Here is an 89,124-nt window from a genome sequence, read left to right as displayed (position 1 = left end):
GGGATAAACGCTGAAGGCATCTAAGCGTGAAGCCCCCCTAAAGATAAGATTTCCCATACCGTAAGGTAGTAAGACCCCTTGAAGACGACGAGGTAGATAGGGCAGAGGTGGAAGTGCGGTAACGCATGGAGCTGACTGTTACTAATCGGTCGAGGCTTTAACCAAAGAAGGTTGTGTGAAAGAAAGATGTGAATAGATCTTGTATGATGTTTTGAAGGTGCAAGCAATTGCAGCTCAGGTATTCCTCGATAGCTCAGTTGGTAGAGCACACGGCTGTTAACCGTGCTGTCGCTGGTTCGAGCCCGGCTCGGGGAGTTTCCATTGGGGAGACCAATAAAAAAAGACCGTGAAGCGGTCAAAGAAAAAAGGCTCCATGGTCAAGTGGTTAAGACACCGCCCTTTCACGGCGGTAACACGGGTTCAAATCCCGTTGGAGTCATTGCATTAAGCGAAAAATGAGTACTATTAGTCTCAGATATGCCGTTGTGGCTCAATTGGCAGAGCAGCTGATTTGTAATCAGCAGGTTACCGGTTCAAGTCCGGTCAACGGCTTCAAAGGACCTTTAGCTCAGTTGGTTAGAGCAATCGGCTCATAACCGATCGGTCCGGGGTTCGAGTCCCCGAGGGTCCATTGAACAATATAAGTAAAACATTCTGGCCCGGTGGCTCAGCTGGTTAGAGCGCCGCCCTGTCACGGCGGAGGTCGTGGGTTCGATTCCCATCCGGGTCGTTTAAGCTGGTTTGTAGCTTATTTTTATGGGATCATAGCTCAGCTGGGAGAGCATCTGCCTTACAAGCAGAGGGTCACAGGTTCGAGTCCTGTTGGTCCCATTTATATGACTTAGTTTTGAGTCATATGCCGCAGTGGCGGAACTGGCAGACGCGCAGGACTTAAAATCCTGTTCGAGTTAAATCGAGTACCGGTTCGATTCCGGTCTGCGGCAGTTTAGGTATTGACATTACATCAAAGATGTGATAAAATATCTAATGTTGTCAGAAATGATAACAATTAAATATGTGGGCGTAGCTCAGCTGGATAGAGCGTCTGGCTACGGACCAGAAGGCCGGGAGTTCGAATCTTCTCGCCCACGCTGAAAAGATCTGTTCTTGTAACAGATCTTTTTTTGTATCGTGGAAACAAAGTTTTCTATGTATAAAAGTGTTTTGTTTTTGTGAAGATACAGAAAAAGTGGTATCAAACAAACTGGAAAGGAAAATATATTATGAGGAAATACAAAGGAATTATTTTTGATCTGGATGGAACATTATTAAACACAATTTATGATCTTGCAGATAGTGTGAATGAGGCAATGGAAAAACTTGGATTTCCTTTACATAATGAAGAGGCTTATAAACAAAAAGTTGGAAATGGTTTTAACAAACTGATTGAACGAAGTCTTCCAGAAGATCAAAGAGTGGAAGAAATGATACAAAAAGGTTTAAAATTGTTTGTGGAAGCTTATGATCGCAGATATCTGAATAAAACAGTACCATATGAAGGGATTGATGACTTATTAAAAGAATTACCGAAGAAAGGGATTCAAATAGCAATTAATTCTAATAAGCGAGGCGATTATACAAGAGCACTTGCGGATAAATTTTTTAAAGATGTTCCATTTGTCGCTGTTTATGGAGAAAGAAAGAATGTTCCCAAAAAACCAGATCCAACCGCTGCATTAGAAATTGCACATCTTATGGATTTAAAACCAGAAGAAATTCTTTATATTGGAGATTCCAGTACAGATATGATAACCGGGAAAAATGCAGAAATGGATACCGTTGGTGTCGCATGGGGATTCCGTGGAGAAGAAGAGTTGCAGGAAAATGGAGCTGTTTATATTGCAAAAACAACAAAAGATATTTTAAATCTTGTATAATCATGCAATTAAGAAAAAAATATAAGATCATGAAAGTCTGAAAAATAAGGGTTTTCATGATCTTTTTCTTTTTTATAGAAAAAATTGGTTGACAATTTTGTAGGAATCTTTTATGATAACTGTATCATTAAAACTAATACAGTTAATACAAAAAGGGAAAGGAGGGTGATCAGGTGTTCCGTATTAATCCGGCCAGCGGAAAGGCAATTTATGAACAAATCATGGACCAAGTAAAGGAAGCTGCCTGGAAAGGATATTTACAACCAGGTGACGCTTTACCGTCGATCCGGAAATTGGCAATGAACCTTCAGGTAACTCCGAATACGGTCGCCAAGGCATATCAAATGCTAGAAAAGGAAAGGGTGATCGTTACGATGAGAGGAAAAGGGGTATTTCTCTCGGAGAAAAAATCATATGGAATCGATCCAGGCAAACTAGAGGACATAAAGGAAAATATAAGAGGACAACTTTTAGAGTTGATATATTTAGAATTTGATGAAGATAAAATACTTGCTTTGATCGATAAAATCTATAAGGAATTGGAAGGTGAGGAAAAATGAAAGTGATGGAAATAAAAAATGTAAGAAAATCTTATGGGAACAAGGAAATCTTACATGGTGTGAATTTATCTGTAGAGGAAGGAAGCATTCATGGACTGGTAGGAAGAAATGGATGTGGAAAAACAACATTGATGAAGTGTATGACTGGAATTTATAAGCAGGAAGAAGGCGAAATTCTAATAGGGGGACAGCCAGTTTATGAAAATCCAGAAGTAAAAGCACAAGTTGGTTATGTTGCAGACAGCAATCAGTATTTTGATCATTATCGTATTGATGAGATGGTTGAATTTTATAGACAAATGTATCAATCTTTTGATCAGCAGGCATTTTTTGATTATAACCAGTGTGTTGGACTTGAATTCTCGAAAAGAATTCGAGAACTTTCTAAAGGACAGTCCATGGCACTTGCTTCAATGTTAAATCTTTCGATTCATCCGAAAATCATAATTATGGATGAGCCATTATCAGGACTTGATGTAATTGTTCAAAAACAAGTGAAAGATTTTATTATCAATGAAGTTGAGATGAAGGGAATGTCTGTTTTAATTTCATCTCATGATCTTAAGGATTTGGAAAGTTTTTGTGACTCCATTAGTATGATGAAGAAAGGAAAAATTATTCATGAAGGTACGATAGACGATGTAAAAAGTGATTTTGCAAAAATACAAGTTGTATTTTCTAATGGACTTCCTAATGGATTGTCTGAAATTCCAGGATTGGTTACTTATTCTAATCTCGGAAGCATTTATACGATGATTTTGACTGGCTATTCAAATGTAATTGAAAAGACACTGAAAGAAATGGGAGCAAGTTTTGTAGAGGAAATCCCAATGACACTGGAAGAAATTTTTATTTATAGCAATCAATAGGAGGAAGAGCATATGAAAAAAATATTTCGAAAATATGGGATTCTCCTTCCTGCAGCCGCTATTTTTTGGGGGATTTATATTTCTAATCTTCCGATTCCGGATTTTACAGAAATTAATATTTCTTATTTTATTACAGATAAAATGCTATATGGCTGGAGAATTTTATGGATTTTATATTTAATTGCAGCCGCAGGGATTACCTATCATTTGCAAAATCAAAAAAAATGGGAATATATTTATAGCTTTCCAATGACAAAAAAACAAATTTACAGACAAAGTTTTTTAGGATTGTATATTTCCATGATTGTGTCAGCAGTTATTTATGGAATTTTCTTTTATGTGCAAGGAATGAGGATTTTTACAAAGGCACAGCAATCATCATCTGTAATAGAACTGCTGGCTAGTACATTTGTTAATATTGCAATTTTGTTTGTTTGGTGTGCATTTACACAGTTATGTATGATGATTTTACAGTATGTTTGGCAAGGGGTAGTTGTTTCCATGATTTTGGTGTTTTTCGGAATTCCATGTATCGTGTCAAATTTTGGATATTTGATTGAAAATGTAGGACATTTTAAAAGCAGGGAAATTTTTGGACATATTTTTTATGGTATGGATAAAGGAATTTCTTTAGTTCCATATTTATCGAATCTTTGTTCCAATAATTACAGACAGGAAAGTGCTTTTCAACATTTATGGACAACACATTTTACAGGAATTGCTTTTATAATTTCTGCCTTTTTACTAGTACTTGCTTTTCTTGTGTTTTTTGTTGCACAAAAACAGTTTTATAGACTTGATCTTTCAGGAAATGTACTGATCAGCCGTATGAAAGGCAAATGGAATCAAATAATCCCATCATTACTTGCTGGAATTTTTGCATTTCATTGGATCACAAATGCTCAGATGATCGGGTGGAACTTTCAAAAGGGAGATCGGCTTATATTTTTTGCAATGATGTTTTTGAGAAAGCGGTCCGTAGGTGTAGCAATGATGCCTGCATGGAAGATATGTATGACTTTCATTCTTTCTATGGCAGTCATGTGGGGAATCGTATGGATTTTAAGAATGATAAGGAGGAAAATCAATGAAGGGGCTTCATAAATATACAAAAAGGAATATGATGATCATCACCTTATTTTTTACGATCTGTGTTCTTTTCTATTTTCATATTGCCTATGTGGATGTGATTAGCGGATATAAGGATGCAGTATATGATTGTCAGATGCAGTCTTATGATCCTTGGCCAGGATTATTTTTAGAAGAGTTGGAAAATTCGTTAGGAAGAATTTTTTATTTCGTTGTGATTCCATTAATTCTTGCGGTTGCTTTACAGCATAGAGGAGATAAGGTAGGAAAGGCCGGAGAATTTTTGGCTTCGCTGCCAGTAAAAAAAGAAAAAATCTTTAAAAATCGTTTTTTCATTGGTGTGTTAATGTATACCATTCCGTGGTTATTTGTTCTTATTGAAGTGATCGTCGTTCGAATGCGGTATGATGGATGGTATCAAGAAAATTTAGCGCCGTTAGAGTATGCTTCTTATTATTTAAAACATGATAATGTTCAGAGTTTGGTTTTTTATATGATTTATTTATGGTTGCTTCTTACCATGGTCTATGTATTAGCGACATGGGTGCAAAATATTTGCCGTCGACCATGGATTGCAGCAGCAATTACTTATGGTATGGTTATATTTCCCTATATTATTGATATGTGTATTGAAAAAGCGTTGAATTGGAGTATTCAAGAAAGTATAGGATCATTAGGATTACTTTCAGTTTTTGGTGTGGGAGATGTGACAAAAGAATTGTGGAATGTGATAGATCAGGGATCAAATAGTCAGTATGGATTTTCTTATCTACCTAATATGGTCCCAATCTTTGTAATTCAGATGATCTTTATTGTTGTGTTTTTCATTTGGTCTTATCAGATTTATATAAAAAAGGACTTATCGGAAAAGCAGGAATGGATGTATATTCCATGGATGGCAACAGCAACAGGTTTTGGATTGTGCTTTAGCATTGTAACTTTTATTCTTATCATGGGATTTGGACTTGAACGTTGGATGTCCAGCGGGAGAGGAGCACTTATTAGTTGTTTGTTATTATCTATTTTGATTGATTATTTGATCACTCGATGGAAAAGAAAGAGGAGGATGGGATAGCGATGGTATTTTCAAAGCTTACGATTGTTGTATTGTTGATTTTGATTGTGTTTATAATTGCAATCGTTGTTTGGTTTTATCAGAAATCATCAAAAATCGAAAAATTCTATGCGAAAGTCGACCTTTCAAAAAGAAATCATTGGAAATGTTGTCTTCTTGCGATCATATCACTGGCAATTTTACTTGTTTTTGGATATCAGATTGGAATAGCAATTCCGGAAACAAAGACGGATATTCCAGTGAAAGCGGCAGGCACTGTACAGAAACCAAAAACAGGTTCTTATGAGGAGGGAGAGAACAAAAACTATAAGAATGTATTAAAAAAGTTGTATGGGGTAATAAAAAAAGAATATAACAATTATTGTAATGACCAAGAGATGGCGTCTTTTCATGATTGGACGATGTTATATGATGATAGCCAATTACAAGTATTTTCAGCAGAAGATTATTTGATGGGAGATGTACCTGCTCATCTACAGGAAACGCTAAATGAAACAAAATTTTATAAAATAATAAAAACAAAAGATAGTGATCTTTGTGAGGCTTATCATACGTTACCAAAAACGAAGAAGAAACAATTACAAAATCTTTCCTGGAGAGAAAAGAAAGGTATTCTTTATGCAGTTGAAGGAGAAGAAGTGCTTGCTGGAACAGCACAAATGTCTTTAGCAGATAGTTCTTTGATGAAAAGACTAGAACAAGCTGGATTTCATGGAATTTGTTCTTGGATGAGATCTTGTGATAGAAAGAAAAATAGCATAGAAGTAAGTGTAGGAAAAAAAATAAAACCATTTTATGATACGGATCAGATGTATACATTTGAAAGTCAAGGTGTTTGTTTCTATTATAATCATAAAATATTCTCTATGAAGGCAAGCCGGCAAAAAATGGAAGAGAAAAAAGATATTTATACAAAATTACCGCAAGAAGGTATTGCTCAATGGCAACTTGCAAACATCAATACTGGTGGAATGTACGATCAGGTCAATTTCATGAAATATGACTGGGATAATGCTTATTACAAGAAAAATATCAAATTGATGTTAAAAAATGATCAAATCATCTATATGTCGATTGCTGCAGACTTTTTCTCAGAAACTTATAATGAGGAAGCTGAAAATGCAATCGTGGCAGTGAAAACTGGTTTTTATAAGAAAGAGCAGCCGTTCATAAGAGGATGTCTTTTAAAAATGGGAGCTGCAGAGAATGAGGCAAATCAATGGATTTCAAAGTTCTCTTTTAAACAGAAGAAAAAAGAGGGAAACATTGGAAAACTTTCTTACAGGATAGAACAAGCAAATGTAGATCAGCGAATAAAATATCGAGTAGTAATTTCCAAAAACTAGAAAAAATATATGGAAATAATTGACAGGGAAACTAAGTTATGGTAAATTATGGGTAGAAGGTGCTCAAAGATGCACAAAAAAATCCCCTATTTTCGTAAAGCTTGGTTTCCTTTTGGCGCTTCTGCCAATCATACCCCAACTTTTCGTAAATGATCTTTATTGAATAGCATTACAATTCATATATAAGTATCCTCTATCTTTCATCATCGTCTTTGGGCACTTTCTTTTATATATAATATGGTAAATAATAGAGAATTTTTTTGTATATGATAAATACATGGGAATTTTCATGACAAACAGGAAAGAATATGTTATGATAATACTTTAGTTAGAAAAATAAAAGAAAATTCACATACAGGAGGAAATATCATGCCAGTAAAATATGTATTTGTTACCGGTGGAGTTGTATCCGGACTTGGAAAAGGAATTACAGCAGCTTCTTTGGGACGATTACTAAAAGCAAGAGGCTATTATGTAACAAGTCAGAAATTCGATCCCTATATCAATATTGATCCGGGAACTATGAACCCAATTCAGCACGGAGAGGTTTTTGTAACCGATGATGGTGCTGAGACAGACCTGGATCTTGGACATTATGAAAGATTCATTGATGAAGGATTGAATAAGAAGTCAAATGTTACAACCGGAAAGGTTTACTGGAGTATATTATCAAAAGAACGTCGTGGAGATTACGGTGGAAATACAGTACAGGTAATCCCGCATGTTACAAATGAGATTAAGAGTCGTTTTTACAGAAGCGACGATACAAGCAGACAGGAAGTTGCAATCATTGAAATTGGAGGAACTGTCGGAGATATCGAAAGCCAGCCATTCCTGGAAGCATTAAGACAGTTCCAGCATGAAGTAGGACATGAAAATTGTATTCTGATTCATGTAACTTTAATTCCATATCTGAAGAGTTCAGGGGAATTAAAAACAAAACCAACACAGGCAAGTGTAAAAGATTTACAGGGAATGGGAATTCAGCCAGATATTCTTGTATGTCGTTCAGATTATCCTTTGGATGACGGAATTAAAAGAAAGATCGCTCAGTTCTGCAACGTGGAAAAGGATCGTGTAATTCAGAATCTGGATGCGGAAATTCTTTATGAAGTACCACTGATGATGGAAAAAGAACATCTGGCGCAGGAAGTATGTGCATGCATGAATATGTCATGCCCAGATCCAGACCTTGATGGATGGAAGAAGATGATTGATGACTGGAAACATCCAAAACATTCGGTGGAAATTGCTCTTGTTGGAAAATATGTATCTCTTCATGATGCCTATATCAGTGTTGTAGAATCTTTACAGCATGCAGGAGTAGCGAACTCTGCAGATGTTAAGATTCGCTGGGTAGATTCTGAAAGAGTTAGCTCTTATAATGTTGATGAAATGTTAAAAGGTGTTCATGGAATTCTTGTTCCAGGTGGCTTTGGTGATCGTGGAATCGAAGGAATGATTTGTGCAATCAAATATGCAAGAGAAAATAAAATTCCATACCTTGGACTTTGCCTTGGAATGCAGCTTACGATTGTAGAATTTGCAAGAGATGTTCTTGGATATGCAGATGCACATAGCATGGAATTTAATCCAGATACAAAACATCCAATGGTTCATATTATGCCAGATCAAGATGGAGTAACAGATCTCGGTGGAACATTACGTCTTGGATCTTATCCATGTGTACTTGCAGAGGGCTCAAAAGCATATGAACTTTATGGAGAAAAAGAAATTCATGAAAGACATCGTCATAGATATGAAGTAAATAATGAATATCGTGATGTCCTTCAGGAAAATGGAATGATGTTGTCTGGATGCTCACCAGATGGAAGAATTGTGGAAATGGTAGAAATTCCAGATCATCCATGGTTTATTGCAACACAGGCACATCCAGAATTTAAATCAAGACCAAACAAAGCACATCCTTTATTTAAAGGTTTCATCGAAGCAGCGTTAGAACATCAGAAATAAAAAATAATAAATAGACATTTGTTTCAGAAAAGCACTGTGGGGGCCGGAAGGTTTTTAGAAAAGCAAAGAATCCCCTATCTCTAAGTGAAGTGAAGGTAGCGGGAGAAATTGTGAAAGTAACTTAATGACAGCGGTGGACGGAGAGATCGATATCCACCGCTGACACAAGGTCAAGCATAGTTGATATGAGGCCGATATGTCAGGCTTCGTGAAATGATCGACTGTGAGTTGAAACAATGAGAGGTAATAGCGAGTGAAAGTAAAAGGTGTAAGACTTTATGGAGTCAAAGACATCCGTCTGGAAGAATTTGAACTTCCAGAAATTGAGGAAGATGAAATTTTATTAAAAGTGATTTGCAACGGGATTGCAATGTCAACGCTTAAGGAAATCACTTTAGCACAACGTCACTTAAGAGTACCAAAAAATATCAGAGAAAAACCAATTTTGATCGGTCATGAATTTTCAGGCACAATTGCAAAAGTAGGGAATAAATGGAAAGATCAGTATAAAGAAGGGGAGCATTATGTGATCATTCCGGAAATTCCAGGACAGATTGAATCTCCGGGATATTCCTATCCTTATTTTGGAGGAGCAGCAACATACTGTATTATTCCAGGAGATGTCATAGAGAAGGGATGTTTGATGCATTATGATGGGGAAGCTTACTATGAAGCAGCCATGGCACAGGCATTATATAGCATTGTTGGAAGTTTTTATTCTAATTATCATAGTAAATCAGGATCTCATGAACATATTACCGGAATTAAGGAAGGCGGTAATACGATCATCCTTGGAGGCTGTGGTCCAATGGGAATGATGGCTATTCGTTACGTTCTTCAAATGAAAAAGAAACCAAAACGGCTTGTCGTAACAGATAATAATATGGAACGAATGAACCGGGCAAGAAAACTAATTTCTCCACAGGAAGCATCTAGACATGGTGTAGATCTATATTATATCAATGCAGATATGGTGCCGGATCCTGCACCGGTTTTATTAGCAGTCACAAATGAAAAAGGATACGATGATGTTTTTGTTTATGCACCACCAAAAAATGTAGCAGAACTTGGAAATCGTATTATGGCAATGGACGGATGTATGAATATTTACGCCTCCACTGCTGACAAAAAATATCGTGCAGGAATGAATGTTTATGGAAGTCATTATTTAAAAACAAAGTTAATTGGAACATCCGGTGGTTTACGGTCTGATATGGAAGAGGCTATAGATATTATTTTAAACCATAGAATTAACGTGGCAGATAACATTACCCATATTGGTGGAATGGATGCATTGGTAGATACAACGCTATATTTAAAGAAAATGCCAGGCGAAAAGAAGATTATATATAATCAGATTCAGATGCCATTAACGGCAATTGAAGATTTCCGAAAATTAGGTGAAAAGAATCCAGTATTCACAGAACTTGCGGATGCTTGTGATCGTTATGGTGGATTTTGGAACAAAGAGGCAGAAACTATTTTATTAGAAAATTTTAAAAAAGAATAGGGAAAGAAAAATCAGCGATAAAAAAGCCGCTGATTTTTTTGATTTTATGGATATTATTTTAACTGTTGCAGACGCCATGTTAAGCTTCGTATTGTAAAAAAATGCTAAGAAAAAAGTGGTAAAAGAATGGTCAAAAATGTTATGATAAAGATAGAAAAAAAGAGAAAATGATAAATCAATGACAGGAGGTGAAAAGTGAAAAAATATATTTCATCCATGTTGCTTTTTCTTTTATTTGAAATCGTAGCGGTGGTTTTATGGATTACGAAAAATAACTTGTTTTATCTATGGAATTTCTCGTATATTGGAGGATGTCTAAGTATAGGAACTGTATTATTTACAGCAGGTAAAAAACATGCTAGGCAATTCGTACAAATAGCAGTGGGAACATATATGTTCGTTTATCTTGGATTATTTTCTCGTGAAAATATGCAAATAGAAGGATTTTGGTATTATTTGTTTCTTGGGACATTTGAAGCGGCGACGATTCATTATGTGGTGGCAAAAATTTTGGGACCTGTATTTTTTGGACGCGGCTGGTGTGGATATGCATGTTGGACAGCGATGATTCTCGATCTTTTGCCTTATAGAAGACCAGAAAAACCGAGAAAAAGGAATCTTGGGATATTACGTTATGTAATGTTTTCTTTTTCATTGGCATTGGTAATAGGCCTTTTTCTTATGAAGATAAAAAGTATGGAGTCTGTGATGTTCTGGTTATTTCTTGCTGGAAATATATTTTATTATGCAGTTGGAATTTTGTTAGCCTTTGCTTTTCGTGATAATCGTGCTTTTTGTAAGTACCTCTGTCCGGTTACTGTATTTTTAAAACCGATGAGTTATTTTTCAATTTTGAGAGTTCACTGTGATGAATCTAAATGTATTCATTGTAACAGGTGCCTGCAAGTGTGCCCTATGAATGTAGAGGTTAATAAAAAATCCCGTAAGAGAAAAAATAGTACAGAATGTATTTTATGTTATGAATGTACAAAAGTATGTCCAACCAAAGCGCTACATTAAATTATAAAAGAAAGGATGGAAAGGAGATTTATTATGGATCGGTTGTTAAAAAGTATCATAGGAATTTTCTTAAGTTTTGGACTAATCTTTAGCATGATGGGGAATGATGTATGGGCAGATACAGAGAGTAAATGGATGAATTTGGATACAGAAGTTAAATCTATGACAAGTATTCGGTTGTCTTGGAAGAAAAAGGCAGTGGCAAAGTATCGGTTATATCGAGCTGCTGAAAAAAACAATGGGGATATTAGAAAATATCAAAAGATCGCGACAATTAGTGGAAAAAAGACAAGTTATTTAGATAAAAAACGAAAGAAAAAGACGATGTATCATTATATGATTCGTGGATATGATAAAAAAGGAAATCTTAAATACCGTGGAGAGGCAGAAGATTATACGGGTCTTTGGTGCAGTTTTTTTGAATATCAAATTCCTGATGCGAAATATAGTACAGAGGAAATCCAATTGCAGTTATGTTCCAGTGAAGGGTTAAAACCGGATGCCTATTGCATTTATCGTAAGCAGAAAGGAGATACAGCTTACCACCTTTTGAAGGTAGTAAAGAAAAAAACGTGGTATGTAGATTATAGAGATAAAGCAGTAAAGAAGGGCAAAGTATATTTTTATAAATTTCGAACATACAAAACGATTGGAAAAAAGAAATATTATAGTAAGTATTCTAATCAGATTAGGATGTCTGCGACGAATCAAGTAGGAATCTTTAAGGCAAAGATTGTGGAAGATCAGCAAAATCATGAAGATGAAATTACTTTTATGCTAACAAGCCAGGATGGAAATGGTGAAATTATTTTGCAAAATTGTGCAGGTTTTCGTGTGGAAAAGCAGGATGGAAGTTCTGTCGAAGGAAATGTGAGAGCTATAGAATACAGCAAGGACGGAAATGTTTGGACCAAAGTTGATCAGGAAAAGGAAGGCAATGAAATGGCAACACTGAATGCAGGGAAAAATATTTGGATTAGAGGAAAAGTTTCTGAACAAATAAAACCTTTGGATCAGTTACAGGAATTTAAACTTTATATGGAATGGTTAAAATATAATGATTTGCAAAGTAGCCTTGAAATTGATTTAATCGGTGGTGATTGTTTCACGTCTGTCATAGAAGAAGCCTATCATTAGAAAAAAAAACAACCATTAGCAACATGCATATTATACATAGCTTTTGGTTGTTTTTTCTTTTTTTATTTTGTTCTCATAGCACGGATGGAGTTTAAGATACAGATCATGGCAACTCCAGTATCTGCAAATACAGCCATCCACATATTGGCAAATCCCAAAAGTCCGAGAATCATAACAAGAACTTTGATGATGAGAGCAAAGATCACATTTTGCCATGCAATACGGCAAGATTTTTTTCCAATTTTAATAGCAGTTGGAATTGCACTGACACTTGACTGCATGAAGACAACATCAGCGGCTTCGATAGCGGCATCTGCACCACTTCCCATTGCAGCACCGCAGTCAGCACCGGCAAGTACTGGTGCATCATTGATTCCATCACCGATGAACATGACAGAACCATGTTTGCTTCGTTCTTCTTTTAAACGGGCAAGTTTTTCATCTGGAAGCAAACGGGAATAAACAGCATCAATTCCAGTTTCTTTTGCAATAGCATTAGCACTAGTTTCAGAATCTCCAGTTAACATAACAGTATGAAGTCCCTGAGATTTTAATGCCTGAATCGCAGATTTTGCATCGTCTTTTAGTGTATCAGAAATAATAATATATCCAATAAGGACTCCATCTTTTGCAATAAGAACTTCTGTACCATAGGCAATAGAATCAGGCTTATTTCCTTTTATGTGGTAGAGATCCATTAATTTCTGGTTTCCAGCAAGAACTTCACTTCCATTGATGGTAATAACAGAACCATGCCCAGCAATTTCTTTTACAGAATCAGCAGATGGATAAGTGATTTCTTTTTCTTTTACAGCATCCATAATACTTTTTGCGATCGGATGTGTAGAGCCGGCCTCACAGGCAGCAGCATAGGAAAGCAATTCATCTTTGGATTCTTTTCCAAGAGGAATGATATCTTGCACTTTAAAGTTTCCTTTTGTGATGGTTCCAGTTTTATCCATAACAACGGATTTTACATTTTTTAGAGTTTCTAGTGCAACTCCACCTTTAAAAAGGATTCCCTTTTTTGATCCAGCTCCGATTCCTGAGAAAAAGGCAAGTGGTACACTTAAAACAAGAGCACATGGGCAACTGATAACGAGGAAGGTAAGTGCAGTATAAATCCAATGATTCCAATGACCAGTTATAATGGAAGGAATGATAGCGGTTGCAAGTGCAAGACATACAACAAATGGTGTATATACTTTAGAAAAACGAGTAATAAAACGGTCCATTTTTGGTTTGCTTGCAGCGGCATTTTCTACAGAATCCATAATGCGGGTTACCATAGACTCTTCTAAGGGCTTTTCTACCTTCATGTGGATCAATCCGGAAGTGTTAACACAACCAGAAATAACAGAAGAACCAGCAGAGATTGCAACAGGTACGGGTTCACCAGTTACCGGGGAAGTATCTACCATTGTTTCGCCTTCGGTTACAATACCATCAAGAGGAATACGATCACCCGGGCGAACGACAACAATATCACCAATTTCGGCGTCTATTGCGTCAATATCTGTAACGCTCCCATCTTCATCGACATAGTGGACAACTTCCGGCCTCATATCAATAACATCCATGATTTGAGAACGACTACGTTCTACGGCTTTATCTTCGAATAATTCTCCAATGCGGTAAAAAAGCATAACACCGACAGCTTCTGCAAAGTCTCCGACGGCAAAAGCACCGATTGTTGCAACACTCATCAAAAAATTTTCATCAAATACTTGACCGCGTGTGATATTTTTTAATGCGGTCATCACGATTCTGGCACCAAGAATGACATAAGCGACGATAAAGCAGGCATCAGCAGCCATAAGAAAAGAAGGTTCTAAGATTTTTCCAGCAATAAATAAGACAATACCGGAAATAATACTGATCAAAGCTTTAGTGTCTTCTGACATCTTAGAAGATGTTTCTTTGGTTGTATTTGATTCTTGGCGGCGATCCGGACGTAAGACAACATGAACTTGAGGTTCAATGGATGAACAAATTTCTTGAATTTTTGGAAGAAGTGACTTAGCATCAGGTGCCCATACACGAAGCTGTTTTGTAGCAAATGCAAGATTTGCAGCTTCTACTTCTGATAGATTTCCAATTTGTTCTTCCATTTTTCCAGCACAATGGGCACAACCAAGGTTCTCTACAATAAAAATGGTAGGTGTTCCGGTTCCTTCATGAGCAGCAGCTACATCGCCATGATGGTGGTGATGCTCTTCGTGTTCGTGATCATGGCCGCAGCAGCAGTCGTCATCGTCACAGCAGTCATCGTCATGATGGTGGTGATGTTCTTCGTGTTCATGATCATGGCCGCAGCAGCAGTCGTCATCGTCACAGCAGTCATCGTCATGATGGTGGTGATGTTCTTCGTGTTCATGATCATGGCCGCAGCAGCAGTCGTCATCGTCACAGCAGTCATCGTCATGATGGTGGTGATGTTCTTCGTGTTCATGATCATGGCCGCAGCAGCAGTCGTCATCGTCACAGCAGTCATCGTCATGATGGTGGTGATGTTCTTCGTGTTCATGATCATGGCCGCAGCAGTCGTCATCATCACAGCAGTCATGATCATCATGATGTTCATGTTTATGTGTTGGCTTGGTGTTTTTCCTTTTTCGAGATGTTTTGTCAGCTTCATGTAGAAGAACATCTGGTTCAATACTAGAACAGATGTTCTGGAGCTGTGGAAGAATATCTTCTTTCATTGTGTCCACATAGAGACGTTTCATTGGAAATGAAATTGAGGCATTGGTGACTTCAGGAAGTTTATTAATTTTTTCTTCCATTTTTGCAGCACAATGAGCACAGCCAAGATTTTCAAAATCATACGTCTTTTTCATAAAATCCCCTCCTTTTTTATAGGTATGTAAGTTTATAGCTTTTTATAACGATTAAATGATTGCTTAATTGTTTATGAGTTAAATATAAAACATTAAAAAAGTGATGTCAATACTTTTAAGAGAAAAAAATGAAAAACTATTGTCAGATAAAAAAAAACGTGGTACGATATTTTCGTATCAAAAGAAAATAAAAATAAATGAAAAAACAGTTGGAATATTTTTATCATTTTAGGAGGAACAGCATGAATGTAAAAGGTGTAAGACTATACGGAAAAGATGATATTCGTCTGGAAGAATTTGAACTTCCGGAAATCAAAGACGATGAGATTCTTGTAAAAGTTATGAGTGACAGCATCTGTATGTCAACATGGAAAATGGTAAAACAAGGAGCAAATCATAAAAGAGTTCCTGCGGATGTAGCAGATCATCCGGTTATTATTGGACATGAATTTGCAGGAGATATCGTTAAAGTAGGGAAGAAATGGAAAGATCAGTTTCATCCGGGACAAAAGTTTGCACAGCAGCCGGCAATTCCTGGACAGGCAGAATCTCCAGGATATTCTTATACGGAATGTGGAGGGGCAGCAACATACTGTATCTTCCCAAATGACATTATTGAAGCAGGGTGTTTATGGACGCATGAAGGGGATTCTTATTTTGAATCTTCTGTAGCAGAACCAATGTGTTGTGTTATTTGTGGATACAAGACCAATTATCATACAAAGGATCGCTATGAACATGTGATGGGAACAAAAAAAGGTGGAAGCATCGCAATTCTTGGTGGATGTGGACCAATGGGACTTGGTGCTGTAAGCTATGCACTTGCTATTGAAAATAAGCCTGCAAAATTGATTGTTACAGATATTGATGATGCGAAGCTTGAAAGAGCAAATGAAGTGATTTCTGTAGAAGAAGCAAAAGAAAAAGGTGTAGAACTTGTTTATGTCAATACTGCAAAAATGGAAGATCCTGTGGAAGGATTAAAAGCATTATCTGTAGATGGAAAAGGATTTGATGATGTTTTTGTTTATGTACCAGTTCGTGCAGTTGCAGAACTTGGAAATAAGATTTTAGGTTATGATGGATGCATGAATTTGTTTGCAGGACCAACAGATCCTAATTTCTCAGCGGAAGTCAATCTTTATGATTGTCATTATAATGCGACAAGAATTCTTGGAAGTACTGGTGGAAGTATTGATGATATGAAAGAAGCGATCGATCGTGCTGCAAGAAAAGAAATTAAGCCATCGGTTATGATTACGCATGTTGGAGGAATTAATTCTATTGTTGAAACAACAAAAAATCTTCCAGACATTCCAGGTGGAAAGAAACTGACATATCTCCATATTAATATGCCAATGACCGCTATTTCTGATTTGAGAAATCTTGCAGCAGAGGATCCATTTTTTAATGAACTTGCAGATATTTGTGATCGGCATAATGGTCTATGGAGTGCAGAAGCAGAAAAAGCATTATTAACACATTATGGTGTAGAATAAAGAAAGGAACGAAGAGATTATGTTTGCACAGGAACGACGTGAGCAGATTATCAAACAGCTTCGAATAAAAAAGAGAATAGAAGTAAGGCAGCTGGAAGAAATCTTTCAGGTAAGTGGTGCAACTCTCCGTACAGATTTAAGGGAGCTTGAAAAAGAAGGAAAGCTTTTAAGAACCCATGGTGGGGCAATGCTTTTGGAAAATGATTTGCAAAAAGAAGACATTCTTTCAGGAAGAAAAAATATTGAGCAAAAGAAGTTCATTGCCCAAACAGCTATTGATTATATCAAAGAATATGACAGTCTTCTTCTTGACAGTGGATCTACGACTCTGGAATTTGCCAGGGAGCTGAAGAATTTTAAAAACTTGAAAGTGATTACGAACGATCTTCAAATAGCCTTAGAATTACAGGAAAATCCTTGGATCGAGTTGTATTTGATTGGTGGAAAGGTGAGAAATAGATTTCGTTTGACCAATGGAGTTATATCGCTTGATTTTATTAAAAATATAGCAGTAGATAAGGTGTTTCTTGCGCCAAATGCGCTTTCTGCAATGGATGGAGCAACAACAAGCAACGAAGAAATGCGAGCGATGAAACAGGCGATGATGGCTTCTTCTACAGAATCTTATATGCTTTGTGATAGCAGTAAAATTGGAAAACGAGCGTTTTGTAAATTCGCAGATCCATCAGAATTTCAGATGATGTTTACAGATAGCGGGATCAGTCAGAAGGAAAAAGAAGCTCTCGAAAAAAAAGGAATGCAAATTACGATTTGTGAATAAGCAGAAAAAGAATCTCGACAAAACGAGGTTCTTTTTTTTGAAATTTGTAGGCGAATATTTCAAAGTATGCTATACTTAAATCTATCTATACAAAGATATTGACAGGAAATCGGTGAAAATCCGGCTTCCAGATAAAGTGATAAAAGAAACGAAAGGGAAGTGTATCATGGAGAATTTAAGAGATGTAAAGATGGCCCTTCTAGGCTCTGGTACCGTTGGAACTGGTGTATATAAGCTGGTCCAGCGTCAGAAAGAGGAACTGCCTTATAAAATAGGAGCTAATCTTTCCATTAAAAAAGTTTTAGTGCGCGATAAAAATAAGAAAAGAGAAGGAATTGATTCTTCACTTTTAACAGACCGTTGGGAAGATATTATCCTGGATGATGAAATTGAAATTGTGATCGAAGTTATGGGAGGAATCGAACCAGCCCGTACTTATATTATGGAAGCATTAAATGCAGGGAAAAATGTTGTAACAGCCAATAAAGATTTGATTGCGACTCATGGAAAAGAACTTCTGGATGCAGCAGAAGAAAATGGATGTGATTTGTTATTTGAAGCATCCGTTGCTGGAGGAATCCCAATCATTCGTCCGCTGAAACAGTGTTTGGCAGGAAATCATCTGACAGAGGTTACGGGAATCGTTAATGGTACAACGAACTTTATTTTAACAAAAATGAGTGAAGAAGGTATGGAATTTGATGAAGCTCTTGCTCTTGCGACAGAACTTGGATATGCAGAGGCAGATCCAACGGCTGATATTGAGGGATATGATGCCGGACGTAAAGTTGCAATCATGGCTTCGATTGCATTTAATTCCAGAGTAACATTTGATGATGTATATACGGAAGGAATTACTCATATTTCTTCCAGAGATATTCAGTATGCAAAAGCTATGGGATGTGAGATCAAACTTCTTGGAGTTGCAAGAAATACAGATACAGGAATTGAGGTTCGTGTACATCCAATGTTAATTCCATTAAATCATCCATTGGCAGGAGTTAAGGATTCTTTTAATGCTGTCTTTGTTCATGGAGATGCTGTAGACGATGCAATGTTCTACGGAAGAGGAGCTGGAGAACTCCCAACAGCGAGTGCAGTTATAGGAGATATTATTGATGTTGCAAGAGATATCCAGTATCATTGCTGTGGAAGAATTCACTGTACTTGTTATAAAAATCTTCCAATCAAGAAGATTACAGAAATTGAAAGCAAATATTTCCTGAGAATGCTTGTCGCAGATAAGCCTGGAGTTCTGGCAAGAATTGCAGATAAGCTTGGTAAAAATAATGTAAGTATCGCTCAGGTGATTCAGAAAAATAAAATTAATGATCACGCGGAACTTGTTGTTATTACAGATTCTGTATTAGAACAAAATTTTGCAGATGCTCTTGTAAGTATCCGGGAAATGGATACAACAAAAGAAATCTCAACGGTGATTCGTGTTTACTAAAAAACATATATAATAGAAGAAACGCATAGATGCATGGTCGTCTATGCGTTTCTTTGTTTAGAAGTCTTTGTTTTTATGAAAATTCTTCAATTTCATGATGGTTTCTTCTTGATGCGAGATAGGCGTGTCCGATTTTATGTTTTACGGCAATCCAGTTTTCTTGAACTTTTAACAAAAAAAATGCCGTGCATAATGGAATGATACAGAGGAAAGTTCCGTGCTGATCAAATGTTTGGCAAGATAAATAGGAAAAAATAACACCAATATGGAAGGAAAGAAGAACCTTTCCAAAAAACTTTCCTTTGCGGAGAGCCTCTTTGTCTTTGGTGCATAAATATTCGGTCATAGACGTTGTAAATTGGCGTAAATTATTCGTAGAAAAAATGCTGGAACAGGTAAATCCATCTGCCCCTTTAAAAGAACACCATTGAATCGCCATTGCGACATATAATGGGTAAAGGGCAATAAAGTCATTGATGTGAGCGGGAAGTAGTCCAACAATGATGATTGCCAGAGCATCGATCAGGAGACTAACTTGTTTTAAAGGGAATCTTGAATACTTTGGCAAAATAACGGTTAAAGCCATGGCTACCATATAAAGAAAAACACCGAATAATCGTACGAGTAAATTTTGATCGGGATGCCCAGCGAGATCTGAAAAAATAGAGATCAGATTTGAAGTCTGAGCAGAACCAAATAATTCATGGTGATTTAAAATAGCAAATCCACCAAGAAATCCGCCGATCATTGCCATGTTTAAATGGATCCATCGGTCTAGACGTTTTTTTGACATGAAACTAACCAACTTTCTTAAAAAAATTATTCTGTCGCTATTATACCGCTGAAAATCTTTTTTGTAAAATTTATATTTTATTTATGAATAAAAAAAGCAACAGCCACAGAGGTTTTAAGTCTGTGGCTGTTGCTTTTTTCTATAGAGTTTTTTATTTAGTTAGCATTTCCATAATTTCATTGCTTCGTGCAACGAATTTTGTCATTTCTTCTGGCGCAAGTGGTTTATGACTTAACATTGCAAGATCATAAAGCTGTTCGCAAATAATTTTTGCATTGTCAGCATCTCCATGCTCAAACAGATATTTTACAAGGTTATTATTTGCATTTAAAGTCAAGGTTTCAGCTGGTGCGCCGAACATGTTTGGATCCATTCCAGGCATTGCATACATTTTCATCATATCCTGCATACGTCTGCTTTCTTCGGATAATGTAATAATAGAAGAAATCTTTTCGTCTTTTAATTTTTCTACATGGACATCCAGATTTTCTTTTCCGAGAGTTTTGCGGAATAAATCAGTTAATGCTTTTTTAATATCTTCCAAATCTTTTTCATCAACATTTTCTTTTAATGCTTCTTCTACATCAGCATCGATTCGTTTGAATTTAATATGTTTATTCTGCTGTTCGATTTGTGTGATGAAAGCGGAATCAATGTTATGATTTAAGATGACAGCATCCATATTTTGTTCTTTGAACATATTAATATACTGGCTTTGCTGTACTTCATCTGTAATATAATACAGGGTTGTTACATCATCATCATTTGCAGGTGCAGGAACAAGATCGCTTAATGTAACATAGTTGTGTTCCATGTTTTTAAAGAGAATATAATCTTTAATCTTATCTGCAAATTTCTGATCACGGATGAATCCAAACTTAATGAATGGGCTAATATCATCCCAGTATTTTTCATAGGATTCACGGTCTGTTTTGCACATACCGGTTAGTTTGTCTGCAACTTTCTTTGTAATATAGTCAGAAATTTTCTTCACAAATCCATCATTTTGAAGAGCACTTCTTGATACATTTAATGGAAGGTCTGGACAATCAATGACACCTTTTAAGAGCATCAGGAATTCAGGAATGACTTCCTTAATATTATCTGCAATAAATACCTGGTTATTATATAATTTGATGGTTCCTTCGATGGAATCATATTCGGTATTGATCTGAGGGAAGTAAAGAATTCCTTTTAAGTTAAATGGATAATCCATATTTAAATGAATCCAGAATAAAGGCTCTTTAAAGTCATGGAAAACTTTGTGATAAAATTCCTTATATTCCTCATCACTGCACTCATTTGGACGTTTTAACCAAAGTGGATGAGTGTCACTTAAAGAAACCGGACGTTTATGAATCTTTACAAGATCTTTGGCAGGAGAAACTTCTACCGTTTCTTTTGTTCCGTCTTCTTTTTCTTTTTCCTCTGTTTTGGCATCTTCATGAATATGTTCAACGACAATGTCATCTTCTTTTAAATCTGCTTCTGGGATAGTTTCATACTCTTGTTCTTTGCCTTCTACAGATAGGAAGATTTCCGTTGGCATGAAGGAACAATATTTTTCGATGATTTCTCTAGCACGGAATTCATTTGTAAATTCAGTACTGTCATCATTTAAGAATAAAGTGATTTCTGTACCAACACCTTCTTTTGTACCAGTTGTCATTGTATATTCTGTACCGCCATCACATTCCCAGTGTACTGGCTCAGCGTCTTTCTTATAAGAAAGAGTATCGATGGTAACTTCATCTGCAACCATAAATGCAGAGTAGAAACCAAGACCAAAATGCCCGATGATCTGGTCACCTTCGGTTTTGTCTTTATATTTCTCAAGAAATTCAGTTGCTCCAGAAAATGCAATCTGGGAAATATATTCTTCAACTTCATCTGCAGTCATACCAAGACCGGTATCAATAAATTTTAAAGTTTTCTTTTCAGGATCCAGGATGACATCTACTTTGTTTTTATGTCCTTCTGGGAAAGTGTATTCTCCCATCATATCCAGTTTTTTCAGTTTTGTGATCGCGTCACATCCGTTGGAAATCAGTTCACGGAAGAAAATATCGTGATCGGAATAAAGCCATTTTTTAATAATAGGGAAAATGTTATCGCTGTTAATGGAAAGCGTTCCTTTTTTATCTGCCATAATGTCATGCTCCTTTATTTTTATGATTTTATCTTCTAAATTTTTTGTTCTATTTCTAATAGAACTTTCTATAAAAAGTATTTTAGAACTAAAATTGATAAAAGTCAAGAAAAAATTAGCACTCATTTTAAAAGAGTGCTAATAATATATTATGCATGGATAAATCAATTTAACGATAATTTAACGAAGGCATGACGAGAAGATGATTTTCTTTTCCTATAATATGAAAAGATGAAAAAAGAAGAGAGGAGAATCTATGGCGTTTACAGCAGAGTGGATTCCAGGGCAAAATCTCTGGGAAACAAGAAACTATGGAAAGTATGATGGAGTTAATTATGTAAGAGTTTTCCTTGGACATGAACAAGTTTATGTTCAGATTGAAGATGTTCTTGTATTTGAGACTGCACCGGGATATTACAGACAAAATCCATTTATGAAACAGGCAATGGATGGAATTGCTTATAATCAGGTCAAAATCATTGCTTATGGAACAGGAAGTTTTGGTACAAAAAAAGTTTACGAAAAAATCTTAAAACAATGTGGCTATTCTTATATTGAAACCATCGTTTTGGCAGATGATTTTCATAAAAAAAGCTGCAATTTTTTCTTTTGTCAAGATATGATTAGAAAATATAATCCAAAAAATAAAAAATATGGGATGATTGCGGATCATTTGTTGCCATTTGCAAAATTAAAACATTTAGATTTTTTATTATATACTTCTCCACGTTATTATGCATCCCGTTATTATTTTGGGAAACAGCTTTCTCAAGATGAGCAATTTTTTGAAAATTTTGTCAATGAGCAATTATTTAACGGACTTTGGAAAGAGTCTAGGGGATATCATTTTGGATATGCATTTGAAGGATTTTTCCTTTATACTTTTTGCCATTTTTTAAAACAGGAAGTAATTCGATATGAGAAGACATCGGTTTGCTTTACAGCAGAAGCGGAAGTTGTGAGGCAGGCTTATGAAATTTTTTATCCAAAGGATGATACAGAAATGTTATATGGGTGGAAAGATACAAAAAGAGATGATAATTTTCGTGAATATATTCATAAAACAGTAAAAAATGAGACATTGCTTGTTGACTTTTCAATGAATTTAGCATGGAAGGAATATTTGCAGGAGGAGACAAAAGGAAAGGCAGAAGTCAGAAATTTATGTGATTTTTTTGGAAAAAGGGATGAAAAAACACAAAATTTTATAAAAAAGGCAATTGCCATGACAAGAGAAACAGGATTTTTTATTGAACAATATGAAGGAGAACTTGCTATTTGGAAACAAAGAGAGGCATCAATTCGAAACCTTAGGAATGGACAAGAAGTACATAGAGGAATTATGGATTTTATTCGTCAGTTTGATCAGGCAGTTAGACAGAGTATTTATAATAGAAACAACTTTGCAAAAAAAAGTGCTGGATTTCTTTGCGAGGCGTTGGAATATGCATTTGATGAAGAAAAACGAAGCAAACTTCACATGCAACCAATGCAAGCTGTCTTAAAATCAAAAGCAGGAAAAAAAGCAATAAACTTTGCAAAAAAAGTATATCGGGGGATGAAAAAGAAATGATTTTATATGTTGGAGCGTCTCTTTATCATATTTTATGCTTTTGTATTCATAAGATTTTGAATCACGCTGAGGAAGATGCAGTTCTTGTAATTGGTGACAACATTTTTTCCAAAAGTGGTATGAAAGAATTGAAGGAGGATCTTGATCAATCAAAAATTTTTCAAAGAACAATTATTTTAAATTTTATTGAGGGAGCTTATCGAAATCCATATACGTTAAATGAAGAATCAGATGAAGAACAGGTAGATCGTTACATTGCTTACAATGAGCAATGGGTAGAACAGTGGATGGAAAAAAAGAAACTGTCTTTATCAGGAGTGACAGAATATAATTTGGCCATCGATCATCGGCATCTTGGGATGTATATTCTCTCAAAAAAAATTCCATATCAGTATTTTGAAGATGGAAGTGGTCTTTTATCAAGAGAAAACGTACAGGTAGAGTTTCATAAAAAATCTCAATATGCCTCATATGCAGTTACGAAGCGGCTGCATGCACTTGGAATGAGTGAGATTGTTACAAAAAAATATGCCAATGCATCAGCACAGCTTCCTGGATTTTATGATGATAAGATGGAAGATTTTCATGTGATCCGTTTATTTCAAAGGCTTTCAAAAGAAGATCAGCAGAGAGTACTTTCTTTATTTTATGCGCGAAAAATTGTTCTTTTGGACACAGAAAAAAAGCCAGTTTTATATTTGACAAGATATGTGCGTTATTTGCAGAAACCAACGATGGAACATCATCATTATATTTCTGCATTAGTTCTTGATTTATTTGCGCAGGGACATCAGGTTGTAATTAAACCGCATCCAAGAGATTTTTCTGGAAGATATAAGGATTTGTTTCCAGATGCGATTGTGTTAAAAAAACAGTTTCCTTCAGAATTACTTCCATTTTTATATGATGGGAAATTTGACAAGATCATTACGATAGGTTCTACAGCAATTGATGCCTTAAAAGATGATACCGAGGAAGTGGTAAAACTTGATGTTGATTTTGAAAATAAGGTTGATCGAATTTATCCATATATTGCATCAATTTATCTCACAAAGTATTTGTATCCGCAGATAGGGGAAGAGGAAATGGCAGTCAGTGGATGCTTGATGGAATTTTTAACACCACTTTGTATGGAAATTCTTGGATTTGCGCCTAAAGAAGCTGAAGATGGGAAAGTTTATAAAATGCTTGTGATGGATGAGATTGTGGAAAATGAGTGGAAAACAGAAACAAGCTGTTATTTAAACACTAACCAGGATTATGCTTTTGCGGATTACAGGCAAAAACATTTTGAAGATATTTCTTTGTTAGATGTTTCAGTGGAAACAGAGGAAGAAAGTCTTGGAAAAAAACAGGATGCTTTTTTGTACATTGGAACAAATGATCAGAAAGTACGCCAACGAGTAGAACATTTTTCAATGGAAAAAGAATTTCCGCGAACAAAAATCAAGATGTTTCTTGGAAAAGAGACAAAACAACAGAAAGAATATGAAAAAATTATGGCAGAAATTTTATGGATGTGCTACAAAGGGAAACATCTGCAAGAGGAAGAGGTTCCATTTCTTCTGCCACAAAAAAAGAAAAAAGTATCAGAAAATGATTTGAATGCTGTTCGCCAGTTTTGTATAGCGATAAGAGCAAAAAAGGAGAATTATGAAAACAGTAGCATTTGTACCTATGAAACTAAATAATGAACGTCTCCCAGGGAAAAATACGAAACCATTTACGAATGGAAAGCCATTATACATTGTTAAAAGTAAAAGGAATTGATGAGATTTATGTTTATTGCTCAGATCCTTCTATTTTGTTACATATTCCTCGTGGAATTAAATTTTTAAAAAGAGACGCCGCTTTGGATGGAAGTCATGTAAAAATTAATGAAGTTTTAAAAGACTTTGCAAGGGATGTAGCTGCTGATGTTTACGTTTTAGCACATGCAACGGCACCTTTTATTAAGGCCAAGACAATTGAAGAAGGGGTAGATGGAGTGTGTAATGGAGCTTATGATTCGGCTTTAACGGTGATTCGGCAGCAGGACTTTTTCTGGATGGATAAAAAACCATGGAATTATGATCCAAAAGAAATTCCAAGGACTCAGGATTTAAAACCATTATATCGCGAAACGACAGGACTGTATATTTATGAACGGCATTTAATTGAAAAAGAAAATAGAAGAACTGGAGAGCATCCACTTCTTCTTGAAGCAGACTGGAAAGAAGCTGTAGACATCAATCAGCCAGAAGATTTTGTGATTGCAGATGCTTTATATAATTATAGTCTGCAAAAAGGAGAAAAAATTTATGAATAAAATATCAGTTCTTGATTGTACTCTTCGGGATGGCGGTTATGTCAATGATTTTGATTTTTCAGCGCCAACGATCCGGACAATAATTTCTAAACTTGGGAAAGCACACATGGATATTATTGAATGTGGATTTTTAAAAGATGTAGACTATGATGAGAATAAAACAGTTTTTCGTCAAGTAGAACAAATAACACCGTTTATCACGCCTAAGAAAAAGCATTCGATGTATGTAGCGATGATTGTGACAGGAACAATTTCTGCGTCTAAAATTGCACCAAGAACAAAGGACTCTATTGATGGAATTCGTATTACTTTCCATAAAAAAGAAGTTGATGAGGCATTTACCCTTGGTTATGCATTGATGGATAAAGGGTATAAAGTTTTTATGCAGCCAGTTGGAACAACAACTTATAACGATATTGAACTGTTGGCACTTTTAGAAAAAGTGAATGAGATGAAACCGTATGCCTTTTATTTAGTGGATACGCTTGGAAAACTTTATGCAAAACAACTTCTAAAATTATTCTATCTTGTAGATGATAACTTAGATGAAGATATAACGATCGGATATCATTCTCATAACAATCTGCAATTATCTTTTTCTAACGCCCAGGAATTAATTCAGAGTTGTGGGAAACGAAATCTAATCATTGATGCTTCCGTGCTTGGCATGGGACGTGGAGCAGGAAATCTTTGCAGTGAAATCTTGACACAGTATATCAATGAAAACATAGAATACCGTTATCATACGGAACTTCTGATTGAATTAGTTGATGAGTATATCAGCCCGATTTCCTATATTCATCCATGGGGGTATAGTGCTGGATATTTTCTTGCGGCAACTAATAACTGTCATCCCAATTATGTAGGATTTTTGTTGAATAAACAAACATTAAATATGAAACAAATCTATCAAATCTTAAAGAAAATACCCGAAGAAGAAAGAGCTCTATATAATGAAAAATTAATTGATTCGCTTTATCTGAAATTCCAGGAAAATGAAGTTGATGATAAGGAAGCTATGAAAAAATTAAGAAAGATCATGAATGGAAAGGATATTGTAGTTGTAGCCCCAGGAAAAAGTGTAGTGGATGAAAAAGAAAAGATTCATGAATTTTTAGAACGAGAAACAGAGCATTTTATTATTTCGGTGAATAATATCCCGGATGAGATTTTGCCGGATGCTCTTTTTATTAGCAACCAGAAACGTTTTCATCAAATTAAAAAGATGCATGGACTGAAAGATCTTCCATTTCCGGTTATCATAACATCCAATATTGATACAGGAAAAGAAATAGAATATGTCGTTAATTATTCCAATCTTGTGATGTCAGATACGATGATTTCAGATAATGCTTGTTTAATGTTATTTCATCTTTTGATAGATCTTGGAATTGATGAGATCTTTGTGATTGGATTTGACGGATATCATACAAATGTGGAACGTAATTACTATGCGAAACAGTTAATTAATAGTTCCGATCGGGAAAAATTGAGTAAGATGAACAAGCATATGAAAAAATATATGAAAAAAATCGAATCGCACCTGGATGTACATTATGTCACCGATTCCATGTATGACCCAAAGAAGGAAAAGGAGAATTAAAGAGAAATGGTATTATTTCGATGTGATTCAGTATATCAGTTAATGAATGCAATTCAGATAAAACTTTCTTTATTACCAGAAGAAGATGCAAATCTTTTGTTAAGCGATCATACTGATTTTGGGGAAATCGTTGGTCGTGTGGAACAGAGTAATATTTTTTCTTCGGTAAAGAGGTTGTATTCAAGAAAGAAAGCAGATCAGTATTGGTCTTTTACAAAGGAAGAACAAAAAGAGATTAGCCATCATCCGGAAGATTATGTAGATATCAAGCTTTTGGAAAAGAAGTATACCGATTTTTATTTAAGTTTTGAAACGGCTTATGCAAAATTAATGTATTATGCGATGGTAAGAAAAGGAAATACACTAAAAGTGCATTTATTTGAAGATGGGATGGCGACCTATGTATGTGATGTAGAAAAAAGATGCCGAGAAGATGGAATGGACCATGAATTTTATAAAGATCAGAAATTTCTTAATAATATTAAGAGGCTTCTTGTCTATGAACCGACGTTATTTACAGGACCATCCGCTTTACCGTTTGATATCGAAAAAATTCCTGCAATTCAAGCAAAGGATGAGAAAATACGACAGATCTTTTTCCAAGTTTTTGGAAGAGGAGAAATGCCAAAGGAACCATTTATTTTTTGGAAGAAGCATTTCTTGATGATAAGGTGCCATCGAATGACTTAGAACTATTTTTGGAAACAGCTAAAATAGTTGGAAAGGAAAATATCGTTGTCAAATTGCATCCAAGAAATAAGGAAAATCGTTTTGAAAAATATGGAATACATACAATGAAACATACATCGGTTCCATGGGAATTATTTCTTATGGAACATGATATTACACAAAAAGTTTTATTTACGGTTTCTTCTAATGTCTCTCTTACTTCAAAACTAATTTTTGGGAAAAATATGAATGCGATCATGTTGTATCCTATGTTCATTGGAAAAACCTGGTTGATGAGCAATCCAAATTTTAAAGAATATCATGAAAAAGCAGTAAAAAAATTTAATGAGGATAGAAAAAATATTTATTGTCCACATTCTTTTGAAGAAATTAGAGAAATTTTAAAATATATAGGAGGATTGCAGAGAATTGAGCAGACAAGATGAAAAAAAACCGGAAGTATCGATTATTATTCCAGTTTATAATGCTCAGAAATATATAAGACAAACGATGGATTATCTGTTGCATCAGACACTGGAATCGATGGAGCTAATTTTTGTTGATGATCAATCTACAGATCAGTCACGAGAAATTATCATGGAATATAAAAAGCAATATCCACAGAAGATTTTTTTATATGACAGTCAACATGGGGGACCCGGAGAGGCTAGAAATATAGGAATCAAACATGCAAGAGCAGATTATATTGGATTTGCAGATGCAGATGATTATATGGAATATGATATGTATGAAAAAATGTTTGAGGAAACAAAAAAGCAGCCATGTGATTTAGTCTATACTCCTTACTATTTAATTCGAGATTGTAAGAAAAAAGTGATGGGACGGCTTTCGATTCCGCTTGATATTTCTCAGCTGATCTTTCAGGGAGAAGTTTCTTTTTGGACGAAATTGATTCATAAAGATTTATTAAAAAAGGTTGGGGAAATTCCAGCGATATGGTTTGAAGATACTGCCTATATGCCTGTGTTATTTTCTTATGCGCAAAATATTGTTTATCTGGATGAACCCCTTTATTATTATATGAAGCGAGAAGGTTCTATCACAAATCGTATGGAAGATCGTAAAACATTAGATACGATTAGGGCAGAAAATTATGCGCTTGAACATTGCAATCCAAAATATCTTTCAGCTGTTGCGGCGCGTGTTGCTGATCGTATTCTATTCAATATCCGTACAAGGTGGTATTATTCAGGCGAATTTATGAAACACTTAAAGGAACATAAAGATCTTTTTTTGGAAAATCCAATCTTAAAGCAATATCCGATGCGTTATCAGAAGATTTTACATTATATAGAGTATCCGGGAGAAAAAATACCAGAAATTTTATATGTGACAGCTTTTGGAAAAGAAAAGGAACAACATAAAAGACAAGCATTGCAGTATGCAAAAGAGGTTTTTGAAATCGAAGCAAAGCTTGTGATTTTGGATGAAGAAACATGTGATGTTTTTGAGACAGATCAGGTAAGCAAAGCATATGAGGACGGAAATTATGAATATGTTGGTCATTATTTTGCTATAAAACATCTTTTTGAGAATGGAGGAATCTATCTTGGAGAAGGAATTGAATGGCATCAGTCTTTTGAATACCTTCGTAGTTTTTCTTCCTTTTTTGGATTCCTTGATGAGAATACTTTTACCGATCGTGTGATAGGATGCTGTAAAGGGGATAAAGTAATCAAAGAATTATGGAAAACATACAAATATCCCCCATTTTATAAAGATCCAATGGAGCCATTGAAAAATAGAATTCGCAATATTTTAGTTGCTTTTGCTGGAGTTCGACTGGATAATCAGACTCATTTTTATGATTATCCATGTGCAGTGTTTGATTCTTCTGTTTTTGTAATTCAAGGGAATCATGCGATGCATGTATGCAGTCATAATTTTGAAAAATACTATAAGGATCAGGCCTATACAGTTTTGCCAACTTCAACCGTGGTATCACTTGCCGGGAAAAGTAGTGAGGATGTAAAAGATTTAAGACAAGAGTTAAATAGGGTAACCGCTTTAAAAAATAAATTACTTGGTCAAAGAAAAGAACTTCGACAGGAAAATCGAAAATTGAAACGAAAAGTAGAAGCGTATGAAAATTCCACTTCTTGGAGATGGACCGCTGTTTTCCGAAAAGGTGGAAGACTTCTTCGAAAATTGTAACAATTAAAAAGGACGATGATTCAGATATCATCGTCCTTCTAACATTCTGTTTATAATCGGGGCGACAGGATTTGAACCTGCGACCTCGTAGTCCCGAACCACGCGCTCTACCAAGCTGAGCCACGCCCCGTGCATTTGCTATTATAGCTCTTTTTTTATGTAATTGTAAAGACCAAATTTAAAAAATATAAAAATCGTGTTACAATAAAAAAAAGAAGAAAAAAGAAAGAAGAAAGCAATGAATAAAATCAATTATCAAAAGAAATTGGACCAGATTTTGGAAGGGTTTGATGGAAGGAAGCCAACACTTTTGCTGCATAGTTGTTGTGCACCATGCAGTAGTTATGTGCTGGAATATTTGTCACAATATTTTCACATTACGATTGATTATTACAATCCGAATATTGATTCCAAGGAAGAGTATGAAAAAAGAGTGAAAGAGCAAAAGCGTCTTGTAAAAGAAATGAATCTCAATATCGAAGTATTCGATGGGGGCTATCATCCGGAGATTTTTTATAAAACTGTTCGTGGATATGAAAAAGAACCGGAAGGAGGAAAACGCTGTTATCGCTGTTATGGTTTACGCTTGAGACAGGCGGCAAAGTTAGCGGCACAAAACCATTTTGATTATTTCACAACAACTTTAACAATCAGTCCTCTAAAAAATGCTGCATGGCTTAATGAACTCGGACAAAAAGCAGGAGAAGAAGAAGGGGTAACATTTTTACCTTCTGATTTTAAGAAAAAAGGTGGATATCAGCGATCGATTCAATTATCCAAAGAGTATGATCTTTATCGCCAAAATTTTTGTGGATGTATCTTTTCAAAAAAAGAAAGTGAGGAAAAACGGGGTATTTCATTGAAGAATGGCGAAGATATGAAAAAAATATAATAAAATGTAAAAAAAGCCTTGCATGATCCTTTGATATATGATAAAATTTTTACAATTTGTAGAGAAATATTTCTAAAATAAAGACGCGAGAGAGTATTAGAAAAATGATTTTTTCTAATACTTGGGTTAGTGATTTTTATTTTGGATTTATTTCTCTTTTTTTTGCCCGAAAGGGTTTGGGGAAAGTAACTATTTGTATGACGTTCATTTAGGAGGAAATTTACATGAATGCATTTTTGATATTGGAAGACGGGCACGTTTTTAAAGGAAAAAGCTTCGGTTCCAAAAAAGAAGTAATCTGTGAGGTAGTATTTAATACTTCCATGACAGGATATCTCGAAGTACTGACCGATCCGTCTTATCAGGGGCAGGGAGTTGTTATGACTTATCCGCTGATTGGAAATTATGGGGTATGTCTTGAAGATGCAGAATCAAAGAAACCATGGCATTCTGCATTTATTGTTCGTGAAATCTCAAGAACATCCAGCAATTTTAGAAGACAAGAAGATTTAGAAAAATATTTGATTGATTATGATATTCCTGGAATCAGTGGAGTGGATACCCGTGCAATCACAAAGATTTTAAGAGAACAAGGATGCATGGGAGGAATGATTACAACAAATCCAAATTATAATTTAGATGAAATTCTTCCAAAATTAAAAGCTTACACAGTCACAGATGCAGTGAAAACAGTTACAAGAGAAGAAAAAGAACATTTTAAAGGAGACGGCTTTAAAGTTGCATTATTAGATCTTGGAACAAAAAATAATATTATTCGTTCTCTGGAAAAGAGAGGATGTGATGTAACAGTATATCCTGCTTTTACAACTGCAGAAGAAATTCTTGGAGATCATCCAGATGGAATTATGTTATCCAATGGCCCTGGAGATCCAAAAGAATGTGAATCCATTATTAAAGAAATCAAAAAACTTTATGACAGTGATGTGCCAATCTTTGCGATCTGTCTTGGACATCAGCTGATGGCACTTGCTACAGGAGCAGATACAGAAAAAATGCGTTGGGGACACCGTGGTGGAAATCACCCAGTCAAAGATTTAAAGAGTGGAAGAGTTTATATTTCTTCTCAGAATCATGGGTATGTGATCAAGGAAGATAGCATTCCTTCTGACATTGCAGAAGTTTCCTTTATTAATGTAAATGATAAGACAATCGAAGGTCTTGACTATAAGAATAAGAATATCCGTACGGTGCAGTTCCATCCGGAAGCATGCCCAGGACCACAGGATACCGCATATTTATTTGATGAATTTATGGATAGAATGAAAGGAGCTAAAAATGCCTAAGAGAGAAGATATAAAGAAAGTACTTGTCATTGGTTCAGGACCTATCGTTATTGGACAGGCAGCAGAATTTGACTATGCAGGAACACAGGCCTGCCGTGCACTTCAGGAAGAAGGAGTAGAAGTTGTTCTTGTAAATTCAAACCCTGCAACGATTATGACAGATAAAGATATCGCAGACAAGGTATATATTGAGCCATTAACAGCTTCTGTCATTGAAAAAATCATTGAAAAAGAAAAACCAGATAGCATTCTTCCAACACTTGGCGGACAGGCTGCTTTAAACCTTGCAATGGAATTAGTAGAAAATGGTTACCTTGAAAAATCTGGAGTAAAATTAATTGGTACTTCTCCAGCCACTATTAAAAAGGCAGAAGATCGTCTGGAATTCCAGAATACAATGGAAAAAATCGGAGAGCCAATTGCTGCCGGACAGGTTGTCACAACGATTGAAGATGGTGTGAAATTTGCTAATGAAGTGATTGGTTATCCTGCAGTACTTCGTCCAGCATATACGCTCGGTGGAAGTGGCGGTGGAATTGCACATAATCAGGAAGAATTGGAATCAATTCTTGAAAATGGTCTTCGTTTAAGCCGTGTAGGAGAGGTTTTAGTAGAGCGTTATATCGGTGGATGGAAAGAAATTGAGTATGAAGTAATGCGTGATGAAAATGGAACATGTATTACGATCTGTAATATGGAAAATATTGATCCAGTTGGTGTGCATACGGGAGATAGTATCGTTGTGGCTCCATCTCAGACTCTTGCAGATAAAGAATATCAGATGCTTCGTACATCTGCATTAAATATCATCACAGAACTGGATGTTCATGGTGGATGTAACGTACAGTATGCATTAAATCCAGACAGTTTTGAATATTGTGTTATTGAGGTAAATCCTCGTGTCAGTCGTTCTTCTGCATTGGCATCTAAGGCAACTGGATATCCAATTGCTAAGGTTACAGCAAAGATTGCGATTGGATATACATTGGATGAAATTGAAAATGCAGTTACAAAGAAAACTTATGCAAGTTTTGAACCAATGCTTGATTACTGTGTCGTAAAAATGCCACGTCTTCCATTTGATAAGTTTATTCATGCAAAACGTACACTGACAACACAGATGAAGGCAACTGGAGAAGTTATGAGTATCGGAACAAACTTTGAAGGTGCATTAATGAAAGCGATTCGTTCTCTGGAACAGCATGTAGACAGTCTGATCTTTGGAAACTATGGAGAATTGACGGATGAAGAACTGTTAAAGGAATTGGAAAAAATTGATGACTTAAGAATCTATGTCATTGCCGAAGCAATTCGTCGTGGATTTGATTATGATACAATCTTTAACATTACAAAGATTGACCGTTGGTTCTTAGACAAGATTGCAATTCTTGTTGAAATGGAAAAGAAACTTTCAGAGGCAGAAACACTGGATCACGATTTATTATTAGAAGCAAAACGTCTGGAATTCCCAGATAAAGTGATTGGACAGTTGGTTGGAAAGACAGAACGTGAAATTAAACAGTTAAGAGATGAAATGAATATTCATGCTGCATATAAGATTGTAGATACTTGTGCAGCAGAGTTTGATGCAGAAACACCTTACTATTATTCTTGTTATGACGGAGAAAATGAAGTGGAAGAAACTTCTGGTAAGAAAAAGGTCATGGTACTGGGATCAGGACCAATCCGTATTGGACAGGGGATCGAATTTGATTATTGTTCTGTACACAGCGTATGGGCACTTGCAAAAGAAGGATATGAAACAATTATTGTAAATAATAATCCGGAAACAGTATCTACAGACTTTGATGTGGCAGATAAACTGTATTTTGAGCCATTAACAGCAGAAGATGTAGAAAGCATCGTAGATTTAGAAAAACCAGATGGAGCAGTTGTACAGTTTGGCGGACAGACAGCGATCAAATTAACAGAAGCATTGATGAAAATGGGAGTTCCAATCCTTGGTACAAGCGCAGAAAATGTAGATGCAGCTGAGGACCGTGAATTATTTGATGAAATTCTGGAAGAATGTTGTATTCCAAGACCAAAAGGAACAACAGTATTTACATGTGAAGAAGCAATCAAGGTTGCGCATGAACTTGGATATCCTGTACTGGTACGTCCATCCTATGTTCTTGGAGGACAGGGAATGCAAATTGCTGTATCTGATGAAGATATCAAAGCATTTATGGAAATTATTAATCGTTACGAACAGGAACATCCAATTTTGATTGACAAATACCTTGTTGGTAAAGAAGTTGAAGTTGATGCCGTATGTGATGGAACTGATATTTTGATTCCAGGAATTATGGAACATGTGGAACGTGCAGGTATTCATTCCGGAGATAGTATTTCAGTATATCCATCCATCAACTTAACAGACAAGGTGAAACGTGTCATTGCAGAATATACAAGAAAACTTGCAAAATCTCTTCATGTTATTGGTCTGATTAACATTCAGTTTATCGTGGCAAACGAAGAAGTTTATGTAATCGAAGTAAATCCAAGATCTAGCCGTACGGTTCCTTATATTAGTAAAGTAACAGGAATTCCGATTGTTGCACTTGCAGCAAAAGTGATTACGGGAGCTAAGATTAAAGATCTTGGATATACCACTGGACTTCAGCCAGAATCTGAATATTATGCAGTAAAAAAACCGGTATTCTCTTTTGAAAAACTGAGAGGAGCCGAAGTCAGCCTTGGACCAGAAATGAAGTCAACAGGTGAATGCCTTGGAATTTCTAAAAATTTCCATGAGGCATTATATAAAGCTTTCCTTGGAGCTGGAGTTAATCTTCCAAAATATAAGAAGATGATCCTTACAGTAAAAGATTCTGATAAGATTGATGCCATTGACATCGGACGTAGATTTGTAGCTCTTGGATATGAAATTTTCTCAACAAAGAGTACATGCAGAGTCTTAAATGAAGCTGGAGTACCTGCGAAACCAATAAATAAATTAGAAGAACCATCTCCGAACTTGCTTGATTTAATTTTAGATGATAAAATTGATTTAGTCATCGATACACCTTCCCAGGGTGTTGGCCGAAGCAAGGATGGATTCCTGATTCGTCGTTATGCGATTGAAACAGGAGTTACCTGCCTGACCAGTTTGGATACGGCAAATGCTCTGCTGACTAGTTTGGAAACAGGAAATCGAGATCAATTGACTGTTGTAGACATAGCGACAATTTAGCGAGAAAGAGGAGTGATGTTATGGGTCGATACACGAAACAGGACGTGATTGATTTAGTAAGAGAAAATGACGTTCAGTTTATCAGACTGCAGTTTTCAGATTTATTTGGCACAATGAAAAATGTTGCGATCACAGCACGCCAGCTTGAAAAGGCGTTGGATAATAAATGCACATTTGATGGATCTTCTGTGGATGGTTTTGTGCGTATTGAAGAATCGGATATGTATTTATATCCAGATTTGGATAGTTTTGTAATTTTCCCTTGGAATGCAGGGGGAAATCGAGTGGCAAGACTGATCTGCGATGTATATGGACAGGATGGAATGCCGTTTGCCGGAGATTCCAGACACGTTCTGAAACGGGTACTTAGAGAATGCAAAAATATGGGATATAAGTTTAACGTAGGACCAGAATGTGAATTTTTCTTATTTCACACCGATGAAGAAGGACGTCCAACAACGATATCTCATGAGAAAGCAGGATATTTTGATGTAGCCCCATTGGATCTTGGAGAAAGTGCAAGAAGAGATATGATTCTGAATCTGGAGGAAATGGGATTTGAAATTGAAGCATCCCATCATGAAGTGGCACCGGCTCAGCATGAAATCGATTTTAAATATGATAATGCGTTACGCACAGCCGATAACATTCTGACCTTCAAATTTGTCGTAAAATATATCGCAAAAAGACATGGATTGTATGCAAGTTTTATGCCGAAACCAATCACAGGTGTAGATGGATCCGGAATGCATTTAAATATGTCTTTATGGAAAGATGGCAGAAATATTTTCGCTGATTCCAAAAATCATATTGGAATTAGCGATGAAGCCTTTCATTTTATGGCAGGAGTCATGAAACATGCCAGAGAAATGAGCCTGATTACAAACCCTCTGGTAAATTCCTATAAAAGAATTGTGCCGGGATATGAAGCGCCAGTTGATGTTTCCTGGGCTTCTTCCAATAGAAGTCCGTTGATTCGAGTGCCTTCTGCAAGAGGAATCGGAACAAGACTGGAATTTCGAAGCCCGGATTCCGCTGCCAACCCATATCTTGCATTGGCAGTTAGTTTGGCAGCAGGACTGGATGGAATCCAGCAGAAGATGACTCCTGGAAAAGGAGCATCTGGAAATCAGTATGAAATGGCAGAAGGAGAAAAGGAGAAAGCAGGTATTATGGTGCTTCCAAGAGATTTGAAAGAATCCTTGGATCTGTTTGAACATAGCGAATACATGCGGAAAGTTCTCGGAGATCATATTTATACGAAATATATAGAAGCCAAAAGAAAAGAATGGGAATCTTACCAGAAATTTGTAACACAGTGGGAAATTGATGAGTATTTGTATAAGATTTAATTTTCTAGATCGAGAGATCCTAGGGGGTGAGGGCTGTGGTTAATGTCGTTGTTTTGTTTCCGAAACAAGAAATTGCCAGAAACATTAGAAATCTACTTGTTAGAAATGGTTTTGATGTTATTGGTGTTTGTGTAACGGGAGCGCAGGTAATGCAGCGAATGGAAAGTCAGGAAGAAGGGCTTGTCATTTGCGGTTATAAATATGCAGACATGATATACACGGAACTGAGAGAATACCTTCCAAGAGATGTTCATATGCTCTTGGTTGCCTCCCAGGCTCATTTGGAAGATTGTATGTATGAGAATGTATCCTGTCTTCCGATGCCTCTGAAAGCTCATGAGCTTGTAGAAAAGGTAAGAGAAATTGTCAGTGAAATTTCCTTTGCTCAGAAAAAGAAAAAGCATAAGCCAAAGCAGAGAACACGGGAAGAATTGGAATTATTGGATGAAGTCAAATCTCTGCTCATGCAAAATAATAGGATTTCGGAAGAAGAAGCCCATAGTTATATACAAAGAAGAAGCATGAACAGTGGTGTGGGACTGATTGAGATGGCAAAAATGATTAAGGAATCATTAATATATCATAATGATTAATTTAGGAGGAACTTATGTTTAAAATCAATGACAACTATTTGAAATTACCAGGAAGCTATCTGTTTTCTACAATTGCAAAAAAAGTAGCTAAGTATACAGAAGAAAATCCTGACAAAAACATTATCCGTCTTGGGATTGGTGATGTTACACAGCCACTGGCACCAGCGATCATTGACGCATTGCACAGTGCAGTAGATGAAATGGCTCATGAAGAAACATTCCATGGATATGCACCGGACCTTGGATATGAATTTTTAAGAAACGCTATTGCAAAAAATGATTATAAAGATCGCGGAGCAGATATTGCTGCTGATGAAATCTTCGTAAGTGACGGAGCAAAATGTGATTCTGGAAATATCCAGGAAATCTTCTCAATCGATAATAAAATCGCAGTATGTGATCCTGTATACCCTGTATATGTAGATACAAACGTTATGGCTGGAAGAACAGGAACTTATGATCCAAAAGCGGAAACATGGAGCGATGTGATCTATATGCCTTGTACAGCAGATAACAACTTTGCACCAGAATTTCCAGATGAAGTACCAGATATTATTTATCTATGCTTCCCAAATAACCCAACAGGAGCAACAATTACAAAAGATCAGCTTCAGGGATGGGTAGACTATGCAAATAAAAATGGATGTGTCATTATCTATGATGCTGCTTATGAAGCTTATATTTCTGAAGATAATGTAGCTCACACGATTTATGAATGTGAAGGTGCAAGAACATGTGCTATCGAATTAAAGAGTTTCTCTAAAAATGCAGGATTTACCGGTGTTCGTCTTGGATACACTGTAATTCCAAAGGATTTAAAATGCGGAGATACACAATTGCATTCTCTTTGGGCAAGACGTCATGGAACAAAATACAACGGAGCTCCTTACATTGTACAGAGAGCCGGAGAAGCTGTTTATTCTGATGCTGGAAAAGCACAGTTAAAAGAACAGGTTGGATACTACATGAATAATGCCAAAGTAATCTATGAAGGATTAAGAGATGCAGGATATACGGTATCTGGTGGTGTCAACGCACCATATATCTGGTTAAAAACTCCAGATAACATGACATCATGGGAATTCTTTGATCATCTGTTAAAAGATGCAAATGTTGTTGGAACACCTGGATCAGGATTCGGACCAAGCGGAGAAGGATACTTCCGACTTACAGCGTTCGGTAACTACGAGAATACAGTCGAAGCGATCGAACGAATCAGAAAAATGTAATTTTATCTTGAAATAAAAGTAAAGGCAGATTTGGCTTTTTATAGCAGATCTGCCTTTTGTATTTTGTTCTTGTATTCATTGAAGTTTTTATATACAATAGAAGAAAAAGAAAACCAGCATGAAAAAAAAGGAGATACAAAACCAATGAAAAAGTTAGCGATTGCTCAGGAATTAAAAGAAAATGCTTACCCTGGACGTGGAATTGTAATTGGAAAATCCAAAGACGGGAAAAAAGCAGTAACTGCATACTTTATCATGGGACGCAGCGAGAACAGCCGTAACCGTGTGTTTGTGGAAGAAGGAGAAGGAATTCGTACACAGGCATTTGATCCGGCAAAATTGGAAGATCCAAGTTTGATTATTTATGCACCTGTTCGTGTTCTTGGAAATGAAACGATCGTAACAAATGGAGATCAGACAGATACTGTATATGAAGGAAGAGAACAGGGATTGACTTTTGAACAGTCTTTAAGAAGTCGCGAATTTGAACCGGACGGTCCAAACTACACACCAAGAATTTCTGGAATCATGCAGATTAAAGATGGAGAATTCCATTATGCAATGTCTATTTTAAAAAGCAACAATGGAAATCCAGAAAGCTGTAATCGTTTTACCTTTACTTATGAAAATCCAATCGCTGGAGAGGGTCGTTTTATTCACACTTATATGCATGATGGAAATCCGTTGCCAAGTTTTGAAGGGGAACCAAAACTGATTGGAATCGAAGAAGATATTGATGACTTTACAAATACACTTTGGAATAGCCTAAATGAAGATAATAAAGTATCTCTGTTTGTACGTTATATTGATATTGCAACAGGAAAATATGAGACAAGAATTGTAAATAAAAATAAATAGTCAGCGAAACAAAGGAGAAAAAAATGAAAGAATTAGAATTAAAGTATGGATGTAATCCAAACCAGAAACCATCAAGAATTTATATGGAAGATGGAAGCCATCTTCCAATCGAAGTATTAAATGGAAGACCAGGATACATCAACTTTTTGGATGCATTTAACGGATGGCAGCTTGTAAGGGAATTAAAGAAAGCGACAGGTCTCCCTGCAGCTACTTCTTTTAAACATGTATCTCCTGCTGGAGCTTCCGTAGGACGTCCAATGTCTGATACTTTAAAGAAAATTTATTGGGTAGATGATATGGGAGATTTATCTCCACTTGCATGTGCTTATGCAAGAGCAAGAGGCGCAGACCGTATGTCTTCCTTTGGAGATTTCATTTCCTTATCAGATGTATGCGATGCTGACACTGCACGTCTGATCAAAAGAGAAGTATCAGATGGAGTCATTGCTCCTGGATATACGGACGAGGCATTAGAAATTTTAAAAGCAAAGAAAAATGGAAATTATAATATTATCAAGATTGATGAAAACTATCAGCCAGCACCATTAGAACATAAACAGGTCTTTGGAGTAACCTTTGAACAGGGAAGACAGGAACTTCCAATCGATGATGAACTGCTTGCCAATATTGTAACAGAAAACAAAGAAATTCCAGAGGAAGCATTGATTGATATGAAGATCTCCCTGATTGTACTAAAATATACACAGTCAAACTCTGTATGTTTTGTAAAAGACGGTCAGGCAATTGGAATCGGGGCAGGACAACAGTCTCGTGTTCACTGTACAAGACTTGCTGGACAGAAAGCAGATAACTGGTGGCTGAGACAGTGTCCGAAAGTTATGAATCTTCCATTTAAAGAAAAGATTCGTCGTGCAGATCGTGACAATGCTATTGATCTTTATATTGGAGATGAATATATGGATGTTCTTGCAGATGGTGCATGGGAAAATATTTTTACGGAAAAACCAGAAGTGTTCACAAAAGAAGAAAAAAGAGCATGGCTTGATAAGTTAACAGATGTAACTCTTGGATCCGATGCATTCTTCCCATTCTTTGATAATATCGAAAGAGCGCATAAGAGTGGAGTAAAATATATTGCACAGCCAGGAGGATCTGTAAGAGATGAGGCAGTCATTGATTGCTGCAACAAATATCATATGGCAATGGCCTTTACAGGAATCCGTCTCTTCCATCACTAAAAACATTGACAAGAAGAATATGACATGATAAAATAAAAATAGTGTTAAAAAAATAAACTTGTGAGAGAAGATTAATTTATCATATAACAAAAAAGAATTCCCTAGAGAAATCAGGGAATTCTTTTTTTGTTTCATAAGAAATTTCGATAAAATAAAAAAATCACCAAAGAAGTATCTGGATTGAACAAAATAAGAGAATCCGTACTTTTGGTGATTATTTTTTTGAGACTATACGTTGAAACGGAATACAATGATGTCTCCGTCTTTTACGATGTATTCTTTTCCTTCTTGGCGTACAAGTCCTTTTTCTTTACATGCGTGCATGCTTCCATTTTCCATCAGATCATCATAAGATACAACTTCAGCACAGATGAATCCACGTTCAAAGTCGGTATGGATTTTTCCAGCTGCCTGTGGAGCTTTTGTTCCTTTATGGATTGTCCACGCGCGGGTTTCATCTTCTCCAGAAGTAAGGAAGCTAATCAGTCCAAGGAGAGAGTAGCTTGCAGAGATCAACTTTTCGAGACCAGATTCCTTTAATCCAAGATCTTCCAAAAATTCTTTTTTCTCATCATCATCAAGTTCTGAGATTTCCTGTTCAATTTGCGCACATACAGCAAAAACCTTGGCATCTACACTTTCAGCATATTTTCTTACTTCGTTTACAAATTCATTGTCTTTTGCATCGTCAGCAAGATCATCTTCTGTCACATTGGCAGCAAAGATTACAGGTTTGATGGTCAAAAGATTACAAGAATTTAAGATTGCCTGATCATCTTCATCATCAACTTCGAATGTTTTAGCAAGTTTTCCATCTTCAAGATGAGCTTTTACTTTTTGAAGAAATTCTACTTCATGAGCCAGTGCTTTATCATTTCTGGCACCACGAGTAGATTTCGCAATACGGCGGTCCAGTACTTCAATATCAGAAAAGATTAACTCGAAGTTAATAGTTTCAATATCACGGAGTGGATTAATGGATCCATCTACATGGACGATATTGCTGTCTTCAAAACAGCGGACAACATGAACGATAGCATCAACTTCACGGATATTAGCAAGAAATTGATTTCCAAGACCTTCTCCTTTAGAAGCTCCTTTTACAAGACCAGCGATATCAACAAATTCGATAGCGGCTGGGATTACTTTTTTTGAATGATACATTTCAGCCAGACGATCCACACGTTCATCAGGAACTGTAACGATACCAACGTTTGGATCAATGGTACAAAATGGATAGTTAGCTGATTCGGCACCTGCCTTGGTCAAAGAGTTAAATAAAGTACTTTTTCCGACATTTGGCAGTCCGACAATTCCTAATTTCATAATGATTTCCTTTCTCGTTGCATATTTTTTCAGTTAATAGTCTAACACAAGGAGCTTGAAAAGAAAAGAGAAATACGATAACATCTTAAGCGTAAGCAAAAAAAGAACAGACAAAGAAAGGAAGAGACTTATGGAACATGAGATTCGATTTCCGCATCTTGGAATTGTGCTGAAAAATGTTGGAGACGGGTTTAACATTGGCGGATTTGAGATAAAATATTATGGAATCATGATTGCTCTTGGATTTTTATTCGGAATGATTGTTGCATATCAGGCAGCAAAACATACAAAAGATTTTGATCCAGAACTTGTTTTTGATTATCTGATCTGGATGGTAATTCCGGCAATTGTCGGTGCAAGACTTTACTATGTTATTTTTTCATGGGATTACTATGGAAAGCATCCAGGGGAAATCTTTGCAATACGAAATGGCGGCTTAGCTATTTATGGTGGTATTTTGGCATCGATCCTTGTTTTATTTATTTTTTGTAAAGTGCGGAAAGTATCAATGATGAAGTTTGCTGACATCGCGGTGAAAGGACTGTTGGTAGGACAGATTCTTGGACGATGGGGAAATTTTTTCAATCGAGAAGCGTTTGGAAGATATACAGATAGTTTATTTGCAATGCAGATACCAACCGATTTTTTCGTCGATCACGGAAGAATGGGTGAGATTATCAAATCAGGAGTTTATAATACGCCAGTTTACCTTCCATCATCGACTGGGGATGCGATTACTTATATTCAAGTACATCCGACATTTCTATATGAAGGTTTGTGGAATCTGGCTTTGCTTATTTTTATTATATGGTTTACAAAAAGAAAAACTTTTGATGGTCAGTTGCTTGCAATTTATCTGGCTGGTTATGGAATCGGAAGATTTTGGATCGAAGGATTGCGTACAGATTCTCTAATGCTTGGAGGTACAGGAATCCGAGTATCACAGCTTCTTGCAGCGATTCTTGCACTCATTGGAATAGGAGCAATTTTATATCAGACCATTCGTAGAAAGAGAATGGAAAAATAAAGGAAAAAAGGCAGAGAGTATTTCATAAAAAAAGTGAAAATCTCTGCTTTTTCTTTTCAGAAAATGTCAATAAGAATAAGAAAAAACTAAGATTTGGTTATGGATTCTGCCTTGCTTTTTTCATAGCTATCGTATAAAATATTATCAGTAAGTAGTTTTAAGTGGTAAAAGGTGGGAAATTTGTCATAGGAAACCACCAAAATAAAATCAAAGCAGAGGCAGGCTGATAATCCGGTTCAGATTCTAAAAAAGATGGAACATAAGTTTGTTATGACACGGGTTAGATGGATGCCTGTTTGTTTTCTTATCCGATGGGTGGACAAGACTTTGCACGATGGCTGCTTATTAGGATAAAATGTCAGGAAACTTATAAGTTTTTGTGACTGAAATTTTGATATGAATTATGTAGGGGGACTTATGAAATTTGAACACATATCTGTGTTGCTGAATGAGACAATTGAAGAGCTTCATATCAAACCTGATGGAATTTATGTAGATGGGACCCTTGGAGGAGGAGGACATGCTTATGAAATTTGTAAAAGGCTGTCTGACAAGGGAAGATATATAGGAATCGATCAGGATGCCGATGCGATTGCGGCAGGAAGTAAACGTTTGGAACCTTTTGGTGAGAAAGTAACGATTGTTCGAGATAACTATGTGAACATGCCAAAAGTGTTACATAATCTTGGAATCCAAAAGGTAGATGGCATTTTGTTGGATCTTGGCGTATCTTCTTTTCAGTTAGACGAAAAAGAGCGTGGTTTCACTTACCGTGAAGATGTTCCATTGGATATGCGTATGGATCAGAGACAGGAGCTGACAGCAAGAGATATTGTCAACAATTATTCGGAAATGGAGCTTTTCCATATTATTCGTGATTATGGAGAAGAAAAATTTGCAAAAAATATTGCAAAACATATTGTAAACAAAAGAAAAGAAAAACCTGTGGAAACAACAGGAGAGCTGATAGAGATTATAAAAGGTGCAATTCCCATGAAAGTAAGAGCTGTGGGAGGTCATCCGGCAAAGAAAACATTTCAGGCAATTAGGATTGAATGTAACAGAGAACTAGATGTTTTAAAAGAAAGCCTGGATGCAATGATTGATTTGCTTAATCCAGGTGGAAGGCTTTGTATCATCACTTTTCATTCATTAGAGGATCGAATTGTAAAGCGTGCTTTTAAGAAAAATGAAAATCCATGTACTTGTCCGCCAAATTTTCCAGTCTGTGTATGTGGAAAAGTTTCAAAAGGGAAGCAGCTAACACGCAAGCCAATTGTTCCCGGAGAGGAAGAATTATCAAATAATAAGCGAGCAAAAAGTTCGAAATTAAGAGTTTTTGAACGCGCATTCTAACGGGGAGGGTTGGACAATGAGTAAGTCAAGACAAGAACGTTATAATTTGATTTATGGAAATACAGCAAGAAAGATTGGCCCGCAACCGGTAAGAAAAGATCCGAAAAAAAGAGTAAGGCCGGAGAAAAAACCATATATAACAAGGCAGACAAGAAAAAATCAGGCAAAAGCATTAGAATTTGATCTTGCCTTTGTCAGAACTTTGGTCATTGCATTGGTTGTTGTGGCAGGATCCAGTTTTCTGTATCTTTCTGAGCAGATAAAAATTTCTAATCAGAGGGAAGTACTGATGGAAGAAAAAAGTGAATTAAATACATTGAAGACAGAAAATGAAGATCTGGATCTTGAAATTGAACAGAGCATCGACTTTTCTGCAATTGAAAAAGCTGCAAAAAAATATGGAATGAAAAAGCCGGATTCAGATAAAATTATTCAGTATAAAAGTAAAAATGCAGAATATGTGCATCAGTATGGAAAGATTCCAAAAACTGATTAAGAGGTAGAATTTTGAAGCGAAGAAAAAAAATAAAACGACTGAATCATGCTATGAAGATGCGAACAATAGTTTCGGTATCCTTCATAGCACTTCTTTTTCTCATTCTTATAGGAAGAATTGTATATTTTAGTGTGTTTAAAAAAGATATTTATGAAAAACAGGTATTAACACAGCAAAAATATACAAGCACTACAATTCCATATAAACGAGGAGATATTCTTGACCGTAATGGCTATATCTTGGCAACTAGTCAAAAACTTTATAATCTGATTTTGGAGCCTAAAAATATTTTAGTAAACAAAGAGAAGAAAAAAGCTACGATTAATGCACTTGTAAAATATATGAAGCTTGATCGAGAAAAATTAACGGATTTTATTCAGGCACATCCGGACTCTTATTATTCTGTTTATAAAGTAGATTTAAGTTATAGTCAGGTGGCGGATATCAAATCTTTTATGAGTACAAAAGATGGAGAAAATGTCACAGGAGTTCATCTTTTTGAACATTATGAGAGAAAATACCCAAATAAATCGATGGCAAGTCAGGTTATTGGTTTTGTCTCGAATGAAAATACTGGGACTGGTGGAATTGAACAGTATTATAATAGTACATTATCAGGAACGGATGGAAGGCGCTATTCTTATTTGAATGAGGAATTGGAAAAAGATAGCTCTGTAGTAGAACCGCAGGATGGCAAGACGGTTGTGACGACTATTAATTCTAATATTCAGAAAATAGCAGAAAAACGTCTGAAGAAATTTGAAGAAAAATATGGAAGCAAGGGCAGTAGTATTCTTGTTATGAACCCAAATAACGGGGAAGTTTATGCGATGGCGAATTCAGATACTTACGATCTGGAGCACCCAAGGGATGATTCTGTTTTAAGACAGAAGTATTCTAAAAAAGAGATCGCATCGATGAGTGAAAAGAAAAAGACAAAAATATTTAATGAGATATGGAAAAATCCGATTGTTTCCAGTACTTTTGAACCTGGATCAACATATAAACCGTTTACAGTGGCAGCAGGCCTTGAGGAGGGAATCCTTACAGGAAAGGAATCATATATCTGTAATGGATATCAGGTTGTCGGTGGACATACCATTCATTGCTCGCATAGAAATGGACATGGAAAGATTACATTATCACAGGCGATTTCTCTTTCTTGTAATGATGCTCTTATGCAGATTGCTGCAAAAGAAGGAAAGCATGTTTTTTGTAAATATCAAAGGGCTTTTGGATTTGGAAGTAATACTGAAATTGATCTCCCAGCAGAAGCTCAAACGTCTGGACTTCTACATTCAGAGGAAAATATGGGAGCCGCAGATTTAGCAACAAACTCTTTTGGACAATCTTTTAACTGTTCTATGATTCAGCTGGCCAGTGGTTTTTGTTCTTTGATTAATGGAGGACAGTATTACAAACCTCATGTAGTGCGTCAGATCAGAGATGAACAGGGGAACATTATCAATAATATTGAACCATCTGTAGTAAAGCAGACAATCTCAAAAGACACTTCAGATAAACTGAAAGCTTATATGAAGCAAACAGTGGATTCTGGAACGGGGACTGATGCAAAATTAAAAGACTATAGTGTTGGAGGAAAGACAGGTACGGCTGAAAAAATTCCAAGATCCAAGAAGAAATATGTTGTATCTTTTATTGGGTTTGCTCCAGTAAAAAATCCAAAAGTTGTTGTTTATGTTGTCATTGATGAGATTCAAAAAGGTTCTCAGATGAATACAAAATTGGCAGTAAAAATTGCAAAAGATGTTCTTAAGGGATCTCTTAAGGAGTTAAAAGTGCCAAAAAGTAAATAAAGCAGGAATAAGGAACTGTTTTTTTCATAATTTTATAATAGTATGAGAAAATGGGGTCTGTTGCTTTGAAGACTGGATACAAAAAGAAAATTCTTGGAATTGTCATTTTAATGTTTTCAGGTTTTTTGATTGTAACCATACGGCTTGGGTATATCATGATTGCCCAGGCGGATAAATACCTTTCTCTTGCAAAGGATCTTCATCAAAGAGAAAGGCAAATTAAAGCACCGAGAGGAAGAATTTATGATCGTAATGGTGTGATGATTGCTTCCAACAAAGCAGTTTATTCAATTTCGGTTATTTATTCTCAAACAACGGAGAAAGAAAAAGTGGTAAGGATATTATCTGAACAATTAGGTCTTTCTTCCTCGGAAATAAAAAAGAAAGTTTATAAAAATTCTGTCAGAGAAAAAATTAAAAGCAATGTAGAAAAGAAAATTGCAGATCGCATCCGGAAATACAAACTTTCCGGAGTGAAAATTGATGAAGATTACAAAAGAGTTTATCCGTTTGATTCTCTCGCGTCAAAGGTTCTTGGTTTTACCGGAGGAGATAATCAGGGAATTGTCGGGCTTGAAGTTGCATATGATAAGTATCTCAAAGGAAAATCCGGAAAGATTCTTACCCTGACGGACGGAAAGGGAATTGAAATTGACGGTGCGGGAGAAGAACGGGATGAGCCTGTGGCAGGATGCGATTTATATACATCTCTGGATGTGAATCTCCAGAATTATGTGACGCAGGCTTGTAAAAAAGTAAAAAAAGAAAAAAAGGCAAAGCAGGTTTCCATGATTCTTATGAATCCTCAAAACGGAGAAATTTATGCAATGTCCAATGTGCCAGAATATAATTTAAATCAGCCTTTTAAGCTTAGTAAAAGAGTGAAGATGGCTGATGGGAAAAAACAGCAGGAATATCTAAATAAAAAATGGAGAAACAGTTGTATCAATGATACATATGAACCAGGATCTGTTTTTAAGATAGTAACGGCTGTGGCTGGACTTGAACTTGGAAAAGTGAAGGTCAACGATCACTTCAACTGTCCGGGTTATCGAATGGTAGAAGACCGGAGAATCCGGTGTCATAAAGTAGGTGGACATGGAAGTGAGACATTCCGTGAAGGAGTTATGAATTCATGTAATCCGGTTTTTATGGAAGTAGGAGCACGCGTTGGAGTAGATGGCATGTATGAAACATTCCAGAAACTTGGATTGTTTGAGCGGACTGGGATTGATCTTCCAGGAGAGGCTAATTCTATCATGCATAAAAAGAAAAATGTAAAGGCAGTGGAATTAGCTACAATGTCTTTTGGACAGTCTATTCAGATCACGCCTCTTCAGCTTTTACGAGCAGTTAGCGCAGCTGTCAATGGGGGAACTTTGATTACGCCGCATTTTGGAGTACGCGCAGTATCTTCCGATGGCTCTAAAGAAACCGTATTTTCTTATCCTGTAAAAAAAGAAGTGATAAAAAAAGAAACTTCAGAAACTGTCAGAGAACTTCTAGAAGCAGTTGTATCAGAGGGATCTGGTAAAAACTGCAAGATAGAAGGGTTTTCGATCGGTGGAAAAACGGCCACCAGTGAGAAACTTCCACGTGGAACCGGAAAATATATTTCATCGTTTCTTGGATTTTCCAGAGCTAAAGATCCTGTTGTTATGGGAATTGTATTGATTGATGAACCGGTTGGAACTTATTATGGAGGAACGATTGCAGCTCCGGTTATGAGGAGTGTATTTCAAATGGCTCTTCCTTATCTTGGAATTTCTAGAGATTATAAAGCAGGAAATCAAGAAAAGAATTCCACCGGACAGTGATCAGAAAATTCTGTGATACAGAAACAAATGAGGTGGAATCATGAATTATGGAATTGTGAAGCCGGTTTTAATTGCTTTTTTTGTCAGTGTACTTTTAAGTCCATTGATGATACGATATTTACACAAATTAAAATTTGGTCAGTTTATCCGGGGAGAAGGCCCGGAATCACACTTGAAGAAATCAGGTACTCCAACGATGGGAGGACTGATCATTTTGCTTGGAATTGTGATAGCATCTTTGTTTTATGTAAAAAGCTATCCGTCCATTGTACCAATTTTGTTTGTAACCCTTGGGTTTGGATTTATTGGTTTTATTGATGACTATATTAAAGTTGTTATGAAACGAAATCTTGGCCTTCGGGCATGGCAGAAAATGCTTGGGCAAATTCTTGTGACAGGGGTATTTGTATATTATCTAATCAATGATACAAGTATCGGGACCTGGATGATGATCCCATTTTGTCATGGCAAATATTTAAATCTTGGTATTTTCTTTGTACCAGTTATTTTTTTAATTCTGCTTGGGACAGTCAATGGGGCTAACTTTACAGATGGACTGGATGGACTTGTATCAAGTGTTACCGTATTGATCGCGACATTTTTTACGGTTGTAGCCATAGGAATAGGAATTTATCCAGGAGAACCGCAGATATGGCCTATTTCTTGTGCAACCGTAGGCTCTTTGCTTGGATTTCTTGTATTTAATGTATATCCAGCGAGAGTATTTATGGGAGATACAGGATCTCTGGCATTAGGAGGTTTTGTAGCAGCCACGGCGGTTATGCTGCATCTTGGTTTGTTTATTCCCATTGTTGCGTTTATTTATATGATTGAAGTGATGTCTGTTATGGCGCAGGTACTCTTCTTTAAAGCTACAAGAGGAAAAAGATTATTGAAAATGGCACCAATTCATCACCATTTTGAATTATCAGGATGGCCGGAGACGAAAGTTGTAGCGATTTTTGCAATCGTAACGGCTGTTTGTTGTTTGATTGGATTGGCAGCGATTTAGTAAGGAGATAAAACATGGCATGGAAAGATAAGAAATTTTTAGTTGCAGGAGCAGGAAAGAGCGGAGTAGGAGCAGTGAATCTTTTGCTTCAGGCAGGAGCGTCAGTTGCACTTACTGATGGAAATAAGGAATTAGACCAAGATGCATTTTATAAAAAAATTCATCAGGAAAAAAAGATTCCATTAATTCTTGGAGAATTGACAAAAGAACAGGCACAAGATTATGACCTGCTTGTGTTAAGTCCTGGAATTTCGGTGAATGCACCAGTAGCCCAGTTATTCTTTGATCAGGGAAAACCGGTATGGAGTGAGATCGAACTTGCATATCATGCAGGAAAAGGAAAAATTGCAGCAATTACAGGGACAAACGGAAAGACAACAACGACAGCTTTAACAGGAGAAATTCTGAAGGGTTATTATGAAAGCACATTTGTTGTTGGAAATATTGGAACACCATATACAAGTGTTGCACTTGATACGAAAGAAGATAGTAGAATCGTTGCAGAAATCAGTAGCTTCCAATTAGAAACAATTGTTGATTTTTGCCCGAATGTTTGTGCAGTTTTAAATATTACACCAGATCATCTAGATCGTCATGGAACAGTTGAAGTTTATGCAAAGACAAAAGAATCTATTGGAAAAAACCAAAAACCAGGTCAGGTGATGGTATTAAATTATGAAGATGATACAACAAGAGAAATGGCACAACGTGCAAAAGGAGATGTTGTTTTCTTTAGTCTTCACCATAAAGCAAAAGATGGAGCTTTTCTCGAAAATAATGTATTTAAAATTAGCAAAAATGGAGAAGTGACAGACATCTGTACAATGGATGATGTGAATCTTTTGGGTGATCATAACTACGAAAATATTCTTGCAGCCATTGCTGTTTCTTATTATATGGGAGTTCCAGCAGAATATATTAAGGAAGGAATCAAACGGTTTAAAGGAGTAGCACATCGTATTGAATATGTAGATACAGTGAATGGAGTTGCCTATTATAATGATTCCAAAGGAACAAATCCAGATGCTGCAATTAAAGGAATTAAAGCAATGAATCGTCCAACATTCTTAATTGGGGGCGGTTATGATAAAAAATCAACGTATGATGAATGGATTGATGCTTTTGATGGAAAAGTAAAAGAATTGATTCTTATGGGTGTAACAGCACCAAAGATTGCAGAAACAGCAAAAGCACATGGATTTGATAAAATCGTATTTGTAGATTCTATGGAAGAAGCAGTTTCTTATGCTGCAAAACAGGCACAAGACGGAGATGCTGTATTATTATCCCCAGCATGTGCAAGTTGGGGAATGTTCCCAAATTATGAAGTACGAGGCGATATTTTTAAGGATTGTGTGAAGAAATTAAAGGAGCTTTAAAAAGTGGCAAATCGTATCAAAAAAAAATATATGACAGGAAAAATATATTTTGACTATCCAATGTTGTTTTTGATAATTTTTCTGATTGCTTTTGGAATCCTCATGGTATTTAGTACGAGTTCTTATAAGAGTATGGAGTATTTTAAAACACCATATCACTGGGTAATCCGCCAGGGCGTTGCAGTGGTAATTGGTGCAGTTGCAATGGGATTCTTTTGTAAGTTGGATTATCGAGTATTTCAAAACAAGGTGGTTGCAAGATCATGTTATATTATAAGCATTGTCCTTCTTGGAACCGTGTTAATTCTTGGAGCTGCAAAAAAAGGAGCGATCCGTTGGTTTCAAGTTGGAGGATTTCAATTTCAGCCATCAGAAGTAGCAAAAATTTTGATGATTATTTATCTGGCCTATACGTTATCAGAAAATGCGCATAGGATTGTGAAATTTAAGGATGCAATGAATATTATTTTTCGATGTGCACCTATTATATTACTGATTTTTTCTCAAAATATGAGTACTGCATTGATTTTATGCGCAATTGTTGGAGTTATGGTTTTGGTTATAAGTCCTAAGACAAAAGAATTGATGATAGCTGCACTTGCATTTGTAGGATTGATTGTTGTATATCTGATGAGTACCAATAGTTATCGAAACGAACGATTTGCTATTTGGCTTCATCCAGAGACGCATGAGAAAGGTTTGCAGACCATGCAGGCATTATATGCAATTGGTTCTGGAGGAATTTTCGGAAAAGGACTTGGCCAGAGTATGCAAAAAATGGGATTTATTCCAGAGTCACATAATGATATGATTTTTTCGATCATTTGTGAAGAACTGGGCTTATTTGGAGCAGTATGTGTGATTCTTGTCTTTATGGCTTTGATATGGAGAATGCTTTTGATCGCAATGAATGCAGAAGATTTGTTTGGATCACTTTTAGTGATTGGGTGTCTGACCCATATTGCGGTTCAGGTATTTATTAATATTGCGGTTGTTACAAATACAATTCCTCCAACAGGAGTTCCTCTTCCGTTTATCAGTTATGGAGGTACTTCCATTTTGGGGGCCATGATCGAAATGGGAATCGTATTATCGGTTTCTAGGCGGATTCATTTATAGAAGGATAGATTTTTATGAAACAGAAAGAAGAAAATAAGGTCATTCGTTTAAAAGATCACCAAAAACAACAAAGAGAGTATAAAATTCCAGTTGCAAGAATTCTTTTGGTGATTTTAAGTATGGTGGTTCTTGTTTTGATTGGGATAATTTTAATCTGTCCATTAAAAAAAGTAGAAGTAGATGGCCTGAATTATTACACAAAAAAAGAAGTTATGAAAAAAGTTCATCAGAAACATTATGTAAAAAATACGATTGGCTATTACATACAAGCAAGTCTTTTTAAACCAGAAATGCTGCCGTTTCTTAACTCAATTGATGTGGAGATTACGGGACCAAATACAATAACGCTGCATGTTCATGAAAAAAAACGTGCAGGATGTCTTCAATATAATGGGGAATATGTTTATTTTGATAAAAATGGCCAACTTTTGGAAAGTAATAGTGAGAAATTTGAGGATGTTCCGCTTATAACTGGACTGAAATACAATAGTTTATCAATCCATCAGAAAATACCGGTAGGAAGCAAGGAAATGTTTTCTTATATACTGAAATTGACGAATGCGATTGATAGGTATAAGCTTAAAATCGACCAAGTTTACATTCAAGATGATGCCGCATGGCTGATCAAAGGAAATCTGATGGTTGATTTATATAATCGCAAGTATGTTGATATGAAAGTTTCAGAGCTTACAGGAATTTTAAAAAAGCTGGAAGGAAAAAGTGGAACAATTGATATGAGATACTTTGATGAATACCAGAAAATTACAATTTTTCGACCAAAAAAGAGTTGAAAAAAAGAAGTAAAAACGGTATCATTAAATTAGTGTATAAAATATTGTGGGTTGTCGTAGGTGACATGAAGGAGGAGCAACGTGGTTGAAATTATGCCTAGTGTAGAAAATACACAAGCGAGAATTTTAGTGATAGGTGTCGGCGGAGCTGGAAATAACGCAGTTAACCGTATGGTAGATGAAAATGTCCAGGGAGTAGAACTCGTTGGTGTTAATACAGATAGACAGGCCTTATCTTTATGTAAGGCCCCAACAAAAATTCAGATTGGCGAAAAGCTTACCAAGGGACTTGGAGCAGGTGCAAAACCTGAAATTGGTGAAGCAGCAGTAGAAGAAAATAGAGAAGAAATTACAGAACTTGTGACAGGTGCTGACATGGTATTTGTTACATGTGGAATGGGAGGAGGAACTGGAACCGGTGCAACTCCGATTATTGCAGAGATTTCCAAAGGACTTGGTATTCTGACAGTTGGTGTTGTGACGAAGCCATTTTCCTTTGAAGGAAGACCTCGTATGAATAATGCAATGTCAGGAATTGCCAGATTGCAAGATCAAGTCGATACAATGATCGTCATCCCAAATGATAAACTTCTCCAAATTTGTGATAAAAGAACAACCATTCCAGATGCTCTTAAGAAAGCTGATGAGGTATTACAGCAGGGCGTGCAGGGAATTACGGATATGATTTATAATCCGGGACTTATTAATGTGGATTTTGCAGATATTCAGACTGTTATGCGTGACAAAGGAATTGCTCATATTGGTATGGGTGTAGCAGATGAGGAATTGGAAGCAATCAAAACTGCAATGGAAAGTCCACTGCTTGAAACAACAGTTGCAGGTGCAAGCGATGTTATCGTTAACTTTGCAGGTGCTGTTGGAATGCTTGAAGCACAGCAGGCAGTAGAATATTTGAAAGATGAAGCAGGACAGGATGTCAATGTGATCTTTGGTACAGTGAATGCTGATTTTGGAGATCAGATTAGTGCGACGATCATTGCGACAGGTATTAAGAATTATGATATCAGGGGAAATGTAAGACCAAACTTTAGTTCTAAAAATTCTTCTGGACCTGTATTTTCCGGACAACCAATTCATAATGGAAAGATTGAAAAAGCCTCGGAAGAAGACCAGGCAGATAATACAGATACAGAAAAAAATGTAGGTACCGATACAAACACAAATGCATACACAGCTGATACTCCGACCGAAACAATGGAAGATCATGATTCCAGAATTGTGATTCCAGAATTTTTACTAAAAAGCAGACGAAAATAAAAAATACACCGCCGAATAATTTTGGCGGTGTATTTTTTTAAAATAAAACTTAACGATAATCTCCACGGCAGAAATCAAGAAAAGCTCCGACACTATTCATGCGACGACCAAGACAGCCTGCGCATTCTGCGGCTTCTTCTCCTGTACAGATCTTATTATCATAAAGAGAATAATCTTTTCGAACGGCAACAGGAGAAAGATTTGGCATAACAACATTTGCGCCAGCTTCGATTCCTTTTTCACGACCTCTTGGATCGATGGTTCCGAGAGCCGTTGTAGCAGGAAGAAGAAAATGTGGATTCATAAGGCGCAAGATACTAATCAGGTAAGTTGTCAGTTCAACTGTTCCAGCGGGTTCATCTTTGAAAATTGTATCATGATGAGGTACAAAAGGACCGATACCGACCATTTCTGGCTGCAATTTTTCAATAAATAACAGATCATCAACCAAATTTTCCAACGTCTGGTAAGGAGCTCCTACCATAAATCCAGTACCTACAACATATCCAATTTCTTTTAAATTCCACAGACATTGTTTTCTATGCTCAAGGGACATACTTTCTGGATGAAGTTTTTTATAAAGATCTGGACAGGCTGTTTCATGTCTTAATAAATAACGATCAGCACCAGATTTGAATAATTTTTCATAACTTTCTTTGGAACGTTCTCCAAGAGAAAGAGTGATGGCACATTCCGGATAGCGATGGCGAATTTCTGAGACAATATCGCACATGTGTTCATCATCGAAGAAAGGATCTTCACCGCCTTGTAAAACAAAGCTTCGATATCCAAGATGAAAACCATTTTCGCAGGCAGAAAGAATTTGATCTTTGGATAGGCGGTAACGAACAGCGTTTTGATTAGCACCACGAATACCACAATAATAGCAATTATTTTTGCAATAATTTGTAAATTCAATGAGACCACGTGGGAAAACACTTTTTCCATAAATCTTATCTGTTTGTGTCCTTGCAAGAGAAGCAAGCATAGATCTAGACTCTTCATTTCGATGCTCTAGAAGAAAGAGAAACTCTTCTTTCTTTAATATATGTTCTTTATATAAAGTTTCAATTAACTGTTTTATTTCCATAATATTATCTATCTCCTTTATTAGGTTACACTTTAATATAACATAAGGAAAAAGAAAAAGAAATATGATAAAATGACTGTGTATATAAAATGTCAGAGTAGAAAGGAATGATAGGTGGTATGAGAGAAAATGTAACGATATTTAAGCATCCGCTGATTCAGCATAAAATTTCATTGATTAGAAGTAAAGATTGTGGGACAAGAGAATTTCGTACGGTGATCGGAGAAATTTCCATGCTTATGGGTTATGAAGTTTTAAGTGGTTTGGAAACAGAATTGGTAGAAATTGAGACACCGATGGAAACTATGAAGGGACCGATGCTGAAGGGAAAAAAACTTGCGATTGTTCCGATCTTAAGGGCAGGTCTTGGAATGGTCGATGGGATGCTTGCCTTGGTACCATCAGCGAAAGTTGGACATGTTGGAATGTATCGGGATGAAGAAACGCTGGAGCCAAAAGAATATTATTGTAAACTTCCAGAAGATATTGACCAGAGAATGGTATTGATTGTTGATCCAATGCTTGCAACAGGCGGATCTGCGAATGCAGCAATTGATTTTGTGAAAAAACAAGGCGCAAAACAGATTAAATTTGTGTCGATTATTGCAGCACCGGAGGGAGTAGAATTTTTGGCACAACATCATCCAGATATTCAAATTTATTGTGGAGCACTGGATAGAGAGCTAAACAAACATGGATATATTCTGCCGGGACTTGGGGATGCCGGAGATCGTATTTTTGGAACAAAATAATTGTGCAATTTTCTGTACATGGGTAGGAATCGTGAATGAAAAATTGAAACATTGATTTCTTTGTGATAGAATAACACAGTTATAGAATTTTTAGGAATTTTGTTTAGAAAGAAGGATACAATGAAGAGAGAAGACGTAAGAAACATTGCGATCATTGCCCATGTCGACCATGGAAAAACGACATTAGTCGACGAATTATTAAAACAAAGCGGTGCTTTTCGTGAAAATCAGGAAGTAGCCGAGAGAGTCATGGACTCCAATGATATAGAAAAAGAAAGAGGAATTACCATTCTTTCAAAAAATACAGGAGTTATGTACAACGGAATCAAAATTAACATTATTGATACACCGGGCCATGCCGATTTTGGTGGGGAAGTAGAACGTGTATTGAAAATGGTGAATGGTGTTATTCTTGTTGTAGATGCGTTTGAGGGTCCAATGCCACAGACAAAATTTGTGTTGAAGAAAGCACTGGAACTTGATTTATCTGTGATTGTTTGCGTAAACAAGGTAGACCGTCCGGAAGCGCGTCCAGAAGCTGTTGTCGATGAGACATTGGAACTTCTGATGGATCTGGATGCTGGAGATAAGCAGTTAGACTGTCCATTTGTCTTTGCTTCTGCGAAAGAGGGATTTGCAGTGACAGATTTAAGCGATGAGAAAAAAGATATGAAGCCATTGTTTGAAACAATCATTAATTACATTGATGCACCAGAAGGAGATCCAGAGAAACCTTTACAGGTACTCATCAGCACTATTGATTATAATGAATATGTTGGAAGAATTGGTATTGGAAAAGTAGATAATGGATCCATTGCAGTCAATAAAGAATGTATGGTGGTAAATGCCCATGATCCAGAACGAAAAGAAAAAGTAAGAATTACAAAATTATATGAATTTGAAGGACTCGATAAAGTAGATGTAAAAGAAGCAACGATTGGTTCTATTGTAGCAATTTCCGGTATTGCGGATCTTACAATTGGAGATACTATTTGTGATGTAGATGGCGGAGAAGCCATTCCATTCCAAAAGATTTCTGAGCCAACGATTTCCATGCAATTTATGGTAAATGACAGCCCTTTGGCAGGACAAGAAGGAAAATATGTCACATCTAGACATTTAAGAGATCGTCTGTTCCGTGAATTAAATACGGATGTCAGCCTTCGCGTAGAAGAAAGCGATAGTACGGATAGCTTTAAGGTATCTGGACGAGGAGAATTACATTTATCTGTTCTGATCGAAAATATGCGAAGAGAAGGATATGAATTTGCAGTCAGCAAAGCAGAAGTACTTTACCATTATGATGAAAATGGAAAGAAACTGGAGCCAATGGAAATTGCAGTGATTGATGTACCAGAAGAATTTTCAGGAGCGGTTATTGAAAAACTGAGCCAGAGAAAAGGAGAACTGCGTAATATGTCCATGGCAAATGGTGGATACAGCCGTCTGGAATTTTCTATTCCATCAAGAGGATTGATTGGATATCGTGGAGAATTTATGACGGATACAAAAGGAAATGGTATTTTAAATACATTATTCGACGGGTATGGACCATATAAAGGAGATATTCAATATCGTAAACAGGGATCTCTGATTGCATTTGAAGCAGGAGAAACAATCACTTATGGATTGTTTAATGCACAGGAAAGAGGAACTTTATTTGTAGGACCAGGAGAAAAAGTATATGCAGGTATGGTTATTGGACAAACTGGTAAAACAGAAGATATTGAAATCAATGTTTGCCGTGCCAAAAAGCTTACAAATACGCGTGCTTCAGGATCTGATGATGCATTGAAATTATCACCTCCAAGAGTATTGAGTTTGGAACAGGCGCTGGAGTTTATTGATACAGATGAATTACTGGAAATCACACCAGAGAATATTAGAATTCGTAAAAAGATTCTGGATCCTACAATGAGAAAGAGAGCAAAGTTCTCATAAAAAATTGTGAAAAACGTCGGAAAATGCGGCAAAAATTTGTCGTACGAATTTACTTCTTTTTTTGGCTAATTTGGCGTAGGCTTTAAAGTATACAAATTGACACAGGAAGGGAGAAAAAGAGTATGACAGAGCAGGGAACCAATCATAATCAAGTGGAAGTAGCAGGAAGAATCAGTTCTTCATTTGAATTCAGCCATGAGATTTTTGGAGAAGGATTTTATACCGTCAAACTTTTAGTAAACAGGTTAAGTGAAGCAACGGATGAGATACCATTGCTTGTATCAGAACGGCTACTTGATGTTACGAAAGATTACAGTGGAAGTCTTGTAAAGGCATGCGGACAATTCCGGTCGTATAATAAACATGAAGAAAATAAAAATCATTTGGTATTATCCGTATTTGTCAGGGATATTGAGTTTCTAGATTCCATGGATAATGTAAAACCAAATCAGATTATTTTAGATGGATTTATCTGCAAACAGCCAGTATATCGCATGACGCCTCTTGGAAGAGAAATTTGTGATATACTGTTGGCAGTAAATCGGTCGTATGGAAAATCCGATTACATACCATGTATCTGCTGGGGAAGGAACGCAAGATTTGCTGGAAACCTGGAAATAGGTTCAAGAATTCAATTGATCGGCAGAATACAGAGCAGAGAATATCAGAAACGGATTGATGAAAATACGACAATGAAACGGATAGCCTATGAAGTATCAGTCAATAAACTGGAATTTCATGAAAAGGATGAAGAATAAAATGGATTTCTTGTATCAAAAATGATATAATAAACCAATATTACAAAAGGAAGATTCTTTGAGGTGAGAAGATGGAAGGACGAGTGGAAGTTTACTGTGGACAGGGAAAAGGAAAAACATCCTGTGCCATTGGCCATTGTATTAAAGCAGCAGGTCAGGAAAAAAGAGTCATCATTGTTCAGTTCCTGAAAGGAAAAGATACAGAAGAGATTAGTTTTATCAAACGACTGGAACCGGAAGTGCAGTTATTCCGATTTGAGAAGTATGAAAAACCGTATAAAGATCTCAATGAAGAAGAAAAAAAGGAACAGGATCATTTTATTTTTAACGGACTAAAATATGCCAGAAAAGTAATTGACACAAGACAATGTGATCTTTTGATCCTGGATGAAGTTCTGGGACTTCTGGATCTTGGACTGATTAAACCGGATGATCTTGTAAAATTATTATCCGAACGAGATGATGAGCTCGATGTGATCATGACCGGAAGAAGCCTTCCAGAAGAATTGATAGCTCATGTAGATGGAGTTTATCAAATTGAAACTGTGAAAGAATCTTAATATTCTGCACGCTACATAAGATGATAGGAGGATGAAATAGCATGTCAATATTTACAGGTGCAGGTGTAGCCATGATTACACCTTTTAAAGAAGATTTATCAGTAGATTATGATCAGCTGGAAAAATTTATTGATTTTCAGATTGATAATGGAACAGATAGTATCATTATCTGTGGAACATCCGGAGAGGCTTCAACAATGAGCCATGACGAACAGATTGAAGTTATCTCTGCATGTGTTTCTCATGTGAATAAAAGAGTTCCGGTCATTGCCGGAGCAGGAGCAAATTGTACAGAAGAAGCATTGTCTCTTGGAAAAAGAGCGCAGGGTGTTGGAGCAGATGCGCTGCTTGTTGTAACACCATATTATAACAAAGCGACACAGGGAGGACTGGAAGAATATTATACAACGGTTGCCGGAGCAGTCGATGTTCCAATTATTATGTATAATGTACCAGGAAGAACTGGAACAAATATTCAGCCAAAAACAGCTGCAAAAATTGCTAAGACAGCAGAAAATATTGTTGCAATTAAAGAGGCAAGCGGAGATCTTTCTCAGGTTGCAACACTTGCCTATGAAACACAGGGAGATCTTGACATCTACTCAGGAAATGATGATCAGGTAGTACCAATTCTTTCTTTAGGAGGAAAGGGTGTTATTTCTGTACTTTCTAATGTTGCACCAAAGGAAACACATGATATGGTTGCAAAATATCTGGCAGGAGATGTGAAAGGAAGTCTGGAAATTCAGATGAAATATTTAGATGTTATTCATAATCTGTTTGCAGAAGTAAATCCAATCCCTGTAAAACGTGCATGTGCAGAAATGGGATTCTGTCGTGATATTTTAAGAAGACCTCTGACAGAGATGGAAGAGCCTCATGCGCAGCTACTGATTAATGCAATGAAAGAAACAGGAATTCTTTAAGGAGCACAAACGATGACAAAAATTATGATGCACGGCTGCAATGGCGTTATGGGTCAGGTAATTACAAAAATTATCGAAGAGACAGATGACGCAGTAATGGCAGCAGGAGTAGATCGTCAGGATGACGGACATAATGATTATTCAGTATATACAAACCTTTCTGACTGTAAAGAAGAAATTGATGCGATCATTGATTTTTCAGCAGCACCTGCTGTCGATGGATTGATTGATTATGCAGTAGAAAGACAAATTCCGCTTGTTCTTTGCACAACAGGATTGAGCGATGAACAGCTGGCGAAAGTAGAAGAAGCAAGTAAAAAGGTTGCCATTTTACGTTCTGCTAATATGTCTCTTGGAATTAACACATTATTTAAATTATTAAAATCCATGACAAAGCTTTTGGCAGATGCTGGATTTGATATTGAAATTGTAGAAAAACATCACCGCAGAAAACTAGATGCACCTTCTGGTACAGCATTGGCCCTTGCAGAAGCAGCCAACGAACCATTAAACAATGAATATGAATTTGTTTATGATCGAAGCCAGAGAAGAGAACAGCGTCCAAAGAAAGAAATCGGTATTTCAGCAGTCCGTGGAGGAACAATTGTTGGAGAACATGAAGTGATCTTTGCAGGACAGGATGAAGTGATTGAATTGAAACATACCGCATATTCTAGAGCTGTATTTGCAAAAGGTGCCGTAAGCGCAGCATTGTATCTTGCAGGAAAGCCAGCAGGAATGTATGATATGAGCGATGTAATTGGATAAAAATAAAACAATAAAAATGGATGTCGGCCTATGATATGTTGCCGGCATCCTTTTATTTTAATGAACTGTTTTGGCTTTTGGATAGACATTCCTCATTTTTTGGTCATCAAAATGCTGATCAAGCATTTTCTCAAAGGAATTTTTTGCTGAGATATGTTTTCCTCTTTGGTCGTAACGGATCAATGCACATAAAGATATCAGCATATTTACTGTCATAAACAAGACGAAAATCCATGTTATGATGGTTCCAAAAGTTATCGGAAGTTTTTCAATCAAATTAGACAGAAGTGGATAAATTTTTCGAAACCAAATGACAGCAGCAATTCCCCAGAAAAAGCAATAAAGGAGATTGATTCTTCCATTTAGGTTAAATGGCATACCGCTATAATCCCAGAAAACTTTTCCAAATACCAGTTCGCTTAAAACACTGCAAAGGTATTCATAAGCACCACCAAGAAATGTCCCAGTTAAGAATAAAAAACTTTCTGAACGATCTTTATATTTATATAAAAGGATTGTGACACCTACAAAGGCAAATCCCCATACAATACTAAATGGCCCAAAAACAAGACTGCTTCGGCTCATCCATACGCCCATTTTTAATCTGCAAAAAATCGTTTCTATAATATCTCCGAGAAGAGAACCAATAAAAAATAAAAGAAAAATCTTATAAAAACAACATCCAGCAGCAAATACAGCTGGTTTCTCAGTTTCTTTTGTTTCGGTACGTGTTGGATAAGCTCTTTCTAATCGATGCTCCACATGGGAAATAATAAAATATTCAAGGCGACTGCTAATTTTTGAGAACCAGGCGTCGGCTGCCAGCCAGCGTTCGGGATCTTTTGTTTTATCATAAAGCACAATAGCAGTTGCAAAAATATCAATGACTAGGATACCAATCAGAATAAATAAAATCAAATGTCCAAGAAAAGATGGAATCATATGGTAAATCATAAGAAAAACAGGATTTCCAAAACGAATGGTAAGGACACCTAGAAATCCCCAAAAAATAGAATAAGGTAAACAGATATATCCGTCAAGATTCCATTTTTTTTGTGAATAATCCCACCAGCGCTCATGATAATAATGTTCAATAGCATGACCGCCAATCCATTCGATAACGGTTGCATCAATGGAAGAAACGACAAATAACCATGGGATGGATAATCCGTGTCCGTTTAATGTGATCAATATACCTGCAATTCCATAAGAAATACAGAAGGGACTGTTAATAAAACCGCGGTTTACAAATCTTTTTTGGTGAAAAGCAAGTTGTATAACTTCAAGAACCCAGCCGAAAAAAGAATATAAAAAGAATAACCATAAAAAATCAAAAAAATTGTGAATCATCATTTGTTTCCTCGTTTGTAAAAATGTAGTATAAAAGAGTATAAAAAAAGTGTTGAAAAATGTCAATCATTGTGAAGAGATTTTGTGCAAAAATGTTATGGAGATGATAGGAATTTTCGATTAAGAATGTTATAATAATAACAAATAGTACAACTGTGCACTCATTATGGAGGTGTTTTTATGGCAATGATTATTGGAAGTCCGACCCGATATATTCAGGGAAAAGGAGAGATGAAGAATCTTTGCAGCTATGCAGACAACTATGGGAAAAAACTTTTTATTCTGACTAGTGCTTCTGGAAGAAAAAGAGTAGAACCAGCCATTACACAAGGACAGGGAGACAGTGAGATTGTTTATGAAACATTTAATGGAGAATGCTGCATGACAGAAATCAATCGTCTGATTGAGGTTGTGAAGAATGCAGGGAGTGAGATTATTGTTGGAATCGGCGGTGGAAAAATTCATGATACGGCAAAGGCTGTTGCTTATTATATGAAGAAACCCGTTATGATTGTGCCAACGATTGCATCGACAGATGCACCATGCAGTGCGTTGTCTGTTATTTATACAGACGAAGGTGTTTTTGAGAAATATCTGTTTTTACCATCTAGTCCGAATATGGTTATGATTGATACGGATATTGTAAGTAAAGCGCCGGTCCGTTTGTTAATCTCTGGAATGGGAGATGCAATGGCAACCTATTTTGAAGCAAGAGCTTGCAAACGTTCTGATGCGGCAAATTGTGTTGGCGGAAAGTGTACCTTAGCAGCTATGAACCTTGCTCAGCTTTGTTATGACACTTTAATGGATAGCGGAGTCCAGGCGATGATTGCAGTAAAAGAAGGAATTTGTACAAAAGCAGTAGAAAATGTAATTGAAGCGAACACGTATTTATCTGGAATCGGATTTGAAAGTGGAGGTTTGGCAGCGGCACATGCAATCCATAATGGATTAACAGCGATCCCGGAAACACACAAACTATATCATGGAGAAAAAGTAGCTTTCGGAACTTTAGTACAACTTGTGCTGGAAGATGCAGGGGAAGATGAAATTATGGAAGTGATTGATTTCTGTACAGAAGTCGGATTACCAATCACATTAAAAGAACTTGGAATTACGGAAGTAAATCCGGAGAAAATCATGGAAGCGGCTACACTGGCCTGTGCACCAGAAGATACTATGGGAAATATGCCATTTGAGGTGACACCGGAAACTGTATATGCAGCAATTATGGGAGCAGATGCTTTAGGAAGATATTACAGCGAATAAAAAAATAAATAAAAAGCAAAAGAAGAGCAACATCCTGTGGGAAGCTGCTCTTCTTTTCTTATTTTGAAAAAACAATTGTTTTATTTTTTATTCAACTGTTACAGATTTTGCTAGGTTTCTTGGCTGGTCTACATCATATCCTCTGAATACAGTTACGTGATATGCAAGAAGCTGTAATGCAACTGTGACTCCAAATGTTCCAAATAAGTCATCTACGTTTGGTACCTGAATCAGGTCATCATAAATTCCTTCGTAATTTGACATATCTTTGTCTGTTACCATAATAACATGAGCACCGCGGGCTTTCACTTCTTCAACGTTAGCCATTAATTTAGGTAAAACATTTTCCTGTGTTGCGACAGCGATTACAGGAACACCTTCAGTAATCAGAGAAATCGTTCCATGTTTTAATTCTCCAGCACTGTATGCTTCAGCATTTACATAAGAAATTTCTTTTAATTTCAGGCATCCTTCGCATGCGATACCATAATCTAAGCTTCTTCCAAGATAGAAAGCTGAAAATGTATCTTTGATCTTTTCAGAAATTGTTTTAATATAATCATCCATCTTAAGAACCGCTGGAACAGTATCAATTGCGGCCTCAAATTTCTTACAGAAATCAGCCATTTCTTCTTCTGTCATTTTATGATTTACTTCTGCAAGTTTTAAAGCAATTAAATACATACCTGCACACTGTACAGAAAATGCTTTTGTACTAGCAACAGCGATTTCAGGACCTGCATGAGTATAAAGTACATAATCGCTTTCACGTGCAATGCTGGATCCTTTTACGTTTACAATAGAAATTGTTTTTGCTCCACGTTCATTTGCCAGACGAAGTGCTGCAAGAGAGTCAGCGGTTTCACCAGACTGTGTAACAACAATTACTAATGTATTTTCATCAAGGATCGGATTCATATAACGGAACTCAGAAGATAATTCAACCGTTACAGGAATACGGAGCATAGATTCAATTAAATGTCTTCCAATTAAACCTGAATGCCATGCAGTTCCACATGCTGTAATAACAACTCGATTGATTCCCTTGAAAATGTCATCAGAAATGTTATCAGCAGAAAAATCTGCATGACCGTTATGGATACGAGGCAGTACAGTGTTATGAAGAGCTTCTGGCTGATCATAAATTTCTTTCTGCATAAAGTAGTCATATCCACCTTTTTGAGCTGCTGTTGTATCCCAATCAACATGAAGCATTTTTGGTTCTTCTACTTTTTCGTCCATTGTATATAATGTAATACCATCTTTTGTCATAACAACAATATGTTCTTCTGGTACAACAAAATAATCTTTTGTATATTTTAATAATGCTACCATATCAGAAGCGATAAATGCACCATCTTCTGTGTAAGAAGCTACCAAAGGGCTGGCATTTCTCATACAGTAGATTTCTCCTGGATGATCTTCGAACATCACACAGAATCCATAAGCACCTTCAAGAATCTTATCAGCTTCTCTTAATGCTGCAAATGGATCTCCATTATATAAAGAATCAATCAGCATTGCAGCAACTTCTGTATCTGTTTCAGAAATAGCAGTATATCCTTTTTCTTTTAAAGCAACTGTCAGTTCTTTATAATTTTCGATAATTCCGTTATGGATCAGTGTTACTTTTCCTGCAACATGAGGATGTGCATTGACATCAGTAACACCACCATGAGTAGCCCAACGTGTATGTCCAATTCCGCATGTTCCTTCAATACCTTTTGTAGCAGCAACTTTTTCACGAAGTTTTGAAACTTTTCCTGTTGTTTTTACAATTCGTGTTGTTGTGCCGTCATTTACCGCGATTCCGGCACTATCATATCCACGATATTCAAGCTGTTCCAATCCGTTTACTAAAATATCTGCTGTCTGTAATTTTCCGGTAAATCCAATAATTCCACACATAATAAAAATCTCCTATTCAATTTGCGCAACAAAAGAAAAGGAAGGAAAGTTCCGTTTTTTTCTTCCAAAAATCTTTTGTCCTTTTTTGTCATTTTCTAATAATAAAATATATGTGGTTTTGTTCGGATTATACTGCCTTTGTTTCATGATTGCTCATGGTTTTGCTCAGTATATAACACAGTCCGAAGCTGCGGGAAAGCATCCGCCGAATGTTTCGATCACTTTCCTCCTCGTTAACCTTCTAAGTGGCAAAACAGATTGCCGTTTCCGTATCAAGAAGGTGCATGGCGCTTCTAAATCTCTAATACTCCTTTCTATATTTAAGACTTTATCGGATATTCAAAACCCTAAATATCTGACGGTGGTATCTTAACACGGAAATTTAGAGAAGTCAAACAAAAATGAGGAAAGTTCATAGATTTTTAATGATTTTTTTGGTCTCGTTCTTTTAAATCAAGCAATAAATGATGAATAATTTTAATATCACGAGGATCAGCATTTCTCGCATCTTTGATAAGATCATAAAGAGCATGATTCTTACAGACGTCATACTCATCCATCGATTCTTCCAACATTACAGAGGATAATTGAAAATCTTCCTCGCATATTAAATCATCAACATACACACCAAGATAAGACGCAATTTTATAAAGATTTGCTGCATTTGGGACACTTTTTCCATGTTTCCAATTGCTTAAAACGGTTTGAGTTACGCCGGTTTCTTTCCAAATTTTATAAGGGGTGATGCCACGTTTTTTAAGAAGTGTTTCAAAAGTTTTATACATAAAAGTTCCTTTCAATTTAATTAAATATACTTAATGAAAGAATATATGCGTTGGCGAGAAAAAGTATTGACTAATAAAGGAAATAAAGGTAAAATGTACTTACATTAGCGTAAGTATCGATGCAATACTTTTTTTGTTTTTTTATTACAAATCAACATAAAAAAGTATATCGTAAATTTGAAATATTTTCAATTGTATTTCATATTGGATGAATAAATTCTTACGCTTGCTGCATACGATGAATTCTAAGGGGGAAATATGGATTCAGACAAGATGGGAGAAAATTCATGAAAAAATATCAAAATGATGTTGCAACAGACAGTGATGTCTGCTGCGATTTTTTTAGTGGTGAAGCAAGTAAGCAACGCCCATGGATGAACAATTATCCGGACGAAATGAGGGATATGAAAGTTCCGGATTGTTCGCTTTTTGAATTTTTGAAAGATCATATCAGAGATGAACAGTCTGCAATCATTCATTATTATGGGTGTGATTATAACTTTAAGGAAATAAAAAAGAAAGTTGATGATACAGCCATGGCAATGTGTGCCATTGGTATTAAACAGGGAGATAAAATCCCTGTATTTCTTCAGGCAGTTCCAGAGTTTTTGCTGTTGCTTCTAGCAGCAGAAAAAATAGGGGCTGCAATTGTCTGTAGAGATGATACACCGCAAAATTGCGCGGATGCGATTAAAAAGACAGGATCTAAATTTTTGTTTACACATGATTTTTTATCGAAGGAAGATGAAAAATTATATTTTGAGGCAACAAATCTTGAAAAGATCATTACGATATCTCCTTATCATATGGCTGATAAGGAAAGTATGTCAGATCATATAATCAAAAGTATTGAAGAAAGGTATCCGGAGCAGAAAGCAGACAATCAAGCAAATCTTACTTGGGAGGAATTCCTTTTAAATGGAGAAAAAACAGAAATTCCTTCGATAAAAGAAGATCATAGGATACCATTGTTTTGTGCTTATACAAGTGGATCAACGGGAGATCCAAAACAGGTGATTCATTCTGCACAAAGTATGATTGGAGTGTTATTTCAGATGACACCATTTGCACCTGCGATGAAGCAGAGGATGACGTGGTTGCATACAATTTTACCGCCAGCATTGGTTGCGGTTGTTGTGTCGATGATATTAAATCCATTGGCAACGAATAAACTGCTGATTCTCGATCCGTTTTGTAAAGTAGAAGATTTGGATCTTGAGATGATGCGTTATCAGCCAAATTGTTGGGCATCCATTCCATTATTTATGGAATTTTTATTACATAGTAAACGGATTCCGCAAGATTATTCAATGAAGCATCTTTATGCAGTTGGAGCAGGAGCGGAAGCATTAAATAATAGACAGATTCGACGGATTCATGCATTTTTGAAGAAACATCAATGTCATGCATTTTTCAGTACTGGTTATGGCCAAAGTGAAGCAGGTTCAAGCTGTACAATGCCTTGTCCAGGAGAATCTATCGAAGATTGTTGTTATGGAATTCCAATGCCTGCAACAATTATTTCTGTATTTGATAAAGATGGAGAGACAGAACTTCCATATGGAAAGATTGGAGAGATTTGCCGGACGGGTCCTGGAACCATGATTGGATATGATGGACTAGAAGCAACACAAGAGGTACTAAAAGTCCATAGAGATGGAAAAGTATGGCTTCATACCGGTGATTATGGATATATAACAGAAAAAGGATTGCTGCATATTCTCGGTCGTGGACTGAAAGAACGGGCCGGAGGCGGATATCTTTTTGAGCTGGTTATGGAAAATCGTGTTTGTGATGTCCAAGGGATTGAAGATATATTTTTTGTTGTTGTTCCGGATCAGAAAAATCCGGGATATTATCTGCCATATGCCTACGTGCAGCCAGAAGACGGGGCAGATCTGGAAGAAATAAAGGAAAAGATATGTATTCGACTTGAGCCTCATGAAATACCTTGTGAGATAACGGCGATTAAACATCGTCCTTATTTTCATTTTAAGACAAACCGTAAAGGACTGACAGCAGAGATCTTGAAAAAAGGGCAGAAAATAATAAAGAAAGAACCGATTCTTAACAAGGGAAATGATACTGTAAATATAAATACAAGCAATATAAAGGAGGATCTATGAAGAACATGAAAAAGATCTTAGCTTGGATGATGGTTCTTGCAGTAAATGCAAGTATGATTCCGGTGCCAAATGTTGTTGCTGCAGCACCAGTGCAACAAAAGACAGCTTCTACAAAAGCTTCTTCTAATGTTAGTACAGCAAAAAAAACAGCGGCACAGACAAAAGCGGAGAAAAAAGCAGATGCAGCCGCTATTAAAGAAATAAAAGCAAAACAGAAAGCAGCTACAAAAGCAGCTGTTGCTAAAACGAAAGCGAAAAAAACAGAACAAAAAACAACTAAGGGAAAATTAAAAAATACGATTGAAAAAGGAATTTTTCAAAATCGCAAACAGACAAAAGTATCGGTATCATCTTACGATGCTTCCCAAAATGAGGTAAAAGAAGCTACCAGTGAAGTATTAAAAGATAATAGTGTATCAAAATTGGTAAAAGTATCTTATGATACACAAAAAGATGGAACTGTAAAAGCAGTAAATGTAAAAACAGATGCAACTTATATGATGGCAATGGATGAGCTGGATGAAATTAATAAAGCTAGTGCAAGTCCTCTGTCTGATGAAGAAATGCAGCAAGTTTATACAGATTATGCACAGCTTCAGGCTTATTACGAAAGCAAACCAGATTATTTTGGAGTTGCCAGTCCATACTTTTGCGCAAAAGACTCTGAAGGAAAACCAATTCGAGCATTACTTTCTGTAGCAGATATTAGCTTTGAAGATATTGGGAAGTCAGAACAAACATCAATTAAAACGGTGGATGGATTGATTCAGGGATACTATTATGCATTAAGTTCTATGATTGACGGTGATGCTAAATATTATGGACAGCAGTTATTAAATGTAAAAAATCAGGCATTACAATCAATCAAACCTGGAATGTCAACCGCGCAAAAACTTCTGGCTTTAAATGACTGGCTTGGAAATTATGCAAACTTTGATATGGCTTATATCAATAACTCTATGAATAAACAGACAACAGCATCTGGAGATCAGGCTTCTCAGTTATTTGACGGTGTGAAACGTTCTTCTGCTTTTGGTGTGCTGGTTGATCGTAATAGTGTATGTCTGTCTTATACAGCTGCGTATAATTATCTTGTACAGTGTGCATGTCCTGAAATTTATAAAAATGGAGACACATGGAAGACAAAAGACGAAGTTAATGGAAAATTACAGCCTGTCTATGAATCAGATGGTACAACTGTAAAAACGGTTGATGGTGTAAAACAGTATAAGAATACAGGAAACCCAACTTATATTGTAGATTTTGTAAGAATCCAGTGGGATTCTGATGTTGAAATGTATGGGGAAAAATCTCATTTTAACAATGCGCATTTCTTCAGTGCGGTAAAAGTACCAAACAAAGATAATAAACAGAAATGGTATTATGTGGATTCCTGCTACAATGATATTTATGTAGAGTGTATGCAGAGAAACCGTGTAGAAACTGATGGAAATATGACACATTCTTATTTCTTAATTAGTGATTCTTCTTTAAGAAGTCAGTTTAAAGGAAACTTTGCATATATTGATACATTATATAAAGATGTATCTAATGACACAACTTATGAAAACAATTCATGGGTAACAAAAGCACAGGGACCAATCTATACGGATAACACATATTATTATTATGTAAAAAATACATCTTCCATTAGTAATAATACTTATAAGCAAGGAGAAGATCTTCTTGTAAGAAGAAAAATCAGTGATGGTTTATTAAGTGGAAACGAGACTGTTCTTGTAAATTATAATACTGGAGCATCAGATACAAAAGCAACAGGAACAAATCTTGTAACAGAAGGCTATAAAAAAGATAATGATGAAAATGTAAAGAAATATCCAGCAATTGTTCATTCAACAGCACTTTACAATAATGCATTATACTTTAATGTAGATAATAAAATCTTAAAATATGATTTATCTACAAATGCGATTACAAAAGTAAAAGAATATAACAAAGTATCTGCAAAACAGGACGAAAGCAAGAAAGACTTTGCAGGAATGTCCTTTAATGTAACATCTGATGATGATAAGGATGCAGCCTATACGGTATATAATCATCCAATTGCGGGATTAGCAATCAAAGATGATGGAAAATTATATGTATCCATTGCAACAAACTATGCAAATGTTTCTGATTATAAATATGAAGAAACAAATTATAACAGCAGCTATGTAAGCTGGGGATCTTATAAAAAAGGTGGAGACAACGATAACCAGGAATTTATGTGGAGTGCAAACTTTGTAGATACACTGGATATGAGCCATGTGGCAGGAACTTCTCATGATTATGAGACTGTTACGGTTGCTCCAACATGTACCGAAGATGGATATACAGAAGAACGTTGTAAGACTTGTGGAGAAATCAAAGAAGGTACAAAAAAAGCAGATGGTCAGAAAGCAGCTGGACATCATTATATAAAAGAAAAAGATGTATACTACACAACAGATGATGCTGGAAAGAAAAAATCTGGAACAGCCTATATTTGTACAGGATGTCTGGATGCAGCTGAGAAACTTCCAGATGGAGCAAAAGAAGGACATCTTTATGCAGAACCAGAATATACATGGTCTGATGATAATAAAGAGTGTGTAGCAAAAATAAGCTGTCAGATTTGTAAAGATATCAAACTTGACTGTTTAGACGATGATCAGAACAAAGATAATTCTAAAGATATTACAATCACAGAGAATGCAACACTGGATAACGATGAAAAAGAAATTAAGATTGAAAAATCAGATGATTTCAATTGTGAAAATGGCGGAACAGTTACTTATGTTGCAAGTTTCAATATCAATGGAAAAACTTATACAACACCAAAAGAAGTAACAGTAAAAGCTGGAGAGCACGTTTATGGAACTCCAAAATTTGTATGGACATCTGCCGAAGATGGAATGATGACATGCAAGGCTGTAAGAAAATGCCATTTATGTGATAAGGAAGATTCTCAGGATTGTCAGATCACAGAATCTGTGACAAAAGAGCCAACTTGTACAGAAAAGGGAGAAAAAACTTACAAAGCTTCCATTGCTTTAGATGGAACAGAATATACAGCAGAAAAGACAGCAGATGTAAAAGCAACTGGACATAGTTATGGACAGCCTGAATTTAAATGGTCTGATGATTACAAGACATGTAAGGCAGAATTTACTTGTAGCAAATGCCAGGATGTTCAGAGCGTCGATTGTAAAGTAACAGAAACAATTAAGAAAGGTAACTGTCAGACAGAAGGCAGCAAGTTCTACACAGCAACTTGTGAATTCAATGGACAAAAATATTCAAAAGATACCGAGCCAATTGCAATTCCAGCAGGACATCATGAATATGATGCAAAATATACATGGAGCAAAGATGGCAAACAGTGTAAGGCAGTTCTGACATGTAAATATAACGACAGCACAGTTACAAAAGAACTAAAAGGAAATGATATTAAGAAAACAGTAGTTAAGGCAGCAACTTGTACTGCAAATGGAACTGTAAAATATACCGTATCTTTTGAAGTTCAGGATGAAACTTATACATCCTCTAAGACGATTACTCTGAATGCGACTGGACATAACTTTAATAAGAATGGTGTTTGCAAGAAGTGTAAAGCTCAGATGCTTAAGAGTGTTGCTGATGCCAGCAAGAACATGACAGTGACATGGGAAAAAGTATCTGGAGCAAACGGATACTATGTATACCGCAGCACAGATAGAAAGAAATTTAGTAAAGTTAAAACAATCACAAGTGCAAATACTGTGAAGTTTAATGATACAAAGGCAAATAAGAATGGACAGAAATATGTCTATAAAGTCAGTGCTTATGTTAAGAAAAATGGAAAAGCAACAATTACAGTAGCTTCTAAGGCAAAGACAGGATATTTCCTGACAACACCAAAATTAACAAGAGTGAAAAATATAAGTGGCGCAAAAGCAACCGTTGCATGGACAACAAATACAAAGGCTTCTGGATACCAGATTGAATACACAATAAAAGGTGGAAAGAGTCAGACTATTACTGTTTCCTCAGCAAAGAGTAAGAGCAAAACAATTAGTAAGCTGACAAAGAAAAAAGTTTACACAATTAGAGTACGTTCTTATAAAACTGTATCAAAAACAAAATATTACAGTGCATGGAGCAGCAAGAAAGACGTCAATGTAACAAAATAAAAAGATATATAAAGATTCCCTGTAGTTTCAGACTACAGGGACATCTTCATATTATTAATGAAATACAACCATAAAAATACTTAAGAAGCGGAGGAGTTTAAATGAAATTGTGGAAAAAAAGGTTTGTAGGGATTGCCTGCTTTCTTTTCGCCTTTTTCGTGTTTACAAACTTTCATGAAGTTTGTGCGGCAAGCAAAAAGAGTGTGGAAGAAAAAATTACCAAGGAAATCTTCAGTAAGAAACCAAAGAAATCCATTGATATTTCTTCTTATGATTTAAAAAAAGCAGATGCAAAGAAAGCAATTGAAAATGTCTTAAAAGAAAATAATTGTGAATCTCTTGTAACCTACTCTTTAAAGACAGGAACAGATCAGAAAGTAGACAAGATCAATATAACAATGGACAGTGCTTTGGAATCAGTTGTCACTGAGGTTAATGAAATCAGTGAAAATGATAATAACAACAGTGAGAATGATGAAAAAAAATTAGCTGAGCAAAGACAAAAAACGATTGCAGATTATGCAAAGCTGCAGAAGTATTATGAAGCCAACCCGGACTATTTTGGAGTACCAATGCAGTTCTTTTATAAAAAAGATACAAAAGAGACACCTTTAGGAGCGATTGCAGCACTGGCTAATATTGATTATAATAATGTGGATTCGAGTGTGAAAGTGCTTACGGAGCTTGATAAAAGGATTGATGGTATACAGCAAGGATTACAGGGATTTGTACAATATTATGGAAAAGAATTCCTACAACAAGCCGATAAAATTTTGGCAAAAGTAAATGATAAGAATATGTCAGAAGTTGAAAAATATATGGTCTTAAACGATGAACTGGCAAATCTGATTACATTTGATGATGCATTTTTCCAGGGAAAACAGGAATTTATTTCAAGTACAGCCTTTGGAGCATTGGTTGAGAAAAAAGCCGTATGTATTGGATACTGCAGCGCTTATGCTTATATTGTTCAGCGTATGCACCCGAAAATTTATAAACATAAAGATGGTACATGGAAGACAAAAGAAGAAGTCAGAGACAATGCCATTGTTGATTATGCATGCCGTACCCATGATCATTACATCAATGCCATTAAGATTGATGGAAAATGGTATTATGTAGATCCAAGCTTTGCAGATATTAAAGTAGAAGAAAACCAGAGAGTTCGTGCAGAAACCGAAGGAAACTTAGGTCATATGTTCTTCTTATTTACACAGAAGAGCTTTGAAAATTGGAGCGGTTTCTCAGGTACGGACTTAGATACTGCATATGCAGATAAATGTACCGATGATACTTATGAAAATGCATGGTTTAGCCAGGTAGATAGTAATATTCCATATGATTCTACTTACTGGTATTATGTAAAACCACAGGTCAATACAAAAGTTTTACTTGATGGTGGTGTTTATCATGATAAGCGAGATCAGCTGACATGTAGAAATCGTAAGACTGGTAAAATTCAGACACTGGTGGATTATGAAACAGGAAAAGTATATACACCAGATGGAAAAGAAGTAGCAACAAATCAGGATATTGCCAAAGAATACAAAATTGATGTAACTTATAATAAGACTTATCCAGGAGTACAGCACTCTGTAGGTTTATATGCAGGAAATCTTTATTTTAATCTTGGAAATAAGATTTATAAATATCAGCCAAAGAGTGGAAAAATTGTTCTGATCAAAGAATATAATGAAGTTGCTGTAAAACAGACCAATGATGCCAATGTATCTCAGTCTTTCTATATTACTTCCAATAGTAAGGAAAGTATTATGAAGCTGCAAGAACGCCCAGTTGCAGGACTTTCTATCAAAGATGGAAAGATGTATGTAGCACTGGCAACAAATTTCAGCAGTAAGACAGAGTATAAAACAGAATGTGTTGCTTATAAACCTGCGTATGGAAATTTCGGAGAAGATAACGGATTAAGTAAAAAATTTGAAAAATGTGCCAATGTAAAAGAAACATTGAATATGAAACATTTAGCAGGAACAAAACATACATATAAAAAGGTTACAGTAGCACCAACATGTTTAAGAGAAGGTTTTGAAGAAGAACGTTGTACCGTTTGTGGACGTATCAAAGCTGGAACAAGAAAGAGAACAAAAAATCCATTAACGCATGAATATGAACACGTACAGGAACCAGCAGAAAATGAAGACGAGGGAGAAGGAATCGATACCAACGTCTGCAAGATCTGTAAAAAAACAGATGAAGATGGATTGACTTATGCTGCTCCAGTGTTTGAATGGTCAGAAGATGCAAAAACATGTACTGCTGTTTTTAAAGAAAAATATGATCGTCCGGAACAGAGAATTGAATGTACAATCACATCCAAGAATCAGAAAGCTTCCTGCACAAAACCAGAAGCAACAATTTATACAGCAAGTGCTAATTTTGATGATAAAACATATATTGGCACAAAAACAGTTGTGACCAGCAAAGCTTTAGGGCATGATTATGACAAAAAAGATATTTGTAAACGATGTGGAGCGAAGAAACCTTCTAGTACAGTGACATTAAAAGCGAAGAAAGGTGTTTACACAGGAAAAGCGATCGCAATTGATCCTGCACAAGTAAAGGGATCCACAGGAAAAGTAACTTATAAATATTATGTCGACAGCAAATGTAAGAAAGCAACAAGCAAAGCAAATGCAGGAGCAGCCGGAGCACCAGTAAATCCAGGCGTTTACTATGTAAAAGCGAGTGTTGCTGCAGATAAAAATTATAAAGCCGCAACAAGCAAAGCTGTAAAACTGACGATTGTTCCAAAGACACCAGTGATTGTTTCTGTTTCTAATAATGGAAAAAATCTGTCTGTTACATGGAAAAAGGTAAGTAAAGCCAGTGGTTACTATGTATATCGTAGTACAGATGGAAAGAAATTTACAAAAGTTGCAACAATTAAGAAAAATACTGTTCTGAAGTATAATGATACAAAAGCAAACAAAAATGGACAAAAATATGTTTATAAAGTTTCTGCTTATTATTATGGAACAGCAACTGTAACAAGCGCAGGTTCTGAAGTGAAGACGGCTTATTTCTCAAATAAAAAATAAGTAAAATTCAGTCCCATCCGTTGTAGAATCTGCAATGGGTGGGCTGTTGTATTTAAAAACTTATAAAATGCAAAATAAAGGGAATGGAGGTATCTATGAAGGAACGTATGAAAAGAAGAAGCAGAAAATTTCTTGGAATTTTTTGTCTGGTTTTTGCCTTTTGTCTTTTTGCAAATTTGAATTCGGTTCATGCTGCAGCAAAAAAAAGTGTGGAAACCAAAATCACAGAGGAGTTATTTAAGAAGAATGTAAAAAAATCCATTGATATTTCTTCTTATAACTTAAAACCTGCAGATGCAAAAAAAGCGGTCAATAAGGTTTTGAAGAAAAATCATTGTACATCTCTGGTAACCTATTCTTTGAAAACCGGAAAAGATCAGAGGGTAGACAAAGTCAATGTAACAATGGATAGTGCCTTTGAAGCGGCTGTTGGGGAAATTAACCAGATCGGGGCGAAAAATGTAAAAGATGGTACTGATGCAGCAAATCAGCAGGAAAAATTGCAAAAAGCCATTGCAGATTATGCAAAACTGCAGGAATATTATGAAGCTAACCCAGATTATTTTGGTGTACCGGTGCCGTTTTTCTATAAGAAAGACACGACAGAAAGCCCATTAGGAGCTATAGCTGCCCTTGCTGGAGTGGACTATAATACATTGACACAGACACAGGACCTTGATGCGGTTGATAAACAGATTAACGACATGGAACAAGGATTGGAGAAGTTTGTACAATATTATGGAACTTCTTTCTTAAAAGAGGCAGATAAAATTCTGGCAAAGGTAAATGATAATAGTATGTCAGAAGTTGAAAAACAGATGGTTTTAAATGATTATCTGGCAAATCTGATTACGTTTGATGATGCATTTTTCCAGGGGAAACAGAAATTTGTTTCGAGTACAGCCTTTGGAGCGTTGGTTGAGAAAAAAGCGGTATGTATTGGATATTGCAGCGCTTATGCTTATATTGTCCAGCGTATGCATCCGGAAATTTACAAAAATGCCGATGGTACATGGAAGACAAAGAAAGAAGTCGGAGATAATGCCATTGTTGATTACGCATGTCGTACCCATGATCATTACATTAATGCAGTAAAGATTGATGGAAAATGGTATTATGTAGATCCAAGTTTTGCAGATATTAAAGTAGAAGAAAATCAGAGAGTTCGTACAGAAACCGAAGGAAACTTAGGTCATATGTTCTTCTTATTTACACAGAAGAATTTTGAAAAATGGAGTGGTTTTTCGGGTAGTGATTTAGATACTGCATATGTAGATAAGTGTACAGACAGCACTTATGAAAATGCGTGGTTTAGTCAAGTAGACTCTCCTATTTCTTATAATGACAGCTATTGGTATTATGTAAAACCACAGGCAAATACAAAAAATCTATATGAAGGCGGAACTTATCATGACAAACGAGATCAGCTGACATGTAGAAATCGTAAGACTGGTAAAATTCAGACACTGGTGGATTATGAAACAGGAAAAGTATATACAACAGATGGAAGAGAAGTAGCAACCAATCAGGATATTGTAAATGAATATAAGAAAGATGTTCTTTATAATAAGATTTATCCAGGATTGCAGCATTCTGTAGGATTGTATGGAGGAAATCTCTATTTTAATCTTGGAAATAAAATTTATGAATATCAGACAGCAAATGGAAAGATTACTTTAATCAAAGAATATAATGAAGTCGCTGTCAAACAAACCAATGATGCTAATGTATCTCAGTCATTCTATGTTGCCGCAGCAAATGAAGGCAGCATTATGAAAGTAAAAGAACGTCCAGTTGCTGGCATTTCTATTAAAGATGATGGAAAGATGTACGTTGCCCTAGCAACAAACTTAAGCAGCAAGACCGATTATAAAACAGAATGTGTCAATTACAAACCTGCATATGGAAACTTTGGAGAAGACAATGGATTAAGCAAGAATTTTGAAAAATGTGCGAATATCAAAGAAACACTGGATATGAGCCATTTAGTAGGAAACAGCCATAATTATCAAAAAGTTACAGTTGCACCAACATGCTTAAGAGGCGGATTTGAAGAAGAACGTTGCACAATTTGCGGACGAGTGAAAGAAGGATCAAGAAAAGAAACATCTGATCCAGTGAGCCATCAGTATGAATACAATGCAACAGAAGAAACAAGAATTTGTAAAATCTGTAAAAAAGCAGATCCAGAAGGAATTACATACAAGGAACCAACCTATGAATGGGCAAAAGATGGATCAAGCTGTACCGCAGTGTTTAAAGATGAAAACGGAAAAAATGAAAAGAGGATTCCATGCAATGTTACTTCTAATGTGACACAGAATGTAAGTTGTGAACAGGATGAACAGACAACTTATACGGCTACCTGTACTTTTGAAGATAAAGAATTCAAAAATACAAAAGTAGTGCCAACAAAAAAAGCAACCGGACATCAATATGGAGATCCAGAATTCCAGTGGTCTGAAGATAAAAAAACATGTAAGGCAGTCTTTATATGTAGCGCTTGCAAAGATAAAAAAGAAGCAGATTGTAAAGTAAACAAAGAAGAAGAAAAAGCAACCTGTGAAAAGGATGGAAAAACTACTTACACAGCAACTGTTACATTTAATGGAAAAGACTACACCAATACAAAAACAGAGAAAGAAGAAGCAACTGGACATCAGTATGGAGATCCAGCTTTTACATGGTCAAAAGATAAAAAAACATGTAAGGCAGTCTTTATATGTAGTGCTTGTAAAGATAAAAAAGAAGTAGATTGTAAAGTAAACAAAGAAGAAGAAAAAGCAACCTGTGAAAAGGATGGAAAAATTACTTACACAGCAACTGCTACATTGAATGGAAAAGACTGCACCAATACAAAAACAGAGAAAGAAGAAGCAACCGGACATCAATATGGAGATCCAGAATTCCAGTGGTCTGAAGATAAGAAGACATGTAAGGCAATCTTTACATGTAGTGTCTGCAAGCATGAGGAAAAAGTAGATTGCAAGATGACGGTCAAAGAAGAAGAAAAAGCAACCTGTGAAAAGGATGGAAACGCTACTTATACAGCATCCATTACATTGAATGGAAAGAATTATACAGATGCAAAATCAGTTGTTGTAAAGGCAACTGGACATCAGTATGGAGATCCAGCTTTTACATGGTCAAAAGATAAAAAAACATGTAAGGCAGTCTTTATATGTAGTGCTTGTAAAGATAAAAAAGAAGTAGATTGTAAAGTAAACAAAGAAGAAGAAAAAGCAACCTGTGAAAAGGATGGAAAAACTACTTACACAGCAACTGCTACATTGAATGGAAAAGACTACACCAATACAAAAACAGAGAAAGAAGAAGCAACCGGACATCAATATGGAGATCCAGAATTCCAGTGGTCGAACGATAAGAAGACATGTAAGGCAGTCTTTACATGTAGTGTCTGCAAGCATGAGGAAAAAGTAGATTGCAAGATGACGGTCAAAGAAGAAGTAAAAGCAACTTGTGAAAAGGATGGAAACGCTACTTACACAGCATCCATTACATTCAATGGAAAGAATTATACAGATGCAAAATCAGTTGTTGTAAAGGCAACTGGACATCAGTATGGAGATCCTGTATTTACATGGGACAAAGAGTATAAGAACTGTACAGCAAAAATAATTTGTAAAGCATGTGGAAAAACAATAACAGAAACATGTAAAGTCAGTAAAGTAGAGACAAAAAATCCAACAGATGCAGAAAATGGATATTATTTGTATCGTGCAGAAGTTGTATTAAATGGTAAAACATATACGAATGATCAGAAAGAAATTATTCCAGCAACTGGTCATAAGTATAATAAAGCGCCAGTCTTCAAATGGTCTGAAGATAAAAAGACATGTGTAGCAGAATTTAAATGTACAACTTGTAGCAATGTACAGCAAGTTCCATGTACTGTTTCCTTTGAAGAAACCAAGAAAGCAACTTGTGAGAAAGATGGAGAAGCTGTTTATACAGCATCTTGCAAGTTTGATGGAAAAGGCTATGTTAATGTAAAAACGGTAACAGTGAAAGCAACTGGACATGAATATGGAGAAGCAGCTTTTACATGGTCGAAAGATTATAAAACATGTACAGCAAAAGCAACTTGTAAGACATGTGGAAAAACTGTGACAAAAACATGTAAAGTAAGCAAAGTAGACAGCAAGGAAGCAACCGATACAGAAGATGGATATTGTCAGTATCGTGCGGAAGTGGTATTGAATGGAAAAACTTATACCGATGATAAAAAGGAAGTTATTCCTGCAAAAGGTCATCAGTATGGAAATCCAAAATTTGTATGGTCCAAAGATTATCAGAGCTGTGTATTAAAACTTACATGTGCAGATTGTAAAGATGTGAAGGAAATTGAGTGTACAGTCACATCAAAAGGAACCAAAGCTACATGTACAAAAAATGGAAAAGTTGTTTATACAGCAGTGGGTGCCTTTTATGGAAAAGAGTACAAGGATTCCAAAACAGTTGCAGTAAAAGCAACAGGTCATGATTTTGATAAAAATGGCGTTTGCAAGAATTGTAAAATTCAAATGCTTAAGAGTGTTTCAAGTGCTGGTAAAAATATGACAGTGTCATGGAAAAAAGTATCCAAAGCAAATGGTTACTATGTATATCGCAGTACGGATGGAAAGAAATTTACTAAAGTGAAAACAATTACCAGTGGAAACACAGTGAAATTTAATGACACAAAAGCGAATAAGAATGGACAGAAATATGTTTATAAGATTGTTGCTTATACAAAAGATAATAATGGAAAAGAAACAGTCATAGTAACAACGAAGAAAACAAAGACAGGATATTTCTTAAGTACACCAAAAGTAACCAGTGTTAAGAATCAGAAAGGTGCAAAAGCAGTTGTTGCATGGACAACAAATAAGAAGGCATCCGGATATCAGATTAAATATACGGTCAGTGGCGGAAAGAGTCAGACAATGACAGTTTCAGCGAAAAATAAGAATGCTACACTTAAAAATCTAAAAAAGAAAAAGATTTATACAATCAGAGTACGTTCTTATAAGACAGTATCAAATACAAAATATTACAGTGCTTGGAGCAGTAAAAAAAGTGTAAAAGTCAATAAGTAATAAAATCTGATGGATGAACCAAGGAAAAACCTCTGCAAAAAAGCAGGGGTTTTTCTTTTGTAATCGCTCGAACTTCATAAAGTTTTAAGAGTTTTCAATTGGACACTTTGTGAAAGGAATGGTATAATATTACGATGATTACAGATGGATTATTTGTATGAATCGAAATGAGATGGGACATTTAGTCCATGATAAAAGGAGAAAGGCATGAAGATTTTTTTGAATCAGATACAGACAACAGGAAAAAAAATCGGTTGGCTGATTGTTGAAAAACTCAGAAAACATCCGATTTTATGCAATGTTGTTTTGTCCGTACTCATGGCATTCCTTCTGGAAGTATTAGGACGTCAGACATTTGATCTTAGTGCAATCGGGTTTGTAAATGAAAGAACGAAGGTATTTTTGTATAGTATCTTTATCATTTTCCTGACTTATTCGGTTGTGTTGATCGTGAAGAGAAGATTGTTTTTTTATATTCTTGTGACGTTGCTCTGGAGTATTGTCGGAATTGTCAATTTTATGATGCTGAGTTCGAGAAACACACCATTTACTTATGTTGATGTCACCTTGATGAAATCAGTGCTGCCGGTTATGGCAAATTATTTTACACCGCTTGAAATTACAGCAATTGGAGCATTGCTTCTAATTTTATTGATTTTACTTGTTGTATGTTATATGTACCTTCCAATGGAACATCATTTGGGAAGAAAGAGAGAGTGGGTAAAATTTGTAATTATCTGTGTTGCATTTGCCGGTGTTACAAAATATAGCTTCAAAACAGGGATGTTAACAGATAAAATTCATAATATACGAATTGCGTTTAGTGATTACGGTACTCCGTATTGCTTTTCAATTACGGCATTAAAAAATGGAATTGAAAAGCCAGCTACTTATTCGAAAAAGCGAATAGATAAGATTGAGAACCGAACAAAAAAGGCGATTGCAAAGAAAGAAAAAAATGAGAAAAAAAATCATGAGACCATACAAAAACCGAATGTAATATTTGTTCAGTTAGAATCGCATTTTGATATTACGCAGGTAAAAGGAATTAAATTTAATAAGGATCCGCTTCCAAACTTTCACAAATATATGAAAGGTTATTCTTCTGGACATCTTGCGATGCCTTCTTATGGGGCAGGAACAGCAAATTCAGAATTTGAAGTTATTACTGGGATGAATTTGGATCATTTTGGAGCGGCGGAATACCCATATAAAACGATTCTTCAGGAGACAACAACGGAAAGCATGGCAACGTTGCTGAAATCATACGGATATAAAGCGCATGCGATTCATGATAACAGTGCGGCATTTTATGATAGAGACCTTGTTTTTTCACAACTTGGATTTGATACTTTTACGACAAAGGAAAGTATGAATATTACAAAGTGGACGGAAAATGGATGGGCAAAAGATTATATTTTGACAGGCTATATCAATGATTGCCTGAATTCTACAAAAGGACAGGATTATATTTATTGTATATCTGTGCAAGGACATGGAGATTATCCAACAACAGAAGTGATTGAAAATCCGGAAATTAAAGTTAGTGGAATCAAAGATGAAGCATTAAGAAACAAATATACGTATTATGCAAATCAGGTATATCAGATGGATCATTTTGTCGGACAGTTGGTACAGTCTTTGAAGAAACGAAATGAAAAGACCATTCTTGTAATGTATGGAGACCATCTTCCAAGTCTTGATATTGAGGATAAAGATTTGACTTATGGAAACAAATATGAAACAAGTTACTTTATCTGGGATAATATGGGGCTGAAAAAGAAAGATGGAACGATTCAGGCTTATGATCTTAGTTCTGAAATTTTAAATAAACTTCATATTCATACAGGAGTTATGAACAGTTATCATCAAACAAGGAAGGGAACAAAGAACTATCAGAAGGATATGAAAGCTCTTCAGTATGATATGCTTTATGGAAAACGGTATGTATGGAATCAGAAAAATCCATTTAAGGCAACGAACATTACCTTTGGTATTAGAAATCTTGAAGTAACAAAGGCATATGAGACAGAAGATAGTATTTTCCTTGTAGGAAATAATTTTACGAATTATTGCCAGGTTTATGTTGGAGATGTGAAGATTAATACAACGTATCATAATGAACATTTACTGGAAGTGTCAAAAAGTGATTTAAAAGATGGAAATACATTCAAAGTAAGCATTGTAAGTAAGGCACCGAAGGTGCTTCGAAGCTCAAAAACCTATGTATATAAAGAAAAAAATGAAAAATAGGCAAAGAAGCTTGTGCACCGCATTAAGCATATGCTATAATAATTGAATGTTTGTGAAATTTACAAAATGATAATAATTATTTAGGAGGATTCATAGAGATGAGTTTGCAAGTGGAAAACTTAGAACATAATATGGTAAAGGTAACAATTGAAGTTGATGCAGCAAAATTAGATGATGCGATCAAACAGGCTTTTAATAAGAAAAAAGGACAGTTCAACGTTCCTGGTTTCCGTAAAGGAAAAGTACCTTTTCAGCTGATCGCAAAAGAATATGGTGTTGAAATCTTCTATGAAGATGCAGCAAACATCTTAATTCCAGATGCTTATGCAGAAGCAATGAAAGATAGTGATCTGGAAATTGTTTCAAGACCACAGATTGATGTTGTACAGCTTGAAAAAGGAAAAGACTTTATCTTTACAGCAGAACTTGCAGTAAAACCAGAAGTAACATTAGGTGAGTATAAAGGAATTGAAGTTCCTAAGACACGTGTTATGGTAAAGAAAGAAGAAGTTGAGGCAGAACTGAAGAAAACTCAGGAACAGAACGCAAGAGAAATTACAATCGAAGATCGTCCAGTAAAAGACGGAGATATTCTGACAATTGATTATTCAGGATCTGTTGATGGAGTTAAATTCGAAGGTGGAACAGCACAAGACCAGACATTAGTTATCGGTTCCGGAGCATTTATTCCAGGATTTGAAGAACAGCTGATCGGAAAAGAACTGAATGAAGAAACAGAAATCAATGTAACATTCCCAGAAGAATACCATGCACCTGATCTTGCAGGAAAAGAAGCTGTATTTGAAGTGAAAATTAAGGGAATTAAAGAAAAAGAACTTCCAGAACTTGATGACGAATTCGCATCAGAAGTTTCTGAATTTGAAACACTGGATGAATACAAAGCAGATGTAAAAGAAAAAATCCGTGCACGTAAAAAAGAAGAAGCAAAAACAGAAAGAGAAAACAAGATTGTTGATGCAGCTGTAGAAGCTTCTGAAATGGATATTCCGGAAGCTATGATTGAAGAACAGATTCAGCAGATGACAGAAGAATTTGCTCAGAGATTAAGCTATCAGGGACTGAGTCTTGAACAGTATCTGCAGTTCACAGGAACAGATGCTCAGAAATTTGCAGATGATATGAAACCACAGGCATTAAAGAGAATTCAGACTCGCCTGGTATTAGAAGCAATTGTAAAAGCAGAAAATATTGAAGCAACAGAAGAAGATTTCAAAGCAGAACTGGATAAAATGGCATCTATGTATCAGATGGAATCTGAACAGCTGGAAAAAATGATCCAGGGTGCTCAGAAAGAACAGATGTTATCTGATATCGCTGTTCAGAAAGCAGTTGACTTCCTCGTTGCAGAAGCAAAATAAGACGAATTAGGAGGATGCAGTATGAGTTTAGTACCTTATGTCATTGAACAGACAAGCAGAGGAGAAAGATCGTATGATATTTTTTCCCGTTTATTAAAAGAAAGAATTATCTTTTTAGGAGAAGAAGTCAATGATGCGACTGCAAGTCTGGTAGTTTCCCAGCTTCTTTTTCTGGAGTCAGAAGACCCAGACAAAGACATTAATTTCTATATCAACAGTCCAGGAGGATCCGTTACAGCAGGAATGGCGATCTATGATACCATGCAGTATGTAAAATGTGATGTTTCTACTATGTGTATGGGAATGGCTGCAAGTATGGGGGCATTTCTTCTGGCAGGAGGAACAAAGGGCAAGAGGTTTGCATTACCAAATGCCGAAATCATGATTCATCAGCCATCCGGAGGAGCGCAGGGTCAGGCAACAGAGATTGAGATCGCTGCGGAACATATTCTTAAAACAAAGAAACGTTTAAATACGATTTTAAGTGAGAATACCGGACAGCCGTATGAGACCATTGCAAAAGATACAGATCGTGATAATTGGCTTTCAGCTGATGAGGCTGTTGCCTATGGATTAATCGATCGTGTTGTAGAAAAGAGACAATAAACAAAGAAAGTTTGAGGTGGTCTGGTGGCAAATTATAATGAAGAAAAAAGGGTATTAAGATGTTCCTTTTGTAATAAGACACAGGATCAGGTTCGAAAACTGATCGCAGGACCAAAAGCAAAAGGTGTATATATCTGTGATGAATGTATCGACATCTGCTCAGAAATTATTAATGAAGAATTTGAGCAATACGGTGAAGATATGGAAATCAATTTAAAAAAGCCAAAAGAAATTAAAGAATTCTTGGATCAGTATGTAATCGGACAGGATGATGCGAAGAAGGTATTATCGGTTGCAGTATATAATCATTATAAGAGAATCCTGCTTGGCAGTGATTCAGATGTGGATCTGCAGAAGAGTAATATTCTGATGCTCGGACCAACCGGATCAGGAAAAACATTACTGGCTCAGACACTTGCCAAGATGCTGAATGTTCCATTTGCGATTGCAGATGCAACAGCATTGACAGAAGCAGGATATGTAGGAGAAGATGTGGAAAACATCCTTCTGAAGATTATTCAGGCGGCAGATTATGATATCGACCGCGCACAGTGTGGAATTATTTATATTGACGAAATTGATAAGATTACAAGAAAATCTGAAAATACATCCATTACAAGAGACGTTTCCGGAGAGGGTGTACAGCAGGCATTGCTGAAAATCATTGAGGGAACCGTTGCTTCTGTTCCACCGCAAGGTGGAAGAAAACATCCGCATCAGGAGTTTATTCAGATTGATACAACAAATATTCTCTTTATTTGTGGAGGAGCCTTTGATGGACTTGAAAAGATTATTGAGTCTAGAATTGGTAAAAAATCTATCGGATTTGGTGCAGATGTCATTGGCCAAAGTGAAAAAGATTTGGGAGCGCTGCTTGGTCAGGTACTTCCAGAAGATTTCGTAAAATTTGGATTGATTCCGGAATTTATCGGTCGTGTTCCGGTAAACGTATCTTTAAATCCATTGGACAAAGAAGCTTTGGTTCGCATTTTAACAGAACCAAAGAGCGCTCTGGTGAAACAGTATCAGAAACTGTTTGAATTAGATGGTGTAAAATTAGAATTTGAAAAAGAAGCATTAGAGGCAATTGCGCAGAAAGCACTGGATCGTAAGACAGGTGCCAGAGGACTTCGTGCGATTGTTGAGCAGGTGATTATGGATCTAATGTATCAGATTCCATCTCAGCCAGATGTTTCGAAATGCATCATTACCAGAGATGTTGTGGAAAACGGTGCCCAGGCTCTGATTGAAAGATCAGAAAAGAAGACGAAAACTTCAGCACCAAAGAAACGAATGGCAAAAAGCAATCCAGAGATTGCATAAAGACAGGCGGAAAGCCTGAAGCAAAAACTGCTTTTCATGCAAGGATATCTTGTGTCAGAAGCAGTTTTTCTTTTAAAAAAGGAGAACGAAATGAAAAAAATATTACCAATGCTCACCTTAAGAGGAAAGTATATTTTTCCAAATACCGTCATTCATTTTGATGCATCTAGAAGCAAATCCATTCGGGCAATTGAAGAAGCAATGGAGAATGATCAGCTGATTTTTTTAAATAACCAGAAAGATCCAACGGTAGAGGATCCAGATGTGATGGATTTGTACCATGTTGGTACGGTAGCGAAAATTAAGCAGGTTGTAAAATTGCCTCAAAATATTGTACGAATTTTTGCAGAAGGGTTATTCCGAGCAGAAATGACCGATATCTGTGATGAAGAGCCGCTGTTTCGAGTAGAAGTTGTTTACAATCATGTAGAACAGCAAGAGTTTGCTCCTTATGAAAAAGAAGCAATGATGCGGTCGGTAAAAGAAAGTTTTGAAAAATATAGCAATTCTTCTACTCAGATTGATCAAAATATTGTAAGTTATATTTTGATGCAGCAAGATCTGGAACTTATGATTGATCAGCTGGCAACACATATTCCGTTTTCTTTGGAAGATAAACAAAAAATCTTGGAAGAGATGGATTTGAAAAATCGTTGTGAAGTCATGCTGACCATGATGCAGGAAGAACTAGAGGTACTGCAGTTACGAAATGAAATACAGGAAAAAGTCCGCAACAATGTTGAAAAGAACCAAAAAGAATATATGTTGCGGGAACAGATGAAAGTCATCCGCGAGGAACTTGGTGAAACAAGTATGGCAGATGAAGCACAAGAATTTATGGACCAACTTCGCCAACTGAATGCCTCAAAAGAAGTAAAAGAAAAGATAAAAAAAGAAATCAGTCGTTTTCAGGCAATCGGAATGACCACACCAGAAAGTTCTGTTTTGCGCACTTATATTGAAACAATGCTTTCTGTTCCTTGGGAAAACTGTTCCAAAGATTCTTTGGATCTTGAGCGTGCAGCACAGATTTTGGAGGAAGATCATTTTGGATTGAAAAAGGTAAAAGAACGTATTCTTGAATATTTGGCAGCAAGAGCAATGAGCGGCAAAAAGGATGCTGCTATTTTATGTTTGTTTGGTCCTCCGGGAACTGGAAAAACTTCCATTGCGAAATCCATTGCAAAAGCAACAAATAAAGAATATGTAAGACTTTCTCTTGGTGGTGTCAGAGATGAATCTGAGATTCGCGGACATAGAAAAACTTATGTGGGAGCAATGCCAGGACGTATTGTAGAATCACTGTGTCGTGTGAAAGTTAGAAATCCTTTGATGCTGTTAGATGAAATTGATAAGGCAGGGCGTGATCAACGTGGAGATACAGCATCAGCACTGCTTGAAGTTCTGGATCCGGAACAAAATGAACATTTTCAGGATCATTATTTAGAGGTGCCATTAAATTTAAGTGATGTGTTATTTATTGCTACGGCAAATGATTTATCAACGATTCCAAGACCTCTTCTTGATCGTATGGAAATCATTGAAGTATCCAGCTATTCAGCAAATGAAAAATATCATATTGCTCAAAAATATTTGGTAGAAAAGCAAATGGAGGCCAATGGTTTAAAAGAAAGTCAAATTCACTGGAAAGAAGATGCTCTTCGTTATTTGATTGATGCTTATACAAGGGAGGCTGGTGTCAGAAATCTGGAAAGAAGAATCGGACAGATTTCAAGAAAAGTGACAAAAGATATTTATGAAAAGAAACATCGAAAAGTAACGATCACGAAGAAAGTCATCCGGGATTATTTAGGAGTTCCACCATATGAGTGGGAAAAAGAATCCTTAAAAAATCAGGTTGGGATTGTACATGGGCTTGCATGGACAGCTGTTGGTGGTGCGACTTTAAAGATTGAAGTGAATGTAATGCCAGGAAAAGGAAGAGTTCAGGTAACAGGTTCTCTTGGAAATGTTATGAAGGAATCTTCTCAGGCTGCTATCAGCTATATTCGTAGTCAGAGCCGCAAATATAAGATCAAAGCGGATTATTTTGAAAAACATGATATTCATATGCATATTCCAGAGGGAGCAGTTCCAAAAGATGGGCCTTCTGCAGGAATTACAATGACAACAGCAATTCTTTCGGCGATTCTTGGTCAAAAGGTTCGAGGAGATTTGGCTATGACAGGAGAGGTGACAATCCGAGGAGATGTTCTTCCGATTGGAGGTTTGAAAGAAAAACTTCTCGCAGCAAAACGACTTGGTATTCAGAAAGTACTGGTACCAAAATCAAATGAAAAAGATGTAAAAGAATTTGATGTAGAAATTACAGATGGACTGGAAATCGTTTTTGTACGTACGATGAATCAGGTAATCAAAGAAGCATTTGTAAGAGCATAAAAGGCAGGAGGCAATGATGAACTATAAAGAAGCAATGGATTTTATACAGAATACGAATAAATTTGGCAGCGTTCTTGGCCTGGATAACATAAAAGAACTGTTGAATCGTCTGGGAAATCCTCAGGAACAGCTGAAAGTCGTTCATATTGCCGGAACGAATGGAAAAGGGTCAATTCTTGCTTATTTAGCAGGAGTTTTCCGGGAAAGCGGATATAGAGCAGGACGATATGTATCTCCTGCTTCCTTTTCCTATGAAGAACGATTCCGGATCAACGAG

Annotated in this window: 63 protein-coding genes, 9 tRNA genes and 1 rRNA gene (1 of these 73 cut by a window edge); 64 read left to right on the top strand and 9 right to left on the bottom strand. The window is 36.1% G+C overall.

Annotated elements, in window-relative coordinates:
* From KQI71_RS05220 to KQI71_RS05130, 19 genes are all read left to right on the top strand, one after another.
* A 23S ribosomal RNA gene (locus KQI71_RS05220) occupies positions 1 to 165 on the top strand; the annotation flags it as partial.
* A gap of 77 nt (positions 166 to 242) precedes the next feature.
* Positions 243 to 315 (top strand) — tRNA-Asn (locus KQI71_RS05215).
* Between the two features lie 52 nt (positions 316 to 367).
* Positions 368 to 439: transfer RNA gene (locus KQI71_RS05210), tRNA-Glu, on the top strand.
* 40 nt (positions 440 to 479) lie between these two features.
* Positions 480 to 552, top strand: a tRNA-Thr gene (locus tag KQI71_RS05205).
* Between the two features lie 5 nt (positions 553 to 557).
* Positions 558 to 631: transfer RNA gene (locus tag KQI71_RS05200), tRNA-Ile, on the top strand.
* A 25-nt stretch (positions 632 to 656) separates the two neighbouring features.
* Positions 657 to 730: transfer RNA gene (locus KQI71_RS05195), tRNA-Asp, on the top strand.
* A 28-nt stretch (positions 731 to 758) separates the two neighbouring features.
* Positions 759 to 831, top strand: a tRNA-Val gene (locus KQI71_RS05190).
* 27 nt (positions 832 to 858) lie between these two features.
* A tRNA-Leu gene (locus KQI71_RS05185) sits at positions 859 to 944 on the top strand.
* A gap of 73 nt (positions 945 to 1,017) precedes the next feature.
* Positions 1,018 to 1,091 (top strand) — tRNA-Arg (locus KQI71_RS05180).
* A 132-nt stretch (positions 1,092 to 1,223) separates the two neighbouring features.
* Complete coding sequence (locus tag KQI71_RS05175; protein ID WP_216434749.1) at positions 1,224 to 1,877, top strand: HAD family hydrolase; 654 nt, start codon at positions 1,224 to 1,226, stop codon at positions 1,875 to 1,877.
* Positions 1,878 to 2,050: 173 nt separating this feature from the next.
* Positions 2,051 to 2,437, top strand: coding sequence for a GntR family transcriptional regulator (locus KQI71_RS05170; protein ID WP_216434748.1), 387 nt, complete (start codon positions 2,051 to 2,053; stop codon positions 2,435 to 2,437).
* Positions 2,434 to 3,306, top strand: a complete 873-nt coding sequence (locus tag KQI71_RS05165; protein ID WP_216434746.1) for an ABC transporter ATP-binding protein — start codon at positions 2,434 to 2,436, stop codon at positions 3,304 to 3,306. The genes KQI71_RS05170 and KQI71_RS05165 overlap by 4 nt, the downstream gene beginning before the upstream one ends.
* Positions 3,307 to 3,318: 12 nt before the next feature.
* Entirely contained in the window at positions 3,319 to 4,410 is a 1,092-nt protein-coding gene (locus KQI71_RS05160) for a hypothetical protein (protein ID WP_216434743.1), read from the top strand.
* A complete protein-coding gene (locus tag KQI71_RS05155; protein ID WP_216434742.1) occupies positions 4,394 to 5,470 on the top strand; it encodes a hypothetical protein in 1,077 nt (358 codons plus the stop codon). Before KQI71_RS05160 ends, KQI71_RS05155 begins: the two co-directional genes overlap by 17 nt.
* A gap of 2 nt (positions 5,471 to 5,472) precedes the next feature.
* A complete protein-coding gene (locus KQI71_RS05150; RefSeq protein ID WP_216434740.1) occupies positions 5,473 to 6,816 on the top strand; it encodes a hypothetical protein in 1,344 nt (447 codons plus the stop codon).
* A gap of 369 nt (positions 6,817 to 7,185) precedes the next feature.
* A complete protein-coding gene (locus KQI71_RS05145; protein ID WP_216434738.1) occupies positions 7,186 to 8,790 on the top strand; it encodes a CTP synthase in 1,605 nt (534 codons plus the stop codon).
* Positions 8,791 to 9,043: 253 nt separating this feature from the next.
* A complete protein-coding gene (locus KQI71_RS05140) occupies positions 9,044 to 10,300 on the top strand; it encodes an alcohol dehydrogenase catalytic domain-containing protein (RefSeq protein WP_216434736.1) in 1,257 nt (418 codons plus the stop codon).
* 216 nt (positions 10,301 to 10,516) lie between these two features.
* Positions 10,517 to 11,320 (top strand): 4Fe-4S binding protein, encoded by an 804-nt coding sequence (locus KQI71_RS05135; RefSeq protein ID WP_216434768.1) that lies wholly within the window; start codon positions 10,517 to 10,519, stop codon positions 11,318 to 11,320.
* 33 nt (positions 11,321 to 11,353) lie between these two features.
* A complete protein-coding gene (locus tag KQI71_RS05130; RefSeq protein ID WP_216434734.1) occupies positions 11,354 to 12,457 on the top strand; it encodes a hypothetical protein in 1,104 nt (367 codons plus the stop codon).
* 62 nt (positions 12,458 to 12,519) lie between these two features.
* On the opposite strand, the gene KQI71_RS05125 is transcribed toward KQI71_RS05130, so the two are convergent.
* Positions 12,520 to 15,297, bottom strand: coding sequence for a heavy metal translocating P-type ATPase (locus tag KQI71_RS05125; protein ID WP_216434733.1), 2,778 nt, complete (start codon positions 15,295 to 15,297; stop codon positions 12,520 to 12,522).
* 242 nt (positions 15,298 to 15,539) lie between these two features.
* On the opposite strand from KQI71_RS05125, the gene KQI71_RS05120 reads away from it, so the two are divergent.
* The 3 genes from KQI71_RS05120 (at position 15,540) to KQI71_RS05110 (ending at position 19,030) form a co-directional block, all read left to right on the top strand.
* Positions 15,540 to 16,796, top strand: coding sequence for a zinc-binding dehydrogenase (locus KQI71_RS05120; protein WP_216434731.1), 1,257 nt, complete (start codon positions 15,540 to 15,542; stop codon positions 16,794 to 16,796).
* A gap of 19 nt (positions 16,797 to 16,815) precedes the next feature.
* The gene (locus KQI71_RS05115; protein WP_216434729.1) at positions 16,816 to 17,577 is read left to right on the top strand and encodes a DeoR/GlpR family DNA-binding transcription regulator; all 762 of its coding nucleotides are present in this window, start codon (positions 16,816 to 16,818) and stop codon (positions 17,575 to 17,577) included.
* Between the two features lie 166 nt (positions 17,578 to 17,743).
* Positions 17,744 to 19,030 (top strand): homoserine dehydrogenase, encoded by a 1,287-nt coding sequence (locus tag KQI71_RS05110; protein ID WP_216434727.1) that lies wholly within the window; start codon positions 17,744 to 17,746, stop codon positions 19,028 to 19,030.
* Between the two features lie 73 nt (positions 19,031 to 19,103).
* Here KQI71_RS05110 and KQI71_RS05105 read toward each other — a convergent pair whose 3' ends face one another.
* A complete protein-coding gene (locus KQI71_RS05105; RefSeq protein ID WP_216434725.1) occupies positions 19,104 to 19,823 on the bottom strand; it encodes a YoaK family protein in 720 nt (239 codons plus the stop codon).
* 151 nt (positions 19,824 to 19,974) lie between these two features.
* Positions 19,975 to 21,972 (bottom strand): molecular chaperone HtpG, encoded by a 1,998-nt coding sequence (gene htpG / locus KQI71_RS05100; RefSeq protein ID WP_216434724.1) that lies wholly within the window; start codon positions 21,970 to 21,972, stop codon positions 19,975 to 19,977.
* Between the two features lie 256 nt (positions 21,973 to 22,228).
* Between htpG and KQI71_RS05095 the strand changes: the two genes are divergently transcribed.
* The 7 genes from KQI71_RS05095 to KQI71_RS05065 are packed head-to-tail and all read left to right on the top strand — an operon-like array spanning position 22,229 to position 30,300.
* Positions 22,229 to 23,545: a hypothetical protein gene (locus tag KQI71_RS05095; RefSeq protein WP_216434722.1), complete on the top strand. Its 1,317-nt coding sequence runs from the start codon at positions 22,229 to 22,231 to the stop codon at positions 23,543 to 23,545.
* Positions 23,542 to 25,236 carry a glycosyltransferase family 52 gene (locus KQI71_RS05090; protein WP_216434720.1) on the top strand — a complete coding sequence of 565 codons (1,695 nt, stop codon included), beginning with the start codon at positions 23,542 to 23,544 and terminating at the stop codon, positions 25,234 to 25,236. The genes KQI71_RS05095 and KQI71_RS05090 overlap by 4 nt, the downstream gene beginning before the upstream one ends.
* A gap of 38 nt (positions 25,237 to 25,274) precedes the next feature.
* Positions 25,275 to 25,853 carry an acylneuraminate cytidylyltransferase family protein gene (locus tag KQI71_RS05085; protein ID WP_253287941.1) on the top strand — a complete coding sequence of 193 codons (579 nt, stop codon included), beginning with the start codon at positions 25,275 to 25,277 and terminating at the stop codon, positions 25,851 to 25,853.
* Positions 25,846 to 27,456: an aldolase catalytic domain-containing protein gene (locus KQI71_RS05080; protein WP_216434718.1), complete on the top strand. Its 1,611-nt coding sequence runs from the start codon at positions 25,846 to 25,848 to the stop codon at positions 27,454 to 27,456. Before KQI71_RS05085 ends, KQI71_RS05080 begins: the two co-directional genes overlap by 8 nt.
* Before the next feature lie 6 nt (positions 27,457 to 27,462).
* Complete coding sequence (locus tag KQI71_RS05075) at positions 27,463 to 28,146, top strand: polysialyltransferase family glycosyltransferase (protein WP_216434716.1); 684 nt, start codon at positions 27,463 to 27,465, stop codon at positions 28,144 to 28,146.
* Positions 28,101 to 28,571, top strand: coding sequence for a hypothetical protein (locus KQI71_RS05070; RefSeq protein ID WP_216434714.1), 471 nt, complete (start codon positions 28,101 to 28,103; stop codon positions 28,569 to 28,571). The genes KQI71_RS05075 and KQI71_RS05070 overlap by 46 nt, the downstream gene beginning before the upstream one ends.
* The gene (locus KQI71_RS05065; RefSeq protein WP_216434712.1) at positions 28,555 to 30,300 is read left to right on the top strand and encodes a glycosyltransferase family 2 protein; all 1,746 of its coding nucleotides are present in this window, start codon (positions 28,555 to 28,557) and stop codon (positions 30,298 to 30,300) included. Before KQI71_RS05070 ends, KQI71_RS05065 begins: the two co-directional genes overlap by 17 nt.
* A 56-nt stretch (positions 30,301 to 30,356) precedes the next feature.
* Here the strand turns inward: KQI71_RS05065 and KQI71_RS05060 are convergent.
* Positions 30,357 to 30,430 (bottom strand) — tRNA-Pro (locus tag KQI71_RS05060).
* Positions 30,431 to 30,538: 108 nt separating this feature from the next.
* On the opposite strand from KQI71_RS05060, the gene KQI71_RS05055 reads away from it, so the two are divergent.
* From KQI71_RS05055 to KQI71_RS05020, 8 genes are all read left to right on the top strand, one after another.
* Entirely contained in the window at positions 30,539 to 31,192 is a 654-nt protein-coding gene (locus tag KQI71_RS05055) for an epoxyqueuosine reductase QueH (protein ID WP_216434710.1), read from the top strand.
* Positions 31,193 to 31,416: 224 nt separating this feature from the next.
* A complete protein-coding gene (locus KQI71_RS05050) occupies positions 31,417 to 32,496 on the top strand; it encodes a carbamoyl phosphate synthase small subunit (RefSeq protein ID WP_216434709.1) in 1,080 nt (359 codons plus the stop codon).
* Complete coding sequence (gene carB / locus KQI71_RS05045; RefSeq protein ID WP_216434707.1) at positions 32,489 to 35,692, top strand: carbamoyl-phosphate synthase large subunit; 3,204 nt, start codon at positions 32,489 to 32,491, stop codon at positions 35,690 to 35,692. Before KQI71_RS05050 ends, carB begins: the two co-directional genes overlap by 8 nt.
* Before the next feature lie 20 nt (positions 35,693 to 35,712).
* Positions 35,713 to 37,044, top strand: coding sequence for a type I glutamate--ammonia ligase (gene glnA, locus KQI71_RS05040; RefSeq protein WP_216434705.1), 1,332 nt, complete (start codon positions 35,713 to 35,715; stop codon positions 37,042 to 37,044).
* Between the two features lie 35 nt (positions 37,045 to 37,079).
* Positions 37,080 to 37,637 (top strand): ANTAR domain-containing response regulator, encoded by a 558-nt coding sequence (locus KQI71_RS05035; RefSeq protein WP_216434703.1) that lies wholly within the window; start codon positions 37,080 to 37,082, stop codon positions 37,635 to 37,637.
* A gap of 14 nt (positions 37,638 to 37,651) precedes the next feature.
* The gene (locus KQI71_RS05030) at positions 37,652 to 38,866 is read left to right on the top strand and encodes an LL-diaminopimelate aminotransferase (protein WP_216434701.1); all 1,215 of its coding nucleotides are present in this window, start codon (positions 37,652 to 37,654) and stop codon (positions 38,864 to 38,866) included.
* Positions 38,867 to 39,010: 144 nt separating this feature from the next.
* On the top strand, positions 39,011 to 39,724 hold the full coding sequence (locus tag KQI71_RS05025; protein ID WP_216434699.1) for an IMP cyclohydrolase: 714 nt from the start codon (positions 39,011 to 39,013) through the stop codon (positions 39,722 to 39,724).
* Between the two features lie 23 nt (positions 39,725 to 39,747).
* Positions 39,748 to 40,926, top strand: coding sequence for a phosphoribosylaminoimidazolecarboxamide formyltransferase (locus KQI71_RS05020; RefSeq protein WP_216434697.1), 1,179 nt, complete (start codon positions 39,748 to 39,750; stop codon positions 40,924 to 40,926).
* Positions 40,927 to 41,154: 228 nt separating this feature from the next.
* On the opposite strand, the gene ychF is transcribed toward KQI71_RS05020, so the two are convergent.
* A complete protein-coding gene (gene ychF, locus KQI71_RS05015; protein ID WP_216434695.1) occupies positions 41,155 to 42,252 on the bottom strand; it encodes a redox-regulated ATPase YchF in 1,098 nt (365 codons plus the stop codon).
* Between the two features lie 130 nt (positions 42,253 to 42,382).
* On the opposite strand from ychF, the gene lgt reads away from it, so the two are divergent.
* The 10 genes from lgt to ftsZ all read left to right on the top strand — a co-directional run bounded on the left by lgt (position 42,383) and on the right by ftsZ (position 54,344).
* On the top strand, positions 42,383 to 43,279 hold the full coding sequence (gene lgt, locus KQI71_RS05010) for a prolipoprotein diacylglyceryl transferase (protein WP_216434692.1): 897 nt from the start codon (positions 42,383 to 42,385) through the stop codon (positions 43,277 to 43,279).
* Positions 43,280 to 43,696: 417 nt separating this feature from the next.
* Positions 43,697 to 44,635 carry a 16S rRNA (cytosine(1402)-N(4))-methyltransferase RsmH gene (rsmH, locus tag KQI71_RS05005; RefSeq protein ID WP_216434690.1) on the top strand — a complete coding sequence of 313 codons (939 nt, stop codon included), beginning with the start codon at positions 43,697 to 43,699 and terminating at the stop codon, positions 44,633 to 44,635.
* 16 nt (positions 44,636 to 44,651) lie between these two features.
* Complete coding sequence (locus KQI71_RS05000; RefSeq protein WP_216434688.1) at positions 44,652 to 45,131, top strand: septum formation initiator family protein; 480 nt, start codon at positions 44,652 to 44,654, stop codon at positions 45,129 to 45,131.
* 11 nt (positions 45,132 to 45,142) lie between these two features.
* Positions 45,143 to 46,948, top strand: a complete 1,806-nt coding sequence (locus KQI71_RS04995; RefSeq protein WP_253287940.1) for a peptidoglycan D,D-transpeptidase FtsI family protein — start codon at positions 45,143 to 45,145, stop codon at positions 46,946 to 46,948.
* A 110-nt stretch (positions 46,949 to 47,058) separates the two neighbouring features.
* On the top strand, positions 47,059 to 48,765 hold the full coding sequence (locus tag KQI71_RS04990; protein WP_442859889.1) for a peptidoglycan D,D-transpeptidase FtsI family protein: 1,707 nt from the start codon (positions 47,059 to 47,061) through the stop codon (positions 48,763 to 48,765).
* Between the two features lie 40 nt (positions 48,766 to 48,805).
* Positions 48,806 to 49,777, top strand: a complete 972-nt coding sequence (gene mraY, locus KQI71_RS04985) for a phospho-N-acetylmuramoyl-pentapeptide-transferase (protein WP_216434685.1) — start codon at positions 48,806 to 48,808, stop codon at positions 49,775 to 49,777.
* A 14-nt stretch (positions 49,778 to 49,791) separates the two neighbouring features.
* Positions 49,792 to 51,156: a UDP-N-acetylmuramoyl-L-alanine--D-glutamate ligase gene (murD, locus tag KQI71_RS04980; protein ID WP_216434682.1), complete on the top strand. Its 1,365-nt coding sequence runs from the start codon at positions 49,792 to 49,794 to the stop codon at positions 51,154 to 51,156.
* Positions 51,157 to 51,159: 3 nt separating this feature from the next.
* The gene (locus tag KQI71_RS04975; RefSeq protein ID WP_330655294.1) at positions 51,160 to 52,275 is read left to right on the top strand and encodes an FtsW/RodA/SpoVE family cell cycle protein; all 1,116 of its coding nucleotides are present in this window, start codon (positions 51,160 to 51,162) and stop codon (positions 52,273 to 52,275) included.
* A 14-nt stretch (positions 52,276 to 52,289) separates the two neighbouring features.
* Complete coding sequence (locus KQI71_RS04970) at positions 52,290 to 53,066, top strand: cell division protein FtsQ/DivIB (RefSeq protein ID WP_216434666.1); 777 nt, start codon at positions 52,290 to 52,292, stop codon at positions 53,064 to 53,066.
* 93 nt (positions 53,067 to 53,159) lie between these two features.
* Positions 53,160 to 54,344, top strand: a complete 1,185-nt coding sequence (gene ftsZ, locus KQI71_RS04965; protein ID WP_216434762.1) for a cell division protein FtsZ — start codon at positions 53,160 to 53,162, stop codon at positions 54,342 to 54,344.
* 49 nt (positions 54,345 to 54,393) lie between these two features.
* Here the strand turns inward: ftsZ and hydE are convergent, their stop codons facing one another.
* The gene (hydE, locus tag KQI71_RS04960) at positions 54,394 to 55,434 is read right to left on the bottom strand and encodes a [FeFe] hydrogenase H-cluster radical SAM maturase HydE (protein WP_216434664.1); all 1,041 of its coding nucleotides are present in this window, start codon (positions 55,432 to 55,434) and stop codon (positions 54,394 to 54,396) included.
* Between the two features lie 119 nt (positions 55,435 to 55,553).
* Between hydE and upp the strand changes: the two genes are divergently transcribed.
* The 6 genes from upp to dapB all read left to right on the top strand — a co-directional run bounded on the left by upp (position 55,554) and on the right by dapB (position 61,139).
* Positions 55,554 to 56,186, top strand: coding sequence for a uracil phosphoribosyltransferase (upp, locus tag KQI71_RS04955; protein ID WP_216434662.1), 633 nt, complete (start codon positions 55,554 to 55,556; stop codon positions 56,184 to 56,186).
* Between the two features lie 120 nt (positions 56,187 to 56,306).
* Positions 56,307 to 58,127: a translational GTPase TypA gene (gene typA / locus KQI71_RS04950; RefSeq protein WP_216434659.1), complete on the top strand. Its 1,821-nt coding sequence runs from the start codon at positions 56,307 to 56,309 to the stop codon at positions 58,125 to 58,127.
* A 122-nt stretch (positions 58,128 to 58,249) separates the two neighbouring features.
* Positions 58,250 to 58,885 (top strand): single-stranded DNA-binding protein, encoded by a 636-nt coding sequence (locus KQI71_RS04945; RefSeq protein WP_216434657.1) that lies wholly within the window; start codon positions 58,250 to 58,252, stop codon positions 58,883 to 58,885.
* Positions 58,886 to 58,956: 71 nt separating this feature from the next.
* Positions 58,957 to 59,445 (top strand): cob(I)yrinic acid a,c-diamide adenosyltransferase, encoded by a 489-nt coding sequence (locus KQI71_RS04940; RefSeq protein ID WP_216434655.1) that lies wholly within the window; start codon positions 58,957 to 58,959, stop codon positions 59,443 to 59,445.
* 41 nt (positions 59,446 to 59,486) lie between these two features.
* Entirely contained in the window at positions 59,487 to 60,371 is an 885-nt protein-coding gene (gene dapA, locus KQI71_RS04935; RefSeq protein ID WP_216434653.1) for a 4-hydroxy-tetrahydrodipicolinate synthase, read from the top strand.
* 12 nt (positions 60,372 to 60,383) lie between these two features.
* Positions 60,384 to 61,139: a 4-hydroxy-tetrahydrodipicolinate reductase gene (gene dapB / locus KQI71_RS04930; RefSeq protein WP_216434651.1), complete on the top strand. Its 756-nt coding sequence runs from the start codon at positions 60,384 to 60,386 to the stop codon at positions 61,137 to 61,139.
* Positions 61,140 to 61,196: 57 nt separating this feature from the next.
* On the opposite strand, the gene KQI71_RS04925 is transcribed toward dapB, so the two are convergent.
* Positions 61,197 to 62,492: a putative ABC transporter permease gene (locus KQI71_RS04925; protein ID WP_253287939.1), complete on the bottom strand. Its 1,296-nt coding sequence runs from the start codon at positions 62,490 to 62,492 to the stop codon at positions 61,197 to 61,199.
* A 177-nt stretch (positions 62,493 to 62,669) separates the two neighbouring features.
* Between KQI71_RS04925 and KQI71_RS04920 the strand changes: the two genes are divergently transcribed.
* Positions 62,670 to 63,758, top strand: coding sequence for a glycerol dehydrogenase (locus KQI71_RS04920; RefSeq protein ID WP_216434650.1), 1,089 nt, complete (start codon positions 62,670 to 62,672; stop codon positions 63,756 to 63,758).
* 87 nt (positions 63,759 to 63,845) lie between these two features.
* Here the strand turns inward: KQI71_RS04920 and glmS are convergent, their stop codons facing one another.
* Together glmS and KQI71_RS04910 are read right to left on the bottom strand one after the other, a co-directional pair.
* A complete protein-coding gene (glmS, locus tag KQI71_RS04915; RefSeq protein ID WP_216434648.1) occupies positions 63,846 to 65,666 on the bottom strand; it encodes a glutamine--fructose-6-phosphate transaminase (isomerizing) in 1,821 nt (606 codons plus the stop codon).
* 422 nt (positions 65,667 to 66,088) lie between these two features.
* A complete protein-coding gene (locus KQI71_RS04910) occupies positions 66,089 to 66,451 on the bottom strand; it encodes a helix-turn-helix domain-containing protein (protein ID WP_216434646.1) in 363 nt (120 codons plus the stop codon).
* 287 nt (positions 66,452 to 66,738) lie between these two features.
* Here KQI71_RS04910 and KQI71_RS04905 point away from each other — a divergent pair, with 287 nt between their 5' ends.
* From KQI71_RS04905 to KQI71_RS04860, 10 genes are all read left to right on the top strand, one after another.
* Complete coding sequence (locus tag KQI71_RS04905; RefSeq protein ID WP_216434638.1) at positions 66,739 to 68,577, top strand: class I adenylate-forming enzyme family protein; 1,839 nt, start codon at positions 66,739 to 66,741, stop codon at positions 68,575 to 68,577.
* Between the two features lie 5 nt (positions 68,578 to 68,582).
* Entirely contained in the window at positions 68,583 to 72,728 is a 4,146-nt protein-coding gene (locus KQI71_RS04900) for a fibronectin type III domain-containing protein (protein ID WP_216434635.1), read from the top strand.
* Positions 72,729 to 72,829: 101 nt separating this feature from the next.
* Positions 72,830 to 75,787, top strand: a complete 2,958-nt coding sequence (locus KQI71_RS04895; protein ID WP_216434633.1) for a hypothetical protein — start codon at positions 72,830 to 72,832, stop codon at positions 75,785 to 75,787.
* 95 nt (positions 75,788 to 75,882) lie between these two features.
* Positions 75,883 to 80,886, top strand: a complete 5,004-nt coding sequence (locus KQI71_RS04890) for a fibronectin type III domain-containing protein (RefSeq protein ID WP_216434632.1) — start codon at positions 75,883 to 75,885, stop codon at positions 80,884 to 80,886.
* 207 nt (positions 80,887 to 81,093) lie between these two features.
* Positions 81,094 to 83,139, top strand: coding sequence for a sulfatase-like hydrolase/transferase (locus tag KQI71_RS04885; RefSeq protein ID WP_253287938.1), 2,046 nt, complete (start codon positions 81,094 to 81,096; stop codon positions 83,137 to 83,139).
* A 98-nt stretch (positions 83,140 to 83,237) separates the two neighbouring features.
* Positions 83,238 to 84,518: a trigger factor gene (gene tig, locus KQI71_RS04880; RefSeq protein ID WP_216434629.1), complete on the top strand. Its 1,281-nt coding sequence runs from the start codon at positions 83,238 to 83,240 to the stop codon at positions 84,516 to 84,518.
* Positions 84,519 to 84,539: 21 nt separating this feature from the next.
* Positions 84,540 to 85,124 carry an ATP-dependent Clp endopeptidase proteolytic subunit ClpP gene (gene clpP, locus KQI71_RS04875; protein WP_216434627.1) on the top strand — a complete coding sequence of 195 codons (585 nt, stop codon included), beginning with the start codon at positions 84,540 to 84,542 and terminating at the stop codon, positions 85,122 to 85,124.
* 21 nt (positions 85,125 to 85,145) lie between these two features.
* The gene (clpX, locus tag KQI71_RS04870; RefSeq protein WP_253287946.1) at positions 85,146 to 86,447 is read left to right on the top strand and encodes an ATP-dependent Clp protease ATP-binding subunit ClpX; all 1,302 of its coding nucleotides are present in this window, start codon (positions 85,146 to 85,148) and stop codon (positions 86,445 to 86,447) included.
* Between the two features lie 90 nt (positions 86,448 to 86,537).
* A complete protein-coding gene (gene lon, locus KQI71_RS04865) occupies positions 86,538 to 88,847 on the top strand; it encodes an endopeptidase La (protein WP_216434623.1) in 2,310 nt (769 codons plus the stop codon).
* 16 nt (positions 88,848 to 88,863) lie between these two features.
* Positions 88,864 to 89,124 carry the start of a bifunctional folylpolyglutamate synthase/dihydrofolate synthase gene (locus KQI71_RS04860; protein WP_216434621.1) on the top strand. The gene runs 1,011 nt beyond the window's last position, so 261 of the gene's 1,272 nt are visible here — the first part of the coding sequence; the start codon lies at positions 88,864 to 88,866; the stop codon falls past the right edge of the window.

Source organism: Anaerostipes sp. MSJ-23 (assembly GCF_018918155.1).
In the GTDB taxonomy this organism is placed as follows: domain Bacteria; phylum Bacillota; class Clostridia; order Lachnospirales; family Lachnospiraceae; genus Anaerostipes.
Note: the sequence above shows the minus strand (reverse complement) of the source record. Positions and strands in the feature narration are given on the sequence as shown.

Bases quoted from the DNA above. Each gene is read 5' to 3' on its own strand.
- KQI71_RS05175 (WP_216434749.1), top strand. From the start codon at position 1,224: ATGAGGAAATACAAAGGAATTATTTTTGATCTGGATGGAACATTATTA.
- KQI71_RS05165 (WP_216434746.1), top strand. From the start codon at position 2,434: ATGAAAGTGATGGAAATAAAAAATGTAAGAAAATCTTATGGGAACAAG.
- KQI71_RS05160 (WP_216434743.1), top strand. From the start codon at position 3,319: ATGAAAAAAATATTTCGAAAATATGGGATTCTCCTTCCTGCAGCCGCT.
- KQI71_RS05155 (WP_216434742.1), top strand. From the start codon at position 4,394: ATGAAGGGGCTTCATAAATATACAAAAAGGAATATGATGATCATCACC.
- KQI71_RS05150 (WP_216434740.1), top strand. From the start codon at position 5,473: ATGGTATTTTCAAAGCTTACGATTGTTGTATTGTTGATTTTGATTGTG.
- KQI71_RS05145 (WP_216434738.1), top strand. From the start codon at position 7,186: ATGCCAGTAAAATATGTATTTGTTACCGGTGGAGTTGTATCCGGACTT.
- KQI71_RS05135 (WP_216434768.1), top strand. From the start codon at position 10,517: ATGTTGCTTTTTCTTTTATTTGAAATCGTAGCGGTGGTTTTATGGATT.
- KQI71_RS05130 (WP_216434734.1), top strand. From the start codon at position 11,354: ATGGATCGGTTGTTAAAAAGTATCATAGGAATTTTCTTAAGTTTTGGA.
- KQI71_RS05125 (WP_216434733.1), bottom strand. From the start codon at position 15,297: ATGAAAAAGACGTATGATTTTGAAAATCTTGGCTGTGCTCATTGTGCT.
- KQI71_RS05120 (WP_216434731.1), top strand. From the start codon at position 15,540: ATGAATGTAAAAGGTGTAAGACTATACGGAAAAGATGATATTCGTCTG.
- KQI71_RS05115 (WP_216434729.1), top strand. From the start codon at position 16,816: ATGTTTGCACAGGAACGACGTGAGCAGATTATCAAACAGCTTCGAATA.
- KQI71_RS05110 (WP_216434727.1), top strand. From the start codon at position 17,744: ATGGAGAATTTAAGAGATGTAAAGATGGCCCTTCTAGGCTCTGGTACC.
- KQI71_RS05105 (WP_216434725.1), bottom strand. From the start codon at position 19,823: ATGTCAAAAAAACGTCTAGACCGATGGATCCATTTAAACATGGCAATG.
- htpG (WP_216434724.1), bottom strand. From the start codon at position 21,972: ATGGCAGATAAAAAAGGAACGCTTTCCATTAACAGCGATAACATTTTC.
- KQI71_RS05095 (WP_216434722.1), top strand. From the start codon at position 22,229: ATGGCGTTTACAGCAGAGTGGATTCCAGGGCAAAATCTCTGGGAAACA.
- KQI71_RS05090 (WP_216434720.1), top strand. From the start codon at position 23,542: ATGATTTTATATGTTGGAGCGTCTCTTTATCATATTTTATGCTTTTGT.
- KQI71_RS05085 (WP_253287941.1), top strand. From the start codon at position 25,275: ATGGAAAGCCATTATACATTGTTAAAAGTAAAAGGAATTGATGAGATT.
- KQI71_RS05080 (WP_216434718.1), top strand. From the start codon at position 25,846: ATGAATAAAATATCAGTTCTTGATTGTACTCTTCGGGATGGCGGTTAT.
- KQI71_RS05075 (WP_216434716.1), top strand. From the start codon at position 27,463: ATGGTATTATTTCGATGTGATTCAGTATATCAGTTAATGAATGCAATT.
- KQI71_RS05055 (WP_216434710.1), top strand. From the start codon at position 30,539: ATGAATAAAATCAATTATCAAAAGAAATTGGACCAGATTTTGGAAGGG.
- KQI71_RS05050 (WP_216434709.1), top strand. From the start codon at position 31,417: ATGAATGCATTTTTGATATTGGAAGACGGGCACGTTTTTAAAGGAAAA.
- carB (WP_216434707.1), top strand. From the start codon at position 32,489: ATGCCTAAGAGAGAAGATATAAAGAAAGTACTTGTCATTGGTTCAGGA.
- glnA (WP_216434705.1), top strand. From the start codon at position 35,713: ATGGGTCGATACACGAAACAGGACGTGATTGATTTAGTAAGAGAAAAT.
- KQI71_RS05030 (WP_216434701.1), top strand. From the start codon at position 37,652: ATGTTTAAAATCAATGACAACTATTTGAAATTACCAGGAAGCTATCTG.
- KQI71_RS05025 (WP_216434699.1), top strand. From the start codon at position 39,011: ATGAAAAAGTTAGCGATTGCTCAGGAATTAAAAGAAAATGCTTACCCT.
- KQI71_RS05020 (WP_216434697.1), top strand. From the start codon at position 39,748: ATGAAAGAATTAGAATTAAAGTATGGATGTAATCCAAACCAGAAACCA.
- ychF (WP_216434695.1), bottom strand. From the start codon at position 42,252: ATGAAATTAGGAATTGTCGGACTGCCAAATGTCGGAAAAAGTACTTTA.
- lgt (WP_216434692.1), top strand. From the start codon at position 42,383: ATGGAACATGAGATTCGATTTCCGCATCTTGGAATTGTGCTGAAAAAT.
- rsmH (WP_216434690.1), top strand. From the start codon at position 43,697: ATGAAATTTGAACACATATCTGTGTTGCTGAATGAGACAATTGAAGAG.
- KQI71_RS05000 (WP_216434688.1), top strand. From the start codon at position 44,652: ATGAGTAAGTCAAGACAAGAACGTTATAATTTGATTTATGGAAATACA.
- KQI71_RS04990 (WP_442859889.1), top strand. From the start codon at position 47,059: ATGTTTTCAGGTTTTTTGATTGTAACCATACGGCTTGGGTATATCATG.
- mraY (WP_216434685.1), top strand. From the start codon at position 48,806: ATGAATTATGGAATTGTGAAGCCGGTTTTAATTGCTTTTTTTGTCAGT.
- murD (WP_216434682.1), top strand. From the start codon at position 49,792: ATGGCATGGAAAGATAAGAAATTTTTAGTTGCAGGAGCAGGAAAGAGC.
- KQI71_RS04970 (WP_216434666.1), top strand. From the start codon at position 52,290: ATGAAACAGAAAGAAGAAAATAAGGTCATTCGTTTAAAAGATCACCAA.
- ftsZ (WP_216434762.1), top strand. From the start codon at position 53,160: ATGCCTAGTGTAGAAAATACACAAGCGAGAATTTTAGTGATAGGTGTC.
- hydE (WP_216434664.1), bottom strand. From the start codon at position 55,434: ATGGAAATAAAACAGTTAATTGAAACTTTATATAAAGAACATATATTA.
- upp (WP_216434662.1), top strand. From the start codon at position 55,554: ATGAGAGAAAATGTAACGATATTTAAGCATCCGCTGATTCAGCATAAA.
- typA (WP_216434659.1), top strand. From the start codon at position 56,307: ATGAAGAGAGAAGACGTAAGAAACATTGCGATCATTGCCCATGTCGAC.
- KQI71_RS04945 (WP_216434657.1), top strand. From the start codon at position 58,250: ATGACAGAGCAGGGAACCAATCATAATCAAGTGGAAGTAGCAGGAAGA.
- KQI71_RS04940 (WP_216434655.1), top strand. From the start codon at position 58,957: ATGGAAGGACGAGTGGAAGTTTACTGTGGACAGGGAAAAGGAAAAACA.
- dapA (WP_216434653.1), top strand. From the start codon at position 59,487: ATGTCAATATTTACAGGTGCAGGTGTAGCCATGATTACACCTTTTAAA.
- dapB (WP_216434651.1), top strand. From the start codon at position 60,384: ATGACAAAAATTATGATGCACGGCTGCAATGGCGTTATGGGTCAGGTA.
- KQI71_RS04925 (WP_253287939.1), bottom strand. From the start codon at position 62,492: ATGATGATTCACAATTTTTTTGATTTTTTATGGTTATTCTTTTTATAT.
- KQI71_RS04920 (WP_216434650.1), top strand. From the start codon at position 62,670: ATGGCAATGATTATTGGAAGTCCGACCCGATATATTCAGGGAAAAGGA.
- glmS (WP_216434648.1), bottom strand. From the start codon at position 65,666: ATGTGTGGAATTATTGGATTTACCGGAAAATTACAGACAGCAGATATT.
- KQI71_RS04910 (WP_216434646.1), bottom strand. From the start codon at position 66,451: ATGTATAAAACTTTTGAAACACTTCTTAAAAAACGTGGCATCACCCCT.
- KQI71_RS04905 (WP_216434638.1), top strand. From the start codon at position 66,739: ATGAAAAAATATCAAAATGATGTTGCAACAGACAGTGATGTCTGCTGC.
- KQI71_RS04900 (WP_216434635.1), top strand. From the start codon at position 68,583: ATGAAAAAGATCTTAGCTTGGATGATGGTTCTTGCAGTAAATGCAAGT.
- KQI71_RS04895 (WP_216434633.1), top strand. From the start codon at position 72,830: ATGAAATTGTGGAAAAAAAGGTTTGTAGGGATTGCCTGCTTTCTTTTC.
- KQI71_RS04890 (WP_216434632.1), top strand. From the start codon at position 75,883: ATGAAGGAACGTATGAAAAGAAGAAGCAGAAAATTTCTTGGAATTTTT.
- KQI71_RS04885 (WP_253287938.1), top strand. From the start codon at position 81,094: ATGAAGATTTTTTTGAATCAGATACAGACAACAGGAAAAAAAATCGGT.
- tig (WP_216434629.1), top strand. From the start codon at position 83,238: ATGAGTTTGCAAGTGGAAAACTTAGAACATAATATGGTAAAGGTAACA.
- clpP (WP_216434627.1), top strand. From the start codon at position 84,540: ATGAGTTTAGTACCTTATGTCATTGAACAGACAAGCAGAGGAGAAAGA.
- lon (WP_216434623.1), top strand. From the start codon at position 86,538: ATGAAAAAAATATTACCAATGCTCACCTTAAGAGGAAAGTATATTTTT.